The 114,046-nt window shown below is 59.5% G+C and carries 111 protein-coding genes and 1 riboswitch (2 of these 112 running past the window's edge); of the genes, 58 read left to right on the forward strand and 53 right to left on the reverse strand.

The window, feature by feature from the left end; all coding sequences use genetic code 11:
- The 14 genes from KUV39_RS05225 to pcaF form a co-directional block, all read right to left on the reverse strand.
- Nucleotides 1–556, reverse strand: partial view of an ABC transporter ATP-binding protein gene (locus tag KUV39_RS05225; protein WP_222459142.1) — the beginning only. It extends 974 nt beyond the left edge of the window; the window shows 556 of its 1,530 coding nt (coding positions 1–556); it begins with the start codon at nt 554–556; the stop codon falls past the left edge of the window.
- A gap of 199 nt (nt 557–755) precedes the next feature.
- Nucleotides 756–1,751: a BMP family lipoprotein gene (locus KUV39_RS05230; protein WP_008559698.1), complete on the reverse strand. Its 996-nt coding sequence runs from the start codon at nt 1,749–1,751 to the stop codon at nt 756–758.
- A gap of 130 nt (nt 1,752–1,881) precedes the next feature.
- A complete protein-coding gene (locus KUV39_RS05235; RefSeq protein ID WP_222459143.1) occupies nt 1,882–2,298 on the reverse strand; it encodes a GNAT family N-acetyltransferase in 417 nt (138 codons plus the stop codon).
- Between the two features lie 53 nt (nt 2,299–2,351).
- Nucleotides 2,352–2,948, reverse strand: a complete 597-nt coding sequence (gene tsaB / locus KUV39_RS05240; protein WP_222459144.1) for a tRNA (adenosine(37)-N6)-threonylcarbamoyltransferase complex dimerization subunit type 1 TsaB — start codon at nt 2,946–2,948, stop codon at nt 2,352–2,354.
- Complete coding sequence (locus tag KUV39_RS05245; protein WP_008559522.1) at nt 2,938–3,501, reverse strand: NifU family protein; 564 nt, start codon at nt 3,499–3,501, stop codon at nt 2,938–2,940. Before KUV39_RS05245 ends, tsaB begins: the two co-directional genes overlap by 11 nt.
- A gap of 98 nt (nt 3,502–3,599) precedes the next feature.
- Nucleotides 3,600–4,055: a universal stress protein gene (locus tag KUV39_RS05250; protein WP_008563204.1), complete on the reverse strand. Its 456-nt coding sequence runs from the start codon at nt 4,053–4,055 to the stop codon at nt 3,600–3,602.
- Between the two features lie 87 nt (nt 4,056–4,142).
- The gene (locus KUV39_RS05255) at nt 4,143–5,012 is read right to left on the reverse strand and encodes a branched-chain amino acid aminotransferase (protein WP_222459145.1); all 870 of its coding nucleotides are present in this window, start codon (nt 5,010–5,012) and stop codon (nt 4,143–4,145) included.
- A gap of 125 nt (nt 5,013–5,137) precedes the next feature.
- On the reverse strand, nt 5,138–5,905 hold the full coding sequence (locus tag KUV39_RS05260) for a Phenylacetic acid catabolic protein (protein ID WP_008559344.1): 768 nt from the start codon (nt 5,903–5,905) through the stop codon (nt 5,138–5,140).
- Nucleotides 5,906–5,951: 46 nt separating this feature from the next.
- Nucleotides 5,952–7,025: a 2Fe-2S iron-sulfur cluster-binding protein gene (locus KUV39_RS05265; protein WP_222459146.1), complete on the reverse strand. Its 1,074-nt coding sequence runs from the start codon at nt 7,023–7,025 to the stop codon at nt 5,952–5,954.
- 10 nt (nt 7,026–7,035) lie between these two features.
- The gene (gene paaD, locus KUV39_RS05270; RefSeq protein WP_222459147.1) at nt 7,036–7,509 is read right to left on the reverse strand and encodes a 1,2-phenylacetyl-CoA epoxidase subunit PaaD; all 474 of its coding nucleotides are present in this window, start codon (nt 7,507–7,509) and stop codon (nt 7,036–7,038) included.
- Nucleotides 7,510–7,631: 122 nt separating this feature from the next.
- Nucleotides 7,632–8,405: a 1,2-phenylacetyl-CoA epoxidase subunit PaaC gene (gene paaC / locus KUV39_RS05275; RefSeq protein ID WP_222459148.1), complete on the reverse strand. Its 774-nt coding sequence runs from the start codon at nt 8,403–8,405 to the stop codon at nt 7,632–7,634.
- Complete coding sequence (gene paaB, locus KUV39_RS05280; protein ID WP_008562338.1) at nt 8,405–8,689, reverse strand: 1,2-phenylacetyl-CoA epoxidase subunit PaaB; 285 nt, start codon at nt 8,687–8,689, stop codon at nt 8,405–8,407. The genes paaC and paaB overlap by 1 nt, the downstream gene beginning before the upstream one ends.
- A gap of 62 nt (nt 8,690–8,751) precedes the next feature.
- Complete coding sequence (gene paaA, locus KUV39_RS05285; RefSeq protein WP_008561917.1) at nt 8,752–9,729, reverse strand: 1,2-phenylacetyl-CoA epoxidase subunit PaaA; 978 nt, start codon at nt 9,727–9,729, stop codon at nt 8,752–8,754.
- A 23-nt stretch (nt 9,730–9,752) separates the two neighbouring features.
- On the reverse strand, nt 9,753–10,955 hold the full coding sequence (gene pcaF / locus KUV39_RS05290; RefSeq protein ID WP_222459149.1) for a 3-oxoadipyl-CoA thiolase: 1,203 nt from the start codon (nt 10,953–10,955) through the stop codon (nt 9,753–9,755).
- A 214-nt stretch (nt 10,956–11,169) separates the two neighbouring features.
- On the opposite strand from pcaF, the gene KUV39_RS05295 reads away from it, so the two are divergent.
- Together KUV39_RS05295 and KUV39_RS05300 are read left to right on the forward strand one after the other, a co-directional pair.
- A complete protein-coding gene (locus KUV39_RS05295; RefSeq protein ID WP_222459150.1) occupies nt 11,170–12,795 on the forward strand; it encodes a sulfatase-like hydrolase/transferase in 1,626 nt (541 codons plus the stop codon).
- A gap of 161 nt (nt 12,796–12,956) precedes the next feature.
- Nucleotides 12,957–13,613 (forward strand): GntR family transcriptional regulator, encoded by a 657-nt coding sequence (locus tag KUV39_RS05300; protein WP_050673083.1) that lies wholly within the window; start codon nt 12,957–12,959, stop codon nt 13,611–13,613.
- 2 nt (nt 13,614–13,615) lie between these two features.
- On the opposite strand, the gene KUV39_RS05305 is transcribed toward KUV39_RS05300, so the two are convergent.
- Nucleotides 13,616–14,323, reverse strand: coding sequence for a type 1 glutamine amidotransferase (locus tag KUV39_RS05305; protein WP_222459151.1), 708 nt, complete (start codon nt 14,321–14,323; stop codon nt 13,616–13,618).
- Between the two features lie 79 nt (nt 14,324–14,402).
- Here KUV39_RS05305 and KUV39_RS05310 point away from each other — a divergent pair, with 79 nt between their 5' ends.
- The 3 genes from KUV39_RS05310 (at nt 14,403) to KUV39_RS05320 (ending at nt 17,997) form a co-directional block, all read left to right on the forward strand.
- On the forward strand, nt 14,403–15,662 hold the full coding sequence (locus KUV39_RS05310) for a cytochrome P450 (RefSeq protein WP_222459152.1): 1,260 nt from the start codon (nt 14,403–14,405) through the stop codon (nt 15,660–15,662).
- A 105-nt stretch (nt 15,663–15,767) separates the two neighbouring features.
- Nucleotides 15,768–17,057 (forward strand): type I glutamate--ammonia ligase, encoded by a 1,290-nt coding sequence (locus KUV39_RS05315; RefSeq protein WP_008559096.1) that lies wholly within the window; start codon nt 15,768–15,770, stop codon nt 17,055–17,057.
- A gap of 178 nt (nt 17,058–17,235) precedes the next feature.
- Nucleotides 17,236–17,997 (forward strand): FkbM family methyltransferase, encoded by a 762-nt coding sequence (locus KUV39_RS05320; protein WP_222459153.1) that lies wholly within the window; start codon nt 17,236–17,238, stop codon nt 17,995–17,997.
- A gap of 25 nt (nt 17,998–18,022) precedes the next feature.
- Here the strand turns inward: KUV39_RS05320 and KUV39_RS05325 are convergent, their stop codons facing one another.
- Together KUV39_RS05325 and KUV39_RS05330 are read right to left on the reverse strand one after the other, a co-directional pair.
- Nucleotides 18,023–19,381 (reverse strand): aspartate aminotransferase family protein, encoded by a 1,359-nt coding sequence (locus KUV39_RS05325; RefSeq protein WP_222459154.1) that lies wholly within the window; start codon nt 19,379–19,381, stop codon nt 18,023–18,025.
- A gap of 40 nt (nt 19,382–19,421) precedes the next feature.
- On the reverse strand, nt 19,422–20,201 hold the full coding sequence (locus KUV39_RS05330; protein WP_008563115.1) for an IclR family transcriptional regulator: 780 nt from the start codon (nt 20,199–20,201) through the stop codon (nt 19,422–19,424).
- 157 nt (nt 20,202–20,358) lie between these two features.
- Here KUV39_RS05330 and KUV39_RS05335 point away from each other — a divergent pair, with 157 nt between their 5' ends.
- The 11 genes from KUV39_RS05335 to KUV39_RS05385 all read left to right on the forward strand — a co-directional run bounded on the left by KUV39_RS05335 (nt 20,359) and on the right by KUV39_RS05385 (nt 34,227).
- Nucleotides 20,359–21,315, forward strand: a complete 957-nt coding sequence (locus tag KUV39_RS05335) for a tripartite tricarboxylate transporter substrate-binding protein (RefSeq protein ID WP_222459155.1) — start codon at nt 20,359–20,361, stop codon at nt 21,313–21,315.
- Nucleotides 21,316–21,427: 112 nt separating this feature from the next.
- Nucleotides 21,428–21,958: a tripartite tricarboxylate transporter TctB family protein gene (locus tag KUV39_RS05340; RefSeq protein ID WP_222459156.1), complete on the forward strand. Its 531-nt coding sequence runs from the start codon at nt 21,428–21,430 to the stop codon at nt 21,956–21,958.
- Nucleotides 21,959–22,001: 43 nt separating this feature from the next.
- The gene (locus tag KUV39_RS05345) at nt 22,002–23,621 is read left to right on the forward strand and encodes a tripartite tricarboxylate transporter permease (RefSeq protein WP_046210626.1); all 1,620 of its coding nucleotides are present in this window, start codon (nt 22,002–22,004) and stop codon (nt 23,619–23,621) included.
- Nucleotides 23,528–24,970: an aldehyde dehydrogenase gene (locus KUV39_RS05350; protein WP_222459407.1), complete on the forward strand. Its 1,443-nt coding sequence runs from the start codon at nt 23,528–23,530 to the stop codon at nt 24,968–24,970. Before KUV39_RS05345 ends, KUV39_RS05350 begins: the two co-directional genes overlap by 94 nt.
- A 55-nt stretch (nt 24,971–25,025) precedes the next feature.
- Entirely contained in the window at nt 25,026–26,303 is a 1,278-nt protein-coding gene (locus KUV39_RS05355; RefSeq protein WP_222459408.1) for a Tm-1-like ATP-binding domain-containing protein, read from the forward strand.
- A 225-nt stretch (nt 26,304–26,528) separates the two neighbouring features.
- Entirely contained in the window at nt 26,529–28,622 is a 2,094-nt protein-coding gene (locus tag KUV39_RS05360; protein WP_222459157.1) for an FAD-dependent oxidoreductase, read from the forward strand.
- A gap of 1 nt (nt 28,623) precedes the next feature.
- On the forward strand, nt 28,624–29,799 hold the full coding sequence (locus KUV39_RS05365) for an acetyl-CoA C-acyltransferase (protein WP_050672848.1): 1,176 nt from the start codon (nt 28,624–28,626) through the stop codon (nt 29,797–29,799).
- A gap of 111 nt (nt 29,800–29,910) precedes the next feature.
- Nucleotides 29,911–31,110, forward strand: a complete 1,200-nt coding sequence (locus KUV39_RS05370; RefSeq protein WP_209034534.1) for an acyl-CoA dehydrogenase family protein — start codon at nt 29,911–29,913, stop codon at nt 31,108–31,110.
- Nucleotides 31,107–32,240 (forward strand): acyl-CoA dehydrogenase family protein, encoded by a 1,134-nt coding sequence (locus KUV39_RS05375; RefSeq protein WP_222459158.1) that lies wholly within the window; start codon nt 31,107–31,109, stop codon nt 32,238–32,240. The genes KUV39_RS05370 and KUV39_RS05375 overlap by 4 nt, the downstream gene beginning before the upstream one ends.
- Nucleotides 32,221–32,640, forward strand: a complete 420-nt coding sequence (locus tag KUV39_RS05380; protein ID WP_222459159.1) for a PaaI family thioesterase — start codon at nt 32,221–32,223, stop codon at nt 32,638–32,640. The genes KUV39_RS05375 and KUV39_RS05380 overlap by 20 nt, the downstream gene beginning before the upstream one ends.
- Before the next feature lie 66 nt (nt 32,641–32,706).
- A complete protein-coding gene (locus tag KUV39_RS05385; RefSeq protein ID WP_222459160.1) occupies nt 32,707–34,227 on the forward strand; it encodes a class I adenylate-forming enzyme family protein in 1,521 nt (506 codons plus the stop codon).
- A gap of 63 nt (nt 34,228–34,290) precedes the next feature.
- Here KUV39_RS05385 and rpe read toward each other — a convergent pair whose 3' ends face one another.
- Nucleotides 34,291–34,980 carry a ribulose-phosphate 3-epimerase gene (gene rpe, locus KUV39_RS05390; RefSeq protein WP_008560343.1) on the reverse strand — a complete coding sequence of 230 codons (690 nt, stop codon included), beginning with the start codon at nt 34,978–34,980 and terminating at the stop codon, nt 34,291–34,293.
- Between the two features lie 178 nt (nt 34,981–35,158).
- Between rpe and phnC the strand changes: the two genes are divergently transcribed.
- From phnC to KUV39_RS05415, 5 genes are all read left to right on the forward strand, one after another.
- Nucleotides 35,159–35,977 (forward strand): phosphonate ABC transporter ATP-binding protein, encoded by an 819-nt coding sequence (phnC, locus tag KUV39_RS05395; RefSeq protein WP_222459161.1) that lies wholly within the window; start codon nt 35,159–35,161, stop codon nt 35,975–35,977.
- Between the two features lie 61 nt (nt 35,978–36,038).
- Nucleotides 36,039–36,947, forward strand: a complete 909-nt coding sequence (phnD, locus tag KUV39_RS05400; protein WP_008559488.1) for a phosphonate ABC transporter substrate-binding protein — start codon at nt 36,039–36,041, stop codon at nt 36,945–36,947.
- A 152-nt stretch (nt 36,948–37,099) separates the two neighbouring features.
- Nucleotides 37,100–37,969: a phosphonate ABC transporter, permease protein PhnE gene (gene phnE, locus KUV39_RS05405; protein WP_037302967.1), complete on the forward strand. Its 870-nt coding sequence runs from the start codon at nt 37,100–37,102 to the stop codon at nt 37,967–37,969.
- Entirely contained in the window at nt 37,966–39,342 is a 1,377-nt protein-coding gene (gene phnE / locus KUV39_RS05410; protein WP_222459162.1) for a phosphonate ABC transporter, permease protein PhnE, read from the forward strand. Before phnE (KUV39_RS05405) ends, phnE (KUV39_RS05410) begins: the two co-directional genes overlap by 4 nt.
- A gap of 76 nt (nt 39,343–39,418) precedes the next feature.
- Nucleotides 39,419–40,033 carry an LbetaH domain-containing protein gene (locus KUV39_RS05415; RefSeq protein ID WP_222459163.1) on the forward strand — a complete coding sequence of 205 codons (615 nt, stop codon included), beginning with the start codon at nt 39,419–39,421 and terminating at the stop codon, nt 40,031–40,033.
- A gap of 42 nt (nt 40,034–40,075) precedes the next feature.
- Here KUV39_RS05415 and phnF read toward each other — a convergent pair whose 3' ends face one another.
- The gene (gene phnF, locus KUV39_RS05420; RefSeq protein ID WP_008562822.1) at nt 40,076–40,798 is read right to left on the reverse strand and encodes a phosphonate metabolism transcriptional regulator PhnF; all 723 of its coding nucleotides are present in this window, start codon (nt 40,796–40,798) and stop codon (nt 40,076–40,078) included.
- A 108-nt stretch (nt 40,799–40,906) separates the two neighbouring features.
- Here phnF and phnG point away from each other — a divergent pair, with 108 nt between their 5' ends.
- From phnG to phnN, 7 genes are read left to right on the forward strand one after another with little or no spacing between them, the layout of a single operon-like run.
- Nucleotides 40,907–41,383, forward strand: a complete 477-nt coding sequence (phnG, locus tag KUV39_RS05425; protein ID WP_050672856.1) for a phosphonate C-P lyase system protein PhnG — start codon at nt 40,907–40,909, stop codon at nt 41,381–41,383.
- Complete coding sequence (gene phnH, locus KUV39_RS05430; protein WP_222459164.1) at nt 41,383–41,979, forward strand: phosphonate C-P lyase system protein PhnH; 597 nt, start codon at nt 41,383–41,385, stop codon at nt 41,977–41,979. Before phnG ends, phnH begins: the two co-directional genes overlap by 1 nt.
- Before the next feature lie 3 nt (nt 41,980–41,982).
- The gene (locus tag KUV39_RS05435; protein WP_222459165.1) at nt 41,983–43,092 is read left to right on the forward strand and encodes a carbon-phosphorus lyase complex subunit; all 1,110 of its coding nucleotides are present in this window, start codon (nt 41,983–41,985) and stop codon (nt 43,090–43,092) included.
- 42 nt (nt 43,093–43,134) lie between these two features.
- Nucleotides 43,135–43,992, forward strand: a complete 858-nt coding sequence (locus KUV39_RS05440; protein WP_050672859.1) for an alpha-D-ribose 1-methylphosphonate 5-phosphate C-P-lyase PhnJ — start codon at nt 43,135–43,137, stop codon at nt 43,990–43,992.
- Nucleotides 43,992–44,762, forward strand: a complete 771-nt coding sequence (gene phnK, locus KUV39_RS05445) for a phosphonate C-P lyase system protein PhnK (protein ID WP_222459166.1) — start codon at nt 43,992–43,994, stop codon at nt 44,760–44,762. Before KUV39_RS05440 ends, phnK begins: the two co-directional genes overlap by 1 nt.
- 9 nt (nt 44,763–44,771) lie before the next feature.
- The gene (gene phnL / locus KUV39_RS05450; RefSeq protein ID WP_222459167.1) at nt 44,772–45,455 is read left to right on the forward strand and encodes a phosphonate C-P lyase system protein PhnL; all 684 of its coding nucleotides are present in this window, start codon (nt 44,772–44,774) and stop codon (nt 45,453–45,455) included.
- A complete protein-coding gene (gene phnN / locus KUV39_RS05455) occupies nt 45,452–46,024 on the forward strand; it encodes a phosphonate metabolism protein/1,5-bisphosphokinase (PRPP-forming) PhnN (protein WP_046210641.1) in 573 nt (190 codons plus the stop codon). Before phnL ends, phnN begins: the two co-directional genes overlap by 4 nt.
- Here the strand turns inward: phnN and KUV39_RS05460 are convergent.
- Nucleotides 46,006–46,689, reverse strand: coding sequence for a DUF1045 domain-containing protein (locus KUV39_RS05460; RefSeq protein ID WP_222459168.1), 684 nt, complete (start codon nt 46,687–46,689; stop codon nt 46,006–46,008). The genes phnN and KUV39_RS05460 overlap by 19 nt on opposite strands.
- A gap of 52 nt (nt 46,690–46,741) precedes the next feature.
- Here KUV39_RS05460 and KUV39_RS05465 point away from each other — a divergent pair, with 52 nt between their 5' ends.
- Nucleotides 46,742–47,884: an alpha-D-ribose 1-methylphosphonate 5-triphosphate diphosphatase gene (locus KUV39_RS05465; protein WP_222459169.1), complete on the forward strand. Its 1,143-nt coding sequence runs from the start codon at nt 46,742–46,744 to the stop codon at nt 47,882–47,884.
- 70 nt (nt 47,885–47,954) lie between these two features.
- Here the strand turns inward: KUV39_RS05465 and KUV39_RS05470 are convergent, their stop codons facing one another.
- Genes KUV39_RS05470 through KUV39_RS05500 form a run of 7 tightly spaced genes read right to left on the reverse strand, consistent with a single transcriptional unit; the run spans nt 47,955 to nt 54,478 of the window.
- A complete protein-coding gene (locus KUV39_RS05470; RefSeq protein ID WP_222459170.1) occupies nt 47,955–48,434 on the reverse strand; it encodes a class I SAM-dependent methyltransferase in 480 nt (159 codons plus the stop codon).
- A gap of 1 nt (nt 48,435) precedes the next feature.
- Nucleotides 48,436–49,194: a polysaccharide deacetylase family protein gene (locus tag KUV39_RS05475; protein WP_222459171.1), complete on the reverse strand. Its 759-nt coding sequence runs from the start codon at nt 49,192–49,194 to the stop codon at nt 48,436–48,438.
- Nucleotides 49,191–50,327, reverse strand: coding sequence for a glycosyltransferase family protein (locus KUV39_RS05480; protein ID WP_222459172.1), 1,137 nt, complete (start codon nt 50,325–50,327; stop codon nt 49,191–49,193). The genes KUV39_RS05475 and KUV39_RS05480 overlap by 4 nt, the downstream gene beginning before the upstream one ends.
- Complete coding sequence (locus tag KUV39_RS05485) at nt 50,324–50,911, reverse strand: histidine phosphatase family protein (protein WP_168613565.1); 588 nt, start codon at nt 50,909–50,911, stop codon at nt 50,324–50,326. The genes KUV39_RS05480 and KUV39_RS05485 overlap by 4 nt, the downstream gene beginning before the upstream one ends.
- Nucleotides 50,908–52,026 carry a glycosyltransferase gene (locus tag KUV39_RS05490; RefSeq protein ID WP_222459173.1) on the reverse strand — a complete coding sequence of 373 codons (1,119 nt, stop codon included), beginning with the start codon at nt 52,024–52,026 and terminating at the stop codon, nt 50,908–50,910. The genes KUV39_RS05485 and KUV39_RS05490 overlap by 4 nt, the downstream gene beginning before the upstream one ends.
- Nucleotides 52,023–53,270 (reverse strand): glycosyltransferase family 4 protein, encoded by a 1,248-nt coding sequence (locus KUV39_RS05495; protein WP_222459174.1) that lies wholly within the window; start codon nt 53,268–53,270, stop codon nt 52,023–52,025. The genes KUV39_RS05490 and KUV39_RS05495 overlap by 4 nt, the downstream gene beginning before the upstream one ends.
- Nucleotides 53,267–54,478, reverse strand: a complete 1,212-nt coding sequence (locus KUV39_RS05500; protein ID WP_222459175.1) for a glycosyltransferase family protein — start codon at nt 54,476–54,478, stop codon at nt 53,267–53,269. Before KUV39_RS05500 ends, KUV39_RS05495 begins: the two co-directional genes overlap by 4 nt.
- A 413-nt stretch (nt 54,479–54,891) precedes the next feature.
- On the opposite strand from KUV39_RS05500, the gene KUV39_RS05505 reads away from it, so the two are divergent.
- Nucleotides 54,892–57,225 carry a mechanosensitive ion channel domain-containing protein gene (locus KUV39_RS05505; protein ID WP_222459176.1) on the forward strand — a complete coding sequence of 778 codons (2,334 nt, stop codon included), beginning with the start codon at nt 54,892–54,894 and terminating at the stop codon, nt 57,223–57,225.
- 19 nt (nt 57,226–57,244) lie between these two features.
- Here KUV39_RS05505 and KUV39_RS05510 read toward each other — a convergent pair whose 3' ends face one another.
- Genes KUV39_RS05510 through KUV39_RS05530 form a run of 5 tightly spaced genes read right to left on the reverse strand, consistent with a single transcriptional unit; the run spans nt 57,245 to nt 64,553 of the window.
- Nucleotides 57,245–58,609 carry a CoA transferase gene (locus KUV39_RS05510; protein WP_222459177.1) on the reverse strand — a complete coding sequence of 455 codons (1,365 nt, stop codon included), beginning with the start codon at nt 58,607–58,609 and terminating at the stop codon, nt 57,245–57,247.
- 41 nt (nt 58,610–58,650) lie between these two features.
- Nucleotides 58,651–59,805, reverse strand: coding sequence for an ABC transporter permease (locus tag KUV39_RS05515; RefSeq protein WP_008559301.1), 1,155 nt, complete (start codon nt 59,803–59,805; stop codon nt 58,651–58,653).
- Nucleotides 59,802–60,830, reverse strand: coding sequence for an ABC transporter permease (locus KUV39_RS05520; RefSeq protein WP_008560625.1), 1,029 nt, complete (start codon nt 60,828–60,830; stop codon nt 59,802–59,804). Before KUV39_RS05520 ends, KUV39_RS05515 begins: the two co-directional genes overlap by 4 nt.
- A gap of 14 nt (nt 60,831–60,844) precedes the next feature.
- On the reverse strand, nt 60,845–62,785 hold the full coding sequence (locus KUV39_RS05525; RefSeq protein ID WP_222459178.1) for an ABC transporter substrate-binding protein: 1,941 nt from the start codon (nt 62,783–62,785) through the stop codon (nt 60,845–60,847).
- Entirely contained in the window at nt 62,778–64,553 is a 1,776-nt protein-coding gene (locus KUV39_RS05530; RefSeq protein WP_222459179.1) for an ABC transporter ATP-binding protein, read from the reverse strand. The genes KUV39_RS05525 and KUV39_RS05530 overlap by 8 nt, the downstream gene beginning before the upstream one ends.
- 266 nt (nt 64,554–64,819) lie before the next feature.
- Here KUV39_RS05530 and KUV39_RS05535 point away from each other — a divergent pair, with 266 nt between their 5' ends.
- From KUV39_RS05535 to KUV39_RS05545, 3 genes are all read left to right on the forward strand, one after another.
- Nucleotides 64,820–65,329: a class I SAM-dependent methyltransferase gene (locus KUV39_RS05535; protein WP_037302560.1), complete on the forward strand. Its 510-nt coding sequence runs from the start codon at nt 64,820–64,822 to the stop codon at nt 65,327–65,329.
- Between the two features lie 106 nt (nt 65,330–65,435).
- Complete coding sequence (locus KUV39_RS05540; protein WP_222459180.1) at nt 65,436–66,065, forward strand: glutathione S-transferase family protein; 630 nt, start codon at nt 65,436–65,438, stop codon at nt 66,063–66,065.
- A gap of 105 nt (nt 66,066–66,170) precedes the next feature.
- Nucleotides 66,171–66,836: a TetR/AcrR family transcriptional regulator gene (locus KUV39_RS05545; RefSeq protein WP_222459181.1), complete on the forward strand. Its 666-nt coding sequence runs from the start codon at nt 66,171–66,173 to the stop codon at nt 66,834–66,836.
- Nucleotides 66,837–66,850: 14 nt separating this feature from the next.
- On the opposite strand, the gene KUV39_RS05550 is transcribed toward KUV39_RS05545, so the two are convergent.
- Entirely contained in the window at nt 66,851–70,273 is a 3,423-nt protein-coding gene (locus KUV39_RS05550) for an indolepyruvate ferredoxin oxidoreductase family protein (protein WP_222459182.1), read from the reverse strand.
- 153 nt (nt 70,274–70,426) lie between these two features.
- Here KUV39_RS05550 and KUV39_RS05555 point away from each other — a divergent pair, with 153 nt between their 5' ends.
- The gene (locus tag KUV39_RS05555) at nt 70,427–70,891 is read left to right on the forward strand and encodes an Lrp/AsnC family transcriptional regulator (RefSeq protein ID WP_008559043.1); all 465 of its coding nucleotides are present in this window, start codon (nt 70,427–70,429) and stop codon (nt 70,889–70,891) included.
- A gap of 15 nt (nt 70,892–70,906) precedes the next feature.
- Here KUV39_RS05555 and KUV39_RS05560 read toward each other — a convergent pair whose 3' ends face one another.
- Nucleotides 70,907–71,299: a DUF3307 domain-containing protein gene (locus KUV39_RS05560; protein ID WP_037302558.1), complete on the reverse strand. Its 393-nt coding sequence runs from the start codon at nt 71,297–71,299 to the stop codon at nt 70,907–70,909.
- 237 nt (nt 71,300–71,536) lie between these two features.
- Here KUV39_RS05560 and KUV39_RS05565 point away from each other — a divergent pair, with 237 nt between their 5' ends.
- Entirely contained in the window at nt 71,537–74,518 is a 2,982-nt protein-coding gene (locus KUV39_RS05565; protein ID WP_046210653.1) for an ABC transporter transmembrane domain-containing protein, read from the forward strand.
- Between the two features lie 31 nt (nt 74,519–74,549).
- Here the strand turns inward: KUV39_RS05565 and KUV39_RS05570 are convergent, their stop codons facing one another.
- The 8 genes from KUV39_RS05570 to KUV39_RS05605 form a co-directional block, all read right to left on the reverse strand.
- Nucleotides 74,550–75,782 carry a mandelate racemase/muconate lactonizing enzyme family protein gene (locus tag KUV39_RS05570; protein ID WP_222459183.1) on the reverse strand — a complete coding sequence of 411 codons (1,233 nt, stop codon included), beginning with the start codon at nt 75,780–75,782 and terminating at the stop codon, nt 74,550–74,552.
- A gap of 31 nt (nt 75,783–75,813) precedes the next feature.
- The gene (locus tag KUV39_RS05575; protein ID WP_008563251.1) at nt 75,814–76,908 is read right to left on the reverse strand and encodes a Zn-dependent alcohol dehydrogenase; all 1,095 of its coding nucleotides are present in this window, start codon (nt 76,906–76,908) and stop codon (nt 75,814–75,816) included.
- A 128-nt stretch (nt 76,909–77,036) separates the two neighbouring features.
- On the reverse strand, nt 77,037–78,365 hold the full coding sequence (locus KUV39_RS05580) for a class-II fumarase/aspartase family protein (protein ID WP_222459184.1): 1,329 nt from the start codon (nt 78,363–78,365) through the stop codon (nt 77,037–77,039).
- Nucleotides 78,365–79,084, reverse strand: a complete 720-nt coding sequence (locus tag KUV39_RS05585) for an alpha/beta fold hydrolase (RefSeq protein ID WP_222459185.1) — start codon at nt 79,082–79,084, stop codon at nt 78,365–78,367. Before KUV39_RS05585 ends, KUV39_RS05580 begins: the two co-directional genes overlap by 1 nt.
- Complete coding sequence (pcaD, locus tag KUV39_RS05590) at nt 79,077–79,868, reverse strand: 3-oxoadipate enol-lactonase (protein ID WP_222459186.1); 792 nt, start codon at nt 79,866–79,868, stop codon at nt 79,077–79,079. The genes KUV39_RS05585 and pcaD overlap by 8 nt, the downstream gene beginning before the upstream one ends.
- A 99-nt stretch (nt 79,869–79,967) precedes the next feature.
- Nucleotides 79,968–80,942 carry a threonine ammonia-lyase gene (locus KUV39_RS05595; RefSeq protein WP_222459187.1) on the reverse strand — a complete coding sequence of 325 codons (975 nt, stop codon included), beginning with the start codon at nt 80,940–80,942 and terminating at the stop codon, nt 79,968–79,970.
- Nucleotides 80,939–81,808: an alpha/beta fold hydrolase gene (locus KUV39_RS05600; RefSeq protein WP_222459188.1), complete on the reverse strand. Its 870-nt coding sequence runs from the start codon at nt 81,806–81,808 to the stop codon at nt 80,939–80,941. The genes KUV39_RS05595 and KUV39_RS05600 overlap by 4 nt, the downstream gene beginning before the upstream one ends.
- A gap of 9 nt (nt 81,809–81,817) precedes the next feature.
- Nucleotides 81,818–82,504, reverse strand: a complete 687-nt coding sequence (locus tag KUV39_RS05605) for a haloacid dehalogenase type II (RefSeq protein ID WP_222459189.1) — start codon at nt 82,502–82,504, stop codon at nt 81,818–81,820.
- A 175-nt stretch (nt 82,505–82,679) separates the two neighbouring features.
- Here KUV39_RS05605 and KUV39_RS05610 point away from each other — a divergent pair, with 175 nt between their 5' ends.
- On the forward strand, nt 82,680–83,108 hold the full coding sequence (locus KUV39_RS05610; protein ID WP_008560837.1) for an FKBP-type peptidyl-prolyl cis-trans isomerase: 429 nt from the start codon (nt 82,680–82,682) through the stop codon (nt 83,106–83,108).
- A gap of 87 nt (nt 83,109–83,195) precedes the next feature.
- Nucleotides 83,196–84,266, forward strand: a complete 1,071-nt coding sequence (locus KUV39_RS05615) for an NAD(P)H-dependent flavin oxidoreductase (RefSeq protein WP_222459190.1) — start codon at nt 83,196–83,198, stop codon at nt 84,264–84,266.
- Nucleotides 84,267–84,355: 89 nt separating this feature from the next.
- Here KUV39_RS05615 and fabB read toward each other — a convergent pair whose 3' ends face one another.
- Nucleotides 84,356–85,585: a beta-ketoacyl-ACP synthase I gene (gene fabB / locus KUV39_RS05620; protein ID WP_050672881.1), complete on the reverse strand. Its 1,230-nt coding sequence runs from the start codon at nt 85,583–85,585 to the stop codon at nt 84,356–84,358.
- Nucleotides 85,586–85,630: 45 nt separating this feature from the next.
- Nucleotides 85,631–86,140 (reverse strand): bifunctional 3-hydroxydecanoyl-ACP dehydratase/trans-2-decenoyl-ACP isomerase, encoded by a 510-nt coding sequence (gene fabA, locus KUV39_RS05625; protein WP_008560391.1) that lies wholly within the window; start codon nt 86,138–86,140, stop codon nt 85,631–85,633.
- 235 nt (nt 86,141–86,375) lie between these two features.
- On the opposite strand from fabA, the gene irrA reads away from it, so the two are divergent.
- On the forward strand, nt 86,376–86,792 hold the full coding sequence (gene irrA / locus KUV39_RS05630; RefSeq protein WP_008561569.1) for an iron response transcriptional regulator IrrA: 417 nt from the start codon (nt 86,376–86,378) through the stop codon (nt 86,790–86,792).
- Here the strand turns inward: irrA and KUV39_RS05635 are convergent.
- On the reverse strand, nt 86,789–87,679 hold the full coding sequence (locus tag KUV39_RS05635; protein WP_222459191.1) for a LysR family transcriptional regulator: 891 nt from the start codon (nt 87,677–87,679) through the stop codon (nt 86,789–86,791). The genes irrA and KUV39_RS05635 overlap by 4 nt on opposite strands.
- A gap of 120 nt (nt 87,680–87,799) precedes the next feature.
- On the opposite strand from KUV39_RS05635, the gene KUV39_RS05640 reads away from it, so the two are divergent.
- Nucleotides 87,800–88,597: a phytanoyl-CoA dioxygenase family protein gene (locus KUV39_RS05640; protein WP_222459192.1), complete on the forward strand. Its 798-nt coding sequence runs from the start codon at nt 87,800–87,802 to the stop codon at nt 88,595–88,597.
- A gap of 48 nt (nt 88,598–88,645) precedes the next feature.
- Here the strand turns inward: KUV39_RS05640 and KUV39_RS05645 are convergent, their stop codons facing one another.
- A complete protein-coding gene (locus KUV39_RS05645) occupies nt 88,646–89,515 on the reverse strand; it encodes a glycosyltransferase family protein (RefSeq protein WP_222459193.1) in 870 nt (289 codons plus the stop codon).
- A gap of 143 nt (nt 89,516–89,658) precedes the next feature.
- Here KUV39_RS05645 and miaB point away from each other — a divergent pair, with 143 nt between their 5' ends.
- The 17 genes from miaB to trpB all read left to right on the forward strand — a co-directional run bounded on the left by miaB (nt 89,659) and on the right by trpB (nt 106,355).
- Complete coding sequence (gene miaB / locus KUV39_RS05650) at nt 89,659–90,981, forward strand: tRNA (N6-isopentenyl adenosine(37)-C2)-methylthiotransferase MiaB (protein ID WP_008558785.1); 1,323 nt, start codon at nt 89,659–89,661, stop codon at nt 90,979–90,981.
- 252 nt (nt 90,982–91,233) lie between these two features.
- Nucleotides 91,234–91,743, forward strand: a complete 510-nt coding sequence (locus KUV39_RS05655) for an OmpA family protein (RefSeq protein WP_224833934.1) — start codon at nt 91,234–91,236, stop codon at nt 91,741–91,743.
- Nucleotides 91,744–91,754: 11 nt separating this feature from the next.
- Nucleotides 91,755–92,051, forward strand: coding sequence for a hypothetical protein (locus tag KUV39_RS05660; protein ID WP_008563165.1), 297 nt, complete (start codon nt 91,755–91,757; stop codon nt 92,049–92,051).
- Nucleotides 92,052–92,204: 153 nt separating this feature from the next.
- On the forward strand, nt 92,205–93,212 hold the full coding sequence (locus KUV39_RS05665) for a PhoH family protein (protein ID WP_008560944.1): 1,008 nt from the start codon (nt 92,205–92,207) through the stop codon (nt 93,210–93,212).
- An 82-nt stretch (nt 93,213–93,294) separates the two neighbouring features.
- Complete coding sequence (ybeY, locus tag KUV39_RS05670) at nt 93,295–93,825, forward strand: rRNA maturation RNase YbeY (protein ID WP_222459194.1); 531 nt, start codon at nt 93,295–93,297, stop codon at nt 93,823–93,825.
- Between the two features lie 5 nt (nt 93,826–93,830).
- Nucleotides 93,831–94,727, forward strand: coding sequence for a hemolysin family protein (locus tag KUV39_RS05675; protein ID WP_046210667.1), 897 nt, complete (start codon nt 93,831–93,833; stop codon nt 94,725–94,727).
- Entirely contained in the window at nt 94,727–96,223 is a 1,497-nt protein-coding gene (lnt, locus tag KUV39_RS05680; RefSeq protein ID WP_222459195.1) for an apolipoprotein N-acyltransferase, read from the forward strand. Before KUV39_RS05675 ends, lnt begins: the two co-directional genes overlap by 1 nt.
- 61 nt (nt 96,224–96,284) lie before the next feature.
- Nucleotides 96,285–96,335, forward strand: a riboswitch (SAM-SAH riboswitch).
- 8 nt (nt 96,336–96,343) lie between these two features.
- Nucleotides 96,344–97,525, forward strand: coding sequence for a methionine adenosyltransferase (gene metK / locus KUV39_RS05685; protein ID WP_222459196.1), 1,182 nt, complete (start codon nt 96,344–96,346; stop codon nt 97,523–97,525).
- 201 nt (nt 97,526–97,726) lie between these two features.
- Nucleotides 97,727–98,350, forward strand: coding sequence for a COG3904 family protein (locus KUV39_RS05690; protein WP_046210668.1), 624 nt, complete (start codon nt 97,727–97,729; stop codon nt 98,348–98,350).
- Between the two features lie 122 nt (nt 98,351–98,472).
- Nucleotides 98,473–99,237, forward strand: coding sequence for a tRNA (guanine(46)-N(7))-methyltransferase TrmB (trmB, locus tag KUV39_RS05695; RefSeq protein WP_222459197.1), 765 nt, complete (start codon nt 98,473–98,475; stop codon nt 99,235–99,237).
- Between the two features lie 131 nt (nt 99,238–99,368).
- On the forward strand, nt 99,369–100,718 hold the full coding sequence (gene aroA, locus KUV39_RS05700; protein WP_222459198.1) for a 3-phosphoshikimate 1-carboxyvinyltransferase: 1,350 nt from the start codon (nt 99,369–99,371) through the stop codon (nt 100,716–100,718).
- Nucleotides 100,715–101,320, forward strand: coding sequence for a (d)CMP kinase (cmk, locus tag KUV39_RS05705; protein WP_008562671.1), 606 nt, complete (start codon nt 100,715–100,717; stop codon nt 101,318–101,320). The genes aroA and cmk overlap by 4 nt, the downstream gene beginning before the upstream one ends.
- Nucleotides 101,321–101,653: 333 nt before the next feature.
- On the forward strand, nt 101,654–103,333 hold the full coding sequence (rpsA, locus tag KUV39_RS05710) for a 30S ribosomal protein S1 (RefSeq protein WP_008562265.1): 1,680 nt from the start codon (nt 101,654–101,656) through the stop codon (nt 103,331–103,333).
- Nucleotides 103,334–103,666: 333 nt separating this feature from the next.
- Nucleotides 103,667–103,951: an integration host factor subunit beta gene (gene ihfB, locus KUV39_RS05715; protein WP_008560927.1), complete on the forward strand. Its 285-nt coding sequence runs from the start codon at nt 103,667–103,669 to the stop codon at nt 103,949–103,951.
- A complete protein-coding gene (locus KUV39_RS05720; RefSeq protein ID WP_008561668.1) occupies nt 103,951–104,301 on the forward strand; it encodes a lipopolysaccharide assembly protein LapA domain-containing protein in 351 nt (116 codons plus the stop codon). Before ihfB ends, KUV39_RS05720 begins: the two co-directional genes overlap by 1 nt.
- Before the next feature lie 7 nt (nt 104,302–104,308).
- Nucleotides 104,309–104,962, forward strand: a complete 654-nt coding sequence (locus KUV39_RS05725) for a phosphoribosylanthranilate isomerase (RefSeq protein ID WP_008562473.1) — start codon at nt 104,309–104,311, stop codon at nt 104,960–104,962.
- A 136-nt stretch (nt 104,963–105,098) separates the two neighbouring features.
- On the forward strand, nt 105,099–106,355 hold the full coding sequence (gene trpB, locus KUV39_RS05730) for a tryptophan synthase subunit beta (protein ID WP_008562655.1): 1,257 nt from the start codon (nt 105,099–105,101) through the stop codon (nt 106,353–106,355).
- 75 nt (nt 106,356–106,430) lie between these two features.
- On the opposite strand, the gene KUV39_RS05735 is transcribed toward trpB, so the two are convergent.
- The 7 genes from KUV39_RS05735 to KUV39_RS05765 all read right to left on the reverse strand — a co-directional run bounded on the left by KUV39_RS05735 (nt 106,431) and on the right by KUV39_RS05765 (nt 112,447).
- On the reverse strand, nt 106,431–106,814 hold the full coding sequence (locus KUV39_RS05735; RefSeq protein ID WP_222459199.1) for a DUF2237 family protein: 384 nt from the start codon (nt 106,812–106,814) through the stop codon (nt 106,431–106,433).
- Nucleotides 106,815–106,823: 9 nt separating this feature from the next.
- Nucleotides 106,824–107,987, reverse strand: coding sequence for a serine hydrolase domain-containing protein (locus tag KUV39_RS05740; protein WP_222459200.1), 1,164 nt, complete (start codon nt 107,985–107,987; stop codon nt 106,824–106,826).
- 76 nt (nt 107,988–108,063) lie between these two features.
- Nucleotides 108,064–108,774 carry an aminoacyl-tRNA hydrolase gene (pth, locus tag KUV39_RS05745; protein WP_222459201.1) on the reverse strand — a complete coding sequence of 237 codons (711 nt, stop codon included), beginning with the start codon at nt 108,772–108,774 and terminating at the stop codon, nt 108,064–108,066.
- Nucleotides 108,775–108,916: 142 nt separating this feature from the next.
- Entirely contained in the window at nt 108,917–109,540 is a 624-nt protein-coding gene (locus KUV39_RS05750) for a 50S ribosomal protein L25/general stress protein Ctc (RefSeq protein WP_037302557.1), read from the reverse strand.
- A gap of 177 nt (nt 109,541–109,717) precedes the next feature.
- On the reverse strand, nt 109,718–110,887 hold the full coding sequence (locus tag KUV39_RS05755) for an alpha-hydroxy acid oxidase (protein ID WP_222459202.1): 1,170 nt from the start codon (nt 110,885–110,887) through the stop codon (nt 109,718–109,720).
- 135 nt (nt 110,888–111,022) lie between these two features.
- On the reverse strand, nt 111,023–111,814 hold the full coding sequence (trpA, locus tag KUV39_RS05760; protein ID WP_037302962.1) for a tryptophan synthase subunit alpha: 792 nt from the start codon (nt 111,812–111,814) through the stop codon (nt 111,023–111,025).
- Between the two features lie 126 nt (nt 111,815–111,940).
- A complete protein-coding gene (locus tag KUV39_RS05765; protein WP_222459203.1) occupies nt 111,941–112,447 on the reverse strand; it encodes an acyloxyacyl hydrolase in 507 nt (168 codons plus the stop codon).
- A gap of 280 nt (nt 112,448–112,727) precedes the next feature.
- Between KUV39_RS05765 and ychF the strand changes: the two genes are divergently transcribed.
- Complete coding sequence (gene ychF, locus KUV39_RS05770) at nt 112,728–113,825, forward strand: redox-regulated ATPase YchF (RefSeq protein WP_050673094.1); 1,098 nt, start codon at nt 112,728–112,730, stop codon at nt 113,823–113,825.
- Nucleotides 113,826–113,980: 155 nt separating this feature from the next.
- Nucleotides 113,981–114,046: the start of a nucleoside hydrolase gene (locus KUV39_RS05775; RefSeq protein WP_046210676.1), read on the forward strand. The gene runs 855 nt beyond the window's last position; only the first 66 of its 921 coding nucleotides appear in the window; it begins with the start codon at nt 113,981–113,983; the stop codon falls past the right edge of the window.

Consider the following 114,046-nt stretch of genomic DNA (forward strand, 5'->3'; position numbering starts at 1 on the left):
GGTCCAGAATCCGGAACAGCTGGTCTGCCTCAGAAGGTGTCAGAACCCCGGTGGGTTCGTCGAGAATGAGGATATCTGCCTGCCGATACAGCGCCTTGAGGATCTCAACACGCTGCTGCATGCCGACGCCGATTTCGTCGATGCGGGCGTCTGGATCGACGTTCAGTTCATACTCGCGTGCCAGCTCCTGCAGGGTTTTGCGGGCTTTGCTCAGCGAGGGGTTCAACAGCCCACCGTCCTCTGCGCCGAGGATGATGTTCTCAAGAACTGTAAAGTTTTCGACCAGTTTGAAGTGCTGGAACACCATGCCTATACCGGCAGCAATCGCCGCCTGACTGTCCGGGATCTCTGTCCGTTTCCCGTGAATCCAGATCTCTCCCTTATCGGCTTTGTAAAACCCATAAAGGATGCTCATCAACGTTGATTTGCCAGCACCGTTCTCGCCGATGATCCCGTGAATCGTGCCGGGGGAAACACGGATCGAGATGTCCTTGTTGGCCTGTACCGGGCCAAAGGCCTTGGAGATGCCTTTTAGTTCAATTGCTGGTGCCGTCATTCGGGCTCCCCTTTCCATCCTGGTGCAACTGACAGGCCCCACCAGTCACATGTGACTGGTTAACTTGTGCAAGTTTTAGCAACCTAGGAAAAACCAAACCCGGAGGCAGTCGTGGCACCGCCTCCGGGCAATTTGAAACCCCCGGACACCACCACGATCTCGAAACGATCACGGGTGGGCCGGGGGTGCTGTTCAGATATCAGAACGACAGAGCCGGGCAGCTGTCGTCGGACATGTAGTCGTGCACGGAGATTTCACCGGTTGCGATTTTGGCGGCTGCATCATCAGCGGCTGCCTGCATCTCATCGGTGATCAGCGATGCGTTGTTTTCGTCAACTGCGAAACCAACACCACCGTTGGAGAGCCCCATGACAGAGAAGCCGGTCTGCAGATCCGGGCCATCAGAGAATGCCTGGAAAACAGCGTTGTCGACGCGCTTCATCATGGAGGTCAGAACCTTGCCCGGATGCAGGTGGTTCTGGTTGCTGTCAACGCCGATGGACAGGATGCCTTCGTCTGCTGCGGTTTGCAGAACGCCAACACCGGTGCCGCCTGCCGCTGCATAGACAACGTCAGCGCCCTGGCTGATCTGTGCCTTGGTCAGCTCGGAGCCCTTGACCGGGTCGTTCCATGCTGCCGGGGTGGTGCCGGTCATGTTGGCGATCACGGTGGCGTCCGGGTTCACGGCTTTTACGCCTTCGGCGTAGCCGCAGGCGAACTTGCGGATCAGCGGGATGTCCATGCCACCGATGAAACCAACGGTGCCGGACTTGGATGCCTTGGCTGCCAGCATGCCAACCAGATAAGAGCCTTCGTGCTCGTTGAAGACAACAGAACGGACGTTCGGTGCATCAACAACCATGTCGATGATGACGAATTTGGTGTCCGGATAATCACCGGCAACCTGACCCAGCGCATCAGCAAAGGCAAAGCCTGCCATCACGATCGGGTTAGCGCCAGCTTCTGCGAAACGGCGCAGGGCCTGCTCGCGCTGTGCTTCGGACTGCAGTTCGATTTCACGGAAGCTCTCGCCGGTTTCTTCTGCCCAACGCTGCGCGCCGGTAAAGGCCGCCTCGTTGAAGGATTTGTCGAACTTGCCGCCGAGGTCAAAGATCAGCGCCGGTTCTGCCAGAGCTGCACCTGCACTCAGCGCTACAGCGGCTGCAGCGCTCATCAGGGATTTCATCAGGGTCATCAGGGGTACTCCCAATTTGTTTTTCTTGTTACGATCAAATTGACCGTTCCAACCCGTGTGCTGGAAAAAAGGTGCGACAATTTAGGCCGCAGCGGGTCGAAAGGGTCAACCGTTTTTTGACCATTTGGTGTTATTCTGCGCCTAGGGCCTTGCGTAACGTCGCCGTCATTAGCACAGCATCCACCGCTGGCCCATCGTCTCTTGCGTAATATCCGGGGCGTCGGCCGGTCTCTGCGAATCCATGCGCAACGTACAGGGTGTGGGCTGCCCGGTTGTCTTCGGCCACCTCCAGGAAACCCTCCGTTGCATCACGGGCCACGGCCTCTGCCACCCAGGCTTGCAGCGTGGCACGGCCCAGCCCCTGTCGCCAACAGTCTGGGCGCGTTGCGATTGTCAGCAATTCCGCCTCGCCCGCAATGACCCGCCCCAGGGCAAAGCTGCGACGGTCCCCCACGGCAAAAACAAACCGGCTGTCCAGCAGCGAGCTAAACTCTGCCTCTGACCAGGGGCGCGCGTTCGTGAAGGCGGCAGCGTGAACTACGGCCATTTCCCGCGGCGACAAGGCGAGGGGTGTTTTAGCGGTCGGGGTCTGCATTGCGTTCAGCCGTCGATCAGGCTTGGAGGAGCATCTTTCGCCGGGGCCGCATCAGCTGCACGCAGATACATTGGTGCGGGGGGCGTGGCGTCCGACTGATAGCGGCCAGCAGCCGCGCGTGCGATCGCAGCGGCAAGGCCCGCGGGCGTTGCCTCAGCCACCAGGGTGAGCCCGTTGTCACGGGCTATGACTTCGGCCTCTGCCCGTGGCATCAGCTGCGGTGCAGCCCCCGGAGGCGTGGTGTAGACCTGCTCGCGCGGGGCAGGCACGGCGGCGAGTGTCCCTGTTTTCTCGCGGCTTTCGAACCCATCCACGCCAACCGCAGGTATCCCAAGCCCCAACGCAAGCCCGCGCGCAGCCGAGACTGCGATGCGAATGCCGGTGAAGTTGCCGGGGCCGATTCCTACACCGATGGCATCAAGATCTGACCAAACTGCATTGCCTGCGTTCAGAACCTCTTCCAGCAATGGCATCAGGCGCTCTGCCTGACCACGGCCCATCTCTTCGCAGCACTCTGCGAGGATGACGTCGCCACGTAGCAAAGCGGCCGCGCAATGCGCGGCCGATGTGTCAAAACCCAGGACGAGTGCGTCAGACGGCAACGGGGCGTACCTCTGTGACTTCGGGGATGTAGTGGCGCAGCAGGTTTTCGATACCCATCTTCAGGGTCAGCGTCGAAGACGGACAGCCTGCGCAGGCCCCCTGCATGTGCAGATAGACAACACCACGGTCAAAGCCGTGGAAGGTGATGTCACCACCATCCTGCGCCACAGCAGGGCGCACACGGCTGTCCAGCAGTTCTTTGATCTGATTGACGATTTCGCCGTCTTCACCTGTGTGCTCAGCGTGACCAGAGGTCTGTTCCCCACCTTCGGAGATTACCGGTTGGCCGGATTGGAAGTGCTCCATCACGGCACCCAGGATCGCAGGTTTGATGTGGTCCCACTCTACTCCGTCTGCTTTCGTCACGGTGACGAAATCATTGCCGAAGAAGACACCGGTAACTCCGGACACAGCAAAGATGCGCTGCGCCAGCGGCGAAGAGCCAGCAGCCTCTGCACTGGGGAAGTCGGCGGTGCCCATCTCCAGTACGGTCTGGCCCGGCAGGAATTTCAGCGTCGCCGGGTTGGGCGTGGATTCGGTCTGAATGAACATGTCGGGCCTCCTTAAAGCGTGGCAGAGATATGCGCCTCTGATGCGCCTAAGTCAAGTTTTGGAACGATTCTAAATCGTGAGGGCAGGCAGGTGCCATTTCATGTGATGGCTTCGAGTTTTTCCTTGGAGAGATCACCGGGAACGATGGTGATCGGAACAGGTAGGCTGCCCGAAGAACGGCTGAGCTGTGTTACCAGTGGACCCGGGCCTTTGCGATCATCTCCTGCGCCCAAGACCAAAACGCCGATTTCGGGGTCTGCCTCGATCTGAGCGATGATTTCGGGAACGGCTTCACCTTCGCGAATGACAAGTTCGGGTTCAATCCCCTGACGGTCGCGCATCCACTTGGCGAAAACCTCGAAATGGGCGTGGATCCGTTCACGGGCCTCTTCGCGCATCACTTCGCCAACACCGATCCAGTGGTTGAACTCATCTGGTGGAATCACCGACAGGATCTCGACACCGCCGCCTGTGTTGGCGGCGCGCATTGCGGCAAAGCGCATTGCGTTCAGACACTCACGGCTGTCATCCAGTACCACAAGAAATTTGCGCATAATGATCCTCAGGTTGTTCCGAACGGATCATGGCGCAAGCGACTGCGCGGCGCAATAGACCTGCAAGCCCGGTGAAATGTCAGCTGTTTACGCCGCGCCTTCGCTGGTTGCCCAGTCCCAATACAGCTCGCGCACCCGCCGGGTCACGGGCCCGATCTGGTATTGACGATCGTCGAACGCGGTGACCGGGGTGACTTTGCTCATGTTGCCGGACATAAAGACCTCATCTGCGGCCTCGAAATCTGCGTAACCCAGTACGGTTTCATGCACGGTAACGCCGTCAGCACGCAGGTTGGCGATGTGGCGTGCACGGGTAATCCCAGCAAGGAAGGTGCCGTTGGCGATGGGTGTGAACACCTCGCCATCACGTACCATAAAGATATTGGCCGTCGCGGTTTCGGCAACATTGCCCATGGCATCCAGCGCCAGTGCGTTGCTGAAGCCTTTCGCCCTAGCTTCGCGCAGCATGCGGGCGTTGTTGGGATAAAGACAGCCGGCCTTGGCGTTGACCACGGCATTTTCCAGAACCGGTCGCCGGAACGATGTGCGGGTCAGTGTCGCGGCCGCTGTGGGGGCCGCCATCGGGATTTCTTCGAGGCACAGAGCAAATCGGGTAGATTCGGGGGCGGGGGCAATCGTGGTGGCATCCCCATCGGCTGCCCAGTACATCGGGCGGATGTAAACAGCGGCACCTGCGCCAAACTGCGCCAGACCTTCCTTGGCGATGTCCACCATGTCCTGGGTGTTGACGGTGGGTTCCATCATCAACGCACGGGCAGACGCGTTGGCGCGGGCACAATGCAGATCAAGATCCGGGGTGACCCCATCGAACAGACGCGCGCCGTCAAACACGGAGGAGCCAAGCCAGGAGGCGTGATCTGCCGCCTTCATGATCGCAACATCACCTTCATGCCAGCTGCCGTTGAAGTAGGTGCGGATGGTGCTGCTGATCGCCATGTCGGGCCTCGTCGAAGGTAAGAAAAAGGTATCGGTTGGCCAGAGCCTAGGTAGCAATGGGTCAGAGGTCCAGACCTTTTCACGCTCCCAGTACAGACGTGATAAGCCCCGACAAGGCGTTTCCTTTATCCTGCTTCGGGGGCATCCAGACCCAACTCTCGCAGGGCTGCGCGGGTCTCGCTGATCCAGCGGGCGCGCAGATCGCCATTGCTGCGGTGGCGCAGGCCAAAACCGGTGAGCATGTCCAGTTTCTCGGAGCTCTCACTGCCGAAGCTCATCGCAACCCGCGGCCACCAGTAGGATATCGATTCCTGCAGCATCTCTGTGCCGCCCTCCTGCACCAGCCGTGCGAGCCCCTCGTTTGCCAAGCGGACATGATCTGCCTCAATCGGGGCGATGGCGCGGAAGGCTTCGGCGAGGGGTTGATAGGACACCATTGACAGTTCAGCCAACTGAATTGCAACCGCACGTCCCATCAAAAGGTTCATGACAACCGCATCGGCCCAGCCCTCGATCGGATAGTTGAAAACCGCCAGCCGCATGTCGTGCTTTGATCTTGCAGTGTCGACCGCTGCTTCACGGGGTAGGCGCGCGGTCCAAGGGTGATGATCGACATAGCGCTCTGTATCGGCGCCAAAATCGGCCATCACCTGCAGGACACGATCTGCATTGGACGTCTTTTCCAGAACAATGCGTGCAGCGGCCATGCGGGATTTAATGCCCGGTCCTTCGTTGATGATGTCGACAAAGCCCGCAGCACCGGCAAGCGCGCTGTCAACAAATGTTGCCATCAATTTCAGGAGTTCGGCGCGATAGCGCGGTGGGACATTGGTCGGATTGCTCAGAACCCCTCCGGCGGCCAGGTAGCTTTCAATGCTCATCTCGTCTGCCATCGTCCAATATCCCTTTTGCTAAAACCACTCTTTGGCGTTCTGACCCTTATTGATCGTAGTCGACAACAACCTTGTCGCTGACCGGATAGGCCTGACAGGACAGAACGTAGCCCTTTTCGACCTCGTAGTCTTCCAATGCGTGATTGGCGACCATTTCGACCTCGCCCTCAAGCACCTTGCAGCGACAGGTGGAGCAGACGCCGGCCTTGCATGCGTAGGGCGCGTCCATCGCGTTTTCCAGCGCGGCGTCCAGCAGCGTCATGTCCTTACCCATCTCAACGGTCTGGGTTGAACCGTCCAGCGTAATCGCTGCCTTCGTCTGGTTGGCACTTGCCCCTGTTCCAGTGGCTGTGGCCTTGCGTTTGGCGCGGCCCGGTTGGGCAGAGGCGAAGAGTTCGAACTTGATCTGGCTATCGCTCAGACCAGCAGTGCGCAGTGCGGCGGCGATGCCCAGCATCATCGGCTCTGGGCCGCAGATGAAGGCGGTGTCGACGGACTGGATGTCGATCCAGTGTTGAAACAGCTGGGCGCATTTCTCTTCGGTCACCAGACCGGTAAAGAGGTCGATTTCCTGCGCGTCCGACTCCAGAATATGGATCACGTTGAAGCGGCCCATGTAGAGGTTTTTCAGATCTTCCAGCTCCTCGCGGAACATGATCGTGTTCACGCCCTTGTTGGCATAGACCAGCGTGAAGGACGAGTTGGGTTCCGCGTCCAGCGTGGTCTTGAGGATCGACAGCACAGGGGTGATCCCAGAACCGCCGGCAAAGCCCAGATAGTTTTTCTCGGCGCCTGCCTCGAGTGCAGTAAAGAAGGTCCCCATCGGCGGCATCGCTTGCAGGGTGTCGCCCGCCTTCAGCTCGGTGTTAGCCCATGTCGAGAACGCACCGCCGTCAACGCGCTTGATGCCGACCTGCAGGATGCCTTCGTCCTTGCCGGCGCAGATCGAGTAGCTGCGGCGCAACTCTTCGCCGTCGAAGTCGCGGCGGAAGGTCAGGTACTGGCCTTGGGTGAAATCAAACTCCTCAGCCGCGCCGTTCACGGGCTTCAGGGTAACAACCACCGCATCGCGGATGGTTTTGCGGACATCGGTGACTTCAAGGTCGTGAAAGCGCGCCATCAGGGTCTCCTCAGATGCACTTGAAATAATCAAAGGGTTCGAGGCAGTCCTGGCAGCGCCAGTGGGCCTTGCAGGGGGTCGAGCCGAACTGGCTGACTTTCGTGACATGTGTGCTGCCGCAGTGCGGGCATTTTTCCGGGCCACCCGCAGGCTGGGGCGGGGCGATGCCGTAAGTCTCCAGCTTGGTGCGGCCTTTTTCCGACAGCCAATCGGTGGTCCAGGCCGGCGAAATCTGCGTTTTGAGCCGCAGATCAGTGATGCCGCGGTCGCGCAGGGCGGTCTCAATATCCATAGCGATGACAGAGGTGGCCGGGCAGCCGGAATAGGTCGGGGTGACGGTGACCACCAAAGTCTCGCCCTCCCAGGCCACATCGCGGATGATGCCAAGGTCCACCAGAGAGATCACCGGGATCTCCGGGTCGGGCACGGCGTCGAGCCACTCCCAGATCTGGTCGATGTTTGGCTGAGCTATCGCTTGGCTCATGCGGGTTTCCTCTTCGCCTGCTCCGCCCGGACGATAGGCCGGGCAGCCCCCGACCTCCGCCTCGGGAGGGGGCCAGCCGCCACCCAAGGACGGGGCCAGCCCTCAGTGTTTTATGTGCTGCCTTACCACTTGGCGCCGGGATAGGCGCGCTGCAGCCACTGCATCTGGGTCAGCAGGTGGCCGAGATGCTCAGTGTGCATCGCACCATTGCGCCCGCCCTTGTGGGCAAAACGGCTCTCCGGAATGGTAAGTGTCGCCTCAGTCAGGATGCGGGACACCAGCACGTCGTACTCTTCGCGCAGGGAGGCTGGATCGGGGGCAATGCCTGCCTTGACCATCTCCGCATCCACATCGTCGGACTGGAACATCTCGCCCACATAGGGCCACAGATAGTCCAGCGCCTTCTGCATCCGGCGGTGGCTCTCCTCGGTGCCATCGCCCAGGCCCACGACCGTGTCAGCGGAGCGTTCCAGGTGATAGGCCACTTCCTTCGAAGCTTTCTCGGCAATTGCGGCGACCCGCTCGTCCGAGGATTTCATCAGCCGACCTAGCTGGATCGAATGCCAGGCGTCGAATAGAAACTGGCGCATCAGGGTGCGGCCGAAGTCGCCGTTCGGAACCTCGCACAGCAGCACATTGCGGAAATCCCAGGCGTCGCGCAGGAAGGCGAGATCGTCGGCGGACTTGCCTTCGCCCTGCACTTCACCGGCAAGGCCAAGCCACATCTGGGTTTGGCCGATAAGGTCCAGCGCGGTGTTGGCCAGCGCGATGTCCTCTTCCAGCACCGGTGCGTGGCCGCACCATTCGCTGACCCGGTGGCCAAGGATCAGGGTGTTGTCCCCCATCCGCAGCAGGAACTGGCTAAACGCGTCGTCCTTGTTAACAGGGGTCGTCATTACATCGCCCCCACTTCTTCGGGGATGTCGAAGAAGGTCGGGTGGCGGTAAACCTTGCTTTCCGACGGCTCATAAAGCGGACCTTTGTCGCTGGGCGAGGAGGCGGAGATGTGGTTCGCCTCAACCACCCAGATCGACACGCCTTCGTTGCGGCGGGTATAGACGTCGCGGGCGTTCTTGATCGCCATTTCGGCGTCCGGCGCATGCAGGGATCCGACGTGGCGGTGGCTCATGCCGTGCTGGCCGCGGATGAAGATTTCCCAGAGGGGCCATTCGTTTTTCATGTCTCTAATCCTCCTGGCTGAGGGGGCGCCGTAGCTGGGGCAGGGCGCCGGAATGCTTGGGGTTATTCGGCGGCGTGCTGGCGCGTGGCTTTCTTCTTGGCGTGGGCCAAGAGGCCATCGCGGACCCAGGCACCGTCGTCCCAGGCTTTGTTGCGGGCGGCGAGGCGGTCCACGTTGCAGGGGCCGTTGCCTTTGATCACTTCAAAGAACTCGCTCCAGTCCGGGTCGGTGTAGTCGTAGTGGCCGCGTTCCTCGTTCCATTTCAGGTCCGGGTCGGGGATCGTCAGGCCCAGATATTCGGCTTGCGGTACGGTCTGGTCGACGAATTTCTGACGCAGCTCGTCGTTGGTGTTCATCTTGATCTTCCAGGCCATCGACTGCGCGGAATGGACAGAGTCCTTGTCGGAGGGGCCGAACATCATCAGCGACGGATACCAGAGGCGGTTCAGTGCATCCTGCGCCATCTTCTTCTGCTCTGGCGTGCCCTCGGCCATCTTGCGGATCGCGTCATAGCCCTGACGCTGATGGAAGCTCTCTTCCTTGCAGATTCGGATCATCGCGCGAGAGTAGGGACCGAAGGAGGTCCGCTGCAGAGGCACCTGGTTCATGATCGCGGCGCCATCCACCAGCCAGCCCACCGCGCCGATGTCGGCCCAGTTCAGCGTCGGGTAGTTGAAGATCGACGAATACTTCATGCGGCCATCCAGCAGCATCTCGGTGATTTCGTCACGGGAGACGCCAAGGGTTTCCGCCGCGCAGTAGAGGTAGAGGCCGTGACCGGCCTCATCCTGCACCTTAGCGAGCAGGATCGCCTTGCGCTCCAGCGTGGGCGCGCGGGTGATCCAGTTGCCCTCGGGCAGCTGGCCGACGATTTCCGAATGTGCGTGCTGGCCGATCTGGCGGATCAGCGTCTTGCGGTAGCCTTCGGGCATCCAGTCCTTGGGCTCAATCTTTTCGCCCGCGTCGATGCGCGCCTGAAAGGCGGCCAGCTTTTCCGGATCGTCCTGGGTCGCCTCGGATTTGATCATCTGAGCATACATGTCTGGGACCTCCCTAGAGTTCGTTACACGCGTTCGAGGATCAGGGCGGTGCCCTGTCCGACGCCGACGCACATGGTGCAAAGGGCATACCGCCCGCCGGTGCGCTGCAATTGGTAGGCGGCGGTCAGCACCAGCCGCGCCCCGGACATGCCGAGCGGGTGGCCCAGTGCAATTGCACCGCCGTTGGGATTAACATGGGGCGCATCATCCGCGACGCCAAGTTCGCGCAGGGTGGCAAGACCCTGGGAGGCGAATGCCTCGTTCAACTCGATCACATCCATCTGTTCGATGGTCAGGCCGGTACGGGCCAGCACCTTGCGGGTGGCGGGGACCGGTCCGATGCCCATGATGCGCGGCTCGACGCCTGCGGCGGCCATGCCGACGATGCGGGCCATCGGCTTGAGGCCGTTTTTCGCGGCCGCAGCCTCATTCGCCATCAGGATCGCCGCGGCACCGTCATTGACGCCGGAGGCATTGCCTGCGGTGACGGTCTTGTCCGGGCCATTGACGCCCTTGAGGCCTGACAGCTTCTCCGCCGAGGTGCCGGGGCGGGGGTGTTCGTCGGTGTCCACCACGATGTCATCGCCCTTGCGCTGGGGGATGGTGACCGTGGTGATTTCGTCCTTGAAAATGCCAGCCTCATGCGCGGCAGCCCAGCGGGCCTGGCTGCGGGCGGCGAATGCGTCCTGATCCTCGCGGCTGACGCCGTAATCCTCGGCCACGTTGTCAGCGGTCTGGGGCATCGAGTCGGTGCCGTACATCTCGTGCATCTTCTTGTTCACGAAGCGCCAGCCGATGGTGGTGTCATAGACCGCATTGGCGCGGGTGAAGGCGGATGTGGCCTTGGGCATCACGAAGGGCGCGCGGCTCATGCTTTCGACGCCGCCGGCAATGGCCATGTCGTAATCGCCCGCCTTGATCCCGCGGGACGCCATGCCGACCGCATCCATGCCGGAGGCGCAGAGGCGGTTGATGGTGGTGCCGGGCACAGTGGTGGGCAGGCCCGCAAGCAGGGCCGCCATGCGGGCCACGTTGCGGTTGCTTTCACCGGCCTGGTTGGCGTCGCCAAAGATCACATCGTCAAGGGCGCCCCAGTCCACGTCCGGGTTGCGCGCGGCGAGTGCCGCAATCGGGAGGGCGGCAAGATCATCAGTACGCACCTGGCTCAGCGCGCCGCCGTAGCGGCCGATCGGGGTGCGGGTGGCATCGCAGATGAAAGCATCCATGGGTGTTCGCGTCTCCTGTCACGGCGGCGGATAAGCCGACCATATAGTCGGTGATACTCCTGTGGCTGATTCGAGGCAAGAGATACGTAACCAAAAAATGTATATCTAGCTATTTGTGTAACGCATTGGTGGCCGACTCGGTACTTTACATGTTGACTATCCGTGGCCAGCGGCGTGCAATCGGCACTGCACCCAGAAGGGGAGGGGGAGCGGAATGAATATTCTCTACATCATGTTTGACCAGCTGCGTTTTGATTACCTCAGCTGTGCAGGTCACCCGCATCTGCAGACGCCACATATCGACGCGCTGGCCGCCAGGGGCATGCGATTCACCCGCGCTTATGTTCAATCTCCCACCTGCGGATCCTCCCGGATGTCGAGCTACACCGGGCGCTATCCTTCCAGTCACGGGGTGCAGTTCAACAGCTATCCCTTGCGGGTGGGCGAGTGGACGATGGGGGACCATCTGCGCAAGGCAGGGATGGGCTGCCACCTGATCGGCAAGACACATATGGTTGCGGATGCCGAGGGGATGCAGCGGCTGGGTTTGGCGCCCGACAGTGTGATCGGGGTGCGCCAGTCGGAATGCGGGTTCGACCCCTGGATCCGCGATGATGGATTGTGGGCAGAAGGGCCGGACGGCTTCTACGACAGCAAGCGCAGTCCCTATAATGAATACCTCAAGGACAAGGGCTATCCGGGCGAGAACCCTTGGAACGACTTTGCCAATGCAGGGATTGAGGGCGACGACATCGCCTCTGGCTGGTTCATGGTCAATGCGGACAAGCCTGCCAATATCGCCGAGGAAGACAGCGAAACGCCTTGGCTGACCACGCAGGCAATGGAATTTATCCAGCAGGCAGAGGGTCCGTGGTGCGCGCATCTGAGCTATATCAAGCCGCACTGGCCCTATATCGTGCCTGCGCCATACCACGACATGTACGGGGCAGAGCACGTGCTGCCGGTGGTGCGCTCGGATGCGGAACGCGAGGATGCTCATCCTGTCTTCAATGGGATGATGAACAATCAGATCGGCAAGACCTTCAGCCGTGATGAGGTGCGGGCAAAGGTGATCCCTGCCTATATGGGGCTGATCAAACAGGCCGACGATCAGATGGGGCGGCTGTTCAACTGGCTGGAAGAAACAGGCCGGATGCAGGACACGATGATTGTGGTGACCTCGGACCACGGCGACTATTTGGGCGATCACTGGTTGGGCGAAAAGAACCTGTTCCACGAACCTTCGATCAAGGTGCCGCTGATCATCTATGATCCGCGCGCAGAGGCCGACGCCACTCGCGGCACCACTTGTGATGAACTGGTGGAGGCAATCGACCTCTTGCCGACCTTTCTGGAGGCCGCAGGCGGTGAGCCCGCGTCGCATATTCTGGAGGGGCGCTCGCTGATGCCCTTCCTGCGCGGCGAGATCCCGGACTGGCGGGATTATGCGATTGCCGAGTTCGACTATTCCACCATGCCGCTGTGCGAGAAACTGGGGCTGGAGCCAAAGGACGCACGGTTGTTCATGGTCACGGACAAACGCTGGAAGTTCATGCACGCCGAGGGCGGGCTCAGGCCGATGCTGTTTGACATGGAAAACGACCCGGATGAACTGGTCGACCTGGCAAAGGCTGATGACCATCAGGAGGTCATCGACATGATGTATGACCGTCTCTTGAAATGGGGGCTCAGAATGTCGCAGCGGATCACATTGTCTGACGCACAGATCAAGGCGCGCCGTGGGACGTCTGGGCGCAAGGGGATTTTGCTGGGGGTCTATGAGGCTGATGAACTTGCCCCGGCCCTGACAGAGAAATATCGCGGTCCGGTGCCCAAATAGGTCAGCCCGGCCCTTCACCTTCCCGAAATACTCCGGGGGAGCCCGCCAGGGCGGGGGCAGCGCCCCCTTTCTGTGCCGTTGACGTCTTGGGGCGCAGAGGATCGGATTGCCACGGCGTCGTCCCCCGCCTAAATTGGCGCTGCGGTGAGTTGGGGGCGATGATGGCAGGACAGACGGATCAGGTTTTGAATGCCGTCCTCGCAGATATCGAATCCGGTCGATTGGTGCCTGGCGCCCAATTGGAGGAAAGCGAGCTGGTCGAGCGGCATGGCGTTTCGCGCACCCCCGTGAGGGAAGCCTTCATCCAATTGGAGGCGATTGGCCTCATCCGGCGGCTTCCCCGCAAAGGCGCGGTCTTGTTCAAACCCACTCTCGAAGAATTCCTCGCCATCCTTGAGGTTCATGCGCGACTTGAGGGGCAGGCGGCTGGCCTTGCCGCAAGACGGCTTGCGCCCGCACAGGCACGTGAGCTGGAAAATGCGGTGTTGGCCTGTGAGAGGCACGCCGCAGAGAAAGGCGACAGCGACCCGGCTGGGTATTATCAGTTGAACCTGCGATTTCACGCCTGCGTCGCGGAAGGCTCCGGCAATCCGTTTCTGGTTGAGATGATCAAAACCAATGCGCGAAAGCTGATGGCCTACTACCGGGCGCGGTACCGGTACCCTGGTGTGATTGGACAGTCCGCAAGGGAGCATCGCGAAATCGCGCAGCTCATCTTTGATCATGATCGCGATGGTGCCGAACGGGCGATGACCCGGCATGTACATTTCGACCAGGTCACCGTGATGGATCTGCTGGCCGCACTGGAAACGGCCTGAGCCTACTGCGCGGCCTGTTCAAAGAACTGCGCAACACTTTCGGCAAAGGCATCCTGATCTGCGCGTTCCCGCAGGCTGTTCATCGCCTCGGTGTAGGCGGTCGGGCCTAGCGTGGGTGCCATCAACTCTGTCAGCGCGGTGATGAAGTGGTGTGACATCTCTGGATGGTGTTGCGTGGTATAGACGTGATTACCGATTGCAAATCCACTGATGAGCCCGTTGCAACGGGTCAGTTCTGTCGCTTCATCGGGCAGTCGGCTCACATATTCCTTGTGAGAGGCATAGAGCCTCAATGGTGTCGGCAGATCCATTGTCCAGGCGGTTTTGGATCGCTGCTCATTGAGGCTGAGACCCTGCACCCAGCCCTGTGGTGAAATTGAGACCTCCCCTCCCAGCGCGAGCGCAATGGCCTGATGGCCGAAACAGGCCCCGAACAATGGGAACTTGGCGCTGTTCAGTTGGCGAATAAGGCTCAGGAATGGGGCAATCCACGGCAGAGGGTCGTGCACGGAAGAGGGGCTGCCGGTGATCATTGCACCGTCAAAATCTGCGAGGTCTCGGGGCAGTTGACCCGCTTGAATATCGATCACGCTGCAAGCCCAGTCCGGGCGGACCATGCGGATAAGCTGCGTGAACTTCTCGCCATCTCGCGGATGGGCCGCGGCAAAGTCACTGTGATCTGTGTTGGTCATCAGGATTGCCAGATGCATTTGCGGACCCCGTGTAATTTTTGTTTACATATTTATGAGCGCCAATAATATACAAATGAGCCGAAGGGGAGAAGTGCAAATGACTGTCTGGACACCATTGGACGATGGCTACGCAGATCTGAGCAGTCATGACGCCTTTGCAGATGGAGCCCCCCACAACACCTTTTCGCGACTGCGCCGCGAGGATCCGCTGCATTGGACTGAATATGAGGGCGGGGCGAATTTCTGGTCCGTTACGCGCTATGATGACATCACCAAGATGAACAAGAACACAGAGGTGTTTTCTTCTGCGCGCGGGATCCGGATGGAGGATCAGACCTACGAGGAATATCTGGCCCGCCGTACCTTCCAGGAAACGGATCCGCCAGAACATTCCCAGGTTCGCATGAAGTTGCTGAAAGCGTTTTCCAAGACCACTATGGCGCAATACGAGGAGGACATCCGTACCCTTTGTGCCGAAATACTGGACCAGGCGCTCGCCAAGGGCAGTTTTGATGCGACCAAGGATATTGCCCGCCAGCTTCCGATGCGGATGCTTGGCCGGGTGGTAGGTCTGCCGGATGATGATTTGCCTTGGTTGGTGGAAAAGGGTGATGCGCTTATTGCCAATACAGACCCTGATTTCACCTCCCACGTTCTGGACAAGATGGATACTGACGCGTTCCGGATGATGCCCTTCAATTCGCCAGCCGGAGCGGAGCTGTATGTCTATGCCAAGGAGTTGATGGAGGCAAAAGAGAAGGCAGGGGATACCTCAGGCGTACTCAATATGATTTTGCAACCTGCTCGCGATGGCTCTGTCATTACGGAGACAGAGTTTCGCAATTTCTTTTGCCTGTTGGTGGCGGCGGGAAATGACACCACGCGGTATTCGATTGCGGCAGGCATCCAGGCTCTGTGCCACCAGCCTGAGTTGCTGGCGCAGATGCAGCGCGGGGGCGCGGTCTGGGAGACGGCAGCGGATGAGATCATCCGATGGGCGACGCCTGCGCTCTATTTCCGCCGCACTGCCACCCGCGACGTTGAAATGCACGGCAAAACCATCCGCGCCGGTGACAAGGTGCTGTATTGGTTTGCCTCCGCCAACCGCGACGACAGCTATTTTGACGATCCATTTCAGGTTGATCTGATGCGCAGCCCGAACCGACATCTGTCATTTGGGCAGTTTGGTCCGCATGTTTGCCTGGGAATGTGGTTGGCACGGCTGGAAGTGACCGTACTGTTTCAAGAGCTCGCCAAACGCATTCGCCATATCGAGCCAGTCGGCCCCCACAGGTTTTTGCGATCCAACTTTGTTGGCGGCATCAAAGAATTGCCGGTCCGCATCGAGGCTGCGTAGGATCACAGTCACGGCAGCCGCAACCGCTGCGGCCAAATCGTATCAAGACAGGGGCCATCCGCACGCCAAAGATGCCAACGCCCTTTCAACAGGAAGGATAACCTCATGAAGCCCCGTCTGCGCGCGTTGTTTTGCGATCATCTGAGTATCATGCGAGGCAAATACCTCCCCGAGGGCAAGATTGGCGATGACAGTACCCGGTTTTGCAGGTCTGTGTTTGGGACACATTACGACAAGGATCTGCTTGATGCGCCTGGCGCAATGGTCAAACAGGGTCTGCCGGATATGGAGCTGCGCTGGCGGCATGATGATATCCGCGACAGTTGGCATCAGGATACCAAGATCGTTTTGGGCGACCTTTACGACGACGCAGGACACCCCTTGCCGCTTTGTCCGCGGGGCGCGCTGAAGCGCGCGGTTGCCGATTGGCAGGCGCTGGGCTTGACGCCCAAGGTGGGCATCGAGCTGGAAGCCTATGCCATGCAGGGTGATGAAGCAGGCCGGCTGCAGCCCTATGATGCGCCCGGCGGGGTTGTCTATGGCACTGGCCCCTTCGCAGATCCGCTGCGCTTTAACGATCGTATCTGGGCGATGGCTGACGAGATGGGCTTTGCGCTGGATATGATCACGGCCGAATTTGACAGCCCCCAGTTCGAATACACGCTGACGTTTGATGACGCGGTGAAGGCCGTTGATGACATCGTTCTGTTTCGGTTGATGGCGCGAGAGATCGCGCTTGAATATGGCATTGTCCTGACCTTCATGCCCAAGCCAGTTCCCGAGGGTGGTGGCTCTGGCATGCACGTGAACTTTTCCTTCGTGGATGAAACAGGCGGCAATGCCGTCTCATCCGGGGCGAGGGGAGGGCCGGAGCATATGAACGACCTGGCTCGCGGGTGTCTTGCCGGGCTTTTGCACCATCATAAGGGGCTTGCCGGGCTGATCGCGCCAACGTCGAACAGTTACATGCGGCTGCAGCCTGGCTCGCTATCGGGGTATTGGCAGAATTGGGGTGGTGATCATCGCAACGTCACGACCCGGATCAGCTCTGAAGGCGGGGCAAAGGCGCGGCTGGAGCACCGAATGGCGGATGCGTCCTCCAACCCATACACGACCGTCGCCGCAGTGTTGCAGGCCTCGCGGCTCGGTGTGCAAAACGGCTATGCACTGCCACCGATGGAAACAGGCGACGGTTTTGACCGCACCGATGCCAGAGAGGGCACCGCCATCGACCTGAAGGGGGCGGTTGCGGATCTTGAGGCAGACGCTGTGCTGGCAGAAGCGGTCGGAGCCGAACTGGTGGCCAACCACGTCTATATGAAGCGCAAAGAGGTGCGTAAAACCCGTGATCTCGAAGGGGAAGCCCTGCGAGATTTCTACGTGCATTTCATCTGAGTTCGGCAAGCCAACTGTCCTGGGTCGGATGTGGCGTGCTGTCTTGGTGACAGGTTTATCCTTGCGATGCGGCCCCTTGCGCCGGTCCTTGTAAAGCGGCACAGCTGTCTTCAATGATAGCGCGATCCAGTGCGGTTTGGTTCCGCTGGTGGATTGGGGCGAGGGCGAAAGGCAAGGTATGACCAACAATGAGACACCCATTGATGATGGCCCTGTCGCTGAAACCGCCGACGGCTCACTCGAGGTTGCTGCCAGTTGCCACGGGGTGAATGTGCCCGCGAGCCGGTTCCTCAGCGACACGCGGATCCGGCGCATCAACGCAGGGCGCTACGAGGGGCAGGAAATCACCGGGGCACTGCATGTCGTGCGGCCTGACGACAGGGTGTTGGAGATCGGGGCCGGGATCGGACTGGTCGGTGCCATCATCGCCAATATCGCAAAGCCACAGAAAGTTGCGTCCTTTGAGGCCAATCCGGAGCTGATCCCGGTCATCCGGCAGCTTTATGAGATGAACGGTTTGCAGGAGCGGATTTCGGTGCGCAATGCGGTGTTGGTCAGCGGGCCGGAACGACCTGCCACAATGCCGTTTCATTTGCGCAGCAGCTATTTGGGATCCTCGCTTTTGAACCCGTCGGAAAGGCCGTCACGCGTAGTCGAAGTGCCGACCGAAGACCTGGCGCAGGTCTGTGAGGCGTTGAAGCCGACGGTGCTTGTGATGGATATCGAAGGTGGAGAGCTGGATTTGTTGCAACACATGGACCTCAGCCCGTTTCGCGCTGTGATCCTTGAGTTCCATCCAGAGGTCTATGGCGTTCCGGGGATGCGGGCCTGCAAGCGGGTGTTGCGAGACGCTGGGTTTGCGAAGGAGGAGGCTGTCTCTACGCGGACGGTCTGGACCTGCGTGCGCCAAGGCGCTGTACAAGACGCGCAGGAAAGCTGACGTCAGTCGCCAGCTTCCGCTAGGGTCAGCGCGCCGCCGCCGTGAGACCATCATCCAGCGCACCGAGGATTACATCGGCATCTTCCTCGGTCAGGATCAGGGGCGGCGACAGGATGATATTTGGGCCTGATACGCGCACCATGGCGCCGGATCGATAGGCGACCTCTTGAACGGTGCCGATGGTCGCCTTGTCAATTGGCGTTTTGCTTTCGCGGTCAGAAACGAGTTCGAGCGCACACATCAGACCATGTCCGCCGCGCACATCTCCGATCAGGGAATGCTTGTCGCGCAGGTCCAATAGGCCCCGATGGAGCTGTGTTCCACGTGTAGCAGCGTTTTCTGGCACGTTCAGTTTTTCCGTCTCCGCCAGGCACGCCAGTGCGGCCGCTGCGCCAACCGGATGGCCCGAATAGGTGTAGCCATGCCCGATGGCCGCAGCACCTGTGCGGTCGTTTTCAAACACCTCAGCCACGCTGCCTGTGATCATGACCGCACCAAACGGGAAGTAACCGTTGGTGATTGCTTTGGCCGTCGCCATCAGATCCGGCTGCACACCCCAGTGACGCGAGCCTGACCAACTGCCGGTGCGTCCAAAGGCTGTGATGACCTCATCCGCGATAAGCAGAATGCCGTGTTTCGTGCAGATGTCCCGCACTCCCGGCATAAAACTCTCATGCGGTGGGATCACACCACCCGCGCCCAGGATCGGTTCCATGATGAAAGCGGCAATGGTTCCGGAGCCCTGAAAGGCGATTTCATCCTCCAGCGCCTGCAGGCACAGTTGGGCCAGTCGGGCGGGATCGCTTTCGTTGAACGGGTTGCGATAGGTGTATGGCGCCGGAATATGATGGCATCCGGGCAACAAGGGTTCGTATTGCGTCCTGAAGTTTGCATTGCCGTTTACAGAGGCCCCGCCCATATGGGTGCCGTGGTAGCCCTTCTTGAGGCTGAGAAACTTGGTGCGTCCGGCCTCGCCGCGAATCTTGTGGTACTGACGCGCGAGACGAAGCGCCGTTTCGACGGAATCCGATCCGCCAGAGGTGAAGAACGCCCGTGTCAGCCCGTCAGGGGTGAAAAACCGGCGCAGCTCTTCTGCAAGTTGGATTACCTGATCGTTGCTGGTACCCCGAAAGGTTGAGTAGTAGGGCAGCGTATCGAGCTGTCCCGCGATGGCGTCCTTCACCGGCTGGCAGGAAAACCCGAGGTTCACATTCCATAGGCCCCCGACCGCGTCGACGGTTTCATGCCCATCCAGATCGGTGATGCGAACCCCCTGAGCCCGGGTCACGATGGTGGGGGGATTGGCCTGGCTGTCGGCTGGGTGTGCCATCGGATGCCAGATGGATTTGGCGTTGTGCTCTTTGAGGAAGTTGGAGTCTTTCATGGCATAAGCTCCTTGATGGGCCGATTGGCCTGCAAATGGGTCAGGTCGGCTCGATCTGCGGATAGTTCGCAGGGACAGAGCCGCCAATACGGTGAATGAGTGTTGCGCCAGCTCGCCGTAGGGCAGCGGGAATGTGCAGTTTCTGTTGTTCGCTCATGCGTGAAACGGGGGCTGCAACCGCGAGGGCGCCGATGACTTGCCGGTCTGGTCCGAAAATTGGCACAGCATGCGAATGGACGTCTGCCTCGAACCCGCCGATGGACTGTGCCATGCCGTCTCTGCGAACCTCGTCCAGCTGGCTGCGTACCGTCTCTGGATCGGTGATGGTCGCGGGCGTGTGTGCTTCAAGCGGCTGGGTGAGAGCAGTCTCGACAAAGGCTGGCTCGGCATACGCCAGAACGGCCAGCCCCGAGGATGTACCGTGATAGGTCAGCACCTCTGCATCTTCCATCATGACCTTGGTGGCATGGCGTGGCGAATAGGCATGCGACAATGAACTGAGCTGTGTTCCCTGCAACAGGGACAGGTGGGTCGTCTCGCCTGTTTCGTCGCTGAGATCGCGTAAGACGCGCCGAGATACAGAGAGAATCGGCACAGACGCCTCTCGCAGCGCTGCGAGGCGCAAAACCTGCGGGCCCAGCCTGTAAGATCGGTCTCCCTCGGCTTGTTCGACAAAGCCGCAGTCCTGCAATTCGGTCATCAGGCGAAAGACAGTGGCCTTGTTCATGCCAGACAGCCGCGTCAGATCGCTCAGCCCGATCTCAGTGCGGCCGTGGTTGAAATAAGTCAACAAAGACAGGGCTTTGGATACGGTTCCCATGATCTGTCTTTTTGTCCTCCGAGGGGGATGTCAGGTGGAGAAACCCGCAGCTTGCGGGGCGATTTTCATTTTTGTTGACAGATAAGCGAGGGAGCGTCAATCTAAAATCAAACCAATGGTTCAAATAATGAACCGACATACCGACCGGGAGAGACCTATGAGACTGACAAGATGCATGACGGGCGCCGTGCTGTGCGCAGCGATGGTGATGGGGGCCGGTTGGGCCCCCGGCGAGGCCGCAGCGGAGTACCCGGAAAAGCCGGTGAACTTCATTGTTCCGTGGCCCCCCGGTGATCTGGAGGACGTACTGACCCGCATGATCGCCGAAGACTTTCAGCAGGAATACGGGGTTGCCGCCGCAGTGGTGAACAAGCCGGGTGGTGGCGGTGGGCCATTTCCGGGCGCAATCGAAGTCGCCAATGCCCCAAGTGATGGCTATACGATCGGCTCCTTTGTGATTGGCGTGCCTGTGATGGGGCATCAAATCGAGATCCCCCCGCTCACCCCTGCGAAATTTGATCCGCTGGGGATTTTCCTGACCTATCCCTTTGTGATCGCCACCTCGGGGGATGCGCCATATGCCACAATGGACGAGTTGGCGGCCTATGCTCAGGACAACGATGTGGCGCTTGGCCATTTCGGGGATGTCCTCACTCCGACCCAAGTTACCAAGGCCTATGCCAAAAACGCGGGTTTTGAGTGGGGCTCTGACGCGGCGTTTGATGCACTGGATTGCAATACGCTGGCTTCTGGTGACGCAGATGTCATCAACACGACTTTGCAGCTGATCCTGCCCTGCCTTGATCAGGTCAAGGTGCTGGTGTCGATCACCGATGAACGTATTCCGCTTGTGCCGGATGCGCCAACCATTGGTGAGCTGGACGAAAGCCTGAACATTGCACTGTGGAATGGGCTTTTCGTGACCAAGGACACCCCGCAGGATGTGCGCGAAAAGATCATCGCGGTGGCAGAGAAAACCATGATGAGCGAACGCGCCCAGGCAGTCGCCAAAGAAACGGGTGCTTTGGTCTACTGGCAGAACGCCGACGACAGTGCTGCGCGCGTGGCTGGGGATATCGACACAATGGGGCGCATCGGTGCGCTGCTCGAGTAACGACTGAGATGCCCCCCGGTGGCCCTGTCTGATCGATCTCATGTGACGTCATGAGGGTTGGGCAGGGCCATCCTTCCGATGATGCTTTGATCTGAAAAGGGTGAGCCGCAAGATGACAACGGAACGAGAGCGCCGTTTTGTGGGCCCGCGCCGTGGACAGCTGGTGTTTGCAGCGATGTTCGTCGCGCTGTCCGCGCTGTTGCTGGTCATGCTGCCAGAGCAGACCGCCTGGACCAAAAAGACGAAGCTCTTTGCGCAACCACGGTTCTGGCCTGCCGTCGCCCTTGGGGGAATGGCGCTGTTTGCGGCGCTGCATCTTTATCGCCTGCCCTGGAAAAGAGTGAGCCGCTACGACATGCGCGAAGTCCGCAAGTGGAGCGAAGCTGTCGAATATGCGGGCTGGTTCATGGCCTATGTGATCATGGTCCCGGTTATTGGCTATCTTCCCGTGACAGTGGTTTTCGTACCCGCCTTGGCATGGCGCATGGGGTATCGCAGCCGGGGGATGCTGTTGCTTAGCGTGGTTTTTGCCGTTGCTGTCGTGATCCTGTTCAAGGCGGTTCTGGCGGTCCGAATACCGGGTGCAATGCTCTATGAATATTTCCCGTCGGCACTGCGCAGCTTTGCCATCCTGTACCTCTAAGGGCGTCCTTTGTGGCGGACCTTATCAACCAGACGAGTGACAGATGGACCTCCTGATTTCTGCATTTGATATCCTGCTGCGTTGGGACGTTGCGCTGGCTCTGCTGGCAGGGTCTGTTGGTGGTGTTCTGATTGGTGCGATTCCGGGGGTTGGCCCCGCGGTGGCAATCGCCATTCTGTTGCCCGCGACGTTTTCCCTGGATCCGATTGTCGGTCTGACCGTGTTGCTGGGGATCTATGGATCTTCCATGTACGGCGGTGCTATCCCGGCCATCCTGATCAACACGCCTGGAACCGCGGTCAACGCGCTGACCACCTATGATGGTCATCCAATGACTGCACGGGGTGAGCCGCGGAGGGCGCTCAGCCTTGCGTATTCAGCCAGTTTCTTCGGCGGAGTGTTTTCCGTCGTGTGCCTTATCCTGTTTGCGCCGGTTCTGGCCAAGGTCGCGCCGATGTTTGGCTCTCGTGAGATCTTTCTTGCCGCGCTCTTGGGGTTGATCCTTGTTGTGGTTGCTCATCGGGGCCAGACTTTGATCGCAGGGGCGCTGGCCTGTCTGGGCATTTTCCTGAACACGATTGGGATGGAGCCGGTCAAATACACCCAACGCTACACGTTCGGGCAGGACTTTCTGGGCGGCGGTATCAACCTTATCGTTGTGGTGCTGGGCCTATTTGCCTTGTCACAGGCATTTGTGCTGCTCACGGATGAGGACGAAAAAATCCGTGTCAGCCGGTTGCGCGGTGGGCTGTTTCAAGGGCTGCGTGAACTGGCACGTCACCCCCGTGTTGCCGGTGTATCCGCGAGCTTTGGGGTGTTGATGGGAATGATCCCCGGTGTAGGTGAGTTCACAGCCCAGTTCATGTCCTATACCTATGCGCAAAAGACATCCAAGCGGCCGCAGGATTTTGGGCGCGGATCGTCGGAGGGGTTGATCGCGGCAGAAACGTCGAACAACGCTGTTCCGGCCGCAGCGATGGTTCCGCTTCTGGCGCTGGGAATTCCGGGAGAGGCGCTTACCGCGATGATGTTGTCGGTGTTCTATGTCCACAACGTGGTGCCCGGTCCCGGATTGTTCCAGAATGACATGGATTTCGTCGTGGCGCTTTATCTGGCCCTTCTGATCCTCAATGTTCTGGTTCTGGTTTTCTTGCTGTTCGCAACCGGCGCGCTTGTTCAGGTCGTCCGCATTCCCAATCGTTTCCTCGGGGTCTGCATTCTGACGCTCAGCTTTGTGGGGGTCTATTCGCTGCGCAACTCCGTCACCGATTGCCTTTTGGCAGCTGGTTTCGGGGTGTTTGGGTTTGTCCTGAAGCGACTGTCGCTTCCGGCGGTGCCGATCATCCTTGGAATGGTTCTTGGTGGCATCATGGAGGTCAAACTGCGCGCGGCCATGGCGCGGATCAAGACGCCCTTTGATTTCATTGACCGCCCGGTGGCGTTCATACTCTTTTCTCTCATCATCATTGTGCTTGTGGCGCACGTCTTGCGGGTGCGCAAAGACCGCCTGAGCCTAAAGGAGGCCGAATGGCAGACCAAGACCGCATCAACCAGCTTCGGCGCGCTGATGTGGCGCCGCAGAAACTCTTTCTTGAAGGCGCATGGCAAGAAGGTACGGGCGCGCCACTCGAGGTTACTTCGCCGATTGACGGGACTGTTCTGACGACGCTTTCCGGGGCTTCAGCTGCTGATGTGGACCGGGCCGTCGCCTCGGCCCGACGCGCGTTTGAGGATGGCCGCTGGTCTGCGCAGTCGCCAGCAGCGCGCAAAAAGGTTCTGATGCGGATTGCTGAGCGGATCGAAGCGGAAGCACTTGAGCTGGCGGTGCTGGGTGTTCGTGACAATGGCACGGAACTCAACATGGCGCTCAAGGCAGAGCCGGGGTCCGCAGCTGGAACGTTCCGCTACTATGCAGAAGCGTTGGATAAGGTCGCAGGCGAAGTTGCCCCTACCGCGGCGGACGTCCTGGGCCTTGTCCAGCGGGCGCCCGTCGGCGTGGTGGCTGCGATCGTGCCTTGGAATTTCCCTCTGATGATTGGTGCATGGAAACTCGCGCCTGCGCTTGCGATGGGCAATTCCGTGGTCTTGAAACCTGCAGAAAGCGCCTCTCTGTCTCTCCTTCGCTTGGCTGAGATCTGCGCAGATTGCGGTTTGCCGGATGGTGTCTTGAATGTCGTGACCGGAAGTGGCGCGCAAACCGGTGCAGCATTGGCTGAACATATGGATGTCGATGTGATGGTCTTCACCGGGTCCGGTGTGACCGGCCGACGCTTGTTGGAGGCCTCTGCAAGATCCAATCTCAAGCGGTGCTATCTGGAGTTGGGCGGCAAGTCTCCCAATATCGTGTTCGCCGATACCAGGGATCTCGACCACGCGGCAAAGGTGTCCGCCATGGGTATCTTCCGAAATTCCGGTCAGGTCTGCGTTGCGGGCTCACGTCTGCTGGTGGAGGCGTCTATCCACGACGAATTTGTCGAGCGTCTCAAAACTCATGCAGAGGCTTTGAAGGTGGGCGATCCGCTGGACTTGTCCAGTCAGATCGGGGCGGTGAATTCTGAGGGCCAATTGGCCGCAAACCTGGCCCATGTCGCAAAAGCAGTCGCGGAGGGGGGAGAGGTTGTTTGTGGCGGAGACCGGATCCTGACAGAGACAGGCGGCAGCTACATGGCACCAACCATCGCGACAGGCGTCAAGCAGCAGGCCAGCCTGTTCCAAAAGGAAGTGTTTGGGCCGGTTTTGTCAGTGACGCCATTTGAAACCGAAGACCAGGCCCTGCAGCTGGCCAATGCGACCGACTATGGGCTCGCGGCTGGGGTCTGGACCGCCGATCTGTCGCGCGCGCACCGCTGTGTTGCGAGGATCCGTGCAGGTGTCGTTCACGTGAACACCTATGGCGGTGCGGACAACACTGTTCCTCTCGGTGGTGTCGGGCAGTCCGGCAATGGTCATGACAAATCGCTGCACGCGCTCGACAAATATGTCGATCTGAAAACCGCGTGGATCCAGTTGTGATGCGGATTTTGCAACGGCAAAACCCGCAGCCTTCGGCGAGAGTATTTTGGGAAAGATGACAGCGCGGGCGCGCGTCAGTGAGCGTGAGGGAGGCGAGGCATTGACGGACAAGACCATTCTGATTGCAGGCACATATGACACCAAGGATGACGAACTGGGCTACTTGGCCGAGGTGATCCGCAATCAAGGCGGGCAGGTTCTGACGATGGATGTCAGCGTGCTGGGTGACCCGCGTTTGCCGACGGACATCAGCAAACATGAGGTGGCCCAGGCTGGTGGCAGTTCAATCGAGATGGCGATTGCGTCTGGGGATGAAAACACCGCCATGCAGATCATGGGAGCAGGGGCGGCGACAAAGGCACTGGAACTGCATCGAGAGGGGCGCATTGATGGCGTTATCGTTCTGGGCGGCACCATGGGAACCGATCTGGCCCTTGATCTATGCTCTGCTCTGCCGATCGGGGTGCCGAAGTACATCGTCTCAACAGTGGCCTTTTCGCCGTTGCTGCCGCCCGATCGGCTCCCTGCAGACGTTCAGATGATCCTGTGGGCAGGTGGGCTCTATGGGTTGAACGGGATTTGCAAGGCGTCTCTGTCGCAGGCGGCGGGTGCGGTTCTTGGCGCGGCGAGGGCGGTTGAGCCGCCGACCAGGGATCGCCCGCTGATCGGCATGACGTCATTTGGCAAGACGGTTCTGCGCTACATGGTCACGTTGAAACCCGAACTTGAGGCGCGCGGTTTTGATGTGGCTGTCTTCCATGCCACCGGCATGGGGGGGCGTGCTTTCGAAAGTCTTGCGGCGGCAGGTGCCTTTGCTGCGGTAATGGATTTCGCACCGCAAGAGGTGAGCAATCATCTGTTTGGCGGGCTTTCTGCCGGTGAAAGCCGAATGACAGGGGCAGGCAAGGCCGCGACACCACAGATGATTGCGCCCGGCTGCCATGATCTGGTGGATTTTGTTGGTTGGCAAGCGGTGCCCCCGCAGCTGGAGGGGCGACCGATGCATGCCCATAATCGTTTGCTGAGTTCAGCGGTCCTGTCCCCGGCAGAGCGGGAGCAGGTGGCGCAGGAGATCGGGCGCAAGTTGTCCGGCGCGCAGGGGGCAGTGGCAGTGATTATTCCAGATGGGGGCTGTCATGAATGGGACCGGCCAGATGCGGATCTGCATGACGCTGAAGGGCTTCGGGTATTTTGCGACGTACTGGAAGCGGCCAGCCCCACGTCAGCCGAAGTGCACCGCCTGTCCTGCCACATCAATGATCCCGCATTTGTCGATCATGTGCTGCAGATCTTTGACCGGTGGCTGGCAGAAGGGATTATCGACGCACCGTAACAGGCTGACGCAACCGGGCCGGGCTTGGCAAACGCGGCTGGGGCGCGGCATCATGGGACTTGCCAGCTGCTGGGGCGGGACTTAGGGTCTGGCGCATATTTGCGGAATTAAGTTCCGCTTTGCGAAATTCACGAGGTTTGCAGTCATGGACAGGATGCTCTGTTCGTGTTGCGCTGCCGTCCAACCGCTGACGCAGATGGTGACCTCGAAGAGGAGGACAGATCCATGACGCATGCCATCCACTATGAACGTGTCGACGACATCGCGATCCTGAAGGCGCAGAACCCACCGGTCAATGCGCTGGGGATCGACGTGCGGCTGGGACTTCTTGCCGGGATCGAACGAGCCGAGGCAGAGGGTGCACGTGCTGTTCTGATCTATGGCGATGGTCGGACGTTTTTTGCCGGGGCGGACATTCGCGAATTCGGCAAGCCGATGAAAGATCCGGGCCTGCCTGATCTTTGCAATCGTATCGAGGCGGCGGATCTGATCGTTGTGTCGGCCCTGCATGGCACCGCTCTTGGTGGGGGGCTCGAGGTTGCATTGTCATCGCATTACCGTATCGCGGTGCCGAGCGCCAAGATGGGGCTGCCAGAGGTGCATCTTGGAATTTTGCCGGGTGCCGGTGGGACGCAGCGACTGCCAAGGGTTGCCGGGACCGAGGCGGCCTTGGACATGATCACGTCAGGGCGCCATTTTGGCGCGGCGGAGGCACTTGAGAAGGGTGTGATCGACCGGGTGCAGGAGGGCGAGCCTAGCGAGATCGGTCTGGCCTACGCGCGTGAACTGTTGGACCAGGGCGCACCGCGCCGCCCCGTCTGCGATATGCCAGCTCCGGCGGCGGTGGATTTTGATGCGGTCTATGAAAAGACCCTCGCAAAAGGACGTGGTCAATTGTCTCCTGCAACAGCTGTCCGGGCTGTTCAGGCTGCCTGCGAGGCTGCGAGCTTCCTTGAGGGGCTGCGCCGTGAACGCGAGCTGTTCACCGAATTGATGGAAAGCGATCAGCGTCAGGGTCTGATCCACGCGTTTTTCTCAGAGCGGGCGGTGAGCAAGCTGCCTGAACTGGCAGATGTCACACCACGCGATGTGGCCTCTGTCGGTGTCATCGGCGGCGGCACAATGGGGGCTGGTATCGCAACCGCTGCTTTGCTGGCGGGGGTGTCGGTGGTTCTGATAGAGCGCGACGCATCCGCAGCAGAGGCCGCAGGCCAGCGCATCAGTGGCAATCTGAGCGGAGCTCTCAAGCGCGGCAAGATCAGCCAGGACCAGTTCGACACAATGACCGGCGAGGCGCTGGAACTGGCAACCGAGTATGGCGCACTGGGGCAGGTCGATCTGGTCATCGAAGCGGTCTTTGAGGACATGGACGTCAAGCGCGAGGTCTTTAAGGCGCTTGATGCCAACTGCAAGCCTGGCGCAATTCTTGCAAGCAACACGTCGTATCTTGATATCAACGAGATCGCGGCCGCCACCAGCCGCCCACAGGATGTGATCGGGCTGCATTTTTTCTCGCCTGCACATGTCATGAAACTGCTGGAAGTCGTGGTGGCGGACCAGACCGATCCTGACGTGGTGGCGACGGGTTTCGCGCTGGGAAAACGGCTGCGCAAGATCTCTGTCCGCTCCGGGGTATGTGATGGTTTCATCGGCAACCGGATCATGAACGCCTACCGCAAGGCGGCGGACTACATGGTTTTGGACGGGGCCTCTCCCTATCAGATTGACCGGGTGATGACCGGGTTTGGGTTTGCAATGGGGCCTTTCGCCGTGGGTGACCTTGCCGGGCTCGATATTGGCTGGGCTGCGCGTAAGCGCCGTGCGCCACACCGGGATCCGCGTGAACGGGTTGTGCATTTCGCGGATATTCTGTGCGAAGGTGGCGACTTTGGCCAGAAGACTGGCAAAGGGTTTTATGTCTACGAGGCAGGCAAACGCGGTGGTACGCCAAATCCCGATGTCGAAAAGTACATTGCCCAGGATCAGGCCGATCAGGGTGTCAGTCCGCGCGAGTTCTCAGATGCCGAGATCCTGCGCCGCTATATGTGCGCGATGGTGAATGAAGCCGCCAAGGTGGTTGGAGAGGGCATCGCGCGGCGTCCACTGGATGTCGATATGGTTCTGCTCTTTGGCTACGGTTTCCCGCGCTATCACGGTGGCCCGCTCAAATGGGCTGATTTGCAGGGGTTGGCCGGTATCCTGGCAGATATCGAAACCTACGCCAAAGAAGACCCCTATTTCTGGCAACCTGCCCCGCTGTTGCAGACGCTGGTGGCTGAGGGGCGTTGTTTTGATGATCTCAACAAGGCGGAGAAATAACGTGAAGCAAGCTGTCATTGTCTCTGCCGCACGGACCGGTCTCGCGAAATCCTTTCGAGGATCGTTCAATCAGACACACGGCGCTGCAATGGGGGGCCATGTGGTAAAGGCCGCTGTCGAGCGCGCGGGGCTTGAGGGAGGAGCGGTCGAAGACTGCATCATCGGCTGTGGATTTCCGGAAGGCGCCACAGGTCATAACATCGGTCGCCAGATCGCGCTGCGGGCGGGCTTGCCGGACAGTGCGTCCGGTATGACCGTCAACCGGTTTTGCGCTTCGGGTTTGCAGACGATTGCCCTCGCGGCACAGCAGATCACCGCAGAGGGCGCAGGTCCGATGGTCGCGGGTGGAGTCGAGAGCATTTCGATGGTCCAGCCCAACGTCAAACAGATCCAGGACCCTTGGCTGCGTGAACACCGGCCCGAAGTCTACATGACGATGATCGACACAGCCGATGTGGTCGCAGACCGTTATGGGATCAGCCGCGAGGCGCAGGACGCCTATGGTCTGCGCAGCCAGCAGAGGATCGCTGCGGCTCAGGCAGGTGGTCATTTTGCCGATGAAATCGTACCTATGAGCACAACCATGGCCGTCAAGGATAAGGAAACCGGAGAGGTCAGCACCCGCGACGTCGTGGTGGACCGGGACGAATGCAACCGCCCTCAGACGACGCTGGACGGGCTGGCCGCGCTGGAGCCAGTACGAGGTCCCGAGAAATTCATCACCGCAGGCAACGCCAGCCAGCTGTCTGACGGGGCCGCTGCCGTTGTCATGATGGAAGCAGATGAGGCGAGCCGCCGGGGGCTGGAACCGATGGGTGCGTTTCGTGGATTTTGCGTTGCAGGATGTGCGCCGGATGAAATGGGGATCGGGCCTGTCTACGCTGTGCCGCGCCTTCTGGAGCGTCATGGGCTCAAGGTCGAGGACATTGATCTGTGGGAACTGAACGAAGCCTTCGCCAGTCAGGCGCTTTATTGTCGTGACACACTGGGCATTCCGGACGAGATCTGCAACGTGAACGGTGGTTCAATTGCGATCGGCCACCCCTTTGGCATGACTGGGGCCCGTATGGTTGGCCACATCCTGCGCGAGGGAAGCCGCCGCGGCGCGAAACTGGGTGTAGTCACCATGTGTATCGGCGGCGGAATGGGCGCTGCAGGCCTGTTTGAAATCTACTGACAAACAAGACAGCGATCACCTGCCCTGACGTATCGGGGCAGGGCCGGTCTTGGGGAGAGACCGCAAAAAGGGGACGAACACAAAGCCAAGGCACAGGGAGGTGCATGCGGTATGGATCTGAACTATTCGGCCGAAGAACTGGCCTTCCGCGAAGAGGTCCGCGAATTTCTGCGAGAAGAGCTGCCGACGGATCTGTCCGATGCCGTTCGCGAGGGGCGCAGCATCGGCAAAGAGGGGCACGAGCGCTGGCACAGCATTCTTAATGCCCGTGGCTGGCTTGCTCCGAACTGGCCTCGCGCCTACGGTGGCTGTGCGTGGAACGCCGTGCAGCGGCATATTTTTGAAGAAGAATGCTGCCGCGCCCATGCGCCGCGCATCGTGCCTTTTGGTCTGACCATGCTTGGTCCCGTCTTGCAGAAATTTGGCTCTGACGCGCAGCGTGACTATTTTCTGCCCCGCATCCTGTCGGGAGAGCACTGGTGGTGTCAGGGTTATTCGGAGCCCGGCGCGGGTTCTGATCTCGCCAGCTTGCGGACGCGGGCCGTGCGTGATGGCGACCACTACGTCGTTAACGGCCAAAAGACCTGGACCACATTGGGCCAATACGCCAATTGGATTTTCTGCCTCGTGCGGACAGACCCTGACGCAAAGCAGCAGGAGGGCATTTCCTTTCTGCTGATCGACATGGACACGCCGGGCATCGAGGTACGGCCGATCATCTTGCTGGACGGCACGCATGAGGTAAACGAAGTCTGGTTCACGGATGTGCGGGTGCCGGTTGAAAACCTCGTGGGTGAGGAAAACCAAGGTTGGACATACGCCAAATATCTGTTGACCCACGAACGGACCAACATTGCCGGTGTTGGTTTTAGTCAGGCCGGGTTGGATGCCGTCAAACGCCTTGCCCGCCAACAAATGCACCGTGGACGACCTCTTGCCGAGAACCCACATTTCGCGGCGCGGCTTGCCCAAGTCGAAATTGACCTGATGGCGATGGCGACAACGAACTTGCGGATCATTTCGGCGGCGGCTGCAGGGCAGGCACCGGGTGTCGAAAGTTCGATGCTGAAGGTCAAAGGCACTGAAATCCGCCAGGAGATCAACGATCTGGCAAGGCGGGCAGCAGGGGCTTATGCCATGCCCTTTGCCTCTGAGGCGCTAGAGGGCGACAACAGCAACCTTGTCCAGCCCGAGGGGACCGCCGCCGTCTCCGCTCAGTATTTCAACAATCGCAAACTGTCGATTTTTGGGGGCTCCAACGAGATCCAGAAGAACATTATCGCCAAGGTCAAACTGGGAGGTCGGACATGAACTTTCAGCTGAGCGAAGAGCGTCAGATGATGCAGGACAGTCTGCGCCGGTTTCTGGCCGACCGTTATTCTGCCGCCCAACGCGACGAAAGCGTCAGCAATGCAATCGGGTTTGCGCCGCAGATTTGGGCGCAGCTCGCAGATCTTGGGATCCTTGGCGCGTTGCTGCCGGAAGATGTCGGCGGATACGGCGGTAAAGGTTTTGATCTGTCGACCGTGTTTGAGGAACTGGGCCGCGCAGGTGTTGTGGAACCGGTTCTGGATACGGCTGTCTTGTGCGGGACGTTGTTGGCATCAGATCCGCAAGGGAAGGGTGCTGCGCTGATCGAGGGTCTGATTGCGGGCAACGTGCAGCTGGCCTTTGCCCATGGTGAAGTAAACAGCCGATATGAACGACTATGGGTCGAGACCCGCGCCTCTGCTTACGGCGATGATATCGTGCTGATTGGCCGGAAATCCGTTGTCGTAAACGCTGCAGGGGCCGATCACCTGATCGTTTCAGCCCGCGAAAGCGGGGACACCGATGATCGTGAGGGGCTTTCGCTGTTCCTTGTCGACACCAAGGCCGAGGGCTTGCAGATGCGCAGCTCGGCCCTCATGGCCGGGGGCTGTGCCGCGGAAATCGATTTCGACAATTTGCGCATTCCGTCCTCTGCTCGTATCGGTCCTGCTGGTGGTGCCTCTGAAATGATCGAGGCGGCTTTGGCAGCTGCCGAGGTTGCGCTGGCGGCAGAGACGCTTGGGGCGATGGAAACCGCCACACAGCTGACTATAGACTACCTTGGAACCCGCCAGCAGTTCGGTCGCCCGATTGGCAGCTTTCAGGCGCTTCAGCATCGGGTGGCAGATATGTTGATCGAGTTGGAGCAGGCCCGCTCTGCCGTGATCAATGCAGCTGGCCACTTGGAAGAACAGCCCGCTGTGCGGGATCGGCACATCGCGGCGGCCCGCAATCTTATTGCGCGGGCTGGTCGCAAGATTGCAGAGGAAGCGATCCAGCTGCACGGTGGGATCGCAATGACCGCTGAATACGAACTGGCCCATTTTGCCAAGCGGATCATTCTGGCAGAGCACCGGTTCGGCGATGCTGATACGCAATTGGAGCGGTTCATTGACCTCTCGGCAGCCTGACGCGCAAATCCGGCTCATTGATGATCCGGGGTGTCAGCAGATGGTTGGCTACAGAACAGAGATCGATCTGGCGACGGGCAATTGCGCGGTGACGCTGGACCTTGGCCCGCAGCATCTCAATCGCAACGGGCTCCTGCACGGCGGGATCGTCGCCACTCTCATGGATGTGGTCTGCGGAAACACGGCATCGCAACATTTCGACCAGCAAGCGCATCCACCCGTGGTCACGGTTTCGCTCACCCTGTCCTATGTCGCGGCTGTTCAGGCGGGACGCGTTCGCGCAACGGCCGCTGCGCAGGGGGGCGGGGCGTCGCTCGCATATGTCAGTGGCGCGCTTCATGGCGAGGATGGCACGTTGTTGGCGACGGCAAGTGGGGTCTTCAAACGCATCAAGCGCTAGCGGCGCGGGCAGACGATTATCAAGAGAGCAAAAACTACGGGACTACGGCAAGCCGGGAGGATCACAATGACAGCATGGCATGCTCATCTGGAGCCGCATTTACGGGACCGGCCAGAGGCTATCGCATTTCGTGACAGCCTGGGGGAGATCTGGAGCTTTGCCGCAATTGATCGCGCCTGCGGAGATCTGGCTGAGCTGCTTGCATCCGCTGGTGTCCGTCCGCGTGATCGGGTGGTTGTGTTGTGCGAAAACGCCTGTGTCACCGTCGCAGCCCTCTTTGCGATTGCCCGGCTGGGAGCGGTTGCTGTTCCGGTGAATGCCCGAATGCAGGGGGCCGAGATCGACCGGATCCTCAGCCATGCGGCGCCACGGATCATGCTGATGACATCCGCCGCCTCCAAGGAGGCAGAGGATCACGCCAAACGCCTGCAGGCCGCGCATGGAGGCACCCGATGGGAGGGGTGTTTTGGCTGTCTCGACGTTGCTTTTCTTCCCGAAACAGGGGCCACGGATGGCGGCGATGTTCCACAGGATCTTGCGGTTCTTCTTTACACCACAGGAACAACCGGCGACCCCAAGGGCGTGATGCTGAGCCACCGGAACCTGGCCTTTGGTGGCGGCGCGTCGGCCCAGTTGAGGGATATGACCGCTAGGGATGTGGTCTATGGGACGCTGCCGCTTAGCCATGTGTTTGGTCTGGCCTCGGTTTTGACGGCATCTGTCATGATCGGTGCTGAGGTGCGGTTGGAAGCCCGGTTTTCGGCGCAGAAGTTCTATGAGGCGCTGCGCTCAGGTATCACCCTCGTCTCGGCAGTGCCGCAGATGCATGCGCTGGTGATGCAATATGCCAAAGAGCAGGGGCTACAAAGTCTGGGCAGCCCCGACCTGCGGTATGTGTCCTCTGGCGCGGCGCCTCTCGATCCGGATTGGAAAACCCGTGCAGAGGCATTTTATGGTGTCGCCTTGCAAAACGGCTACGGCATGACCGAAGCAACCGCGGGCATCTGCGCTACACGCAGTGCAATTGGTGATCCCGATGTCTCTGTTGGCCCGCCCCTGCCGGGGGTAGAAGTGCGCTTGGACCAGACTGTGTCAGGTGGCGGCGATGGGCTGGGGGAGGTGTGCCTGCGCGGAGACAACGTGATGCTTGGATATTTCCGCAACCCCGCCGCTACGGCAGAGGTGCTGAGCGCAGATGGCTGGTTGCGCAGCGGGGATATGGGCTGGATGGATGCGGCAGGGCATTTGCATATCGATGGGCGATCCAAGGAACTGATCATCCACGGCGGTTTCAATGTGTTTCCGCCAGAGGTGGAAGCCGCTCTGAATGCCCATCCACAGGTGGTGCAATCCGCTGTTGTCGGCCGTCCTATCAAGGGTGATGAAGAGGTCATCGCCTTTGTGCAGCACGCGGCGGGCGATACCCCTGATGTGATGGAACTGCGCTCTTTCGTGGCAGAGCGTCTGGCCGGGTACAAACGACCGGCCCATATTGTCCTGACCCTCGCGCTGCCTGCTGCGCCTACCGGTAAACTCCTGAAACACAGGTTGCTGGGACATTTTGCAGATCGGCTACCTGCCACGTGATCCCGCAAAAGAAAGAGGCGCCCGGGCGGACGCCTCTCTATTAGGTGATCTGCCCGCGGGGACTTAGGCCCAGACGCCGTTTGCTGCGGCGCGGATGTTGCGAATGTTCTCGCCGTAGGCCTCTGGGTTGTCGACAGAGCCCCCTTTGAAGACAGCGGAGCCTGCAACCAGAACGTCGGCACCGGCTTCGGCAACCAGCGGTGCGGTTTTCGGATCGACGCCACCGTCGATTTCAATGTGGATCGGACGATCGCCGATCATATCGCGCAGCGCACGGATCTTGCCGGTCATGTCGATGAATTTCTGACCACCGAATCCGGGGTTCACGGTCATCACGCAGATCAGATCGGTCAGGTCGAGAAGATGGGCAACTGCCTCGGCCGGGGTGCCGGGGTTGAGCGCAACGCCGGCCTTCATGCCAGCACCGCGGATGGCCTGCAGGGTGCGGTGAATATGCGGGCCTGCCTCTACATGGGCGGTCAGAACGTCAGCGCCTGCATCGGCGTAGGCGTCAATGTAGGGATCGACCGGGGCGATCATCAGGTGCACGTCCATAACGGTTTTCACATGCGGGCGGAACGCTTTCACGGCCATCGGGCCAAATGTGAGGTTCGGCACAAAGTGGCCATCCATCACATCCACATGGACCCAGTCGGCCCCCTGGGCTTCGATGGCTTGGATTTCCTGGCCAAAGTTGGCGAAGTCGGCGGACAGGATTGAAGGCGCAATCTTGATCTGACGGTCGAAAGACATTGCAGCGGTTTCCTTGGTTCAATGGAAGAGCGTCTTGGCGCCATATAGCGGCTTCGGCCCTGCGCGCCTAGGGGGGCAAGGCTGATCGGGCAAGGGGCGTTACAAAACTTTCACCGCCCTGACACAGAACCTTTGATCCGCTGGCATATCCCCCTGTCCAAAGAGACGGGAGCCCGACGTGCTGCGAATTGACAAACTGACCAAGAGATTCGGTGACAAGGTTGCGGTGGACACTGCGACGCTGGACATCGACAAGCCCTGCATGATCGGCATCATTGGCCGCTCTGGTGCTGGCAAATCCACTCTGCTTCGGATGATCAACCGACTGGGCGATGCCAGCGAAGGCCGGATCCTTTTCGACGGTCGGGACGTCACCCAGCTGCGCGGCAAGGAAAAGCGGGCCTGGCAGTCTGAGTGCGCGATGATCTTTCAGCAGTTCAATCTGGTGCCGCGTATGGATGTTGTCTCCAACGTACTGCATGGCACGCTGAACCGGCGCTCGACACTTGCGACCCTCTTCAATCTTTACCCGATGGACGACATCCACCGCGCCATCGATATTCTCGATCGTCTCGGAATTGCCGAACACGCCGCAAAGCGGGCCGAGGCTTTGTCTGGGGGTCAACAGCAGCGGGTCGCGATTGCGCGGGCCTTGATGCAGGATCCATCAATCATTCTGGCGGATGAACCGATCGCCTCGCTTGATCCGATGAACGCCCAAACCGTGATGGAGGCCCTCCGCCGCATTCACGAAGAAGACGGCCGCACTGTCATTGCCAACCTTCATACGCTGGATACTGCCCGCCGTTACTGCGACCGGGTGGTTGGCATGCGCGACGGGCGGATCGTTTTTGATGGCTTGCCTGAGCAGCTGACCACCGGCGTTGCCCGCGAAATCTATGGCGCTGGAGCCGACTTCTCCGAGGCGGCGACGTCAACCGAAATTGAAACCCTGAACCGCACGCACCCTCGCAAAGAGCCTGTTGCGGTTTTGTGAGCCCTTTCCCACCACGCCCGGTCACGGTCGTGCCGGGATTTTCAATCAGAGAGATGACATCATGAAACGTCTGTTTGCTGCCATTCTGGCCACCACTGCGATGACTGCTCCGGCTGTTGCTGAGACCACTGAAATCAAGGAATTCCGCATCGGTATCCTTGGCGGCGAGAACGCCCAGGACCGTCTGAACAACAATGAATGTCTGCGCGAGCGCACTGAAGCGCTGCTGGGTGTCGAAACCAAGCTGTTTGCTCCGGCTGACTACAACGGTGTCATCCAGGGTCTGCTTGGCGGCACCATCGACATGGCTTGGCTTGGTGCATCCGGTTACGCCAAAACCTACCTGTCGGACCCCGAAGCGGTTGAGCCGATCCTCGTGAAAGTGAACAACGATGGCGGCTACGGCTACTACTCAGTTGGCTTTGCCCGCAAGGACAGCGGAATTACCTCTCTGGAAGATGTCAAAGGCAAAGTCTTTGGTTTCGGTGATCCGAATTCGACTTCCGGCTTCCTGATCCCCTCCATCGAGATCCCCAACGCCATTGGCGCGACCATGACATCCGGTGACTACTTTGGTGAGGTGAAATTCACCGGTGGCCACGAACAGACGATTGTTGCTGTGAACAACGGTGACGTGGACGCGGGTGTCACCTGGGCCGATGGTCTGGGCGAATGGGAAGATGGCTACAACTCGGGCGCGCTGCGCCGCGCGGTTGATGCCGGTCTCGTTGACATGAACGACATGGTGCAGATCTGGCAGTCCAAGCCGATCCCCGAAGGTCCGGTTGTTCTGCGTCGCGATCTGCCCGAAGACGTCAAACTGAAGATGACCGGCCTGATGGCGTCCTTGAAGTCCATGGATGCAGACTGCTTCTACGGTGTGGCCGCGGGCGAGGCGAAAGGTTTCATGCCGATCACGCACGACGCATACGAAGTCATCATCGAAGCGCGTAAGCTGAAGTCCAACTAATTTTAGCACCAAGGCGTGCGGGGTTCGGAGCGTGAGTGCCGGACCCCGCCATTTTTCGACAGATCAGTTCCAAACGGCAGGTTCATCTGACGGCATTTGCCCAGATCCTGCCTGCCAGGGCTGACATGTCCAGCACGACGCAGGTTTCCCTCATGACAGATGTAAGTGCCGAGGCCCCGAATGTGGCCGATATCCGGGCAGACTACGCCGCGCTGATCCAGCGCAAGCGACTATATGGCGGGGCGCTGCTTGCAGTGTTCGTTGCCATGATGGTGGCGGGCTTTCGTGTTGCAGATGATCGCAACGCAGGATCCTTCAGCGATGGGTTCACCCGGATCTTCGACTACCCCGGAGAAGTGCTGAGCGAGGCCACTGAAAAAGCGGCACAGCTGCCGGGCCATGTCATGACCTTCTTTCCAGCTTTGGTCGAGACGCTGAATATTGCAGCGGCGGCGACGCTGCTGGGGGCAATCGCAGGCACGGTTCTGTCGTTGCTTGCAACCCGTGGCCTGGCCCGCTGGCCGTCCCTTATTCCGCTGTTCCGCAGGGTGCTGGATATCTGCCGTGCCATTCCGGAGATCGTCATCGCACTCGTGCTGATCTTCCTTCTCGGGGGCGGGCCGGTCCCGGCCATGATCGCCATTGCGATCCACACGGCTGGCGCCCTGGGCAAGCTCTTTTCCGAGGTGAACGAGAACGCGTCGTTGAAGCCGGTTGAGGGGCTGTCATCGGTTGGTGCCAGTTGGGCACAGCGGATGGTTTTGGGCGTCTTCCCGCAGGTTGGCCCGAACTACGTCAGCTACGCGCTCTTGCGGTTTGAGATCAACATCCGCGCCTCAGCGATCCTCGGCTTCGTGGGCGCGGGCGGCATCGGCTACGAGCTGCGCAATGCGATGTCCTGGGGGCAGGGCCGCTATGACGAGGCTGCGGCCATTTTCCTGCTTTTGTTCCTGACCATCGTTTTGGTCGATCAACTGTCCGGCAAACTGCGTGACCGGCTGACCTATGGAGCCCAGTCATGACCACTTTTGATACGTCCGTTCCGCCGACACTGCGCAAGCTGGACATGGAACGGCTGTTCCTGCGCAAGCGATTGGTGAGCCTGGCCTTTCCGCTGATCATTCTGGCCTATCTGGTCTACGTCTTTTTTGCCTTTGACGTTCCCGGCCTTGCTGAGCGGCTGAACCCCCAGAACGCCCGCACCTTGGTGGCGGACAGCTACAGCTACAAGACCCACGTCACCAGGGACAATCGCAGCGGAGAGGTCAGTGTCGCCATCGAAGGCGAGCGCAAGGGTGCCTATCCGCAGGGTGAAGCACCGGAATGGGTCCAGCTGGCCACCGCGTCCTCAGATGTCACCACAATTGATCTGGAGGACGGCTATGTGGTTCGTTTCGGATCTGAAACGGTTGAGTTTGACATCCCCGGCTATGGAACGATCCGTGCAACCCCCAGTCGGAGTGCGGGTGTTCAGGCAGAATTTCCCGCAGGCGATCTGCCGGATTGGATCAATGCCTCCAAGAACCGCCTTGCAATCACGACAGAGGCGGGTCGCCTGACTGTGACCCGCAACCGGGCCGAGGTCTTTCGCTACTTCGCAGGCTGGGAACTGTTCTTCTTCACGTTGGACAGCCCCTACCACGGTATGGGTTTGGGCAAGCTGATGACATTGGCTGCGACCGGAGAAGCTGGCGCAATCTTCCACGACTTCTGGACCAACAAGATGTGGCGCCATCAGGACGTGGCCTGGGCAATTTTCGAAACCCTTCTGATGGCCTTTCTGGGCACAATGGGGGCAGGCATGATCGCCTTGCCTCTGGCCTTTGCGGCCACCCGGAACTTCATGCCGCTGCGCACCATCCGTTTTGCGACCCGGCGGCTGTTCGACTTTGTGCGCGGCGTCGACTCTCTGATCTGGACGGTTGTTCTGGCCCGCGCCTTTGGCCCCGGCCCGCTGACCGGCGCGCTGGCCATTTTGGTGACGGACACCGGCACCTTCGGCAAGATCTTCTCTGAGGCGTTGGAAAACGTCGACCAGAAGCAGATCGAAGGGGTGGCCTCTACCGGGGCAAAGCCCGCGCAACGCTATCGGTTTGGTGTTATCCCACAGATCACGCCAATTCTGCTGAGCCAGCTTCTCTACTTTCTTGAATCCAACACCCGATCTGCCACCATTATCGGTGCCATCACGGGGGGCGGCATCGGTCTGCTGCTGACGCAGGCGATCATCACCCAGAAAGACTGGGAAGAAGTTGCTTACTACATTGTCCTGATCATTTTGATGGTCATGCTGATGGACTGGTTGTCTGGCTGGTTGCGCAGCCGCCTGATCAAGGGCGAACAAGGCCGCAAGGGACGCAAAACCAAATCGGGCAAAGCCCTACTGCTGCCCTGATCCCCACTCGGTCCCGGACAGCTGGCGTATGTTTGCCAGCTGTCCGCTGTCCCCATGCCTGATGCGAGAACGTCACATGCCGCGCCTATCTGCCGATACTCCGGTGTTTCATCCAAACAGCCAGATCACCAGCAGCGTGTTTGGCGCCTATGTCGAAATCGGTGCCGACACCCGCATTCTCAACAGCGAGTTCGGGGACTACAGCTATTGCGACAGGGGCTGTGATATTGCCAACGCCCGGATTGGAAAGTTCTCCAACATCGCCAGTGCAACCCGGATCGGTGCGACCGATCATCCGCTGGAGAAGGCATCGCTGCACCATTTCCTCTACCGCTCATCCAGCTACTGGGATGATATCGAGGATGATGCAGAATGGTTTCAGCACCGGGCCAGCAGGCTGGCGTACATAGGCCATGACACATGGATCGGTCACGGTGCACTGATCAAACCCGAGGTGACAATCGGCCATGGCGCCGTCGTCGCCTCTGGCAGTGTCGTGACCAAGGATGTCGCGCCCTATACCATTGTCGGTGGCAACACCGCCCGCCTCATCCGTCGCCGATATACCGATGCGGTCGCTGCAAGAATGATGGAGCTGGCATGGTGGGACTGGGACAATGACCGGATCAAGGCGGCTGTACCGGATTTTCGCGCGTTGAGTGCGGAGGCATTCCTGGAAAAATACGCCTGAGAGGGGCACCCTTTTCGCCAATTGCGAGGGGGGGATTGCAGTCTAGCCCAGATCACCGTCCTCACCGACAGTGAGGGTGACACGATCGCCTGCAAACCATGTCCGGCCAAATTCGACGGGCACACCATCCGGATCAGCATTGACCCCTGTGGTCCGCAGGATGGGGCTGCCCTCTGATATCTGCAGATGCAGCGCCTGCGTCGCAGTAGCGAGCTTGGCGGTGATGCGGGTCTGTACGCGAGTGTAGTCCTCGACTCCGCATCTGCTTAGCGCTGCGGTCACGGATCGTGTCTCTGTCAGGGCAGCGGGCAGATCGGGAAACCGTTCTGCGGGGAACACGCTCTGAAACAGGGCGATTGGCTGATCGTCGGCCAGGGACAGCCCGTCGTAGACATGGACAAGCGCACCCGGATCCAGATCCAGGGCCTCGCCCTCTCGTGGACCCGCCGCACGGGTTTCCATAGACAGGATTTTCTTGGCGGGCGTGCGGCCAAGACGCCCGAGGTTCTGGTGAAACCTCACCCTTTTGCCGATCGGGTAGTCTGTGGGCCGCGAGGCCACAAACACGCCTGCACCTCTGCGCGCGTGCAACAGACCTTCTTCGGCCATCTCAGCCAGCGCTCTGCGGACCGTGTGGCGGTTGACACCAAAGCGACTGGCCAGCTGCGCCTCAGAAGGCAGCTTGTCCCCGGTCTGGTAGCGATGCTGTCCGATGTCGTCGGTCAGGGCGATGGCGATGGACTTCCAAACAGGGGTGCGGGCCATGTCACGAAACTTTCACAAGGTAAGCGTTGCGCGGTCTTGGGAGACTCAGTTAATATTTGTCTAGTTGTATAGATCATGTAGACAAATCGGCCAAGAGGCTTTGAGAGTATGACCAACGAAAATGACATGACGGCGAGCGGCGCCGAGCTGCGGCAAAGCCGCAAAAGCTGGATGAGCCTCCTCGCAACAGCGGATGAAGCGCGTCTGCGTGATCTCTGGGCGGGTTTTGACCGGAACCCCGATCACAGTTGGCTGCGGGCCCCAGAAGCGGGCGGCGTCATGGTGCGGGGGCGAATGGGAGCTGCAGGCGCGCCATTCAATCTGGGTGAAATGACTGTAACCCGCTGCGCCTTGACCTTGGCCGACGGAACGGTTGGGCACGGCTACGTCCAAGGTCGCAGCAAGGCCAAGGCGGAAATCGCCGCCAAGATCGACGCGATGATGCAGACCGATGCTGCAGATGACCTGCACCGGACCATTCTCGTGCCGCTCCTGAAAGCCAAGGAAGACCACCGGATGCGACGCGCTGCCAAAGCCGCTGCAACCAAGGTTGATTTTTTCACAATGGTGCGGGGAGAGGACTGATGACCGCGCAGACATCAAATTCGCATTTTTCAGGCGGCTTCAGTGATCCGGCCATTCAATCGTCCCACGCGTTTCGTGCTGCGATGACTGCAATGGCGCGCCCGGGTGAGATCAAACCGATCAAGGGTGCGACCCCGCCAGAGGGTTTGTCGATTGCGGCTGGTTGTCTTCTGTTGACGCTGTGTGACCCTGAAACCAGTCTCTATCTTGCGCCTGATGTCGATCATCCGGCCGTACGGGACTGGATCACCTTCCACACGGGCGCCCCATTTGTTCCTGCGCAAGATGCGGATTTTGCGGTTGGGGGATGGGCCGCGCTGGCCCCGTTTGATCGCTTCCGCATCGGGACGTCTGAATATCCCGACCGCTCCGCCACACTGATTGTTGAACTGCCGTCCTTTGATGCCCCGAATGCCGAATTGAGCGGACCGGGCATCAAGACACGTGCCGAAATCATGCTGCCCGATATCGAAGTGCTGCAGGCCAATGCCGCGCTGTTTCCGCTGGGCTTTGACACCTATTTCACTGCCGCCAGTGACATCTGCGCGTTGCCACGATCCAGCCGGATCGAACCGCTGCTCATGAAGGAGGGCTGAGAGATGTATGTTGCCGTAAAAGGGGGCGAGCGGGCGATTGACAATGCCCACGCCTGGCTGGCCGAGGAGCGCCGGGGAGATACTTCGATTGCCGAACTCAGCCTCGCACAGATCCGCGAACAACTGAGTCTCGCGGTAAACCGCGTGATGGCCGAGGGCTCGCTTTATGATCCGGATCTCGCGGCGCTGGCGATCAAGCAGGCGCGTGGGGATCTGATTGAAGCGATTTTCCTGATCCGCGCCTATCGCACCACCCTGCCGCGTTTCGGCGCATCTGACCCGGTGGACACCGGCCGCATGAGCTGTGACCGCCGGATCTCAGCCACCTTCAAGGATGCGCCCGGCGGGCAGGTTCTTGGGCCGACGTTCGATTACACCCATCGTTTGCTGGATTTCAAATTGGCAGCCGAGAGCGACCGCGAAGATCTGCCTGAGGCCCAGACCGCTGAGCCGCGTAGCGAAGACACACCACATATCCTGTCGTTTCTGGATGGCGAGAACATCATCGAACAGGAACCACGGACGGACGCAGAGCCGGGCGATTTGACCCGTGAACCAATGTCCTTTCCTGCCGGGCGGGCGGTGCGTTTGCAGTCGCTGACCCGCGGAGATGAGGGCTTTATTCTAGGCATGGCCTATTCCACGCAGCGCGGCTACGCCCGCAACCATGCCTTTGTTGGCGAGTTGCGGATCGGCAGCGTGCCGGTGGAAATGGAGATCCCGGAGCTCGGCTTTGCCATCGAGATCGGCGAGATAGAGCTGACCGAATGCGAGACCGTGAACCAGTTCAAAGGCTCCAAGACAGTGCCGCCACAGTTTACCCGCGGCTACGGGCTGGTGTTCGGTCAGTCAGAGCGAAAATCCATTGCCATGGCGCTGGTCGATCGCGCCCTGAGGTGGGAGGAGCTGGGCGAAGACAACCTTGGTGCCCCTGCGCAGGATGAAGAATTCGTCCTGAGCCACGCCGACAACATCCAGGCCACCGGTTTCCTCGAGCATATCAAGCTGCCGCATTACGTGGATTTCCAGTCCGAACTGGAACTGGTGCGCAAACTGCGCCGCGAGGCGACAGAACTGGCGGAACAAATGGCCGCAAGGGAGGCGGCACAATGAACGGCGTATGCCAAAGGGCCAATTTCACGAAAGGTGCCCAAGATGTCTGACTACAACTTTGCTTATCTTGACGAACAGACCAAGCGGATGATCCGCAGGGCAATCCTGAAGGGGCTGGCGGTGCCGGGCTATCAGGTCCCTTTTGCCAGCCGTGAAATGCCCATGCCCTACGGCTGGGGCACGGGGGGCGTGCAGGTATCGGCTGCGACATTGACACCGGATGATACGCTGAAGGTCATTGATCAGGGTGCCGATGACACCACGAATGCGGTTTCAATCCGCAAGTTCTTTGAAAACACCGCTGGCGTGGCCACCACCGAAGAAACCGAAAAGGCCAGTGTGATCCAGACCCGGCACAGGATTCCGGAGGCCGAGCTGAGTGAGGATCAGATCCTTGTCTATCAGGTCCCGATCCCGGAGCCGCTGCGCTTTCTTGAGCCGCGTGAAACTGAAACCCGCAAGATGCACGCCTTGCAGGAATATGGGCTGATGCACGTGAAACTCTACGAAGACATCAGCCAGCATGGCGCCATTGCCACCTCATATGCGTATCCGGTGAAGGTCGCGGGTCGCTATGTGATGGACCCCTCGCCGATCCCGAAATTCGACAATCCGAAAATGAACATGGCTGCGATCCAACTGTTTGGCGCGGGACGTGAACAGCGGATCTATGCAGTGCCGCCTTACACCGAGGTCGTCTCGCTTGATTTTGAGGATTTCCCGTTCGAGGCCAGCAAGGCCGATCATCCCTGTGATCTCTGCGCGGCAGAGGACAGCTATCTGGATGAGGTGATCCTGGATGATGCGGGGAACCGGATGTTTGTCTGCTCGGATACGGATTATTGCCGGTCCCGGCGCGATGCGGGCCATATGGGTCGCCTGAGTGAGGAGGCCGCGTGATGACGCCGCTGTTGCAAGTAAAGAACCTGGCCAAGATGTATGGTGCCCGGATTGGCTGCACGGATGTGAGCTTTGACCTTTATCCGGGCGAGGTCATGGGCATCGTTGGGGAAAGCGGGTCGGGCAAATCGACGCTGCTGAACAGCATGGCCGGGCATCTGACACCGGATCGCGGCGAAGTGATTTTTGACACCCGGGCAGACGGGCCTGTGGACACAATGACCATGTCCGAACCGGCACGCCGCATGTTGGGGCGCACGGATTGGGCCTTTGTGCATCAGCACGCCCGCGATGGGTTGCGGATGTCTGTGTCAGCTGGTGGCAATATCGGGGAACGGCTGATGGCAGTGGGGGATCGCAACTATGGCAACATCCGCGCCCGCGCAGCCGATTGGCTGGGCCGTGTCGAGATTGCCGAAAGTCGGATTGATGATCGCCCTTCCGCTTTCTCCGGTGGGATGCAGCAGCGATTGCAGATTGCCCGCAACCTCGTCACCGGGCCGCGGCTTGTCTTTATGGATGAGCCGACGGGCGGGCTGGATGTTTCGGTTCAGGCGCGGCTTTTGGATCTGCTGCGTAACCTTGTGCGCGAAATGGGATTGAGCGCGATCATCGTGACCCATGATCTCGCGGTGGTGCGTCTTTTGGCGGATCGGCTGATGGTGATGAAAGATGGCCATGTCGTGGAAACCGGTCTCACCGATCAGGTGCTGGATGATCCGCAGCACGCCTACACCCAGTTGCTGGTTTCCAGCGTTCTTCAGGTCTGAGGATCCGAGATGATTGAACTACAAAACGTGAGCAAGAGCTTTACCCTGCACAATCAGGGCGGCGCCGTCATCCCGGTGATGGAGGGGGCAAGTCTCAGCGTCGCGCCGGGAGAGTGCATTGGTTTGACCGGTGCCTCGGGGGCCGGGAAATCGACCCTGATGCGGGTGATTTATGGAAATTACCTCGCAGCATCCGGCCGTGTGATGGTGGGTGGCGTCGACGTCGCCAAGGCGGCGCCGCGTGACATTCTGGCGTTGCGTCGCGAGACACTTGGCTATGTGAGCCAGTTCTTGCGCGTCGTGCCACGGGTGCCGACGTTGGATGTCGTGGCAGAGCCTCTGCTTGCGGTGAGCGTTGCGCCTGATGCCGCGCGGGACCGCGCCGCGACGTTGTTGGCAGGGCTGAACATCCCGGAACGGCTGTGGCAGTTGAGCCCGACGACGTTTTCTGGCGGCGAGCAACAGCGGGTCAATATCGCGCGGGGATTTGCACATAGCTATCCGGCAATGCTGCTGGATGAGCCGACCGCCAGTCTGGACGCTCAGAACAGAGCTACGGTTCTGCGGTTGATCGAGGAAGCCAAGGCGCGCGGTGCCGCCATCATCGGAATTTTCCACGACGAGGCTGCGCGCGAGCAGGTCTGCGATCGATGTGTTGATGTGTCGGCCTTCACTCCAAAGGTTGCAGCATGAGCCCGCGACCCGTCAAAGCGCCAGTCATCGCAGTTGTTGGGCCATCCGGTGTCGGCAAAGACAGCCTGATGGATGCGATGCTGACACGCATTCCCGGTTTGAAGAAACAGCGCCGGGTCATCACCCGCGCACCGGAGCTTGGGGGCGAAGACTATGTGGCTGTGAGCGAGACACAGTTTGCAGACCTTTGTGCTGAGCGCAGTTTTGCGCTGCACTGGCAGGCGCATGGGCTCTATTATGCGATCCCGCGTGAGATTGACGTCTTGCGCCGCTCGGCATCCGGCGTCGTCGTCAACCTGTCCCGCAAAGCGCTTTTGGAGGCGCAGGATGTTTTCAGCACATTGATTGTGCTGTCGGTAACAGCCACGCCAGAGGTATTGGCTGCCCGGCTGAATGCGCGCGGGCGCGAAGATCGTGCGGAGGTCGAGCGTAGGCTTGCCCGCGCGTCGACGCCGCTCCCTGCGGGGCTCCTGCATGTGGTCGAGATCGACAACAGCGGCCCGCTTGACGCCGCAGTAGCGGCCGCCGAGGCGGCCCTGACCCCCTGGCTTCAGCCAGAGAGGGCCTGACGATGGATAAGGTGGAATCGACCGTTGCTGTCTTCGCCGACCAAGGCGAGATCATCGATGACAAGAGGTGTCGGAATTTCGGGAAGCAGACGTTCCTGCAGGAACGCTTCGATTGCCGGCAATTCGGCCTTCGGGCGTTTGCCGCTCAGCGTGATGTGAAAGCGGAAACTGTCGCCAACATAGGGATAGCCCCAGGACACCAGCGCCTGTTCCTGCGCCGCGCTCAGACCACCTGCGCGCCGCTTTTCCAGCTCTGCCGTCGAGGCAGGAGCGCGAAACTCGTCCAGATCCCGCACGCAGTTGAATGCCAGCCTGTTCAGCGCCAGCTGATCCCCGGTCGGGCAAAGCGCAAGAAAACGGCCAAGCCGGGTCAGCGACAGCCCTTCCAACGTGACCGGTGCGGTCTGCGCCGCGAAATCGGCAAAACGGTCTGCCAATCCATCGGCACTCATGCCTGCAGCCAGCCGAAACGGCGGTTTGATCGTCGCGTGCAGCCCGTATTTGCGCGGCACCTCGGCAATGGCCGCCACATCCAGATCGGTGCCCGTCGGGTGATCCAGCGGTTGCCCCTCATGCAGATCCCAGCCCAGCCAGCTGGATGCAAATCGGCTCCATTCCGCCTGTTTGGGCGGCACATAATAGATCGCGTATCGCGTGAATGTCACAATGGCCTCCTAGGTGTGGCCCGTTCTATAGCTCAAATCGTGTGAAAGTCAGATGACAGAACCTTTGATCCTTGCCAATGCCACGCTTGTTCTGCCGGGAGAGACCCGTACAGGTTCCATCACGCTGAAAGATGGGCTGATCACCGATATTGCTGACGGCACTTCCGTCCCTGCCGGTGCTGTGGACATGGAGGGGGACTATGTCAGTCCCGGTCTGGTAGAGCTGCACACCGACAATCTTGAACGTCACATCCAGCCCCGTCCAAAGGTCGACTGGCCCCATGCCGCTGCCATCATTGCCCATGATGCGGAACTGGCCGGCACCGGAATCACGACGGTGTTTGATGCGATGCGGGTGGGGTCGATCAAGGCCGCAGAGTCCCGCTACGGCGCCTATGCCCGAAGCCTTGCAAGCGAATTGCTGGAGCTGAGGCACCAGGATGCGTTGAAAATCAGCCACTTCCTACATCTGCGCGCGGAGGTCTGTTCAGAGACGCTGGTAGCCGAACTGGATGAGTTTGGTGATGCCGATCGCGTGGGGCTTGTTTCTTTGATGGATCACACACCAGGCCAGCGTCAGTTTCGCGACATGTCCAAACTGGAAGCCTACGTCAAAGGCAAGCACGGGTTCGATGACGAGGGGTTCAAGGCGCATGTTGCTGGGCTAAAGCGAATGCGGGACACCTATGGCGATCTGCACGAGGTGGAGGCAGTCAAGGCTGCGCGTCGTTTTGGTGCTGTCCTGGCAAGCCACGATGACACGACCGAAGCGCAGGTCGCAGTTTCCGCCGGGCACGGCATCCATCTGGCAGAGTTCCCAACAACGGTTGAGGCCGCGCGCGCCTGTCACGACCATGAGATCAAGGTCATGATGGGGGCGCCCAACCTCATTCGTGGCGGGTCCCATTCCGGAAACGTCGCCGCACGTGAGCTGGCCGAGCTGGAACTGCTCGATATCCTGTCGTCTGACTACGTGCCTGCGGCTTTGCTGCTGGCCGCAGCGCAGCTGGGCGAGATCTGGGGCGATATGGCCAGAGGGCTGGCAACAGTCACCGCAGCACCTGCGGATGCTGTGAAACTGGCAGATCGCGGACGGATCGACATCGGGAAACGCGCAGATTTGATCCGTTTCCGTATGCGGGCCGGAGTTCCTGCACTGCGGGCAGTCTGGTCGCGTGGCAATCGGGTGGCTTGATTGCTGCGAAAGCTGAAACAAGAAACGCCCCGAACCTTTGGCCGGGGCGTCTGAATTTTTCGACCGCGGACTAGCCTGCGCGATAAAAAAGATAGCGACCCGGCGGGATGCCTTCTGGGCCGCTCAGCTCCTCAAACCCGACGAGTGGCTGGCCAGAGACGATGATGCCACCTGGCGCCATCACTGCTGCAATCGCAGGAGAGAGCGCTGCGGCTTCTGCCACATCCTTTTCCTTGACACCAAATCCCAGATCGTAGTGGGCCAGCACAACAGGTTTGTTTTCCTGTGCAAGCTGTTCCAGCATCGGGCGGGCCTCACCCTGTAGGAAATCCGCCTCCGGCGGCACGCAGGAGGGATGACATTGCAGCACCCGGTCAATGACGCGAACCCTGCGGTCGGGTAGTGTTTCGCGCAAATGATCGTAGGTGCGCCCATTGCCCAGGCCGATATCAAGAACATCGCCTTTGAGGTCGGCGACTTGTGCAGCTGCCCAGTTGAGACCGTCGCGTTGTGCTGTCAGTCGACGCAACATGGAATCCAGTCGGCTCATGTCAGCTTTTCCTTTCTTCAAACACCCAGGGCCGGGCAGGGCCTGCCAGCAGGCGACGCAAGAGATCCTCGCAAAAGGCCCAGATGGCGTCATCGTGGACAAGATGGTGGGTGAGGATGCCATAGGGCTCATCATTGTCGGCCTTACCAAGCCTGCGATCGGCCAATTGTTTGACCAGCTGAGACAGCAAGAGGGCAGGCGCGACCAGTGAACGGGTTCCCTTCCAGTCGATCGGGTCAAGATGCGTGTTTACCCGCAAGAGCCCCGGAGCCGCCTTGGCCTGGCTGCGGGGGGTAAAGGTCGACAGCGCGCTATAGCCAAGCCCGGCAAGCCACGGTTCCAGATCCTCTGACAGGCGGTTCCAAGGGGGGACGAACATCGGTTGCAGCCCTGAGCCAAAGAGACGCTCCAGCGTTTTCAGGCCACGCTCTGCGTCATCAAGAGCGTCATCCACCACCCGATCCGCACCGAATTCGGATTTCTTCTGGTCGGGGGGGGCGTGGTTTTCATGAGCCCAGCCGTGCACAACCGGAATTGCAGCAGCAGTTCCTGACAGGCGCTTTGCAAGTTCGGGCGTCGCGTCACGGGGGATGATTGCAAGGTGAACGGGAAGTGAAAGCTGTTCTGACAAAGCCAACAACTGCTCCAACTGTGGTGTCGGGGCAATCGCGTCGTCATCGCGCCACCAGATCGGAAGGGTCATCCCCGCCTCCTGCCAGCGAGCAAGCTCCTGATCCAAAGCAGTCCAGTCCGGTGTCATGCGCGCTCCTGTGCCATGTTGGCGGCAATCTCTACCGTTCGGACGGCGCCGTCAAACCGGAAGCTGTCGCAGTTCCGCACAGGGGCTGCGAGCACGCTGTCCAGCGATTGGCAAAGGGTCTTGCCCGTCAGATCCTTGGCGCGCAGCGCCGCGAACCCGTCAAGCGGCGCGAGGCTTTGGGCGCGCAGAGATTGCTCGACCTCGTTTCCTGCATCGAAGGGCACAATGACGGCGGGCAATCCGGTCTGCAGCAGGTCCAATGCGGTGTTGTAGCCGCACATGCTGACAGAGGCTTTGGCGTGGCACAGCATCTGACGAAAATCCGGGCGGGCCGGTTCCAGAATAGCGGGGGCGGTCGGGTCTTTCAGATCATCAATCCGCGACTTGGCATCCGCCCCGCCGACAAGCAGACGCCATGTCAGATCAGGCCGCAAGGTGGAGGCCTCGATTGCCGCACGGTACAGCGCATCACCAACGCTGCCGCCCCCTGCGCTGACCAGAATTTCGCCTGCTCCTGCACCATCCGGATGAGGTGTCGGCGCTGCGGGGGCAACGTAGCCGGTGTAATGCAATTTTGCAGCAAGGGCCGGGCTAACGGGCCAGGACACCTCCAGCCGGGTGGCTTGGGGGTCGGAATGCACAAGAACGCCGTCATAATAGCGCGAGATGATCTCTTCGGCCTGTTCTGCCTTTTTGGGCTTGGAGGGTGGCGCCAGAATATCGCGGATAGAGGCGAGCACGATCGGGCGACGGGGCAGGCGATGTGCGGCCTCAAGCAGGGCATTGAACTCAGCTCGCAGACTGCGCCGCCCAAAGGGGTAGAGCTCGGTTATCAAGACGTCTGGCTGCATGGTCTGCAACGCTGCGCAGGCCATGTCGCGCCGGGAGTGGTGGTAAAACTCGTCCGCGACACTGCCATCCGGCGTGAGGAGGCGGGTGAAATCCACCCCGTCCGATCGCAGCGGCGGCAGCTGCAAGAGATCCACACCGGAGTGGTCAAGCTGGGGCGCGGGGCCGCCTCCTGACAGAATCTGCACCTTGTGACCCTGGGCAACAAAAGCGCGCGCAAGTGTCAGGGCCCGGGCCAGATGCCCGGTGCCCAAGAGGTGGGTCACAGCGATCAGGACGTTCATGAAGCGTCCCGCTTCAGCAGGCGCACGGGCTCTTCGACAGGGCGGAGGCTGCTGCCGTCCAGCTCCACGATGAACAGCCGGTTTCGTTTGATCCGAAACGGTGCGGGCCCGTCAAAATTCCAGCCATGTGCCTTGGCCAGGATCATACGCATGATGCCGATATGACAGACTGCTACGCTGTCACGGGTCAGGCCTGCGAGCCAGGGCTCGATCCTGTCCCAGACATCCTGCGGGCTTTCGCCATTGGGTGGGCGATAGTGCCAGCCCCAGTCCTCGATATCGCGAAACCCGCTGTCAGGATCGGCCTTGAGGTCGACACCTTGTTTGCCTTCCCAATCCCCCCAGTTCATTTCAATCAGAGCGGCGGAGGTCTTGGGCGCGTGGCCTGCGACCAGTTCTGCGGTTTCTGCGGCCCGCATCAGAGGGCTGGCCCAGAGTTCGGCCTTGTCCCAGGGAGTGGGCAGGGTCTGGGCCGCGAGCTCGGCGCGGGCATCTTCGTCCAACGCGATATCGCTGCGCCCCTGAATGCGGCCTGCGCGGTTCCAGGGTGTGTGGCCGTGGCGCAAGAGGGCAAGGCGGATCATGGTGTCTGCTCCATCAGTTGGGTTAGGGTGTGCCACAGGGTTTCGGTGGCGGCCGGGGCAAGGTGGCGCGCTGCTATGCGTTGTCTCGATCGCTCGGCCTGACTGCGCCGTTTGGCGGGATCGGCCAGTGCCAGGCGCAGGGCTGCGCTATAAGCGGCGGCGCCAAGATCAGGTTTGGGCATCATGTATGGATCGCTCCATGGCGCAACCACATCCCGCAACCCAGGTCGGTCTTGTGCCAGGACCGGGACGCCATGAGATTGCGCCTCCAGATAGACCATGCCGAAGGCCTCGTTCACGCCGGGCCAGACGAACAGGCTGGCGCTTTCGTAGACGTGTTGCAGGGCGTCACGGTCAAGCTGGCCCAAGAACTGCACCCGCGGGCCGAACTTTGCCATCAGTGCTTCGACCTCAGAACGGGCAGGGCCGTCACCGACGATCTGTAGCGACCAGTCTTCTTGAAGGGTCGTCAGAGCCTCGGCAAGGAGCGCATATGACGCAAGTTTGTCCCCTGCGCGCATCATCCCCACAGCCAACATCGGCCCGGTAAGGTCACTTTGTTTCGGGAGGTGGTCGTAGGGCAGAAAGGGGGCAAGATGGATCAGGCGCTGTTGCCCGGCACGATCCCGTAGCAGCGTTTCGTGATCCTGCTCAGTAAGATAAAAAATCGCATCTGCCGCATCTGCCGCCTGATGGGCAGCCTGTGCGAACCCAGACCACGGTCCGGTCAACCGCTTGCGAGCACGGGTCGATTCAACCTGTACATATGGAATGGCGAGCTGTTTAGCGATGACCGGGCCGATCAGATCCGGCGCCTTATAGTAGTTGTGGTATGTGAGCCAAAGCTGTGGGCGTGTTTCCTGTGGTGTGTTGCTCAGTTCCGTGAGGATCTGGTCGATTTCGGCTTGGGCTTTTGCGCGCAGCGTCTCTTGGGTTTGGGCAGAGCCGGTTTTGTCGAATATGCGTAGCTCGCTGCAGAGGCTGACTGCAGCACCCGTTGCTTCCAACCGGGTCATCAGATTGCGCGCCATTTCCCGATCACCAGAAGGAACGGGGTGGCGCGGAGATTTCATCGGCGCGTAAAAGGCAATCCTGTGGCCCGCGCCATTTTTCATGCGCGCTGCATCATGGATGTGAGACGTTCGGACAGACGGGCAATGCCTGGGTCCATTCCAAAATCCCGGCGCAAACGCATCAGGGCGGCTTCGGCCATATCTGCTGCAGTTTCGGGGTTCTGGCTCAGGTAGAGGATCGCCTCTGCCAGCGCGTCTGGGCTGTCGTCGCTCAACAACCCATGAGTGCCACTGTCGATGAATTCCGGGATGGCCGAAACGGCAGTCGAAAGAATGGGGAGCCGCTGAGAGGCCGCTTCCATCAGGACGTTGGGCAGACCATCACGGTCACCATCCTTGGCAATGCGGCTGGGCAAAACAAAAATGTCCGAGGCGCGCATCGCTGCGATGACTTCGGGCTGATCACAGGCACCACGCCAGGTGATCCGATCTGCAACGCCAGCATCCTCGGCCATGCCCTGCAGCAGATCTCCCATGTCCCCACCTCCGATGTGGGTCCAGTGCCAGTCCAGCGTCGCAGGCAGCAGAGCCAGAGCACCGATCAGCCGATCAAAGCCCTTTTTCTCAACCAGGCGACCGACCGACATCAGATGCAGCGGATCACCCGGCGCGCGGTACTTGCGCTGTGGCGGAGCAGGGAAGCGGCTGAGATCCAGTCCATGGTAGATCAAATCGACCCGATCACGCCGGTCCGCGAGGTCCTGCAGGTGTTTTGCGCCAAAGCCCGTGCATGTTGCCCCAAAAACTGCGCCGTGGTGATCGGCAGACAGTTTTTCCCGCAGTTCCCATTCCGGAGAGGTCCAGATGTCCTTGGCGTGGGCGGAAAAGCTCCATGGTAGTCCCCGCATGATGGCGGCATATCGGGCGACTGAGGAGGGCGTGTGCAGGAAATGAGCATAAAGCCCCAGCACCTCATCCGGCATCTCTGCTGCCAGAACACAGGCCTGACCAAAGCGGCGAATGCGGTTGCGGCTGGGATCGCGACGCAGATCCTCTCGCCAGATCCGATAGGCCGTCTGGTAGCCGGGCATCTTGTGGGCCTTCTGCCGTGCGGCCCAGACCCTGTCCGGCTCTTGATAGAGGTATTCCGGCAGATAGCGCACGGCTGCCTGCAGGCGATCATGTAGTGGATGCCGTTTGCGATCAGTTGGGTGGCGCAGCGACCATATTTCGAAACTCTGCCCTGCATCCTCAAGCGCGACCAGCTCCTGGGCGATAAAGGTCTCTGACAGACGGGGCCAGCCCTTGACGATGACGGCAAGAGGGGGGCGGCCTTGGTTGGTCATTTCGTGGTCTTTCCGGCTTGGGCGTGCAGCAATGCATCCACGCGGTCTGTCACGTAGTCGAGCCCGTCCAGCAGCCCGTCCGGGATAGCAGCAGACGGCGGTGGCTGGTCTGCGAGCGCGCGGATGGCACGCACCATTGCTTCGGGGGTCCAGCCATCACGGTTTTCGTCCAGCATTGCAGTCAGACCCAGTTCTTCGGCCCGGCTGGCGCGGATCCATTGTTCCAGACGCGGGGTTGTGCGCGGCACGATCACCGCGGGCTTGTCAAACGACAGAACCTCGCAGAACGTGTTGTAGCCACCCATGCAGACAACACCCTGTGCCCCGGCAAACAAGGTTTCGATCTGGGATTCAAACCCAACGGCCGTTACCCGCCCATTGAGCGCAGCGACGCGAGTTTCAAATTCAGTTCGGGTGTCACCCGACAGGAACGGGCCGTAAACCAGCATCGCCCGCGGGGCGAGGTCGGGGTCACGTTCATATGCGGTCAGGACAAGATCGACCATCATTGCCCCATCACCGCCACCACCGGGAGTGATCAAAACATACGGTTGTTCAGGTGGGGTGCCCAGTTCCCCCAGATCCCGGCGCAGATAGCCTGTCCAGTGCATCCGCGCGTGGGCCTCGGGGCTGAGCGGCAGGCCCGCAGTCGGATCATAAACCGAGCGGGTGCCATAGACCCAGATCTCGTCATAGTAGGTTTCTGTAGCGGAAACCGCGTCTTTGCGTTGCCATTCGGCGGCAAGAACATCCGGCTCATCCAGAACATCGCGCAACCCAAGCACCATCTGTGTGCCACCACATTCCTGCAGATCTTGCAGGGTTGGCAGCAATTCGCCGCGAAAACCGGTTGGCTCCTTGTCCACGATCAGCACGTCAGGTGCGTATTGGCGGGCGGTAGAGCGGATCAGTTCGGCCCGCAGCGTCGTGGTCTCTTCAATCGACATGCCCATGGTCCGCGAGGCGTATGACCCGTCAGACCGTTTGATGACGCCGGGCAGACGCACGTGGTCCACCCGCGAGGGAAACGCAAACCGGCCAGCAACCGGAGAGCCGGTCAGGATGAGTGCGGACGCACTTGGATCGGCTGACGTGATCGCACTGGCAAGCGCGCGCGAGCGACGCAGATGGCCGAGACCAAAGGTGTCGTGGCTATAAAGCATGACGCGCGCACCGCGTGTTGCGCTCTTGGGGGCGTTGCTTGTCATTGCGGGGCCTGCGTCTGTGAAAGAGGGGAGAGATGCCACTGTGCATTTTGCTGGACCCATCGCAACAGGTCCGCAGAGCCTGCGGGGGTGCGTGTCTGCTCGGCTGTCTTCCGCCTCAGCATGGTCTCGCCTCAGGTTGCGCGGCCTGACACGCAAAGGGCCAAGGCACTGGTCATCACTGCGTCTACGTGCAGGAGGCAAACAACGTGGTGGCACGGATGGCCCCGAAGCTGTCTAAACCTGCTCATAGTCACGCTGATTTTCTATAGCGTGGGGCACGGTCAGTTGCAATCAAGCGCTGCAATCCTCGCCTTTTTGTGGTGCAGAGCTGCCATTTCGACCCTCAGGCTTGATATTTTGGGGATTTTGCTGACTTGGTGAAAGACAAGACAGATAGGGGAGGGCGCGTTTTGGTGCTGCAGTTTGTTTCACGATTTCTGATATCTGCATTTGTTGCGCTCGTGCTGGCGGCTGCGACTGGCGGGTCTGCGATAGCCCAAAGCAGCAGCGAAGCTGATCCCCTCGCCAAGGCCATTGAACAGGCAGCCGACAGTGGTGTCGGTGTCATCATTGTCGACAGCCGCGGCCAGTTGGTCGGTGCGGGCGACACGCCAAGCGACGCAAACGTCGTTCCCGGGACCGACAAGATGGAGGGTGCCTCTGCCCTGATGAAAGCGCAGTCGGAGGTAGATCAGTTCGGCGAAGCCCTGCGCAGCCGTCTGGAGGCGATGCCTTATTCCATCTTTGAAGTGCAGTATATCCTGCGGCAAACCAGCCCCGATGGACGCATCATCACATATGTCAAAGTCCTCGGCTGGAGCCTGTTGTTCCTCTTCATCGGGCGTTGGCTTTCGGTCGAGATCTACGGCAAGCGGATCGCCAAGCGCCATGTAGTGGCGCGTATCAAGGAAGCCCCCGAAGGCTACGAGGACAAGATGCCTTTCTTGGTCTTCCGCTTTCTGATGGGTGTGGGGGGGACCATCTTTGCGATGGTGTTCGCCTTGCTGACCTCGTACCTGATCTTTGGCAGGTCCGAGAATTCCTCGGTGCAGTTCACGGTCACGGCAATCTACACCGCGTTTTTCCTGTCACGCACGGTGTCGGATCTGTGGCGGATGGTGCTGTCCCCCTATCTGAGCCAGTACCGGATTCCGATCTTTTCGGACGGGGATGCACGCAAGTTGTATTTCTGGGCATCTGCCCTTGCGACATACGATATCTGTTCGGTTCTCTTTGCGACCTGGGTGGGTGACTTTGGCCTGAACTACAATGTCTACGCATTGGTCTATGGCGTGCTTGCCCTGGTCGGGACATTCGGCAACCTGTTGATGGTTGTTGTCAATGCTGGTGCGATTTCCAATGCCATCCGGGCCGGGCGCAGCAAGGAAGACTGTTCCTGGCTGGTGCGCTTTCTCTCGCTGGCCTGGGCGCCGGCTGTTGTTGTCTACATCACCTTTGGCTGGCTGGAGCTGGCATTCGATCTGGTTCTGGAACGCGATATGTCGCTGCCGTTGATGGCGGGAACCTATTCCGTTCTGACGTCGATCCTCGTGGTTTATGGCATCATCAACTATGTCATTGAACGCTATTTCAACCGTTCCAAACTGCCTGTGATCGCGCCTTCTGAGGACGGTGAAGAAACTGATGACGACATGGAAGACGAGGCTGAAATGGCCCCGGAACCCGTTCGCCACCCGATCAGCACCTACGAAGATCTGGCCCGGAGGATCGCGGGGATTTTGGCATTTACGGTTGGCTTCTTTGCCCTGATCGGGATCTGGAATCCGGATTCAGCCTGGATGGAGGACAGCCGGGTGGACCGCGTTCGCGATATCATCGTCATCCTCTTCATCGGGTATATCGTCTACCACATGGCGCGCATCTGGATCGACAGCAAGATCGACGAAGAGGTCGGCGACATGCCGGTTGGAGAACTGGGCGACGAAGGCGGTGCGGGAGGCGCCAGCCGACTGGCCACGCTGCTGCCGCTATTTCGCGGTGCCATCCTTGCCGTGGTCGTGGTGTCGATAATTCTGATCGTTCTGCTTGAACTGGGGATCAATGTCAGCCCGCTGTTTGCCGGTGCGGGTGTTGTCGGTCTGGCCGTTGGTTTTGGCTCGCAAACTCTGGTGCGGGATATCTTTTCCGGAGCCTTCTTCCTCGTGGACGATGCCTTTCGCAAGGGCGAGTACATCGACATTGGGGACGTGAAAGGCACCGTTGAGCGGATCTCAGTGAGATCTTTCCAGCTGCGCCATCACCTTGGCGCATTGCACACCATCCCGTTTGGGGAAATCCGGGTGTTGACGAACTATTCGCGGGACTGGGTGATGATGAAGCTGCCTTTGCGGGTGACCTATGACACCGATGTCGAAAAGGTTCGTAAGCTCATCAAGAAACTCGGCCAGGAGCTCTTGGATGATCCCGTGATTGGGGACACCTTCATTCAGCCTCTGAAATCTCAGGGCGTGATCGAGATGCAGGACTCGGCAATGATTATCCGCGTCAAGTTCATGACCAAGCCGGGTGACCAGTGGTTGGTCCGCAAGAAGGTGTTCCAGGAAATCCGGGATCTGTTTGCGCGTGAAGGCATCAAGTTCGCCCACCGTGAGGTCACGGTTCGACTGGCGGAGGATCAAGCGGGTGACGCGCCAAAGGACAAGAAAGACCTGGCGGTAGGCGCTGTTCAGGCGGCGATCGACGAGGATCTGATGGATTTCAATGACGGTGGTGGGGACGACCGCTAAGAACCGTATGGCGTGGTGGCTAGGGCCACCGCGCCTTTGCCGAGCCCGAAGCCTTGGCAGGATGATCCCAGAGCAACGATGCGGACCCGACGGTGAGAGGGGAACGTAGCCGCTGGCCTGCACCCCAGCTGGTGTCTTCCGTTTCCTCGCAGTAGTCTCGGTCTTCAGCCCCTGTCAGCACTGCGCCTGTGGCGTCATCGGGTCCGCTACTCAGATCCTTCAGCGCTTGGGCCGTTCGCGCAAGGGAAAGTCGCGCATCAGCCACCTTGTCGCCTCGTGCCGCCGAGCCAAGCGCACGCAGCACGGCGGCGGCCATCAGATAGCCCGTGGCATGGTCCAGCGCCTGTACCGGCAGGGGATTGGGGCGGGCATCGCTGGGTGGCGCGGTGGCGCCTGCCGCCCAGTAGCGTCCGCGATCCGCAATGCCACTGCTCATCTGTACGAGGCTGTCGAACCCACGCCGCTTGGCCCAAGGTCCAGTCCAGCCATAGGCATTCAGGCGCACGTCAATCAGGTGCGGAGCAATCTGCCTTAGTGTCTCTGTTGTGAACCCCAACGCGTCCAAGGCTCCCGGTCGGTAGCCGTGGACCAAAACATCGGCCTCGCTCAGCAAGCGTTCCAGTGTCGTCTTTCCATCGGTGGTCCTCAGGTCCAGTGCGGCCATATGTTTGCCCAGGGCGACGTCGGTCAAGACGCCGGGTTCGTCCCAGCCTGGCGGATCAATTCGCAAAACCGTGGCGCCAAAACCGGCAAGGGTGCGCGTCGCGACAGGGCCGGCCAGGACACGGGTCAGGTCCAGAACGCGTAACCCTGCCAGCGGGCGGGCAGGGGTTGCCTCTGGCCGTGGACGCAATGCGATGTGGCGCGGATCTTGCCACGCAATCAGCGGCTCCTTTGCAACGGCCTGCCCTTGTGGATGGGCGGCCCAAGCGGCTTCGCTGCGCATGGCGGCTGCCACGCCGCCGTGCTTGACCACTTCGTGCTCCAACGCATCGGAGCCCCATCCTGCAACGGCCGTCCTGACAGCCTCTGGCCGGGCCTCACAGCCAAGCGCATGGAGGGCGGCGTCACGGTGATGGGGCAGGTTGGTATGAAGACGGATCCAGCCGTCCTGCGTCGGGTAATCTCCTGCCAGCGGATCCCAAAGCGCAGGCATCTCCCACCCGCTCGGGCGGAAGCTGTATTTGAACCAGAGCGCTGTGAGCCGCTGGTCGACCGTGATCTGGGGCCGTTCGGAACAAAGAGCCGTCGCCACCATCAGCTCAGCCAGCGCATCTCCAACTGCCGCAACCGATCGGTTTGCCAGTTGGTCAACGGCATAGCAGCTTGCCCAGCGGGCAGGGGTCACGACTGAAACGCCTTGTGGAATTGCAAGGTTCTGCATGTGCTCTCCGATGGTTACGGGGCAGGGGCGGCTTGAAATGCCTAGTGCTGATACGGATCAAGACTGTCCCGCAGGCCATCACCGAGGAAGTTGAAGGCGAGGACCACAACGACGATTGGCAGCATCGGAATCGCCGTCCAGGGATAGATCTCAATTGAGGCAAGGTTTTGGGCATCATTCAGCATGACCCCCCAGCTCACCGCCGGGGCACGAAGACCAAGACCGAGGAAGGACAGCGCAGTTTCCCCAAGGATCATCGCAGGAATGGACAGTGCCGCAGATGCTATCAGGTGGGACATGAAGTTTGGCAGCAGATGCTTACGTATAACCCGCCCGGAGGAGGCCCCCATCATTTCTGCGGCGCGGACGTATTCCTCTTCCCGCAAGGACAGGAACTTGGCGCGCACGGATCGTGCGAGGCCGGGCCAATCCAAAATGCCAAGGATCACCGAAATGATAAAAAAGACCGCGACGGGCGACCAGTTGGACGGCACCGCAGCCGAGAGCGCCAGCCATAAAGGCAGCTCTGGCAGCGACCTCAGGATCTCGATCATGCGGTTGATGGTCCAGTCCAGTTTCCCCCCGAAGTAACCTGCCAACGATCCAAAGAAGATCCCAAGCACGAAGGAAACAGTGATCCCGATCAGACCGACGGTCAAAGACAACTGTGCCCCATAAAGGATGCGGCTGAAGACGTCCCGGCCCAGCCGATCCGACCCCCACAGAAACAATGTCGCGCCTTCGGGGGCGCAGAACAGATGGGTGTTCGACTCGATCAGGCCGGCAATCTTGTAGGTGGCACCTTCACAAAAGTACTGCAGAGATTGCGGGTTCTCCAGGTCGGGTTTGAAGACCCATTGAAAGGTTTCCAGATCTGCCTCGGACGTCATCGGATAGATGAATGGCGCCCGCAGCTCGCCATTGTGAAAGATATTCACTGACTGCGGTGGAGAGTAGATATGTTCGCTGTCCCGTTCGTTCGGTCCATAGGGGGCGATGAAACCCACAACCGGCAGCAGGAGATAGCAGACAAGCAGGAAGACACCTGATGTGAGCCCCAGCTTGTGCGTCTTGAATTTTCGCCAGATCAATACCCAGTTGGGCGCATCCAGATCCTTGCGCTCCAGCTCCTGCAGGGCTGCATTGGGGTCGTAGGGGCGCGTATCGACAAATCGGTTATCTGGCTGGGTGCTCATCGCTGGCGTTCCTCATAGCGGATGCGCGGGTCCAGCATCACGAGCAATACATCTGAAATCATGGTTCCGATAAGGGTCAACAGGGCGACAAACATCAAAACAAAACCTGACAGGAACATGTCCTGGGTCTTGAGCGCGGTCAGCAAGGTGGGGCCGATTGTCTGCAGTCCCAGAACCACGGACACCAAAACTGACCCTGAGATCATGGCAGGTAGCAGGTTTCCGATATCGGCGACAAAAGGATTGAAGGCCACGCGCAGTGGATATTTTGTCAGCATGCGTGAGGGCGACATGCCTTTTGCAACTGCGGTTTCCACATAGGGTTTACCCAGTTCATCCAGCATATTGGCGCGCAACCGCTGCATCATGGCAGAGGCGCCTGATGTGCCGATCACAAATGTCGGAACGATCAAGTGGATCAGGATGGACTTCACCTTTTCCCAACTCATCGGCTCGCCTTCCATCGCGGGATCCATCAAGCCGCCGATGGGCAAGTCGAAGTATTTGTGGCCGTAGTAGAACAGGATCAACGCGAGCAGGAAATTCGGTGTCGCAAGGCCCAGATAGCCAACAAAGGCCGATGTGTAGTCCACCCAGGTTCGGGCGCGCGCAGCGGCCAGAACACCCAGAGGCAGCGCGACCAGGTAGACAAACAGAACCGCAGCTACATTGACCAAAACAGTAAGCCATAGGCTTTCGCCAACGATCTCGGCCACTGGGCGGTCAAATTCGAAGGACCAGCCAAAGTTGCCCTGGATCATGCCGGAAAACCCATGCGGGCCGGGCATGAACCCCATCCAGATCATGTATTGCTGCCATAGTGGCTTATCCAGCGCGTATTCCTTACGCAGGAATTCGGCCTTTTCCACGCCAGATGACTGGCCTGAAGCCCGCAGTTCCGCGATCTGGTTCGACAAGTAGTCGCCAGGGGGCAGGTTGATGATGACAAAGATCAGCACCGAAACCACGAGCAAGGTCAGCAGCATGGTTCCAAACCGATAGATGGCGTAGCGCAGGATCTCCATCAGGTGGCGCCCCCTCAGCCTTTGCCATCGACAAAGTAAAACTCATCCGGCCGATAAATGCCGAAATGTGCGCCGGGATCCCAGGCCCAGATGCCTTTTTCCGGGACATTGCGCAGGCGGTTGCTGACGACAACGGGCTGCGGCGCGCCTGCGACGATACCGATGGCAAAAACTTCCTCGGCGTGGATTTGCAGCATTTCGGTCCATGCAGCGGTGCGCTCTTCGTCGGTTTGTGCAGCTTCCCAGGCGTGCCAAAGATCCATCAATCTCTTGGCGGCCTCCATGTCGGGGGCTTCCCCAACATCGCCGCCAGTCTGGTGATATTGGCCCCACTTGGGCCAGGACAGGAACACCTGGTCAGTCGGGGCGAGATAGGCCGGAGACGTGTAGATCTGCGGCAGCCCATTGTCCCAGCCATACCAGACCGATGCCATCGTCGTGCCCGAGAAAACCCGATTTCGCAGAATGTCGCGGTCCAGCGGTCGCATCACCAGCTTGACCCCGACGTCGCGCCAGTCATCAGAGATGATCTGCAGTGCGTTCTCCACCTCCTGGCGCTCACCAGCGGTTTCAACCACCAACTCCATCGGGCGACCGTCTGGCAATTTTCGAATGCCGTATCCGTCCCGCTGATCAAGGCCTGCCTCGTCCAACAACTTGTTGGCAAGCTCCGGATCATATTGCGCGTTCTTTTCCCGCAGCTCGGCATCAAAAAAGGGGCTGGCTTCCAGAACGGTCATCCCACCGGGTTTGGCGAGCTTGAAGTAGAGCGCCTTGTTGATGCCTGCGCGATTGATCGCAACCGAAAGGGCCTGGCGCACCCGCTTGTCGCGCAGGACTGCGCGCCATTGGTCATCGTTCACATTGAGGTTGGGATAAATTGCAATCTGCGATGCGGTGCCATTGCCCCAGAGGTAGGTCTTGTAGTCCGCACCATCGCTTTCACCTTTGCGCAGGATGGGAATATCGCGAAACCCAAGGCCGCGGGCCTGCAGTTCGGATTCCCCGGCGTTGGTCTTGGCTGCAACCAACCCGCCTGCCACGATCTCCATTTCGACCGTGTCGATATAGGGCAGCTGAACGCCATTGCTGTCGATGCGGTGATAGAACGGGTTGCGGACGAACTGATGGCGGATTTTCTTGCCGGATGTGGCATTTAGCCAGGGCTGCAAAGTCGGCAGTTCGTGATTGTCGAACTTGTACATGTTGTCGAGCTTGTTGTGCAGCGCGGCCCAGCTCTTGACGCGGGCATAGTCGACTTCTTCTGCCAGCTTCTCAGGGTCTGCGTAGTCGGCATGGAACTGCTTCAGGTAGGCAGACGGGCGGTAGATAAAGGGAGGAGCGGCCTGCGCCAGCGAATGAAGAAAGCTGGGATTGGGGCTCTGCCACTCATAAATGACTGTCGTTTCATCGGGAAAGCTGACGGTTGGCAGCTCTCCGTCAACGCGCAGGTAATCTGGCGCGCCTGTTGGGTTCAACAGAGGATTGTTGGCGACATCCTTCCACCAGTACTCGAAGTCGGCGGATGTGAAGGGGTCCCCGTTTGACCAGCGGTGACCCGGTCGCAGCTTCAGCGTAAAGCGGCGGTTGTCTTCGACCTCATACCCCAAAAGAATATCGGGCTGGAGTTGGTAGTTCTCGTCATAGCCCGCCAAACGCGCGTAACCGTAGACCACCATTTGCCGGATGTCCTTGGAACGGGTCACCATAGTGTTCAGCGTGCCGCCCTGCACTCCGGGTGTGCGCCCCTTTGCTTCAAGGTCAACGATCAGCGGGGTTTCAGGGATCCGTTCGGCTGCTGGTGGCAGGTCGCCTGCTTTTACCTCAGCAGACCAAAAATTGCTTTCCTGCACATCGGGTGCGGCGGCAACGGACAATGCCAGTGCGGACACGAAAGCGGGCGCCAATGCGGCAGCGCGGGCGAGGGATGAAAACGACGAGCGCAAGTCAAACATGGCAACGTACCTTATGTCCGGGCTCCACTTGCACCAGCGGCGGGGCCGAGATGCCGGAGAATTTGAAACGATCAGGCCAGCTGTCGGGCGATCCGGCGCCCTGGGCAACCAGCTTGAGATTGATGGGGCGATCGATGCTTGGCTCTGGCTGGGCGGCAATCAGTGCCTTTGTATAGGGATGCTGAGGATTATAGAACAGCGTCTCCGGCGGGGCCTGTTCAACCACCATGCCACGGCGCATCACCGCCACTTCATCTGCGATCCGCGCAACAACGGCGAGGTCATGACTGATGAAAAGATAGGACAGATTCTGTCGGTCGCGAATGTCTTCGAGCAGCTGCAGGATTTGTTCCTGCACCGAAACGTCAAGCGCTGAGGTTGGCTCGTCGCAGACGATGAGGGACGGATCGAGCATGAGCGCGCGAGCAATCGACAGGCGTTGACGCTGCCCGCCGGAAAAGGCATGCGGATAGCGCAGAAGCATCTCTGGCTTCAGGCCGACCAGGCGGAGCATTTCAGCAGCACGGTCTCTGCGGCTGCTGCGATCTCCGAGATTGTGGATCTCAAGCGGCTCCACCATCGCGTCTTGCACGCGCATCCGCGGGGACAGGGACGAGTAGGGATCCTGAAACACCATCTGTGCATCCCGCTGGAACGCGGTGCGTGTTGCGCGATCCATTGCATGGACGGCGACTGGCTCTGCCGTCGCGGTTGGCCGAAACAGAACCTCTCCGCCCGGATCGGGCAGCTCTGCCCCCAGTGCGATGCGGGCTGCCGTTGTCTTGCCTGATCCGCTTTCGCCCACGATCGCCAGGGTTTTCCCGCGTGTTAGAGACAGATTGAGCCCCATACAGGCGTTGACGATGGTTGGCTTCGCCCATGCTTTTCCGGCCCGCAGCGTGTAGGTCTTGGACACATCTTTCATCTGCAGGATCAAATCCTCCCTGGGGAGAGGGGGCGCTGGTGTCGGGGTCGCGGGGATCTGGGGCGCGGCATTGAACAGGGCCTGGGTGTAGGGGTGCGCCGGAGCTCCGAGCACGTCGGCAGCGCTCCCGGACTCCATGACGCGCCCCTTGTGCATGACGACCACTTGTTCTGCCATATTTGCCACGACCCCAAGGTCATGGGTCACCAGGATCATCGCCATCCCGGTCTCTTGCTGCAGCTCTTTCATCAGGCCGAGCACTTGGGCCTGCGTGGTCACATCCAGCGCGGTTGTCGGCTCGTCCGCGATCAGGAGATCAGGTTTGGCCACCATGGCCATCGCGATCATCGCGCGCTGACGCATCCCGCCCGACAGTTCAAAAGGATAGGATTTATAGGTGCGCTCAGGGTCGGGAAATCCTACGCGCTCGAAGCATTCCAGCACTTCCTTGCGGGCGGCGCTTTCGCTTTTGCCACCGTGAAGCCACAGAACCTCACCCACCTGGTTGCCGATCCGATGCAGTGGCGACAGAGAGCGCATGGGTTCCTGGAAGATCATGGCGATTTCATTGCCGCGCAGATCCCGCATCTGGCGTTCGGGTAGGCTGCGCAGGTCGCGAGCCGCTCCTCCGCTTCCGCGCCAGATCATCTTGCCGCTTCGGATCTGAGCGGCCTTTGGCAGGATGCGCAACACGGCGCGACAGCTGATGGTTTTCCCAGAGCCGCTTTCGCCAACTAGGGCGATGGTCTCTCCCGGAGAAACCGAAAAATTCACGTCCTGCACGACCGGCTCTTCGTGGCCGAACCCGATGCTGAGGTTTTCGACAGACAGCAGTGGCGTCATCTAAACTGCGCCGCCCGGCCCTTGAGGCGCTTCCATAGCGGTTCCATATCCCTGTTTTTCGCCCACTGTCGCGCGCCAGTAGGTCAATAGTCAAATCCGATTTCGATCCGATCAACGTGGATGTCGAAAAATTGAGCCCGCGCGAGCACTGGCATGATGGAGGGTGCTGTCTGAATTTAACGTCAATGTGCTACACATTCGCGACGATCTCTGTCACTTCTGTCGCAAAGACACCCGAGCAGACCGCACGGATCAGGAGAGCCTACATGAGCGAGCAGCCATCCATCACCCGCCTGGATCTATTCATTGATCGCATGGTGTCACAACGGGCCTGTCTGGATGATGCGATTGCGCGCACAAAGGGACGGACCGAACCGGTTTTCGAACTCGGGCTGGGCAATGGCCGTACGTTCCACCACATGCGCGAGCGGATCCGGGACCGTGACATCTATGTTTTTGAACGGGCGGTTGCGTCGCACCCCGACAGCACCCCAGCCGAAGAGCTGACCATTCTTGGGGATGTCCGTGAAACTCTGCCCGCGGCACTTGATCGTTTTCCAACCGGCGCAAGTCTGATCCATGCGGATCTCGGCGGCCACAGCCGTGAGAAGAACGATGCCTTTGCGCGCATGGTGTCCCCCCTGATCGAACCGCTGCTGGCCCCCGGTGGTCTTATGGTGTCGTCTGATCGGATGTATTTTACAAATCTCGTCGAGCAGCCGCTGCCGGAAGGGGCAGTTGAGGGTCGCTGCTTTACATATCTTCGTATTGAATGACTTCGGGCGACGTAGGGTAAGCTTTCGCTGAATTGACTGGCCCAGCCAGTGTCGGGCACCTAGGCTGATCTTGTGCATAGCAGCACGCAGCCTAGGGAGGATCCCAGTGATTTTCTATGATTGCAGCACAGCCCCAAACCCCAGACGCGCCCGGATGTTTATTGCCGAAAAGGGGCTAGAGATCGAAAGCCGCGAAATTTCCATCGCGGAGCGACAACAATTGTCAGCCGATTTCCTTGTGATCAATCCACATGGCACCATCCCGGTTCTGACGACGGACGATGGTGCGACGCTGACGGAAAACCTGGCGATTGCGCGATATCTTGAGCTTCTCCATCCAGACCCGCCTTTGATGGGCAGTTCCGCGCGTGAGGAAGCGGAGGTGCTGATGTGGAATGTCATCGTCGAAGCACAGGGCGGCCACCCAATCGCAGAAGCGCTGCGCAACAGCCATCCCGCATTTGAAAACCGGGCTATTCCAGGGCCGGACAACCATGCCCAAGTGCCGGAATTGGCAGAGCGTGGTTTTCGCCGGGTTGCGCGGTTCTTTGATCTACTGGATGCCCGGCTGAGCGATAGCCCCTATCTTGCAGGCAATTTCTTCAGCCTTGCTGATATTTCGGCTTTCGTCTTTGTGGATTTCGCGAGGGTGATCAAGATGCGGATCCCTGTAGAGCATAGCGCGACCCAGCGTTGGTTCGATACCATCTCGCAACGGCCAAGCGCGGCACTCTAGACCCTGGCCTTGCCTGAATTTTACGCTGCAGCGGGCTTTCTTGCGTGGTAACACCACTGCAGGGCTGCCTCCTGTGCGCCTGGTTCGACAACAACGAGGCATCAAATGGCCGAAAAACCGATCTTGCACCGTGACAATCCAGATGCTGAACCGCTGATTGGCAACATCAAGGTGACGCGCACGGATTGGCTGAACGTTGCGATGGACGTGCTAGTCACCGACGGTGTGGAGCAGGTAAAGGTTCTGACCTTGGCTGAGCGGATGGGAGTGTCTCGCTCGTCCTTTTATTGGTATTTCAAGTCCCGCCAAGAGCTGCTTGATGCTTTGCTGACAAGCTGGGACCAGACAAATACGGCCGGATTGATCACGCAGGCGGAAACCCCGGCAGAGACAATCACGGCGGCAGTCCTCAATGTCTTTCGCTGTACCACGAACCCTGAACTGTTCAACACAGCGCTGGATTTTGCCATCCGCGACTGGTCGCGCAGATCGGGGCCGGTGCGTAATCTCCTGGATGCCTCAGACGCCCGCCGTGTGCAGGCTCTCGCCGATATGTTCCGGCGTTTTGACTATCCCGATTTGGAGGCACGCACCCGTGCCAGGGTTCTATATTACATGCAGCTCGGCTATGATATGGCAGGTCTGAACGAGCCCTATGAACAGCGGGTGTCGATGACCGGATCCTATCTGGAAGTTTTCACCGGCAAACCGGCTAACCCGGATGAGCTGGCCGAATTTGCGGTCTACGCCAAACAATACTGGCGCGCCTGAGCGGGTGACCGGGCTCAGAGCCCGGCCAGCAGCGCGTCGACCTCGGCGCGGGTCTTTTCTGCGGCTTCCATACGCACGGGCCCATAGCCTCGAATGTCCATAGGGGCGGAGAGCACCGCCAGCCAGCTTTCGTGTTTGTCGGCATCGTAGCGCTTGGCCGCAGCAATCAAGACCTCCCGGTACCATTGCAGAAGGTCGCGATGCAGCCGGGCCTCTTCGTGGTAGGCAAAGGGATTGAAACGGCTGTTGCGCAGGCGACGACCTTTGGACAGAACCTTTAGTGCCGGGCGCAACCATTGCCCAAACTGCATCTTTCTGGGCCGACCACGCGCGTCTGTCTTCCGGCTGAGCAGCGGTGGAGCGAGGTGGTACTTGACCTTGAAATCACCCTCAAACTCGGTGCTGAGCTGGTGAGCAAAGCTATCCGTGCTCAGCAGGCGGGCGACTTCGAACTCGTCCTTGTAGGCCATCAGTTTGAACAGCGCACGGGCGGCCGCAGTGGTCAGCTCCTCTGCCTTCTGTTCTGGCAGCGCAGTGTAGAGGGCGTCCAATGCAGCAGTGTAGGACCTGGCGTAGTCCACATCCTGATATCCGGTGAGGAACGTCGCCCGACGATCGATCAGATCCTTCAAGGATTCTTCTGTCGCGGGCTCTTCGGCGTAATGCTGGGCAAGGCGTGACGGGTCAGCCGCAAGAGCCCGCCCGATGGCGAGGGCCAGACGGTTCTTTTCAATCGCAACACCGTTCAGAACGATTGCCTGGTCCAAAGCTCCTGCGCTTACGGGGACCAGTCCCTTCTGCCAGGCAAATCCCAGCATCATCACGTTGGCCAATACTGCGTCGCCGAGCAGCGTTTCTGCAGCCTCATTTGCGTCAAACCCCGACAGGTTTTCTGCCCCGATGACGTTGGCAATTTCGCTTTCTCGCAGTGATGCCATGAGGTCGGCATCCCGACGCAAGACCAGATCACCAGTTGGCATCTCGGCATGGTTCAAGACCATCTTTGTGCCGGGCCGATAGTGAGCCGATGCCTTTGGAGCTGAGCTGACGACCACGTCGCAGCCGATCACTGCGTCCGCGGCGCTTTGGTCGATGCGCACCTGATTCAGGGTATCGGGAGAGTTGGATAGGCGAATATATCCCAAGACGGTGCCGAACTTTTGCGCAAATCCGGTGAAGTCCAGAACACTTGCTCCCTTGCCCTCCAAATGCGCAGCCATTGTGATCAGGGCGCCAACCGTAACAACGCCCGTTCCGCCAACGCCGGTAACCAGAAGGTCAAACGGAGTATCCAGGCGTGGCAGCTGAGGCGTCGGCAGCCCGGCGATCAGCGCGTTGGCGTCGAGATCTGCGATTTGTTTCTTTCGCCGCTCAGCGCCCTCAACGGTTACGAAGCTGGGGCAAAACCCGTTCAGGCAGGAGAAATCCTTGTTGCAGCTCGACAGGTTGATTTTGCGCTTACGCCCAAATGGCGTTTCCTTGGGCTCCACGCTCAGGCAGTTGGATTCGACAGAACAATCGCCGCAACCCTCGCAGACGAGATCATTGATAAAGGCGAACTTCTTCGGATCCTCCATCTTGCCCCGCTTGCGGCGGCGACGTTTCTCTGTGGCGCAGGTCTGTTCATAGATCAGGACGGTGACGCCGGGAATGTCACGCAGTTCCCGCTGCAGGACATCCATCTCACTGCGATCATGAAAGCTGGTATTCGCCGGAAAGTCGGCAGGCGAGAATTTGGCGATATCGTCAGATACCAACGCGATGCGCTCAACGCCCTCGGCGCGGCAGGTTTGCGCGATGCCAGAGACGCTGACCGGGCCATCCACAGGTTGCCCACCCGTCATTGCAACAGCGTCGTTGTAAAGGATTTTGTAGGTTATGTTGGTGCCTGCGGCGACGGCTTGGCGGATGGCGAGAGAACCAGAGTGATACCAGGTGCCTTCACCAAGGTTCTGGAACACATGCTTGCCCCCGTTGTATTGCGAAGCAACCGTCCACGGCACGCCTTCGCCGCCCATCTGCGCATAGCCTGCCGTGTCCCGGTCCATCCAGCTTGCCATGACATGGCAGCCAATTCCGGAATTGGCTTTGCTTCCTTCGGGCAGCTTCGTCGAGGTGTTGTGCGGGCATCCCGAGCAGAAATAGGGGGTACGGGTCGCGCCCGGAATATTCAGCAATTTAGGGGGCCGCTCGGTCAGGGCGCGTGCCTTTTCCAGCAGCTTTTCTTCCGGAAAGAAGCGGTTCAGGCGTTCGGCGACAATCGGAACAAGGGTCAATGGTGACAGCTCCCCGGTCCAGGGGATCAGCGGGTTGCCCTGGCTGTCGTGTTTGCCAACCATGCGTTGGGGTTTGTCGCCGGGCCAGTCATAGAAATATTCCTTGAACTGGCTCTCAATGATGCCTCGCTTTTCTTCAACGACCAGCACCTCCTGTTTACCCTTCACGAACCGCAGCGCTTCGGTGCGAGCGAGCGGCCAGACCATTCCTACCTTGTAGATGTCGATACCAAGGCGTTTGCAGGCCGTTTCATCCAGCCCAAGCAGTCGCAGGGCCTCCATCAGATCGAGATGCCCCTTGCCTGTCGTAACAAAGCCAAAGGGTGCATCAGGGATATCATAGACCCGACGGTCAATCGGATTTGCCTCTGCAAAGGCGCGTACCGCCCGCAGTTTGGCATGGATCCGGGTCTCAATTTCGGGGGATGGCAGATCGGACCGGCGAATATGCAGCCCGCCGGGATAATCTGGCAGCTCCGGATAGGTGAATGCGCGATCTGCTTGCAGGTCGACAGAGCGCGCACTCTCGACTGTTTCGGACACCGCCTTGAAACCCACCCAAGTGCCGGAATAGCGCGACAGAGCAAATCCGTATTCACCGAAAGTCAGGAATTCCGCCACATCCGCCGGATTGAGAACCGGCATGAACCACGACATGAAAGCCACATCAGATTGGTGCGGCATGGAGGAGCTGACGCAGCCATGGTCGTCTCCGGCAACGACCAGAACGCCGCCTTTTTCAGACGATCCATAGGCGTTGCCATGCTTCAGCGCATCGCCGGATCTGTCGACACCGGGTCCTTTGCCGTACCACATGGAAAAGACCCCTTCGACCTCGCAGTGCGGATCAAGAATGGCCTGTTGTGCGCCCAGGACGGCGGTTGCGCCAAGATCTTCATTCACGGCAGGCATGAAGGTGATCTTGTTTTCTTCCATCCGCTTTTTTGAGCGCCAGAATTCGAGATCAACACCGCCTAGCGGCGATCCACGGTAGCCGGAGACAAAGCCAGCAGTGTTCAGACCGGCCTCACGGTCGCGGCGCGCCTGATCCAACATGATCCGGGCCAACGCCTGGGTGCCGGTCAGGAAAACCCGGCCACTGGTCAGATTGTATCGGTCTTCCAGCTGATAGCTGCAGAAGTCATGGTTGAGCTGGGTCATCGCGAAGATCCCTTGCGCCAAAGGTGAGTGTGGTGGTCAATTTGCGCAAGGCTATCCCGAATTCGGTGGAAAATTTCACCAGATCGTGTTTCAGTTTGCGTGAAATCGGATAAAATTTCCGATGTGCATGCCGAATTCGGATAAGGTTTTCACATGGCCGTTGTTTTGGATGATCGTGACCGCAGGATCCTCACCCTGCTGCAACAGGACGCACGGACGTCTAACGCGGAGCTGGCAGAGGCCGTGGGGATGTCGGCGTCGGCGTTTTGGCGGCGTGTTCGGGCACTGGAAGAGGCAGGCGTCATCGAACGATATGGCGCGGTTGTGAATCCCGCTGCGATGGGGTTGGGGTTCCATGCCATCGTTCATGTGCACCTCACACGGCACGATCCTGACAAGCTCACGGATTTCATTCGCGCGGTTGAGACAAACGATCTGGTCCAGGAATGTTATGCAACAACAGGGCAGGCTGACTATCACCTGCGTGTGTTGGCGCCGGACCTGGACGCGTACAACCGTTTTCTGGAGTCTTTTCTGTTTCGCTTGCCTGCGGTGGCAAGTGCGCAAACCAATGTCGTGTTGCGCACGATCAAGCGGGACAAGCCTGTGCGCCCCTGACCGGGCTGGCCAGGGCTAGGCCGCGACGAAATACACCCAGGCGGCGGCCATCGCGAGATATGTCAGTTGATGCAGGGCCTGATCTGTTCCCATCGCGCGCCAGAAGGTGGCCATGTTGGGCGAGAGGCATTTCTTTTCAGAATAGCAAGCCTTGCCGTAGTCGATGTTGAAGTGCGCGATCCACTCAAGGGCGCAGACAATCAGGATGAACCCAACCGGCGCCCCCATGATGACAAAGGCAAGGATTGATCCCAAAGCATGGACGCCAGCATGCTGTGCACGTCCGGCGTGGAAATACTCGCCCCGCCCGGACAGCATCTTGGGAGTTTGCAGATAGAAGTCGGCAAACATGTGCTTGATCTGGAACAAGCAGATTAGTCCCAAAAGGGAACCGACGTGTTCTGGCAAGGGTCCGGCCTCATTTGCTTTCGCGCACTCTGAAACCTTACGGATTTTTTCAGCACTGGCAAACACCGTCTCGTGTCTTGGACCAACGACGCCCCGTCAGGCTATCGTGCAGCAATCTGAAACAGGCGCTGTCGCGGTCAGACCATTGCCTGTCCACAGCGATCCGGCTACCCATGAAGGGATAGGTTTCGCCAGCCACTTCGGAGCGGTCCCATAGAACGCACACTCTTTCAGTTTATCTGGAAATACTCCAAGCGCGATCAACTCGTTCTGCTGGTTGTGACAGCCTGCCTGTTTCCGCTGCTCTACCTGACCCTTGAATTGCCAAAGCGGATTATCAATGACGCGATCGGTGCCCAGAGTGGCCTGATTGATGTCTTTGGCTATGAGCTGGAGCAACTGCATTATCTGTGGCTCTTGTGTGGTGCCTTCCTGCTGGCAGTTTTGGCGCACGGGCTGTTGAAGATGCGGATCAACACCATGAAGGGCGTGCTGGCGGAACGTATGCTACGCCGCTTTCGCTATCGGTTGATCTCGCGGGTCCTGCGCTTTCCGCAACCCTATTTTGAACGGGTAAGTCAGGGCGAACTGGTCTCGATGATCACTTCGGAAAGCGAACCGATGGGTGGTTTGATGGGGGATGCGGTGAGCCAACCTGTCTTGCAGGCGGGACAGATGCTGACCATCCTCTACTTTCTGTTCATGCAGAATGTCTGGTTCGGACTTGCAGCGGTTGCACTTATTCCGTTGCAGGGATGGCTGATCCCGATGCTTCAACGGCAGATCAACCTGCTGAACAAGAAGCGGATCAAGCAGGTCAGGGCGCTTGCGTCCGAAATCGGAGAAAGTGCTGCTGGGGCCGCCACGCTGAGGCTTAATGGCGGGTGGCGCTACCGCATGGCGGTGATCACGGATCGGCTCGGCAATCTCTACGACATCCGGTTCGAGATCTATCAGAAGAAATTCTTCATGAAGTTTCTCAATAACTTCATCACCCAGCTGACGCCGTTCCTGTTTTACGCAGTTGGTGGGTATCTCGTGCTTGAAGGCAAAGTTTCATTGGGGGCGCTGGTGGCCGCGTTGGCGGCCTACAAGGATCTGGCCTCACCTTGGAAAGAGCTCCTTGCCTATTACAACCAGACGCAGGACATGGCCCTGCGCTGGGAAGTCATACTTGAGCGGTTCGACCCGGCCGGTATGGTGAATGAAGACCTGATGACGGGCTCCCCTGATAAGCTCACACGCCTGCACGGTGACATTGTCATCAAAGGGGTCAACGTCCGCGACGCTGACGGCAATCTTGTGCTTGAAGATCTGAACGCGAGTTTTCCGTCTGGTCGTGTTATAGGCGTTGCAGCCCCGTCGGAAGAAGATCGCAGGGCGCTGGCGGGAGTGCTGACACGCGAACTGCTGCCTTCGGCGGGTGAGGTCAGTATTGGCGGCCAGGACATGCGTGAGATCCATCAGGCCGTCATTGCGGCACGCATCGGCCACGCCAACTCCCGTCCGGTCCTGTTTCAGGGGTCGTTTGGAGACAACGTAATGATGCCGATCCGGCAACGTCCGCTGAGCGGGGCGCGGGATGTACGGCGATATGATGTTGCGCAGCGAGCAGGCAACAGCCCGGATCCGCTGGACGCCTCCTGGCTGGATCCCGCTTTGGCCGGCTTCTCAAGTGAGAGTGAGCTGCGCGATTGGTGGCTGAAATTGGTCGCGGGTATCGGCTCTGATACGGCTCTTTTCCGGCGTGGGGTCGAGCAACGCTTTGATCCGAAGACCCACAAGAAGCTGGCAGAGCGGCTGGTAGAGCTGCGCCCGACCGTCCAGAGAGCGATCGATGATGCAGGGCTTTCGGCCTATGTCCATTTTCTCGACCGCGAAACCTATAACCCCGCACTGCCGGTGGCAGAGAACCTCCTTTACGCAACATCGCCTGTTCGGATTACCGAAGACGTCCTGCGGGAACAGGATGACTTCCTCGATCAGCTGCGCGAGTTGAAGCTGGATAGCGACCTTGTCGCCCTCAGCCGCGATGTCGTTGAAATGCTGCGGCAGATCTTCGGTATCGATGGCACGGATCATCCGCTGTTTCGCAAACTGGGGCTTGAGGCATCTGCGTATGAGGGGGCGTTGTCCCTTGTCGCCAAGAGCCGCGATGCAGGTGTCGGCGCACTGAGCCACGAGGAACTGGCGCGGTTGTTGATCGTTCCTTTCAGTATTTCCGCCGAACAGATCGGGGCTGCGTTTGGTGACGAGATAGCGGATCGCATTCTCGCATTCCGCAAGAGCCACTCGAAACAGCTGATGGATACCATCGGCGACATTTTCGAACCTCTTGACCCTGCCAGTTTCGCGCCGGGCCTGAATGTGCTTGAAAACGCGCTGTTTGGTAAAGTGTCCGACACTGCGGGCGCACGGGCTGAGGAAGTTCAGAAAAAGGTGTCGGAAGTGCTGGCCGACAGCGGTGTGCGCGATCTGGTGGTAGAGCTGATCTTTGACCTGCCGATTGCGTTGGGTGGGCAGGGGCTGGCTGCGAGCTTTGCCGAGCCGCTTGCATTTTCCCGCGCTTCAATCAAGCGCCCTGACATCCTGATCCTGGACAGCGCAATGGCGAGCTATGATCTCGACACCCGCATTGCGATCCATAAGAACCTCCGCAAATTGCTACCTGAAACCACGTTGATCTATCTTGGAAGCGGTTTTGAAAGCCCCGAAGTCTTTGACAGCTATTACGAACTGCGTCAGGGGCGGTTGGTCAGCGAACTGCCTGCTGCGGAGGCCACTACGGATGGGGCGGGCAGCGCGGATCTTGCCCGCAAACTGCGCGCGCTCGAACAGACAGAGCTGTTTTCTGGCCTGAACCGCCGCCAGATGCGCCTTCTCGCATTTGGGGCGCGCTGGTACACCGCCAAAGCTGGTGACAGTGTGTTTCTCAAGGATGATGAGGCGAGTGATGGCGCCTATATGGTGCTGGAGGGCGAAGCAGGTCTGTATCTGCCGCAGGAAGGGGCTGACCGGCTGGTTGCAAAGGTCGGCCCTGGGCGGCTTGTTGGCGAACTGGGGTTGATCCGAAAAGAGCCGCGCGCATTGAGCATGCTGGCAGAGACGGATCTGACCTGTCTTCGCATCGGCGAGGAAGAGTTCCTCGCAGTGGTGGAAAACGACGCCGCAACCGCCTTCAAACTTTTGCAGGTGGTTGCAGGCTACGTCTCCAATTGATCAACAAGCCCCGAGAGACGGGGGCTGCGCCTCAATCCTTGGGCGGAGGGGCGCCGCCGACGAAGGTGTTTCCCTCGGCATAGTTGCAGGGGGCATCCTGCATGTTCAGGTGCAGGTCATCGCCCGTGAACGGGTGCGCACGCGCGAGGTCTTCGTCCACGTCGATCCCCAATCCGGGGGCATCTGACGGGATCACAAACCCGTCTTCTACCGTGATTGTGTTTTTGATCAGGTCAGAATGGAAAGGGGTTTCGATGGTTTCGATCATCAACAGATTGGGGATTGAGGCTGCGAGTTGAATGTTGGCTGCCCATTCGACCGGACCTGCATAAAGATGTGGCGCCATCTGCGCACCAAAGACTTCGGCGATGGCGGCAATCTTCTTGGTCTCCCATAGGCCGCCGGCCCGACCCAGAGCAGGTTGCAAAATTTCGGCTGCGCCCGCACGCAGGACGGCAGCGAATTCTGCCTTGGTGGTCAGCCGCTCGCCTGTGGCTACGGGGATACGCACCTGGGCTGCAACGCGGGCCATATCCTCGATCATGTCCGGAGGCGTGGGCTCTTCGAACCACAGCGGCTGATATGGCTCCAGCGCCTGACCAAGCCGGATTGCGCCAGCCGGGGTGAACTGGCCATGCGTGCCAAACAGCAGATCGGCCCGCTCGCCAACGGCATCGCGAATGGCACGGCAAAAGGCAACGGATTGGGCGATGTCGCTTTGGGCAGGCATATGGCCTCCGCGCATCGTGTAGGGACCAGCCGGATCAAATTTCACTGCCGTATAGCCCTTGGCGACCATCGCGGCTGCGGATTCAGCAGCCAGATCCGGGTCGTTCCAGAAGGCATCGATATCATGGCCGTCCTGGGGGTAGAGGTACGTGTATGCGCGCAGGCGATCATTCATTCGCCCGCCCATCAGCGCATGGACCGGGCGATCACGGTCTTTGCCAAGGATATCCCAACACGCGATTTCAAGCCCGCTAAACGCGCCCATCACGGTAAGATCAGGCCGTTGTGTGAAGCCGGATGAATAGACCCTACGGAACATCCACTCGATGTTTTCTGGGGATTGTCCCTGCATATGGCGATCGAAAACGTCTTCGATCACATGGCGCATGGCCTCTGGACCAATCGTCGCGGCATAGCATTCGCCCCATCCGGTGATGCCTGTGTCCGTGGTCAATTTGACCAAAATCCAATAGCGCCCTCCCCAACCGGGAGCAGGTGGGGCGGTGATGATCACGTCGAGGTCTTGGAGTTTCATCAGGGTCTAACCTTGGGATTAGGGGCTATTCTTACGCGCGATCGAACAAGATGACGTTGCGGCGGGCCGCGCCTGTCTTGGTATCGGCGATCGCTTCGTTGATCTGTTCCAGAGACCAGCGCCCGGAAATCAGCTCGTCCAGTTTCAGCCGCCCCTGCTGGTAGAGGTCGATCATCCACGGGATGTCCCGCTGAATGACCACATCGCCCATCTTTGAGCCGATCATGCCTTGTCCGATGGCGGCCATGATGACGGGCTCATAGGTCGCGGTCTCACCCGAGTGAGGCATGCCGATCATGATCATCCGGCCACCGCGACCCATGTAACGGGCCGCCTGTTCGTAGGCAGGAATAGCCCCGACGGTGACGAGCACCACTTCAGCCCCCTTGCCGCCAAGCGCCTTGTAACTGGCTTTCCACGGCGATTTGAGCGAGGCAAGCACGCCGTCGGTTGCGCCGAATTCCTTGGCGATCTCGAGTTTCTCTTCGCTCATGTCGACCGCAATGATCCGTCTGGCGCCTGCGATGCGCGCACCCTGGATTGCATTCAGACCAACACCGCCTGCGCCGATTACCACAACGTCCTGACCTGGCCGCAACTGCGCTGCATTGACCGCTGCTCCAACACCGGTGATGACCCCGCATGACACGAGCGCGGCAACGTCCTTGGCCATGTCGGACGGGATCTTGACGATTTGGCGGTGGTCAACCACGACCTTTTCGGCAAAGGCGCCACAGGCCATCGCTTGCGACAGCGGCTTGCCATCCACCGTGCTGAGCGGGCCGTTCTTGTCGTCGTAAGGCGTTTCGCACAGCGTCGGCGCACCGCCTGCGCAGCTGGGGCATATCCCGCAGGACCGGATGAGCGTCACCACAACACTGTCACCTTCGCCAAAGCCTGTGACGCCTTCACCTACTGCGCTGACGGTTCCGGCGGCCTCGTGGCCATAAACCGCGGGAAGGAACCCGCCCCAGGCCCCATCGGCGAAGGAAATGTCGCTGTGACAGATTGCGACTGCATCAAGCGTGACCTCGACTTCGCCGCTTTTGGGGGCTGCCAGCTGCACCTCTTCAATCACAAGAGGCGCGCCAAATTCGTGACAGACTGCGGCTTTGATCGTCGGCATGTGCTCTTCTCCCTGTTTGAGGCCACGGTGGACCGCAGCGGGACAGCTCGCAAGTCTGAAACAGGCAACGTTGCGTCGTGTCCGCTGCCGTGGCGTTCCAGGCACATGTCGGGGGAGAGATGGCCCGTTTAGAGCACCTTGCAGGCCTCGGCAAAGTTGCGCGCCTCCTGCGGCGCCTGTCCAAGCTGATTTTGCGCAGAAAAGACGGGGTCAAGATCAAGGTCCGGGTAGGCTTCCGTTGCCAGATCCTGCAAGGGGCGACCCGTGGAAAGTGCAGTCTGGCACAGGGTTTTCACAGCGGCCTGTGCCTCTGGTCTGCGCATCACACGGGCCAGTTCAAAGGTCAGCGCCTCGGCAAAAATCGTTGCGCCAGTGCCCTCGAAAACGGCGTCCATCTGTCCGGTGTTTGGGGAAATCTCACCTGTCAGACCTTTTGCCGTTTGGGCGGCACTCGCGGCGCAGAACACGATCTGCGGCAGGCTGAGCCACTCGCCAAACCAGCTTGCACCGTCGCGCTGGTGCTGAGGGCTGGCCGAGGTATGCAAGGCAGAAAGCTGTGCGCTCGCTTGATGAGCCAGTGCCACCAGGGCAGAGGCAGAGACCGGGTTTTGCTTTTGCGGCATGGTCGAGGACGCACCGCCAGAGGACAGGTTGATTTCTCCAACGCTGCTCTGGCTCAGCCCGATCACGTCGTTTCCGAGTTTGCCAAGGCAAACCGACACACGCGCAAACCAATCCGCGATGCGTAAAACCGGTGTGCGGTCGCTGTGCCAGCTGCGTTTGGGATCGGTGAGCGCGAGACCCTCAGCCAGGCGCTTGCGCAGGTCTGCTGCTTCATGACCAAGGGCGCTGGCGGTTCCTGCGGCGCCTGACAGGGACACCAGCAGGCAAGAGCGTCGCAACGTTGCCAGTTCCTCGAGCAGCGACAAGAGCGGCGTGCCCCATCCGGCCACAACTGCGCCGTAACTGGTGGGCGTTGCGATCTGCCCGTAGGTCCGGCCTGCAATCGGCTGCATGGCGTATGTTTCCGCCATCGGACCCAGTTGTGCGAGGATCGCCTTCAGGTCCGTCTCAACTGCAGCCAGTGCCTGGCGCAGACGCAACATCAGGCCCGTGTCCATGATATCCTGCGAAGTGGCGCCCCAATGGACGTATTGCGCATGTTCCGGCGCATTCATTTCCTCGCGCAGCGCCGCCACCAGCGCTGGAACCGGGACACCGTTCCTGCCGGTTTCACGGGTCAATGCACCTGGGTCAAGCGCGACCTCCATCACGGCACGCCCGATTGCGGCAGCGCTGTCCTCGGGAATGAGCCCCATCGCGCCCTGGGCCTTGGCCAACGCTCCCTCGACCAGCAGCATAGCCCGGATTTCGGCGCTGTCAGAGAACAGGCGAGAGACATCTCCTGTCTTGAACAGGTTGGCATAAAGTTGGCTGTCAAAGAGGGAGGCGGCCATTACATATCTTTCGTGATTGTGGCAATCAGGCCGGCAAGCTCTTGCGGCGCTGAGAAAAAGGGAGAATGCGAACGGGCAAGCGCGTGTACTGTTTCAGGATGCCAGTCTGCTACCATTTGGGCTTGGTACTCTGGTGGGATCACCCGATCCTGCGTGCAGCGGATATACGCCTTTGGGGTTTCTTTCCACGTGGTGCCGGGATGATACGGGGTGTCTTGGGGCATGATCGACTGGGCGCACAGGCGCGGCAACGCATAGTCGACGACCTCGGCAGAGCAGTCGTGATAAAGCAGATCGGCAGCAAACTCAGACGCAAAGCGATAGCTGGCTCCGTCAGGCGATTTCCGGGTCTTGCCCGTCAAAGTCTGCCGTGGGCTGGCCTTGCGCATGTCGATCATGGACAGGCCCGGCTTCGGAACATAGGCGCAGAGATAGATCAATCCACGAAGCCGCTCGCCCAGATCTGCAGCCGCAGTGATGGGGTATCCCCCCCATGAATGGCCCAAAACGATTGTCTCGGCCGATGTGTGGGCGCGAATGGCCTTGGCCGTGTCCTCCAGCGAAATCGCGGCCAAATCCGTTGTCTCTGTCTGATCTGCGCCATGACCGGGCAGGTCAAGCGTTCGGGCGGTGATGCCCCGTTCTGTCAGGGCCGGGATCAGATACCGCCAGCACCATGCCCCATGGCAGGATCCATGCACCAAGAGCAGATCAGTCAATGTGCCCTACCTCGCGCAGGAATGTGATCAGATGATCGCTGAAAATGTCGGGTTGTTCGACGCAGGGCAGATGGCCTGCGCGTCGGATCAGTTCGAATTTCGACCCTGGGATCAGATCAACGGTTTCGCGAACCAGATCCGCGGGTGTGGCGCCATCATCCGATCCCGCTATTCCAAGCGTCGGAAGGCGCAATCCGCTGGTTGGCGTGTAGAAGTCCGTCCCGGCAATCGCCGCACAGCATCCCACGTAGCCTTCGCTTGACTGGCGCAGCAGAGTATCGCGCCATTTCGGAACCTGGCCCGATTTCTGAAAGGCGGGGGCGAACCAACGCTCCATCACTGCGTCGGCAATACTGTCGAGCCCAGAAGAGCGAACAGAGTCTGTTCGCGCTTGCCAGTTGGCAGCGGTTCCGATTTTCGCAGCTGTATTCGACAAAACCAGCCCGCGCATCAGGTCAAGCCGCTTGACGGCCAACCCCTGTGCGATCATCCCGCCGATGGAAAGACCGACAAAGATGCAGTCGCGCACTTCCAGCTGGTCCAGAAGACGCTCAGCATCACGGACCAGCGCGCCCATGGAATACGGGGCAGGGGGCACGGAAGAGCGGCCGTGCCCGCGCAGATCGTATCGAATAATGCGCAGATCTTTGGGGAGGCGGTCGACAACCTCATCCCACAGGTGCAGATCTGTTCCCAGAGAGTTTGCAAAAACGATCGGCCGACCTGATGGGCTGCCGTCTTCACGATAGTTCAGCTGGACATCGCCCAGGTCCGCAATCTGCATAAAGGTCTCCCGGTCTTGCTTGGTGGCAGCATTATCGCGCCCCCATCACAAGGTAAAGCAGCGCGACCCTGATGCAAACCGCAGTCCCAAAAGCCTGTATCAGCCGTATTTTCCAAGCGCTTCGGCAAAGATGACAGGATCGACATTGCCGCCGGTCGCAACGGCAATTGCCACCGGCATGCTCAGCGCGTCTGGATGGAACAGCGCAGCCGCAAGGGCCACCGCGCCTCCCGGCTCCAGCACGATCTTCAAACGGGTAAAGGCAAGAGCCATCGCATGCAGCGCCTCGTCTTCGGTCACGACGATCCCGCTTGCGCAGGTCTGTTTCAGAATGGGAAAGGTCAAGTCACCTGGTGACGGGGTCAGGATCGCATCGCAAATGGACCCGGACGTTGTCGCGTTTCGGCAGATCTCTCCCGTTGCGAGAGAGCGGGTGACGTCATCAAACCCTTCCGGCTCGCATGGGTGAACGGCCATATCTGGGGCGCGTTCCTTCAATGCGATGGAGACACCTGCGGTCAGACCTCCGCCACCACAACAGACGAGCACATCAGCCTCTGTGATGCCCAGTGCCTTGGCTTGATCTGCGATTTCAAGCCCCACAGTGCCCTGACCGGCAATGACCTGTTCGTCATCATAGGGTTTCACAAGGGTCAACCCACGGGCCTGCGCCAGATCCGCGCCGATCTGGTCCCGATCCTCGGTGGCGCGATCATACAGCACCACTTCGGCACCAAGGGCGCGGGTGTTGGCAATTTTGATCGCAGGCGCGTCCTGGGGCATGACAATCACGGCAGGCGCATCATGTGCTGCTGCTGCGGCCGCGACTCCCTGCGCGTGATTGCCGCTGGAGTAAGCCAAAACCCCCTTGCTGCGTTGTTCTGGTGTGAGGGCGGACAGCGCGGCCCATCCGCCGCGGAACTTGAATGAGCCGGTGTGCTGTAGGCATTCCGCTTTGACCAAGACTTGGCGGCCAGCGATGTCGTCGAGAAATGGTGATGACAAAAGCGGCGTACAGCGGGCGTGACCGGCCAGGCGGTCAGCGGCTTTGGAAATGGCGGCGAAAGTGCTCATTCAATTTGGTCCAATACGTTTTTTATCAGGGCAAGGGCGGCAGGTTCGTCAAGAAAGGGAACATGGCCGCGGTTGGCAACTTCGACAGCCTCCAGTTCTGGCAGGCGTCTTTGCATCTCAGAGAAGGTGTCCCGGCTCAAGATATCGGAATTCTCTCCTCTGATAACGCCACAGGGCAGGCCCTGCAGTGCCATGAACAAAGGCCAAAGATCCGGGAACGGGCCGGCCTCTGCCTGCGCCAGCAAAGCGTCGCGAATGCGTTTGTCATAGCGCAAGGCAAGGCCGTCGTCGGTCTGCTCGTAATAGGTCTGAGCCTCTTCAAGCCAGCGCTGAAGGGGAACATCGGGAAAGTCCGAACCCAAATGGGCTGAAAGCGCCTTAGCCGCCTCGCGGTGGGTCTTGGCAGCAGGGCGGCGGCCAACATAGGCCATGATGCGATCAACGCCCCCTGCCGGAATTTCAGGCCCAACATCATTGAGAACAACCGCGGCCAGCCGTTCCTTTACGGTTGCGGCAAGAACCATCGCGACCATACCGCCGCGCGAGGTGCCCAGAACAGCCGCGCGGGCGATGTCGAGATGATCCAGCATCTCTATCACGTCCCGTGCTTCGACTGGCACAGCGTAAGTCGTGAAATCGTCCGCGTGATCGGAGCTCCCGCGCCCGCGTGCGTCCAGCAGGATCAGCCGCCGTCCGGTCATGTGAGGTAGAAGATATCGGAAATCCTGCCCGTCACGGGTCAGCCCGGCGAGACAAATCAGGGGGACGGATCCATCCGGCTCTGTCGGCATGCAGTCGACATAGGCAAGGCGCAATCCGTCGGACGTGGTGAAATAGGCCGGGTTCGGCCATGTCGCTTCGGACATATTGGCGCCTCAGCTATTGATGAGATCAGGGATGGATGTGAGGTCGCTCAGAATATGCTGCGGCGTCCATGGAAGGCGGTCCACCGGTTCGGAAGCCCGATTGACCCAAGCCGTTTCAAATCCATATCCGCTGGCCCCGGCGGCATCCCAGCCGTTTGAGGACACAAATAGCACCTCCTGCGGCTGGCACGCAAATCGCGCGCCCACGAGATCATACACGCGCGAATCGGGCTTGAAGACGCCAACGCTTTCGACCGACAGCACATCGTCCAAATCGCCCGACAGCCCCGCTGACTGAACCGCCCCGCTGAGCATATCAGGCGATCCGTTCGACAGAATGGCCGTGTTCATGCCTGCCTCTTTCAGCCTGCGCAGCATGTTGGGAACTTCCTCATAGGCCTGCAATTGCCAGTAAAGATCCAATAGCCGTTGGCGAAGCTGCGGATCACCGCTGAGCCCAGTGGCCTCCATCGCCCAATCCAGCCCGTCCTGCGTGACCTGCCAGAAATCGGTATGTGCCCCGGTGATGGCGCGCAGCCAGGTGTATTGCAACTGTTTGAGCCGCCAGTGATTTGCCAGGGTAGCCCAGTTGTCGATCAGATGCGGGAACTCCGGCTCCTGTGCGGCCTGCCTGGCCGCGGCTGCCACGTCGAACAGGGTTCCATAGGCATCGAAAATACAGGTGGTGATTGCCATCTGTCTGCGCTCCGCTTGGCTCTGGTTGGGGTAGCGTAGGCGCAAAACAGGCGTGAATACCACCCACATTACTGCGAAATGCCCAATCACGCAGGATTAGAGCCATCGGGTTTACATCAGCGCCATGTCCGTTAGGGTGCGCGACTTTGTACACTCGAACCCAATTGGAGATCCCATGACCGAGGTAAAAAGCGGCGATACCGTGCGCATCCACTACACTGGCAAGCTGACAGACGGAAGCGTCTTTGACAGCTCCGAGGGGCGGGAGCCGCTGGAATTCACCGTCGGTTCAGGCCAGGTCATTGAAGGTATGGACGCAGGCCTGATGGGTATGACCGTCGGCGAAAAGAAGACATTGAATATCCCGGCAGAGCAGGCCTATGGCCCAAGCCACGACGAAGCACGCCAGACCATCCCGCGTGAGGGTATTCCTGCAGAAATCCCGCTGGAAATCGGGACCCAGCTTCAGATGCAGGCGCCGACCGGTGAAGTTCTTCCCGTGACTGTCGTCGAAGTGACCGAGGCAACCGTTACCCTTGACGCCAACCACCCGCTGGCAGGCAAGGAACTGATCTTTGACATCGAGCTGGTCTCGGTCAACTGATCCCGGCTTGAGGCGGCGCGGGCTTGCGTCGCCTCACCAAACCAAGTCTTCTGCGCTGTATCGGATAGCAGCAGGAGAGCCCCCGCCATGTCAGACCGTTCAGCGCAATTGATCGACCGGCTGGGACTGCAAACTCCCATTTTTCAGGCGCCGATGGCAGGTGTCAGCACCCCGCAGATGGCGGCTGCCGTGACCAACGCAGGTGGGTTGGGCGCCATCGGAATTGGCGCAGCCAATGTGGAGGTGGCTCAGGCCATGATCGCAAAGACCCGCGCGGCAACAGACGGGCCTTTCAATGTCAACGTGTTTTGCCATCGCCCCGCAGTACCCTCTCCTGAAAGGGAGGCGGAATGGCTTGCTCGGATGGCGCCATTGTTTGCCCGCTTCGGCGCTGAACCGCCCCGCGATCTTCGCGAGATCTACACGAGTTTTGCGGCTGATGGCGCCATGCAGGATATGCTGTGTGCGCAGCGGCCCGACGTTGTGAGTTTTCATTTTGGCCTGCCGGATCAGGGGGTGATTGAGCGGATGAAGTCGCTGGGGATCGTTCTGTTGGCCACAGCAACCTCATTGCCTGAGGCGCAGAGGGTCGCAGAAAGCGGCATTGATGGCATCGTGGCCCAGGGCTGGCAGGCTGGGGGTCATCGCGGCGTGTTTGATCCTGATGTGCTGGACGAGCGACTGTCGACCCTCGATTTGGTCCGACAGATTGTTGATGAACTGGATGTGCCGGTGATCGCCGCAGGTGGCATCATGACCGGTGCCGATATTGCCGAGGCATTGGGCGCGGGCGCTGCTGCAGCCCAGCTTGGCACGGCATTCATCGCCTGTCCGGAAAGCAGTGCAGACGCTAGTTATCGCGCGGCTCTGCTCAACGGTGGCGGTGCAACTGAAATGACCGCCGTCATATCTGGCCGACCTGCGCGTTGCCTTGCAAATTCCTTCACTGCGTGGGGGCAGGAACAGCCGCCCTTGGCTGTGCCGGACTATCCAATCGCTTATGATGCGGGCAAGGCGTTGAACGAGGCTGCCAAAGCGGCAGGAGAGACCGGATTCGGAGCGCAATGGGCCGGGCAGGGGGCAACGCGGGCACGTGCCATGTCGGCTGGAGAGTTGATGCAGCTGCTGAGCCGGGAGTTGGCAGAGGCCGCCGCCTAGTCTGTCGCAAGCGGCACATCCGAAACGAAGACGGCCGCAGGATTCAGTGAATCCCACGGCCGCAGTGTCAGTTTTACAGCTGGCTTAGCTCAGCCTTTGTATTTGCTCAGCACCATCGAGCCATTGGTGCCACCAAAGCCAAAGCTGTTCGTCATGACGCTATCGAGGCCCGCATTTTCCACCAAGTTGGTCGCAACTTCAGAGGGCTCGATGCCATCTGCGAGTGTTTCGACGTTGATCGACGGTGCGATGAAGTCGTTGTCCAGCATCAGCAGGCAGAAGATCGCTTCCAGCGCGCCAGCAGCGCCCTGGGCATGGCCTGTCATCGACTTGGTTGAGGAAATGGGAGGCACGTTGCCTGCGCCAAAGACGCGGCGGGCGGCTTCGACCTCTCCCACGTCACCAACCGGTGTCGAGGTGCCGTGTGCGTTGATGTAATCCACCTTGCGGCCTTCCGGCAGGGACTGGAGCGCGAGACGCATGGCGCGTTCGCCACCTTCGCCCGAGGGCGCAACCATATCATGACCGTCAGAGGTTGCCGCAAAGCCGGTGACTTCGGCGTAGATCTTGGCGCCGCGGGCCAGTGCATGTTCCAGATCTTCTAGCACCACGATGCCGCCACCACCGGAAATCACGAAACCATCGCGGTCCTGATCAAATGCGCGGGAGGCCTTTTCGGGGGTGTCATTGTACTTTGACGACATTGCGCCCATCGCGTCGAACAGGCAGGACAGCGTCCAGTCCAGTTCCTCGCCACCGCCGGCAAACATCACGTCCTGCTTGCCCATCATGATCTGCTCAGCCGCATTGCCAATGCAGTGCAGAGAGGTCGAGCAGGCCGATGTGATGGAGTAGTTGATGCCTTTGATCTTGAACGCTGTCGCCAGGTTGGCCGAGATCGTGGAGGACATGCATTTCGGCACTGCAAACGGCCCGATCCGCTTGGTCGCACCGGTTTTCAGAACGGTCTGATGCGCCGTCAGCATTGCAGAAGTGGACGGGCCACCGGAGCCTGCAACAAGACCTGTGCGCTCGTTGACGATCTGGTCTTCGCTCAAGCCGGAATCTGCAATCGCCTGGCTCATTGCGATATGGGCATAGGCCGCGCCTGCGCCCATGAAACGCAGGGTGCGCTTGTCGACATGTTCGCTGACATCCAGTTTCAGCGTCCCGGCAATCTGGCTGCGGAAACCGTGTTCAGCCATTTCAGGGCTGGCTTCGATACCGGATTTCCCGGCTTTAAGCGAGGCAAGGACCTCTTCGGCATTGTTGCCGATCGAGGAGACAATACCCAGACCGGTGACGACGACGCGACGCATGTTGCGTACTCCTATTTCTAGTTCAGGTGCCGATAGAGCGGAGGATCAGCTCTCGGACAGGGCGACCTTCATATCTTTGACCTGATAGATCACTTCACCGTCCGCTTCGACGATGCCATCTGCCACGCCCATGGTCAGGCGGCGGGTTTGGATGGCCTTGGTGAAATCGACCTTGTAGGTCAGCATCTTGCGATCCGGGCGAACCATGCCGGTGAGTTTGACTTCACCCACACCAAGGGCGTAGCCACGCCCCTGCCAGCCGCGCCAGCCCAAGTTGAAACCGGTCAGCTGCCACAAACCATCTAGGCCAAGGCAGCCAGGCATGATCGGGTTGCCGGGGAAGTGGCAGTCAAAGAACCACAGGTCGGGCGTGATGTCGAACTCGGCCATGATGTGGCCTTTGCCGTGGGCGCCGCCATCTGCGGAGACCTCGGTGATGCGGTCCATCATCAGCATCGGCGGAGCAGGCAGCTGTGCGTTGCCGGGGCCAAAAAGCTCGCCTCGTGCACATTTCAGCAAATCGTCTTTGTCAAAGCTGCTGGGGTAATCGGCCATGCTGGCGCTTCTCCTGCCTGTGGTGTCATCATTTATCTGGCCCCCTGTAGCACCCGCGCCAAGTGTCCTGCAAGAGTTCCGGGCATTGTGTGAGCGCGTCGGTTTGTGCTGTTGCGTTTTGGTAAAGGTGCTGTGACAGGCTGGCGCAGCAATGCGATCGCGTGGAAATTGAATTGAATGCAGGCGCCGACTCTGGCTATATATGCGGTCAGCAACGCCAAGCAGGACTCGCTTCATGACGCCAACAAGCGCAGATATTGCAACTGACTGGCTGGTTTCGGCCGGTCTGCGCCCGACCCGACAGCGGGTCGCGCTGGCAGAGCTGCTGGTCGGGGATGGCAAGCACCGCCATGTCACCGCCGAGAGCCTGTTTGACGCAGCCAAGGACAAGGGTGCGGCTGTGTCGCTCGCCACGGTCTACAACACCCTGCGTGCGTTTTGCGAGGCAGGCGTGCTGCAGGAGATTACGGTGGACGGCTCCAAGAGCTATTTTGACACCAACACGCATGACCATCCGCATTTCTTCTGGGAAGAAGACGGGCGGCTGTCCGACGCGCCCTCTGATCAGCTGGTGATCCAGCGCCTGCCTGCCGCACCTGATGGGGTGGAAATCGCGTCGGTTGACGTGGTGATCCGCCTGCGCAAGGTCTAGGTCACCACCGATTTCAAGATGCCCTGCGCCTGCGCAAGCAGGCTGTTGGCGCTTGGCTTTGCATGGCTGATCAGGACGATGGGTTCTTCTGCGGTGACGTCTGAAATCGGGACCGCGGCCAGCTGCTTGCCGTCATATGACCTACTTCCGGGAGGGTGGCTGTAGGTGATGCCGACCCCTTCACCGTTGGCAGCAAGGCTGCATAGGAGTTCGACTGATGCCGCCCGATGTGCGATGCGGGGCAGGCTCGCAACGGATTTGAACAGCGCCAGCATATGGCGAACAGACAGCCCCTCGTCAGACAGAATCAACGGATGACCCGCCAGCTCTCTCAGCGTAACTGCCTGCTGGCGTGCGAGCGGATGGGTTTGCGGAACCAGTGCACGGGGGGCTCTGCGCGACAGCTCTTGTCTGGCGAAACTGCCGTCAACGCCAAGATCATAGCTGATCGCAATATCCACATCACCGCCGGTCAGCGCTGCAATCAAGGGTTCGAAATCATCGACGCGGTATCGGATGGCCACTTCCGGTAGTGCGCTCCGCAATGCTTTCAGTGCCGGGGCCAGCACAAATGGGGCCAGATCACTGAAACATCCGATCGTTAGTTTCTGGCCTAACGTATCTTCATCGCTCTGACCTTCGAGGCGGGCTGCCTGGTCGAGTAATGCCTGAGCCTGTTCAGCAAAGATCCGACCCTGTGGCGTCAGCACAACCGCCGCCCCCTTGCGGCGCAGGAACAGGGCCTGGCCGAGGTGCTCCTCTACCCGCGCAAGGGCATTGGATAGCGCCGGCTGGCTGACATGAGCCGCTGCCGCAGCTGCAGAGAGGCTACCATGCTGGGCGATTGCGCAGACATATTCGTAGTGGCGGAGGGTTAGGTATAACATCAGGCTATTGCTCGCATTCTTAGATATTATTTGAGCATTCGCCGTGGCTGAGCGCAAGATCCTCTGGAACGGGTCTGCCATATCATGGAACCCCGAAGATTTGAGACCAAGGACAGCGCGATGCCCCATCCCCTCATTACCCAAGACCACATCGACCAATTTCAGCGCGATGGTGTGACCCTGATCCGTGGGCTTTTTGCCGATCAGGTTGAGCTGCTGCGCGATGGAGTTGAGGCCAATATGGCTGAACCAGGCCCCTATGCGTCAAACAATGAAAAGAAGGGGCAGACCGGCCGGTTCTTTGATGATTATTGCAACTGGACCCGCATTTCGCAGTTTGAACAGGCCATCAACGACTCGCCCGTGGCCGAGGTTGCGGCTGATTTGATGCAGTCAAAGCGCGTGCAGATGTTCCATGATCATGTCCTGGTCAAAGAGCCGGGAACCTCTATGCCCACGCCCTGGCACCAGGATGGACCCTATTATTTCGTCGAAGGGCAGCAGACCATCAGCTTCTGGTCGCCACTGGATCAGGTGAAAGAGGCATCGCTGCGCTGCGTGGCGGGTTCGCACCTTTGGGAAAAGGAAGTCCTGCCGACCCGCTGGGTGTCGGAGGAAGGGTTCTTTCCGGATGAGGGGCAATACATGCCCGTTCCGGATCCGGACGCAGAGGGTATGACGGTTCTGGAATGGGAGATGGAGCCCGGTGATGCGGTCGCTTTCAACTACCGGACGCTTCATGGTGCGCGTGGCAACACGAGTGACACGCGCCGCCGCGCGTTTTCGTTGCGCCTGGTAGGAGACGACGCACGATATATCGAGCGTCCGGGCCGTACCTCTCCGCCCTATCCGGGCCATGACATGACACCGGGCCAGGTTCTGCGCGAAGACTGGTTCCCGGTCCTGCTGCAGCGGTGATCTAACTCGGTCTGAGCGGCTCTTGCGGCTCAGACCCAGCTGGCTGGGTCAGAACCACTGGCCCGGTTCAATCAGACCAAGATCCAGAAGTTGCCGCGCCTGCCAGTCAAATGGGGTGGAGTTGTGCCAGTAGAAGCTGTCGATCTCAAAGGCCGAGCCCGGGTTGCGTTTCAAAGCCTTGGCAGTTCTGAAAGAGCAGACAGCAGCTGTCAGATTGTGATGCCAGGGGCAGGCGTAGGTGTTGTATTCCGGTTCATTGAAACGGTGATCCTCAAGCAGCCGCAGGCCGGGGCGGGCCCTGAAGAGCGAGATGCGGTCAATCTTGCGACTGACCTTCGGGATATGCTCTTCGTAGCGCCAACGCACACCCCCGAAGAAATCCAATTGCCGCTCTAGTGGATGCCCGGTTTCCGGATCGAGCCGTGCCTGCGCGTAGTACCCCGATTTATCAAGATGCGCGTCCTCCAGGGACACTCCGTTCGGGTAGGCCTCTAAATTCGCTGCGTATAGGTCGATTACGTAGGTCAGCATTGCGGCACGGCGCTCTTCGGCGTGGAACGTCAGCATTTCGCCGACACTGCGGGTCTCGCTGAAGGGGTAGAACAAATATTCGGCGTTGTAGCAGTAGTAGAGCCAACATCCGGGTGCCGCGACATCGATCACCCGATTGATCGCGTCGAATACCGCTTCGCGCCTGCTGCAATCAAACGGTACACGATGGATCCGACTTTCGACGTCATAAGGCAGATCAAAGGCATCAGGCACAAAGGCGACGACCTCGGCAAAACCACAATCGAGATGGTGGCGCAGTGTTGTGGTCATCTCCACCCGGTCTTCGATGAAGATCATGGCAACAGGCCCGGAAGCCAGGATCTCTGTTCCCTGACTTAAGAACTCTCCGAGTGAGGAATGCATCATCTGCGACTGCCCATTTTTGAGTGCCAGCTTCCGTGTCTGGCGATTGCTGTTAAATTCGGGTAATCGGGCTGGCATTGCAAGCAGAGCCGTTTCCGGCTATGCCACGCCGCTGTTGCGACCCCTCCGGTGAAAAGGTTGTCCCCATGAGCGCTCCGAAGAAGCTGTTTATCAAGACCTATGGCTGTCAGATGAATGTCTATGACAGTGAACGCATGGCCGAAGCGCTGGGCGGTGAAGGTTACGTTGAAACCAAATCGCCCGACGATGCGGACATGATCCTCCTGAACACATGTCATATCCGGGAGAAGGCAGCGGAGAAGGTCTATTCCGAGCTGGGCCGCTTCAAGGGGCTGAAGGCCGACAAGCCGGACCTCAAGATCGGTGTTGCGGGCTGTGTTGCCCAGGCCGAGGGGGAAGAGATCATGCGCCGCCAGCCGCTGGTCGATCTGGTTGTCGGCCCGCAAAGCTATCACCGCCTGCCGGAGATGGAAGCCAAGGCACGAACCGGGGAAAAGGTGCTGGACACCGACTTCCCCGAAGAAGACAAATTCGAGAAACTGAAAAACCGTCCCAAGGCCAAGCGCGGCCCAACGGCGTTTCTGACGGTGCAGGAAGGCTGCGACAAGTTCTGCGCCTTCTGCGTGGTGCCCTATACCCGCGGAGCCGAGGTCAGCCGCCCGGCAGACCGCATCCTGCGCGAAGCACGCGATCTGGTAGAGCGCGGCGTGCGCGAGATCACTCTGTTGGGGCAGAACGTGAATGCCTACCACGGCGCCGGTCCGAACGGTGACATGACCCTGGCGCAATTGATCTGGGAGCTGGACAAGGTTGACGGGTTGGAGCGTATTCGTTTCACCACCTCGCACCCCAACGACATGCAGGACGACCTGATCGAGGCGCATGGCACCTGCGCCAAGCTGATGCCCTATCTGCACCTGCCGGTGCAGGCGGGGTCTGACAAGATCCTCAAACGGATGAACCGCGCACATACGGCGGAAAGCTATATCCGCCTGATCGAGCGTATCCGTGCCGCGCGTCCCGATATCCTGATCTCGGGGGACTTCATCGTCGGCTTCCCGGAAGAGACCGAAGAGGACTTCCAAGCCACAATGGACCTGGTGGAAGAGGTTAAGTACGGCACCGCCTATTCCTTCAAATACTCAACCCGCCCCGGCACACCGGCTGCAGAGCGCGCACAGGTTGATCCTGCGGCGGCGGACGACCGTCTGCAGCGGCTGCAGGCTTTGCTGACCCAACAGCAGCGTGAAGTTCAGGACAGCATGGTCGGCCGCGAAGTTGGCGTTCTGTTTGAAAAAGCTGGCCGCCTGCCTGGTCAGATGGTCGGCAAGTCCGACTATCTCCACGCCGTTCACGTTGCGGATTGTGATCGCAACATCGGTGATCTGGCGCGTGTACGTATTGTCTCCTCTGGGCCAAACTCTCTCGCAGGTGAACTGATCGGCTGATCTGCGCCGTTGCTGTCATGCCAGACTGGCGCGGCTCTCCTGTGGGATCCGCGTTTCAGTCGGCTGCAAATCTGGGCCGCGGTTAAGCATTTGATTGCAATTGCAGGCCCATACCTGCGATTATTGGTCAAAATCGGAGTTTTACGCCGGGGATGCCCCGGCCACGATGGGCTCTGCAGATCGGCGAGGGGAGCAGGTTTTTCGATGTTGAATGTTAAGCGTGTCATCGGTGGTGCGGCAATCGCGGCCACGATGTGTGCGGGTGGTGTAGCCTCGGCGCAGGACGGTGGCTTTGGCGGTCCGGGCCAGCGATATGTGCCGACGATCTGGGTTGACCCTGATGGCTGTGAGCATTGGGTGATGGACGACGGAGCCGAAGGGTTCATGACCCCTCATGTGACCCGTGATGGCAAACCGGTCTGCCGTCGTGGCAACATCTGCGGCGTAATGCCAAGCGATCAGTTTTTTGCCACCAACAAGCACCGCATCAGCGCAGCAGGACAGAAACGCCTTCAGGAGTTCTTTCAGTCCGCCAACGCCAGCGCATTCATCATCACCGGGCATACCGACAGTCGTGCGTCTGACGAATACAATATGCGCCTGTCGCAGCGTCGCGCCAATGCAGTGGCAGAGGTCGGCGAATCCGTCGGCGCCCGGATCCTGGAGGCGCGAGGCTACGGCGAGCGCGACCCGCGTGTGCCAAACGACTCTGCATCCAACATGGCGCAAAACCGCCGTGTCGAAATCATCTGCCTGCGCTGAGGGATCTGATCATGAAATTGGCCAAAACACTTCTGGTGCTGTCGGTGGCAGCTGGTCTTGGGGCTTGCGGGGAGAAGGTCGACAAAACGGTTGACCGAGGCTTTGACAGCAAGGACCTGTCGCAATTGAAAGCGGGTATCTGGGTTGATCCAACAGGATGCGATCACTGGATTATTGACGATGGGGTCGAGGGCTACCTGTCACAGCGCCTGGGGCCTGATGGCCGTCCGGTCTGTTCTGGGGTGGCGCCTCCGAATACGGCTGTTGGACCGTTCAAGTCGGGTTCCAGTTTTGAAGATGTGATCTGACGCTCGGTGTCAAACACTGCATGAAGAGTGGACAGGCCGCCCCCAAATGGGCGGCCTATTTGTTTCAGTCGCGTGAAATTGCGCGGCTCGTGCTTGCGCCTGCGCTGCGGGAAAGGCACACTGAAACTGCAACGTCAAAGACAGGAGACGGGATTGGCCATTGGCACTTTGACCCCTTCGCAAGAGCAGGGCAGCTCACATGAGGCACTGCTTGAATTCCCTGACAATCGGCTGCTGATCGATCTTTGTGGAGAATATGATCGCAACCTCGCCTCGATCGAGCAGGCGCTGGGGGTCCAGATCGTCCGACGTGGCAATCAATTGTCTGTTTTGGGAGAAGATGGCGCGCGGGAACAGGCCGCAGCGGTGCTGGCCGCGCTTTATGATCGACTGGAAACAGGTCGCAGCGTAGAGGCGGGGGATATCGACCGCGAATTGCGAATGGGACAAGAAGAACCGGCCGAACCCGGCAGTCAGCTGGAGATGTTCCGCGGTGGCAAGGTCGAGATCAAGACCCGCAAGAAATTGGTCGAGCCGCGCACCGACGCCCAGAAAGCCTATGTGCAGTCGCTGTTCGAACACGAACTGGCCTTTGGTATCGGCCCGGCGGGCACCGGGAAAACCTATCTTGCCGTCGCGGTCGGGGTGAGCATGTTCATCACTGGCCACGTCGACAAGATCATCCTGTCCCGCCCGGCTGTCGAAGCTGGCGAAAAACTCGGCTATCTGCCCGGCGACATGAAGGACAAGGTCGATCCTTATATGCAGCCCCTCTATGATGCGTTGAACGATTTCCTGCCGGGAAAACAGCTCGCGAAGCTGCTCGAGGAAAAACAGATCGAGATTGCGCCGCTTGCCTTTATGCGGGGACGTACTCTCTCTAACGCGTTTGTCGTGCTGGACGAGGCGCAAAATGCCACGACCATGCAGATGAAGATGTTCCTGACCCGTCTGGGTGAGGGCTCACGCATGGTGATCACAGGCGACCGTAGCCAGGTCGATCTGCCACGTGGGGTGTCTTCGGGCCTTGCGGATGCAGAGCGCCTTTTGAAATCCATCCCCAAAATCAGCTTCAACTACTTCACGGCCCGCGACGTTGTGCGCCACCCGCTTGTGGCGGCCATCATCGAGGCCTATGAGGCGGATGAAAAACCTGCCTGACACCTAGGGCAAAACACGAAATTGCAATTGATCCGGGGCGCCCTTGCTTGGCAATGGGCGCTTTGGTTCGGAAAAGGCGGCTATGGGCCTCGACATTTCTATCGAAGAAGATCGCTGGCGAGAGGCGGATCTGGAACCTCTTGTCATCGAGGCAACCGAGGCGGTGCTGTCCCATTTCCAACTTGACCCTGAGGCGTGCGAAATTTCGGTGCTGGCCTGTGATGACACTCGGATCGCCGTCTTGAACGAGGATTTCCGCCAAAAGGCAAAGCCGACCAATGTGCTCAGCTGGCCTGCCGAAGAGCTCGCGGCAGAGGAGCCGGGTGGCACACCGATGGCTCCTGAGGCTGATTTTACAGGTGAAATTCCCTTGGGCGATATTGCGATTGCCTATGAAACCTGCGCGCGCGAAGCGCAGGAGGCGGGCAAACCGCTGGCCGACCACCTGCGCCATTTGATCGTTCACGGATTGTTGCATCTTCTCGGCTATGATCACATTCGTGACCCGGATGCCACTTTGATGGAAGGTCTTGAGGTCGAGATACTTGGCAAGATGGGTATCGATGACCCATATACTGTAGAGGACAGCCCGAATTACGGGCGTATCGGATAGGAAAGATGGGCGACATAGACGGCAGTTCTAACGCAGCGCATGGCGCGCTGGAGAACGGGAGCAGCGCTGGCGATAGTGCGGTTGCGGCTCAATCAACAGGGCTTTTGGGGCGTATTTTCGGCTCTTTTGGCTCCGCAGACTCTGAGGAAGAAGTGGCCGTGGTCCCGGATGCCAACGGCACAGCGCAACCTCATGGCATGATCAATCTGCGTCGTCTGCGTGTCGAGGATGTGGCCATCCCGGCGGCGGAAATCGTGGCGGTGTCTGCCTCTACCCCCAAAGATGAGCTGGTGCAGATCTTCCGGGAAAGCGGCTTTACGCGCATTCCCGTTTATGAGGGCACGCTGGACACGCCAATTGGTTTCGTCCACCTCAAGGACTTTGCGCTGATGCATGGCTTCAACTGCGAAGAGTCCGATTTCTCGCTACAGGGGATGGTGCGGCCGCTTTTGTTTGTGCCCCCATCCATGACGATTGGCGTTCTGCTGACCAAAATGCAGGCGGAACGGCGGCATATGGCGCTGGTCATTGACGAATACGGCGGTGTGGATGGCCTTTTGACCATTGAGGATCTGATTGAACAGGTCGTCGGTGAGATCGAGGATGAACACGATGCGGGCGAAGACCAGATGTGGTTTCGCGAAAAAGAGGGGTGCTATATCGCCCAAGCCCGCGCCCCTCTGGAAGAGTTTGAAACAGAAATCGGCCGGTCCCTGACCAATCACGATGATGTGGATGGAGAGGAAATCGACTCGCTTGGCGGATTGGTATTCATGCTGTCTGGTCGTGTTCCTGTGCGGGGTGAGGTGATCCAGCATCCCGATGGCCCAGAGTTCGAAGTGATGGACGCCGACCCACGCCGGATCAAACGGTTGCGGGTACGTCTTCCCGGCCAGAGTTGATGGCAAAGGCCCTCCGCCTTGCCGATCGTGGCGGGGCCGCTGCCCGATTGATCGGCGCCTGTACATCGGGCGCCGCACTGGCGCTTGCGCTTGCGCCCTTCCATTTCATTTGGCTTGCACCGCTTTGCCTTGGCTTGATCGGCAGGCAGGCATTGTCGCTTGAGGGGTGGAAACAAGGGGCTTTCTACGGCTGGCTCTTGGGGACGTCCTATTTCGCTGTCGCGATGGTGTGGATCTACGAACCGTTTCAGATTGATGCGGAACGTTACGCCTGGATGGCACCTTTTGCGGTTGTCGGTCTGGCGGCTGGTTTGGCGTTGTTTTGGGCCGCTGCCTTTGCCGTCGCCACCAAATGGGGCAGGGGGGCTGCGCGGATCCTTGTCCTGATTGCGGCCCTGTCGCTGGCGGAGTTTGGACGTGCCTATCTGCTGACGGGGTTGCCATGGGCGGCGTTTGCGCAGTTCTGGATTGATACGCCAGTTGCGCAGATGTTGCCATTGATCGGTCCTCAAGGGGTCGCAGTGTTGACCCTGATTGCGTTTATCCCTTTGGGGCTTTTGTCCTTGCGTCCGGTTTGGGCGGTGCTGCCACTGGCCGTAGCGGCACTTTGTGTCGCGCTGGTTCCGTCGCCTCCGCCTGTGGAGATGACAGACAAGATCATCCGTTTGGTGCAGCCCAATGCCCCGCAGGATGAAAAATGGCACCCTGATTTGCGTTGGTCTTTTGTGCAGCGCCAGGTCGAATACACAAGCGCGCCCGGTGATGTTGATCTTATTGTTTGGCCCGAAACGGCTGTGCCGCTGATGCTGCATTACGCGGAAGATGTGCTGACCCAGATCTCTGCTGCCGCGGGCCAGACGCCGCTATTCCTTGGCATCCAGCGCCGTGAGGCGGGCCAGTATTTCAACTCGGCCATTTTGCTGGAAGAGGGGGGCGCGCCAAGCCAGATCTATGACAAGGCGCATCTGGTGCCATTTGGAGAGTATGTCCCTGCCGGAAATCTGATGGCGCGGTTTGGCATTCACGGCTTTGCCTCGCAGGCAGGGGCGGGTTATGCAGCCGGGCCGGGGCCGCAGGTGATTGACCTGCCGATCGGCAAGGCGTTGCCCCTGATCTGCTATGAAGCCGTGTTCCCGCAGGATGTAAACGCCGCGCCGGAAAGAGCGGATGTTCTGATACAGATCACCAACGACGCATGGTTCGGGACATATTCTGGCCCCTTTCAGCATCTCGTACAGGCCCGGATGCGGGCGCTTGAGCAGGGGTTGCCTATGATCCGGGTCGCCAATACCGGGATATCCGCGATGATTGATCCCTACGGTCGGATCGTTGATTCCCTGCCTCTTGGCGTGGCTGGATATATTGACGTGGCCCTTCCAGCACCGCTGGCCCCCACACTCTATGCGCGTACAGGCGATATCTGGGTGTTTCTCTTCTGCATTCTTCTATGTGTGGGGGGGATGGCTTTTTCGCAGAGTATTGCACGCAGGTCATAGCTCGTTAAGCATAGCGGATTATAGATTGACGAGTCCTGCCGGTCCGCGTAGTGCGGTCCGATTACTGCCACAACGGCTTCCTGGCGTGGCAGGCTGAACCCCCAACGGAGCACCACTTTCATGACACGACCCAACTACACTTTCACTTCGGAATCTGTTTCCGAGGGCCACCCCGATAAGGTCTGTGACCGTATCTCGGATGCTGTTCTTGACGCCTTTCTGAGCGAAGAGCCCGAGGCCCGCGTTGCTGCGGAGACCTTTGCCACGACCAATCGTGTGGTCATTGGTGGTGAAGTGGGCCTGTCCGATCAGGAAAAACTGCAGGACTACATGGGCCGCATCGACGAGATCGCCCGCGCCTGCATCAAGGATATCGGCTACGAGCAGGACAAGTTTCACCACGAGACGGTTGAGATCACCAACCTGCTGCACGAACAATCCGCCCACATCGCCCAGGGTGTGGACGCGGCTGAAGACAAAGACGAAGGCGCTGGCGACCAAGGTATCATGTTTGGTTTTGCAACCAACGAAACCTCGGCTCTGATGCCTGCACCGATCCAGTACAGCCACGCAATTCTGCGCCGCCTTGCCGAAGTGCGCAAGAATGGCACCGAACCTGCGCTTGGTCCGGATGCGAAATCGCAGCTGTCCGTTGTCTATGAAAACGGCAAGCCGGTTCGCGTCAGCTCTCTGGTGCTGTCGACGCAGCATCTGGACGAGACGCTGACCTCAAACGACATTCGCGCCATTGTCGAGCCCTACATCCGTGAAACCCTGCCTAATGGCTGGCTGACCGATGAAACCGTCTGGCACGTGAACCCAACTGGCAAGTTCGTAATCGGCGGCCCGGATGGGGACGCAGGTCTGACAGGCCGCAAGATCATCGTTGACACCTACGGTGGCGCAGCGCCTCACGGTGGCGGGGCGTTCTCTGGCAAAGATCCGACCAAGGTTGACCGCTCAGCTGCATACGCTGCGCGTTATCTTGCAAAGAACGTGGTCGCTGCAGGCCTGGCCGATAAATGCACCATCCAGCTGTCTTACGCGATTGGCGTGGCAAAGCCGCTGTCGATCTACGCTGACACCCACGGAACCGGTGACGTTCCTGCCGACAAGATCGAGGCAGCAATTGATCGGATCATGGATCTGACCCCGCGCGGCATCCGCTCTCACCTTGGTCTGAACAAGCCGATCTATCAGCGCACCGCAGCCTATGGCCACTTTGGCCGCGAACCTGACGCCGATGGTGGTTTCAGCTGGGAACGCACCGATCTCGTCGATGCGCTGGCAAAAGCGATCTGATCCTATCTGGACGACATGATCTGAAAAGGGCGGGAGATTTCCTGCCCTTTTTTCATTTTCAGCCCCTCTGAAAGTCATTGGTAATGCGGTGTCATTACTGGCAAGGTGCTTGCGAACTTAAAATGGACGTAGCCCGTGTCACTCTCGTTTGGCGTCAAATCTTCTCTAACTCTTGCGACAGTGCTGTGCTGCAGTATCGCGATGGGCGCACAAGCGAGAGACACCTTGCCGCCGAAATTCAAGGTGGACGGCCAGACTTTGATCTATGACACCGAGGAGCCGGAAGAAAACACCGGCAAGGATGGTGCAAGAGCTGAAATCTGGGAGATAACCGAAGACGACATCGAACCCTTTCGCGATATACTCGCGGCCAATCCTGCCATCGATCGCCTGCAGCTGAACAGCGGTGGTGGCAGTGTCTATGCGGGCGAGACGATTGCCGAAATCGTTCTTGAACACGGGTTGGATACCTGGGTCGTCGGAGAGTGCATCAGCGCCTGCGTTGATATCTTTCTTGCGGGCGAGGGGCGGCAGATGACGCTAGGCTCTCAGATCGGGTTCCATCAGCGAGATTGGGCGCCAAAGGCAGTCCAGGGCTATTACCGGCGCTGGCGCAAGGACGAAGACTGGGCGACACCGTTTGAGTTTGGCTCTTGGATCTATCGTGATACCCAGGCAGAGGTGTTTCTGCATCTGGACTACATGCTGGATCGCGGTGTTGACCCGGAGTTTGCGATCGAAACACTGAAGACACCGCCACATGATATCTGGTTTCCAACTCGGCTGAGGTTGATTGCGGCAGGTGTCCTGCGCGAAGGCGGCTAACGGCTAAAGCCATCACAGCTGCGTTGCGGGCAATCGGAAGGGTGCTTGGTGGCTTGACCCAACGCTGTGGTTCAGGCAGATGGGCGGCCAGATTTTTCACAGCTCTACAGGAAACGCATCTGATGTCTGATGACAACAAACCCAACCCGGCGCCGACTGGGGACACCCGGCCCAACGCGGTTGATAAACATCAGAGCGGTGCGCCCTGGCGCAACTTTTATGGCCGCCTCAAGGGCAAGCAGCTCAAGGACAGCCAGCAGCGCTATCTTGACGAAGATCTTGCCGCGCTTAGCCCGGGGGCTGTGGGCTGGGATGAAAATCCCGATCGCACGCTGCTTGATCTGGACAGCCTGTTCGGTGGCCGTGACGTCTGGCTTGAGGTCGGCTTTGGCGGTGGTGAGCATTTGGTTCATCAGGCGGTTTCGAACCCCGATGTCGGGATCATCGGCGCAGAACCCTACATCAACGGTGTTGCCATGCTTCTGGGCAAAATCCGCAGGGCGGGGGCCGATAACATCCGGGTGCATCCGGGTGATGCGCGTGACCTGATGGACGTGCTGCCGGAACAGTCGATCTCTCGTGCTTTTCTGCTCTACCCCGACCCTTGGCCAAAAGCACGACACCACCGCCGCCGTTTTGTGACCCAAGAACACCTGGCACCTTTGGCGAAATGCCTGAAGTCCGGCGCCATTTTCCGTGTGGCAACTGACATTCCTGACTATGTCCGCCAAACCATGGAAGAAGTGCCGCAAGCGGGGTTCGAATGGCTTGCAGAGGGGCCGGATGATTGGCGCAACGCATGGGGCGATTGGATCTCCACGCGCTACGAGCAAAAGGCGCTGCGCGAGGGACGGACCCCGCATTACATGACCTTCCGCCGTCTGTAATTTCCCATCTGCCGTCACATTTTCCCGCTCGGAGCTCATGCTCGTGGGCCCATGTGGCAGCAAAACACGCTGGACCGACCCGAACCGATTGGGTAGGTCCAGATGTGAACGCTAGCATTGAAAGGTTCCTCATGTCCGGACACGGCACGCCACTCCCGATGACATCCCACCGCGCGAACCCCCTGAAAGGGGTTGCCGAGGTTCCGGGCGACAAGTCCATTTCGCACCGCTCCATCATTCTGGGTGCGCTGGCTGTTGGCGAAACCAAGATCACGGGCCTGCTGGAAGGCGAAGATGTGCTCGACACCGCCAAGGCGATGCGCGCAATGGGCGCCGAGGTGACAAAGCATGACGACGGCAGCTGGTCTGTTCACGGCGTGGGCGTTGGCGGTCTGGCGGAGCCTGATCAGGTGATCGACTGCGGCAATTCGGGCACCGGCGTTCGCCTCATCATGGGGGTGATGGCCACGTCTGCAATCACCGCGACCTTCACCGGGGATGCAAGCCTCAATAAACGGCCGATGGCGCGTGTTACCGATCCGCTGGCCCTGTTTGGCACCAAATCCGTGGGCCGTTCCGGGGGGCGTTTGCCGATGACCATCGTGGGCGCGGCAGAGCCGACACCTGTGCGCTACACGGTTCCGGTGCCCTCGGCTCAGGTGAAATCTGCGGTTCTGCTTGCGGGTCTCAACGCGCCCGGGAAAACCGTTGTGATTGAGAAAGAAGCCACGCGTGACCATTCAGAGCGGATGCTGGCTGGCTTTGGTGCCGAAATCACGGTTGAGGACACAGACGAAGGCCGGGTCATTACGCTGACTGGACAGCCCGAGCTGCAGGCGCAGGTCATTGCGGTGCCCCGCGATCCGTCCAGCGCGGCTTTCCCGGTCTGTGCAGCGCTGATCACGCCGGGGTCTGATGTGCTGGTGCCAGGTATCGGGCTGAACCCGACCCGCGCCGGTCTGTTCTACACTCTGCAGGATATGGGTGCGGATCTGACCTTTGAAAACATGCGCGAGGAAGGCGGCGAGCCGGTCGCCGATCTGCGCGCGAAATTCTCCCCCAACATGAAGGGGATCGAAGTCCCGCCGGAACGTGCAGCTTCGATGATTGATGAATATCCCGTTCTGTCTGTTGTGGCCTCCTTTGCGAGCGGCAAGACCATGATGGCAGGCGTTAAGGAACTGCGCGTCAAGGAAAGCGACCGCATTGACGCGATGGCGCGTGGCCTGCGCGCAAATGGCGTGATGGTCGAAGAGGGTGACGATTGGTGGGCCGTAACCGGCATGGGCGCTGATGGTGTCCCGGGTGGCGGCACTTGCGAAAGCTTCCTTGATCACCGCATCGCAATGTCTTTCATGGTGATGGGTATGGGGGCGCAAAACCCGGTGACTGTGGACGACAGCACCCCGATCGCCACGTCTTTCCCGATCTTCACGCCGCTGATGACCGACCTTGGCGCCCGGCTTGAGACCTCATCATGAGCTTCACGGTCGCAGTCGACGGGCCGGCAGCCGCAGGTAAGGGCACGATTTCCCGTGCTGTAGCCGCGCATTTCGGTTTTGCCCATCTCGATACAGGCCTTCTTTATCGTGCTGTTGGCGCTCGGATGCTGGCAGGGGAAAAACCAATCGCTGCGGCTGAGGCGCTGTTGCCAGAAGATCTGGAGCGGCCAGAGTTGCGCACCGCGGAGGTGGCTCAGGCGGCCTCCAAGGTTGCGGTCATTGCCGAAGTGCGTGCAGCGCTTGTTGATTTCCAAAGAGCATTTGCGCGTCGGGCTGGCGGCGCGGTTCTTGATGGCCGCGATATCGGAACGGTGATCTGCCCACGCGCGCAAGCCAAGCTCTTTGTCACCGCAAGTGCAGAAGTCCGCGCCACGCGGCGTCTGAAGGAGCTGCTGGCGGCCGGTCATCCGACAACGCTGGCCGAGGTTCTGGAGGATGTGAAGGCCCGCGATGCACGGGACATGAACCGTTCCGAAGCGCCGCTGAAACCCGCGCAGGACGCTGTGCAGATCGACACCAGTACGCTGAGTATCGAAGAGGCCGTTGAAATGGCCATCGCAGCGATCGAGGCGCGACGTTAGGGTCGTATCGTCCATTCTGCGGCTTGGGATCATCATTTTGGCGTAAATTCCCCACGCAATCGAGGTACTACCTGCGACCTTTGGGCCAGTTATCGCCTTGTTTGTATCGTTTCTCTTGCGCGGGATGGGGAATCCCAGTAACAAACGGCCTGTCACTATAGGGGCGGTTAACGCACGGGCGGCATTCTGAGCAGGGTCGGGGCACACCTCGGCCCTTTGTGTTTGTCTGATCAGACCGGCATGTGCTGCGCCCCATACGGACCAATCTTCAAGACCGGCGGAGACAACCGCCCGGCCAGATAAAACCGATTTGTAAAGGAAACCTGAGACCTCATGGCTCAAAACACATCGATGGAGGAATTCGAAGCCCTCCTGAACGAAAGCTTCGAAATGGACACCCCCGAAGAGGGTTCCGTTGTTAAAGGCAAGGTCATCGCAATCGAAGCAGGCCAGGCCATCATCGACGTAGGCTACAAAATGGAAGGCCGCGTCGAGCTGAAAGAATTCGCAAACCCTGGCGAAGCTCCCGAAATCTCTGTTGGCGATGAAGTAGAAGTCTACCTGCGCGCAGCTGAGAACGCCCGTGGCGAAGCTGTCATCTCCCGCGAGATGGCGCGCCGCGAAGAAGCATGGGATCGCCTGGAAAAAGCATACGCAGACGACCAGCGCGTCGAAGGTGCTATCTTCGGTCGTGTCAAAGGCGGCTTCACCGTCGACCTGGGCGGCGCTGTTGCATTCCTGCCCGGCTCGCAGGTTGACGTGCGCCCCGTGCGCGACGCTGGCCCGCTGATGGGTCTGAAGCAGCCGTTCCAGATCCTGAAGATGGACCGTCGTCGTGGCAACATCGTTGTGTCCCGCCGTGCGATCCTCGAAGAGTCCCGCGCCGAGCAGCGCGCCGAAGTCATCGGCAACCTGTCCGAAGGCCAGGCAGTGGACGGTGTCGTCAAGAACATCACCGAATACGGTGCGTTTGTTGACCTCGGCGGCGTTGACGGCCTGCTGCACGTCACCGACATGGCATGGCGCCGTGTGAACCACCCGTCCGAGATCCTGTCCATTGGCGAAACCGTCAAGGTTCAGGTCATCAAGATCAACAAAGAGACTCACCGTATCTCCCTCGGCATGAAACAGCTGCAGGAAGATCCGTGGGATCTGGTTGGCGCCAAGTACCCGCTGTCCTCCGTGCACAAGGGTCGCGTCACCAACATCACCGATTACGGTGCATTTGTTGAGCTGGAGCCGGGTGTCGAAGGTCTGGTCCACGTCTCCGAAATGTCCTGGACCAAGAAAAACGTCCACCCGGGCAAAATCGTCTCCACTTCCCAGGAAGTCGACGTCATGGTTCTGGAAATCGATGGTGCCAAGCGCCGCGTTTCCCTGGGCCTCAAGCAGACCATGCGCAACCCGTGGGAAGTCTTTGCTGAGACCCACCCGGAAGGCACTCAGGTCGAAGGCGAAGTCAAGAACATCACCGAATTCGGTCTGTTCATCGGCCTCGACGGCGACATCGACGGCATGGTTCACCTGTCCGACCTGTCCTGGGACGAGCGTGGCGAAGATGCGATCCAGAACTACCGCAAAGGCGACATGGTTTCGGCCGTTGTCTCCGAAGTGGATGTCGAGAAAGAGCGTATCTCCCTGTCGATCAAAGCCCTGGGCGGCGACAAGTTCGCTGAAGCCGTTGGCGGCGTGAAGCGTGGTTCCGTGATCACCGTTGAAGTGACCGCGATCGAAGACGGTGGCATCGAAGTGGAATACGAAGGCATGAAGTCCTTCATCCGCCGCTCCGACCTGTCCCGTGACCGCGCAGAGCAGCGTCCTGAGCGTTTCTCGGTTGGCGACAAGGTCGACGTTCGCGTCACCAACGTCGACTCCAAGACCCGCCGTCTGGGCCTGTCCATCAAGGCACGCGAAATCGCGGAAGAAAAAGAAGCCGTCGAACAGTATGGCTCCTCCGATTCCGGCGCGTCCCTGGGCGACATCCTGGGCGCAGCACTGAAGTCCGGCGACTGATTTCAGTAGCCGCTACAGGCTGAAAAATTTGGAACGGCCTCGCATCCTGTGCGGGGCCGTTTCCTTTTGCCGCAGTGCCTGATTTCTCAGAGGTGCGGGCATTCGTTAATGAACTGGCTGCGAATCAAGTTGCCACATGTGTGGCCGTGCAATCGCCTTTTGCGGGGAAACCTATGAATGTTTCTGCTTGGCGCTGCGCGGAATCAGCCTAATCTTAGGCAATCGCTAGCTAATTCGCGGGCGCGTCCGGTATCAATTGGTGACGGTTTCCGGAATTGTTCCTATAGTTGGTGCATATAAACTTCGCCTAAATTGGCTTGGGAGGGCCTGGACATGATCCGTTCGGAATTGATCCAGAAGATTGCAGACGAAAACCCGCACCTGTATCAGCGTGACGTGGAGAGGATCGTTAACACGGTGTTCGAGGAAGTGACTGACGCAATGGCGCGTGGTGACCGGGTTGAGCTGCGAGGCTTTGGAGCCTTTTCGGTGAAACAACGGGATGCGCGGGTTGGTCGCAATCCCCGCACCGGTGAAACGGTCCATGTTGAAGAAAAACATGTGCCGTTCTTCAAGACTGGGAAGCTCTTGCGGGACCGCCTGAACGGAAAAGCTTGATGCGCTACATTCGCTACGCCTGTCTCGGTGTCATTGCGATCGCTCTTATCTCGGTTTCGCTTGCGAACCGTGGGCTGGTCGAACTGAAACTTCTGCCAGCGGCTCTGGCCGAACTGATCGGCTACAACTTCCAGATTGAACTGCCACTTTTTGTTGTGGTGCTGGGGGGTATTGCCGCTGGTCTGGTCATTGGTTTCATCATCGAGTGGCTGCGCGAACACAAACACCGTCGCGAAGCGGATCAAAAGGCCCGTGAGGCCCGCAAACTGTCGCGTGAAGTCTCGCGCCTCAAGAAGCAGAAGAACGAAGGCAAGGACGAGGTTCTCGCCCTTCTGGACGAGGCGAGCTGAGCCAGTCATGCAGGACATTCGGGTCAAGATCTGCGGGCTGAAAACCCCGCAGGACATCGCGGCTGCCGCCGAGGCAGGCGCGGCATACATCGGGTTCAACTTTTTTGCCAAATCCCCACGGTCAGTCACCCCACAGGAGGCCGCTGCCTTGGCGGTTGAGGCGCCCATAGGCATGTGCAAGGTCGCATTGGTGGTCAATGCAGATGACGCCATGCTTGATGAAATCACCAGTGTTGTTCCCCTGGATATGATCCAACTGCACGGCCAGGAAACCCCGGAACGTGTGGCAGAGGTCAAGGCACGCTACGGCTTGCCTGTGATGAAGGTTTTGGGTGTCTCGTCGCTTGAGGACGTCCAGCGCATCGATGCATACGAAGGCGTCGCGGATCAAATTCTGGTCGATGCCAAGGCGCCCAAGGACGCGGTGCTGCCGGGCGGAAATGGGGTTGCCTTCGACTGGCGTCTGCTGGCGCAGAAGAAATACTGGCGCGCCCCGTGGATGCTGGCTGGCGGGTTGAATCCGGAAAATGTAGCCGAGGCCATCCGGGTCACCGGCGCCCGTCAGGTTGATGTCGCTTCTGGCGTCGAGAGCGCGCCGGGCGAAAAGGATCCGGCTCGGATCAAGTCGTTTTGCGAGGCGGCAAACGCACCTCGCCGTTGACCCCTGCTGTTCTGCGCAGCGACAGGTCGGCTCAGCCGCGATAATCAGTCCCAAATCATAGAAACCTCTCCGCGTCCCTTTACCCGACGCGGGGGGCGCTATACTCATATCGGGCGCCGCGAAGAAGGAATGAACCATGGCCGAAGATCTATTCAACAGCTTTATGAATGGCCCCGATGAACAGGGCCGGTTTGGTATTTTTGGTGGGCGGTTTGTCAGCGAGACTTTGATGCCGCTGATTCTCAGCCTGGAAGAGGAATACGATCGCGCCAAGGATGACCCGACCTTCTGGGCAGAGATGGATGATCTGTGGAAACACTACGTCGGTCGTCCCAGCCCGCTTTACTTTGCGGAGCGCCTGACCAACCACCTTGGCGGTGCCAAGATCTATCTCAAGCGGGATGAACTGAACCATACAGGCGCCCACAAGGTGAACAACGTGTTGGGCCAGATCCTGCTGGCACGCCGCATGGGCAAGACCCGTATCATCGCGGAAACCGGTGCGGGGCAGCATGGTGTTGCGACAGCAACCGTCTGCGCCAAATTCGGACTTAAATGCGTGGTCTACATGGGGGCGCACGACGTGAAGCGCCAGGCCCCCAATGTGTTCCGGATGCGGCTTCTTGGGGCCGAGGTCATCCCGGTCACCTCTGGTCGTGGTACGCTGAAGGACGCGATGAACGATGCGTTGCGGGATTGGGTGACCAATGTCCATGACACCTTCTACTGCATCGGGACGGTTGCCGGTCCTCACCCCTATCCGGCGATGGTGCGGGATTTCCAGTCGATCATCGGCAAGGAAGTCCGCTGGCAGCTGGCAGAGCAGGAAGGCGAAGGCCGCCTGCCGGATACCGTCATCGCAGCGATTGGCGGCGGATCCAACGCGATGGGCCTGTTCTACCCGTTCCTGGATGACAAATCTGTCAATATCATCGGCGTCGAAGCAGGTGGTAAAGGGGTTGATGAGAAGATGCAGCATTGCGCGTCTCTGACCGGTGGGCGCCCCGGAGTGCTGCATGGCAACCGCACCTATCTGTTGCAGGATGACGATGGTCAGATCCTTGAAGGTTTCTCTATCTCTGCGGGGCTGGATTATCCGGGTATCGGGCCTGAACATGCATGGCTGCATGACATTGGCCGGGCGGAGTATGTCTCTATCACCGACCGTGAGGCACTGGAAGCGTTCCAGCTATCCTGTGCAATGGAAGGCATTATCCCGGCTCTGGAGCCGAGCCACGCGCTTGCACATGTGATGAAGATCGCTCCTGATCTGCCGAAGGACCATATCATCGTGATGAACATGTGTGGGCGTGGCGACAAAGACATCTTTACCGTGGCCCGTCACCTTGGGTTTGACATGTCCGACACAGAAGAAGGGCGCGACACCGACTGATTGGTCGATGCATGCCAAAGGAAAAGGCGCCGCAAATGCTGGCGCCTTTTTTCGTTTGGACGTAATCTTTCAGGGTCAGTCGGTTGCCGGGTCGCTTGCATGTTGTTCGAGGATATGAAGCGGCACGATATCCAGTGCTTTGATATGGGTCGCGCTCAGTTTGACCTTTGGGGCGCAGCCTTCGTCTGCGGCCTGCAGGAACCGTCCGGCGCACAGGCACCAGCTATCGCCTGCCTTCAGTCCGGCAAAGCCGAATTCTGGTCTCGGGGTCGACAGGTCATTTCCGACATATTTGGGAAAGGCGAGAAACTCGTCGGTCATGACAGCGCAGACTGTGTGACTGCCCTGATCCTGGGCGCAGGTGTTACAATGGCCGTCCCGAAAGTACCCGGTCATCGGCTCCGTTGAACAGGGGGCCAAGGCGCCCCCCTTCACATTCACGCTTGCGTCTTTTTCCATCGCTTTACCCTAAAGTGACTTGGCCAGTGTTCTCAGCATTCTGACATTCTGCCGGGAGACACCTGATTCACGAAAGGCGCGGTCTGCCGCAGTCACCACGATCACGACATTTCGGCCCTGATGGATATAAATATATTGCCCATAGACGCCCCTGGCCAGAAATTCACCGGGCTCTGCGTTCCTTGGGATCCACCATTGGTAACCATAGCCGGTCTTGCCCGGTTCTGTTGGTGCAGTAGGGCGGGTGGAGCGTGCAACCCAAAGGCGCGGGACGATCTGCTTGCGGCCATATCGCCCGTTCTGCGCCATCATCAATCCAAAGCGCGCGAAATCCCGGGTCATCTGATTGATGCCGCCAAGGACAAAGGCGACCCCCGCACCATCCGTCAGGTAGTAACCGGCTTTCTCAAGGCCCAGATGGTAGAGGATCCTTTCAGAGAGCAGCTCTGGCACCGAACGACCGGTCGCGCCCCGGATAACCATGCCCAGGACGTGGGTGTCGATTGACACATATTGCCAGATCTCGCCTGGCGCAGCGATCGTGCCATTCAGCTCTGCGGCAAAATCGTCCAGCGTCCCGCCAAGGGCAAGGGTGCGGCCCATCCGATTGATATCGGAATCATAGTCCAGATAGTCTTCATCAAACTCGACCCCGCTGGCCATGTTCAGCACATTGCGGATTGTCGCCGCTTCATACGCAGATCCACGCAGGGAGGGGGCGTATGTCACCACCTTCTCGTCGAGCGAGGCGATGGCCCCCTCGTCCAAGAGAATACCAAAGAGGGCGGAAAGGTAGCTCTTGGCCATGGACCAGGAGATGCGCAGATCGGTCTCTGCGGTGCCCTTGTGATAGCTCTCGTGCCGGATCTGTCCGTTTTTCATAACCAGCAGCGAAGTAACGGATCGTTCTTCCATCCACTCCTGCATGCCGCTTGGCAGCGTCATTTCTACCCCGCGCGGCAACTCGCTCGGCTCTTGCGGGCCGCGATCCAGCGGGGTGGTCAGAAAGGCGTCTCCCATATGAGAGAAGTTGTGAACGATCTTGTCTTTGTCAAAAAGGGTGTTCACCGCGATCAGCCGGGCGATGGTCTCTCGTTTGTAGAGAGCCACCGACGCGGCGCAGACCAACGTCGTCAAAACGAAAATAGACGTAATACGTAGCCACTTGGGCATAAAATCCTCCTGCAATATGCTGATCCTAGTCAGCTGGAGGGGCAGCGCGCAAAGGCGACGCCGCGGCACCATGACATCACTTGAATTTGTCGAGCAGCTTTTCCATCGGAGAGCGCGTGTCCTCTGCTTGGGCTTCGCTCGATGCGGCTTTTTGCAAAGCCTGGGGGCTCTGCGTGCCGCCCTTGCTCTTGGCCTTGGCTTGACCGGTGGAGCTGCGGGGCGGAGCGACGCGAAGGGCAACCGCATTCATGAACTTGCCTCCGTCACCTTTGGCGAGCGAGGCCGCACCATCCGAAATCCCGCGTAGAAGGTCGTCGAGCCAGGCCTCATCCGCCTTGGCGAAATCGCGCAACACATAGCCCGCAACCGCATCCTTATGGCCCGGATGGCCGATGCCCAGGCGGACCCGCCCGTAATCTGCACCGATATGGGAGTGAATGGAGCGCAGACCATTGTGACCTGCGTGGCCGCCTCCTTGTTTGACGCGGGCTTTGCCGGGGGCCAGGTCAAGTTCGTCGTGCAGAACGATCACGTCGGCCGGAGTGAGCTTGTAAAAGCGCATCGCTTCTCCGACCGATTGACCGGACAGGTTCATGAAGGTCTGCGGCTTGAGCAGCAGGACTTTTTCGCCGCCCAGAACGCCCTCGCTCAGTTGAGCCTGAAACTTGCTCTTCCACGGGGAAAAACCGTGGTCATCCGCAATCTGATCAAGTGCCATAAAGCCGATGTTGTGGCGATTGCCTGCATATTTCGCGCCCGGGTTCCCGAGCCCTACAAAGAGTTTCATGGTCTGGCGTTGTCCTGCATCTGAGCTCTCTTTTTTCTACTGAGCCCTCGCACAGAGCGCAACAACCGGCGGGGCGGGATGGCAAACGAAAAACGGGCCCCGAAGGACCCGTTTCCCAGAACAACCCAAATGGGCGGTGTTCTTATTCTTCTGCAGCTTCTTCGCCGCCTTCTTCTTCGCTCTCAGCGGACTTGAGGCCGGACGGAGCGGAGATGTTGGCAACAACGAAGTCACGGTCGATGGTCGGCTTGGCGCCTTCCGGCATGGTGACCGAAGAGATGGTGACGGTGTCGCCGATGTTCAGGCCGGTCAGGTCAACAACCAGCTTCTCGGGGATGTCACCTGCGGTCACAACCAGCTCGACTTCCGGACGAACGGCAGTCAGAACGCCGCCGCGCTTGATGCCCGGTGCAGCTTCTTCGTTGATGAACTCAACGGGAACGAACAGGTTCACTTTCGAGGTGCGACGCAGGCGCATCAGGTCGAAGTGAGTCGGCAGGTCTTTTACAACGTCACGCTGAACGTCGCGGCAGATGACGCGGACGTCTTCCTGGCCTTCCACTTTCAGGTTCCACAGAGTGGACTTGAAACGACCAGCTTTCAGCTTTTTCAGCAGTTCGTTGAAGGGGATCTGGATCGACATCGGTTCCGCGTCGCCACCAAATACAACCCCAGGAACCATGCCAGCACGACGTGCTGCACGAGCGGCGCCCTTGCCCGACCCCGTACGTTCCTGGCAAACAAGATCAGGAATCTGACCAGCCATGATAATTCTCCAATATGATAGGGGGGTGCCTCCAAGGCTGTCACCCCGCGTGAAGCCGTGCGCATAGACCGGATTGGCCAAGTTTGCAACCCGCAAACAGGTAATCGGTCAGGCCGGAGAGGGATCAGCGCCGCGAAAACCACGCTGACCCTCAATTCTGGCCCGTCTGGCCAGTCGTCAGTCGGCCATCCAGCGACCGCCGAAGTCTTCGGGAATCAGCAGATTGTGACGCCCCAGACCGTGTACTGTCTTTTCTCCGCACAGAGCCATCGTCGTATCGAGCTCCTTGTGGAGAACCTCCAGGGCCTTTGTCACACCCGCCTGACCCATCGCGCCAAGACCATAGACAAACGCCCGTCCGATCATGGTGCCCTTTGCGCCAAGAGCGATGGCCTTCAGGATGTCTTGACCAGAGCGGATACCGCTGTCCAGGTGGACTTCCACCTGATCGCCAACTGCATCCATGATGGCAGGCAGCATCTGGATGGAACTCAGCGCACCGTCCAACTGGCGCCCGCCGTGGTTTGAAACAACAATCGCGTCTGCCCCAACCTTGGCCGCCATCTTTGCATCCTCGACATCCAGGATACCCTTGAGGATCACCTTCCCGCCCCACATTTCCATGAGCTTCTCGATCTTGCCCCAGTCCAGTGAGGGATCGAACTGCTCCGCTGTCCAGGCGCCAAGGGACGATGCGTCAGAGATGCCATCCACATGTCCGACGATGTTGCCGAAATTACGGCGCTTGGCTCCCAGCATCTCAATCCCCCAGGACCATTTCGTCATCAGATTGGCGATGGTTTTTGGGGTCAGCTTCGGCGGAGCAGAAAGGCCGTTTTTCAGATCCTTGTGCCGCTGCCCGAGGATCTGCAGGTCGAGGGTGATCACCAACGCAGAACAGCGTGCATCCTTGGCCCGTTGAATAAGACGGCGAACATAGTCTTCGTCCTTCATGGTGTAGAGCTGGAACCAGAATGGTTTTGTCGTTGCCTCGGCGACATCTTCGATGGAGTTGATCGACATCGTGGAGAGCGTGAACGGAACACCAAAGGCTTCGGCGGCGCGCGCCGCCTTGATCTCGCCGTCTGCGTGCTGCATCCCGGTCAACCCAACCGGAGCAAGTGCGACGGGCATGGCGACATCCTGGCCAATCATCTGTGTCGCTGTGCTGCGTCCCGCCATGTCCACGGCGACCCGCTGACGAAGCCGGATCTTCTCGAAATCGTTGGTGTTGTCACGGAATGTCTGCTCTGTCCAGCTGCCGCTTTCGGCATAGTCGTAAAACATACGTGGTACGCGGCGTTCGTAAATGCGCTTGAGATCATCAATGTTGGTAATGACTGGCACGGCTCTGTCCTCGCCCTAAGTTGGTAATAAATTCTTACCAATCTTGTGCCGAAAGCGCAATCCAAGATACCGGGCAAGAAAAAAGGCCACACCCGGACGGCGCGGCCTTTGAAAAACATGTCTGATCGCAAGGGATTAGGCGGAATGGGCGCCATCCGAAAGGGATTTGACGAAGCTCAGAACCTCGCCCACGGGTTTGCCTGCGCCGATTTGGCTCACGATGGCGGAGCCAACAACCGCACCATCCGCGACCGAGGCGATGCCTTTGGCCTTTTCCGGAGTGTTGATGCCAAAACCCACGATCACAGGCAGATCGGTGCTTGCCTTGATGCGCGCCACTTCCGGACCTACGTTGGTAGCCTCGGCTTCGGCGGCACCTGTGATGCCGGTGATGGAGACGTAGTACACAAAGCCAGACGTATTCTGCAAAACGCGAGGCAGGCGTTTGTCATCGGTGGTCGGTGTCGCCAGTCGGATAAAGTTCAGACCTGCTTCCTGAGCGGGAATACACAGTTCGCTGTCTTCTTCTGGCGGAAGGTCGACCACGATCAGGCCATCAATACCTGCATCCTTCGCATCCTTGAGGAAGGTCTCAACGCCGCGGCTGTAGATCGGGTTGTAATATCCCATCAGGACGATTGGCGTAGTGTTGTCTTCCTCACGGAAAGCCCGCGCCAGATCGAGCGTACGTTGAAGCGTCATCCCGGCTTCCAGGGCGCGCTGGCCTGCGAGCTGGATGGTCGGGCCGTCGGCCATCGGATCGGTAAAGGGCAGGCCCAGCTCAATCACATCCACACCAGCTGCCGGCAGGCCCTTGACCAGCTCGAGAGAGGTGTCGAAATCCGGATCCCCGGCCATGACATAGGCAACAAATGCCTTTTTGTTGGCAGCTTTCAGGTCGGCGAATTTGGCGTCAATGCGGGTCATGATCGGGCCTTTTGCAAGTGTCTGCCCCGGTGTGCCGAATGTTTTCCCAGAAATCAATCCCGTGCACAGACAAGCCTGACCATATTGTGCCTGCCGAAAGCAGCGCGACCTTCGGCAGGGGGGCTGTTACAATGGCGCGTGCCAGCGCAGCAGCAGCTGATTGACGCCGGGGTTGGTGTCTGCGGTGGAAGCGTTCGATTTATGGGACAGGGCCAGCGAAATGGCTCGTCCGCTTGCGAATGTCTTTCCCACGGCGAGAGAGCTGCGGATCTCAAAAGTGGAGCCCAGATCGTTCAGATCCACATTTTCAGAGTATGCGCCCGGCATCACGCTGGTTTCGATGAACCAACCTCGCTGTAGGTGCCATGTCCCTACGACGCCGGCCCCGACAAATGCGTCCCCCGTGGTATGCACATCGAGTGCCGCGCCAAAGGCTGCATCAAAGCTACCGCGCTCCCAGAACGGGCTGTGCTGATACTCTAGCGACAATACGGCACTGTCTTCGGCCCCTTCGCGAGAGAAGCTTGTGTATCCGGCCCCAAGGACCAGTTCCTGCGCAGCTGCAGGCAAGGCGACCGCAGTGGAAAGGGTGAGGGCGAGAGCGGTGGCCTTTGTGGCCGAAGTAAAGGTCATGGTCGTTAATCTCGTCTCGGTTGCGAACTATCGGTTTGGGTAGAATGATCTGTCTATTTCGCTGGTGTGTCCAGTGCCTGTCGTCGAACTGGGATCACGATCACGGGATAACAATGCTCAACAGGTGAAATGGTTGCATTTTTGCAGCTCTTTGTGCCGCAAAATGATGCAAATCGAGCAATGGCTGAATTGTGCGGGCAGGGCGGTTAAGGCGATGGCCGCTTGCGTCACCGTCAATTGCTGCCTAGAAGCGGCTCCCAAGTGGCATCAGGAGGCCGAAATGGGCTTTAAAATGGGAATCGTGGGTCTGCCGAACGTCGGCAAGTCGACCCTGTTCAACGCATTGACCAAAACCGCATCGGCGCAGGCGGCGAACTTTCCGTTTTGCACGATTGAACCCAATGTGGGTGAGGTCGGCGTTCCCGACCCGCGTCTGGACAAATTGGCGGCGATTGCAGGCTCCAAACAGATCATCCCCACCCGGATGACGTTTGTTGACATCGCAGGCCTCGTCAAAGGCGCGTCCAAAGGTGAAGGTCTGGGGAACCAGTTTCTTGCCAATATCCGTGAAGTCGACGCAATCGCGCATGTTCTGCGTTGCTTCGAAGATGGCGATGTGACCCACGTCGAAGGCCGTGTTGATCCGGTTGCTGACGCAGAAACCATCGAAACAGAGCTGATGCTGGCCGATCTGGAGAGCATTGAGAAACGGCGTGCGAACCTTGTTCGCAAGCTGAAGGGCAACGACAAGGAAGCGCAGCAACAGGATCGCCTGCTGGCCACGGCACAGGACATGTTGGAAAGCGGTAAGCCCGCCCGCCTGGTCGAGGTTGACGCAGAAGACGCCAAAGCCTGGAAAATGCTGCAGCTGCTGACCACCAAACCCGTTCTTTATGTCTGCAACGTCGGCGAATCCGAATCTGTCGACGGCAACGAACATTCCGCCAAGGTGGCGGACATGGCGGCAGCCCAAGGCAACGCTCATGTGATCATCTCGGCGCAGATCGAAGAAGAAATCAGCCAGCTGGAGCCCGAAGAGGCTGAGATGTTCCTCAGTGAAATGGGTCTCGCCGAGGCGGGGCTCGATCGTCTGATCCGGGCCGGCTACGAACTGTTGAAACTGGAAACCTACTTCACCGTGGGCCCCAAGGAGGCGCGCGCCTGGACCATCCGGACCGGGACAGCTGCTCCGCAGGCGGCAGGCGTGATCCATGGCGACTTTGAAAAGGGGTTCATCCGCGCAGAAACAATCGCTTATGACGATTATATCGCGGCCAACGGAGAGCAGGGTGCCAAGGAAGCGGGCAAGATGCGGGCCGAGGGCAAGAGCTATATCGTCAAAGATGGCGACGTCCTGCACTTCCTCTTCAACACCTGATTTCTCAGCCGTCTGAGACACGACATGATGCCCGCCCTCGCAAGACGGCGGGCATTTTCTTGATACAGCTGTCGGATATTCCTGAAAGCGCCGGACTTGAGTTGCCGCTAACGGAAATGCTAAACCCCCACGATTAATCAGTCGGAAGGATAAAAATGACAAAGCTGATCATCGACACAGATCCCGGCATCGACGATGCAATGGCGATTTTCTACGCGGCC

It is taken from the genome of Phaeobacter italicus (assembly GCF_019801785.1).
Classification (GTDB): domain Bacteria; phylum Pseudomonadota; class Alphaproteobacteria; order Rhodobacterales; family Rhodobacteraceae; genus Phaeobacter; species Phaeobacter italicus.

Coding starts and splice junctions, on each gene's coding strand:
- trpB (WP_008562655.1), top strand. CDS start 105,099: ATGGCCGAAGATCTATTCAACAGCTTTATGAATGGCCCCGATGAACAG.
- KUV39_RS05595 (WP_222459187.1), bottom strand. CDS start 80,942: ATGAGCACTTTCGCCGCCATTTCCAAAGCCGCTGACCGCCTGGCCGGT.
- KUV39_RS05690 (WP_046210668.1), top strand. CDS start 97,727: ATGGGCGCACAAGCGAGAGACACCTTGCCGCCGAAATTCAAGGTGGAC.
- phnE (WP_037302967.1), top strand. CDS start 37,100: ATGACAGATGTAAGTGCCGAGGCCCCGAATGTGGCCGATATCCGGGCA.
- KUV39_RS05750 (WP_037302557.1), bottom strand. CDS start 109,540: ATGGCTGGTCAGATTCCTGATCTTGTTTGCCAGGAACGTACGGGGTCG.
- miaB (WP_008558785.1), top strand. CDS start 89,659: ATGAGCGCTCCGAAGAAGCTGTTTATCAAGACCTATGGCTGTCAGATG.
- KUV39_RS05245 (WP_008559522.1), bottom strand. CDS start 3,501: ATGTTCATTCAGACCGAATCCACGCCCAACCCGGCGACGCTGAAATTC.
- KUV39_RS05645 (WP_222459193.1), bottom strand. CDS start 89,515: ATGATGCATTCCTCACTCGGAGAGTTCTTAAGTCAGGGAACAGAGATC.
- KUV39_RS05305 (WP_222459151.1), bottom strand. CDS start 14,323: ATGCATCTGGCAATCCTGATGACCAACACAGATCACAGTGACTTTGCC.
- KUV39_RS05370 (WP_209034534.1), top strand. CDS start 29,911: ATGGATCTGAACTATTCGGCCGAAGAACTGGCCTTCCGCGAAGAGGTC.
- KUV39_RS05265 (WP_222459146.1), bottom strand. CDS start 7,025: ATGGCGCGCTTTCACGACCTTGAAGTCACCGATGTCCGCAAAACCATC.
- KUV39_RS05675 (WP_046210667.1), top strand. CDS start 93,831: ATGGGCGACATAGACGGCAGTTCTAACGCAGCGCATGGCGCGCTGGAG.
- KUV39_RS05485 (WP_168613565.1), bottom strand. CDS start 50,911: ATGATCCGCCTTGCCCTCTTGCGCCACGGCCACACACCCTGGAACCGC.
- pth (WP_222459201.1), bottom strand. CDS start 108,774: ATGAAACTCTTTGTAGGGCTCGGGAACCCGGGCGCGAAATATGCAGGC.
- phnF (WP_008562822.1), bottom strand. CDS start 40,798: ATGGCCCGCACCCCTGTTTGGAAGTCCATCGCCATCGCCCTGACCGAC.
- fabA (WP_008560391.1), bottom strand. CDS start 86,140: ATGGCCGATTACCCCAGCAGCTTTGACAAAGACGATTTGCTGAAATGT.
- KUV39_RS05315 (WP_008559096.1), top strand. CDS start 15,768: ATGAAGCCCCGTCTGCGCGCGTTGTTTTGCGATCATCTGAGTATCATG.
- KUV39_RS05495 (WP_222459174.1), bottom strand. CDS start 53,270: ATGACCAACCAAGGCCGCCCCCCTCTTGCCGTCATCGTCAAGGGCTGG.
- phnL (WP_222459167.1), top strand. CDS start 44,772: ATGATTGAACTACAAAACGTGAGCAAGAGCTTTACCCTGCACAATCAG.
- KUV39_RS05735 (WP_222459199.1), bottom strand. CDS start 106,814: ATGGAAAAAGACGCAAGCGTGAATGTGAAGGGGGGCGCCTTGGCCCCC.
- KUV39_RS05550 (WP_222459182.1), bottom strand. CDS start 70,273: ATGACCCAGCTCAACCATGACTTCTGCAGCTATCAGCTGGAAGACCGA.
- KUV39_RS05385 (WP_222459160.1), top strand. CDS start 32,707: ATGACAGCATGGCATGCTCATCTGGAGCCGCATTTACGGGACCGGCCA.
- cmk (WP_008562671.1), top strand. CDS start 100,715: ATGAGCTTCACGGTCGCAGTCGACGGGCCGGCAGCCGCAGGTAAGGGC.
- phnN (WP_046210641.1), top strand. CDS start 45,452: ATGAGCCCGCGACCCGTCAAAGCGCCAGTCATCGCAGTTGTTGGGCCA.
- KUV39_RS05525 (WP_222459178.1), bottom strand. CDS start 62,785: ATGTTTGACTTGCGCTCGTCGTTTTCATCCCTCGCCCGCGCTGCCGCA.
- KUV39_RS05740 (WP_222459200.1), bottom strand. CDS start 107,987: ATGCCCAAGTGGCTACGTATTACGTCTATTTTCGTTTTGACGACGTTG.
- KUV39_RS05440 (WP_050672859.1), top strand. CDS start 43,135: ATGTCTGACTACAACTTTGCTTATCTTGACGAACAGACCAAGCGGATG.
- KUV39_RS05360 (WP_222459157.1), top strand. CDS start 26,529: ATGACGCATGCCATCCACTATGAACGTGTCGACGACATCGCGATCCTG.
- KUV39_RS05480 (WP_222459172.1), bottom strand. CDS start 50,327: ATGAACGTCCTGATCGCTGTGACCCACCTCTTGGGCACCGGGCATCTG.
- KUV39_RS05415 (WP_222459163.1), top strand. CDS start 39,419: ATGCCGCGCCTATCTGCCGATACTCCGGTGTTTCATCCAAACAGCCAG.
- lnt (WP_222459195.1), top strand. CDS start 94,727: ATGGCAAAGGCCCTCCGCCTTGCCGATCGTGGCGGGGCCGCTGCCCGA.
- ihfB (WP_008560927.1), top strand. CDS start 103,667: ATGATCCGTTCGGAATTGATCCAGAAGATTGCAGACGAAAACCCGCAC.
- KUV39_RS05720 (WP_008561668.1), top strand. CDS start 103,951: ATGCGCTACATTCGCTACGCCTGTCTCGGTGTCATTGCGATCGCTCTT.
- KUV39_RS05605 (WP_222459189.1), bottom strand. CDS start 82,504: ATGGCAATCACCACCTGTATTTTCGATGCCTATGGAACCCTGTTCGAC.
- KUV39_RS05575 (WP_008563251.1), bottom strand. CDS start 76,908: ATGCCGACGATCAAAGCCGCAGTCTGTCACGAATTTGGCGCGCCTCTT.
- phnD (WP_008559488.1), top strand. CDS start 36,039: ATGAAACGTCTGTTTGCTGCCATTCTGGCCACCACTGCGATGACTGCT.
- KUV39_RS05765 (WP_222459203.1), bottom strand. CDS start 112,447: ATGACCTTTACTTCGGCCACAAAGGCCACCGCTCTCGCCCTCACCCTT.
- KUV39_RS05235 (WP_222459143.1), bottom strand. CDS start 2,298: ATGGCCGTAGTTCACGCTGCCGCCTTCACGAACGCGCGCCCCTGGTCA.
- pcaF (WP_222459149.1), bottom strand. CDS start 10,955: ATGGATGCTTTCATCTGCGATGCCACCCGCACCCCGATCGGCCGCTAC.
- KUV39_RS05635 (WP_222459191.1), bottom strand. CDS start 87,679: ATGTTATACCTAACCCTCCGCCACTACGAATATGTCTGCGCAATCGCC.
- KUV39_RS05555 (WP_008559043.1), top strand. CDS start 70,427: ATGGCCGTTGTTTTGGATGATCGTGACCGCAGGATCCTCACCCTGCTG.
- fabB (WP_050672881.1), bottom strand. CDS start 85,585: ATGCGTCGCGTCGTCGTCACCGGTCTGGGTATTGTCTCCTCGATCGGC.
- KUV39_RS05490 (WP_222459173.1), bottom strand. CDS start 52,026: ATGAAAAATGGCGCGGGCCACAGGATTGCCTTTTACGCGCCGATGAAA.
- KUV39_RS05250 (WP_008563204.1), bottom strand. CDS start 4,055: ATGCGCAAATTTCTTGTGGTACTGGATGACAGCCGTGAGTGTCTGAAC.
- KUV39_RS05325 (WP_222459154.1), bottom strand. CDS start 19,381: ATGAAAGACTCCAACTTCCTCAAAGAGCACAACGCCAAATCCATCTGG.
- KUV39_RS05520 (WP_008560625.1), bottom strand. CDS start 60,830: ATGGAGATCCTGCGCTACGCCATCTATCGGTTTGGAACCATGCTGCTG.
- KUV39_RS05660 (WP_008563165.1), top strand. CDS start 91,755: ATGAAATTGGCCAAAACACTTCTGGTGCTGTCGGTGGCAGCTGGTCTT.
- rpe (WP_008560343.1), bottom strand. CDS start 34,980: ATGTCTTTCGACCGTCAGATCAAGATTGCGCCTTCAATCCTGTCCGCC.
- phnE (WP_222459162.1), top strand. CDS start 37,966: ATGACCACTTTTGATACGTCCGTTCCGCCGACACTGCGCAAGCTGGAC.
- KUV39_RS05310 (WP_222459152.1), top strand. CDS start 14,403: ATGACTGTCTGGACACCATTGGACGATGGCTACGCAGATCTGAGCAGT.
- paaD (WP_222459147.1), bottom strand. CDS start 7,509: ATGAGCCAAGCGATAGCTCAGCCAAACATCGACCAGATCTGGGAGTGG.
- KUV39_RS05530 (WP_222459179.1), bottom strand. CDS start 64,553: ATGACGCCACTGCTGTCTGTCGAAAACCTCAGCATCGGGTTCGGCCAC.
- KUV39_RS05600 (WP_222459188.1), bottom strand. CDS start 81,808: ATGTCCGAAGCGACATGGCCGAACCCGGCCTATTTCACCACGTCCGAC.
- phnH (WP_222459164.1), top strand. CDS start 41,383: ATGACCGCGCAGACATCAAATTCGCATTTTTCAGGCGGCTTCAGTGAT.
- irrA (WP_008561569.1), top strand. CDS start 86,376: ATGACGCCAACAAGCGCAGATATTGCAACTGACTGGCTGGTTTCGGCC.
- KUV39_RS05640 (WP_222459192.1), top strand. CDS start 87,800: ATGCCCCATCCCCTCATTACCCAAGACCACATCGACCAATTTCAGCGC.
- trmB (WP_222459197.1), top strand. CDS start 98,473: ATGTCTGATGACAACAAACCCAACCCGGCGCCGACTGGGGACACCCGG.
- paaC (WP_222459148.1), bottom strand. CDS start 8,405: ATGACGACCCCTGTTAACAAGGACGACGCGTTTAGCCAGTTCCTGCTG.
- KUV39_RS05435 (WP_222459165.1), top strand. CDS start 41,983: ATGTATGTTGCCGTAAAAGGGGGCGAGCGGGCGATTGACAATGCCCAC.
- pcaD (WP_222459186.1), bottom strand. CDS start 79,868: ATGCAGATTGCGGACCTGGGCGATGTCCAGCTGAACTATCGTGAAGAC.
- KUV39_RS05300 (WP_050673083.1), top strand. CDS start 12,957: ATGGCAGGACAGACGGATCAGGTTTTGAATGCCGTCCTCGCAGATATC.
- trpA (WP_037302962.1), bottom strand. CDS start 111,814: ATGACCCGCATTGACGCCAAATTCGCCGACCTGAAAGCTGCCAACAAA.
- KUV39_RS05510 (WP_222459177.1), bottom strand. CDS start 58,609: ATGCAGAACCTTGCAATTCCACAAGGCGTTTCAGTCGTGACCCCTGCC.
- KUV39_RS05515 (WP_008559301.1), bottom strand. CDS start 59,805: ATGAGCACCCAGCCAGATAACCGATTTGTCGATACGCGCCCCTACGAC.
- KUV39_RS05655 (WP_224833934.1), top strand. CDS start 91,234: ATGTGTGCGGGTGGTGTAGCCTCGGCGCAGGACGGTGGCTTTGGCGGT.
- KUV39_RS05330 (WP_008563115.1), bottom strand. CDS start 20,201: ATGGGAACCGTATCCAAAGCCCTGTCTTTGTTGACTTATTTCAACCAC.
- paaA (WP_008561917.1), bottom strand. CDS start 9,729: ATGTATGCTCAGATGATCAAATCCGAGGCGACCCAGGACGATCCGGAA.
- KUV39_RS05255 (WP_222459145.1), bottom strand. CDS start 5,012: ATGGCGATCAGCAGCACCATCCGCACCTACTTCAACGGCAGCTGGCAT.
- phnK (WP_222459166.1), top strand. CDS start 43,992: ATGACGCCGCTGTTGCAAGTAAAGAACCTGGCCAAGATGTATGGTGCC.
- ybeY (WP_222459194.1), top strand. CDS start 93,295: ATGGGCCTCGACATTTCTATCGAAGAAGATCGCTGGCGAGAGGCGGAT.
- phnG (WP_050672856.1), top strand. CDS start 40,907: ATGACCAACGAAAATGACATGACGGCGAGCGGCGCCGAGCTGCGGCAA.
- KUV39_RS05570 (WP_222459183.1), bottom strand. CDS start 75,782: ATGAAACTCCAAGACCTCGACGTGATCATCACCGCCCCACCTGCTCCC.
- KUV39_RS05320 (WP_222459153.1), top strand. CDS start 17,236: ATGACCAACAATGAGACACCCATTGATGATGGCCCTGTCGCTGAAACC.
- KUV39_RS05355 (WP_222459408.1), top strand. CDS start 25,026: ATGACAGCGCGGGCGCGCGTCAGTGAGCGTGAGGGAGGCGAGGCATTG.
- KUV39_RS05465 (WP_222459169.1), top strand. CDS start 46,742: ATGACAGAACCTTTGATCCTTGCCAATGCCACGCTTGTTCTGCCGGGA.
- KUV39_RS05295 (WP_222459150.1), top strand. CDS start 11,170: ATGAATATTCTCTACATCATGTTTGACCAGCTGCGTTTTGATTACCTC.
- paaB (WP_008562338.1), bottom strand. CDS start 8,689: ATGAAAAACGAATGGCCCCTCTGGGAAATCTTCATCCGCGGCCAGCAC.
- KUV39_RS05580 (WP_222459184.1), bottom strand. CDS start 78,365: ATGGCCGCCTCCCTCTTTGACAGCCAACTTTATGCCAACCTGTTCAAG.
- rpsA (WP_008562265.1), top strand. CDS start 101,654: ATGGCTCAAAACACATCGATGGAGGAATTCGAAGCCCTCCTGAACGAA.
- aroA (WP_222459198.1), top strand. CDS start 99,369: ATGTCCGGACACGGCACGCCACTCCCGATGACATCCCACCGCGCGAAC.
- ychF (WP_050673094.1), top strand. CDS start 112,728: ATGGGCTTTAAAATGGGAATCGTGGGTCTGCCGAACGTCGGCAAGTCG.
- KUV39_RS05475 (WP_222459171.1), bottom strand. CDS start 49,194: ATGACACCGGACTGGACTGCTTTGGATCAGGAGCTTGCTCGCTGGCAG.
- KUV39_RS05470 (WP_222459170.1), bottom strand. CDS start 48,434: ATGAGCCGACTGGATTCCATGTTGCGTCGACTGACAGCACAACGCGAC.
- KUV39_RS05260 (WP_008559344.1), bottom strand. CDS start 5,905: ATGGCAGACGAGATGAGCATTGAAAGCTACCTGGCCGCCGGAGGGGTT.
- KUV39_RS05725 (WP_008562473.1), top strand. CDS start 104,309: ATGCAGGACATTCGGGTCAAGATCTGCGGGCTGAAAACCCCGCAGGAC.
- KUV39_RS05500 (WP_222459175.1), bottom strand. CDS start 54,478: ATGACAAGCAACGCCCCCAAGAGCGCAACACGCGGTGCGCGCGTCATG.
- metK (WP_222459196.1), top strand. CDS start 96,344: ATGACACGACCCAACTACACTTTCACTTCGGAATCTGTTTCCGAGGGC.
- KUV39_RS05340 (WP_222459156.1), top strand. CDS start 21,428: ATGACAACGGAACGAGAGCGCCGTTTTGTGGGCCCGCGCCGTGGACAG.
- KUV39_RS05335 (WP_222459155.1), top strand. CDS start 20,359: ATGAGACTGACAAGATGCATGACGGGCGCCGTGCTGTGCGCAGCGATG.
- KUV39_RS05615 (WP_222459190.1), top strand. CDS start 83,196: ATGTCAGACCGTTCAGCGCAATTGATCGACCGGCTGGGACTGCAAACT.
- KUV39_RS05230 (WP_008559698.1), bottom strand. CDS start 1,751: ATGACCCTGATGAAATCCCTGATGAGCGCTGCAGCCGCTGTAGCGCTG.
- KUV39_RS05545 (WP_222459181.1), top strand. CDS start 66,171: ATGGCCGAAAAACCGATCTTGCACCGTGACAATCCAGATGCTGAACCG.
- KUV39_RS05610 (WP_008560837.1), top strand. CDS start 82,680: ATGACCGAGGTAAAAAGCGGCGATACCGTGCGCATCCACTACACTGGC.
- KUV39_RS05375 (WP_222459158.1), top strand. CDS start 31,107: ATGAACTTTCAGCTGAGCGAAGAGCGTCAGATGATGCAGGACAGTCTG.
- KUV39_RS05535 (WP_037302560.1), top strand. CDS start 64,820: ATGAGCGAGCAGCCATCCATCACCCGCCTGGATCTATTCATTGATCGC.
- KUV39_RS05345 (WP_046210626.1), top strand. CDS start 22,002: ATGGACCTCCTGATTTCTGCATTTGATATCCTGCTGCGTTGGGACGTT.